The sequence below is a fragment of the Paenibacillus sp. XY044 genome (assembly GCF_002257645.1).
Classification (GTDB): Bacteria; Bacillota; Bacilli; order Paenibacillales; family Paenibacillaceae; genus Paenibacillus_AQ.
Genome location: NZ_NQMO01000005.1, coordinates 115,343 through 230,685, shown reverse-complemented (window position 1 = coordinate 230,685; position 115,343 = coordinate 115,343). Strand labels below are relative to the sequence as shown.

Sequence of the window (115,343 nt, the reverse complement as noted above, 5' to 3'; positions counted from 1 at the left end):
CACCTACAATCAGCGAGCCGAGCACCGTGAAGCTGGTCCAGCCTTTGTCTCCGGCGGAGCTGAAGCCATAGAGCAGTATTCCGAAGCCAAGGGTGGAGAAGATGACGCCCCAAGTGTCGAATTTCGGTTTGGTCAGGCGGTTGATGTTGTTCAGCCATTTCAAGGCGAACAGAATGTCGAGAACGGCCAGCGGAATGACCATGAAAAACAAAATCCGCCACGTATAGTGCTCCACGATCCAGCCCGATAGCGTCGGTCCGATCGCCGGAGCGAACATCATGGCAATCCCCATCATGCCCATCGCGGTTCCGCGTTTTTCGGGCGGGAATACCGTCAGGAACACGTTCATCACGACGGGCATAATAATCCCCGCTCCGCTGGCCTGCACGACGCGGCCGAACAGCATCAGCGGAAAGTTGGTACTGACGGCGCAGAGCACCGCGCCAACGGTAAAAAGGCTCATGGCCGTAATGAATAGAACCCGGGTGCCGAAGGACTCGATCAGAAAAGCGGTGACCGGAACGAGCACACCGTTCACCAGCATGTAGGCGGTGGACAGCCACTGCACCGTCGTTGCCGAAACGTTGAAATCGTTCATCAGGTGGGGGATCGCCACGTTCAGCAGCGTCTGGTTCAGGATGGAGACGAACGCCCCGAGCATGAGCACCGTCAACGTCCGCCCCATGTGTATGTTTTCCATTAGACAAGCCCCCTAAATATGGATTCGGACAGTCGCATTCATGCCTGGAACGATTCCGAGGCCTTTATACCCCTCAATGGTAACGACGATAGGGATGACTTGCGTCACTTTGGTGTAGTTGGCATTGGAATTGGTCGTTGGAAACAGCGAGAACGTGGACGCGGTAGCCAATCCGATTTGATCGATTTTGCCGGTCAGCGTCGTATCCGGAAAAGCATCGACATACACGTCGACGGTTTGGCCGACCTTGATTTTATCCAGCTTGGTTTCTTCGATATTGGCCGCAATCCACAAGTTGTTTAGGTTGTAGGCTCTTGCCAGCGCAGTCCCTGGGGATACGTAGGCGTTCGGAACGGCGGTTTGCTGTACGATGGTGGAGTTCACAGGGAACGTAATATCGAGCCGGGTACCTCCGGCTGTCACGCTTCCTACGACATCGCCGGAATTATAATATTTGCCGACGGAACCATTCCAGGTCGTGAGCTTACCGGCCGCGGGTGCGGTAATGGAAACGGCCTGTCCGGTAACTTGGGCGTTGTCGGTTTTAATATAGTTGGATGTCTGGTTGTAGTAATAAATAGCCGCGCCGCCTAGGACGAGCACAATGATGACGACTACGACGTTGACCAGCAGTGCACGCGAATTCATAAAAGCATATTCCCTCCTAAATTTGGCTTCCTCAGTTCAGATATAGAAGAGCATCTCCTAATTGCTCCATTCATATTCAGCAATGGAAATCCTCGGCTTTCCGCAAGGATAAAGGGACGCGGCCCTGGGGATAAATAAGAAATCCAGTTGATGAAAGGGGAGTTAAACATGAGAGTGTATGTGGTTTACGACAGTGAAAACGGCCACACGGAAGCGTTGGCGCGTTCCGTTTGGGAAGGGGCATCGAGCGTTGACGGGGCTGAGGCAGAGATGGCTCACGTCAATGAAGCCGATATTTATAAACTTGAGGATATGGATGCTATCGTATGGGGGTGTCCGGGGCATTTTGGAACCATCAGCGCGGGGCTGAAAAATTGGATCGACCGGCTGGGCTACCTGTGGGCGCAGGGCAAACTGGTCGACAAAGTCGGGGCTGTATTCTGCACGACGGCAACCGTGCACGGAGGGGTGGAGTCCACCATGATCAATCTCCTGACGCCGATGCTCCATAACGGCATGATTGTCGTCGGTCTTCCCGGGAACATTCCGGAGAACGCCCTGTACGGATCGTATTACGGCGTGGGTGTGACTTGTCCCGTGGAGCTCTCGGAGGATGATCCCAAAAACCTGCCCAGCGAAAACGACCTCGCCTTGGGCCGTGCATTAGGTAAGCGCGTAGCCGTATTGGCCGGACGATTCTCCTCGGCAGCAAGGTAAGGTACAAGGCTATGATTATCGCCTTTATCGTTCTGGCTGTCCTCGCCCTGGTTTTTCTTTTTATTTACAACGCCCGGATGTCCAAAAAATCGGCGAAAAAGCAGGCTCAGGAATCAGTCCGAAAAAACCAAGAAGCGGAGGAGCCAGCCGCACATCTTGAACCTGTGAAGACGGAGGAAACGCCGCCGTTGACCAACGGGCCGGTGACCAACGAGCCGCCAAGAAATCCAAAGCCGGCAACGCTGACAACCCGGCATCCGCAAGCTTCCGATCTGCAGAGCGACCGGGCCTACCGGGAGGCGCTCCGGCAGTTTTCCGGAGGCACGCCGGCCAAGGAAGAGGAACCGCCGCCGCCAAAGCCGGACCGCAGCACGGACAATGCCTATCGGGAAGCGCTGCGGTCAATGGCGAAAAACAAAAAGTAGCATGTGGGTGGATTGGACTGGGGGACATGTTCACCCTCGGTTCAATTTTATAGGAATGGATAGAGCTTAAAGCCACGTGCAAGGCCTTGTATTGTTTGGATTGAGCGAAATGGAGAAACATGCAAACCTTGACTTTAATATGCGGATAAAACTCCCTGGATAATAAGGCGAACTTTAGTTCAATATCCTGCAGCACAGCGAATCAGCTCTATCCGGCCGACGGAAGGGCTGTTTTTGCATGTCTGGAACAGATTGCGGCTGAAGCCGTTCGAAGGGCCAGGTGTGGGACTTTTATGTAGATAAAGGGGAGAGAGTGCCGGGCTGATGCAGCAGCATGATCGCGTGATCGCGTGATTGTCTCGCGCTTCGGTCCGCCCCCTAGCCCCGCCACAACACGCGGAAACGCCATTGTATGCGGTGCCCTGGAATGTTATTTTATACATATCCAATATTCACCTGAGATCGGGAGGGAAAGATCACGATATGTTCACCGCCGTATGGGTCGCCATCATTTGCCTGGCCGCGATCGTTCTGCTGCTGGCCGCGGCAAGTGCTTATTTCTATAATGTGGGCATCAAGCGCAGTACCAAGGAGTTTTTGGAGGCCGATCCGGCGCTGGTCAAGGAAGAATACCCCTGGGAGCTGGAGGAGGAGTGGCTTCACAGTCAGCCTGTTGAAACATTGGAGCTGACGTCCTCGGATGGAATTGCCCTCAAAGGGTATTTTATCCCCGCGGACGCGGCCACCCGCCAAACCGCCATCGTCGTGCATGGTTATTCCAGCCAGGGCCGGGAAATGGGGGCTTTTGCAAAGCTGTACCACGAGTTGGGCATGAACGTGCTGATGCCGGATAACCGGGGGCACGGCCAAAGCGGTGGAAATTACATCGGATTTGGCTGGCCGGACCGCAAGGATATCCTACGGTGGATCGGCATGGTCATCGATCGCAGCGGGCCCGAAGCGGAAATCATACTGCATGGCGTATCTATGGGAGGGGCAACGGTGCTGATGACCAGCGGGGAAGAGCTTCCTGGGCAGGTAAAGTGCATCGTGTCCGACTGCGCTTATACGTCGGTGCGTGACATTTTGACCCATCAGCTCAAGCAGATGTATAAGCTCCCACCTTTTCCGCTGCTGCCGGCGACCAGCCTGATGTGCAAACTGCGGGCAGGATACGCCTTCGGAGAAGCGTCGGCGTTAACGCAGGTGGCCCGGACAAAACTTCCGATTCTGTTCATTCACGGGGACCGCGATACGTTCGTCCCATACGCCATGCTGCATCGTCTTGTGGAAGCCGCGGCAGGGGAGAAGGAAGTCTACGTGGCCCAGGGGGCTTCGCACGCAAACGCTTATTTTGTGGACAAAGCAGAGTACAAGCGCAGGATACACCAATTTATTGGCCGGTACATCCGTTTAAGAAAGGGGACGGAAAGGGACTCGATTCCCGACCCGGAGCCGCAGGTGATCCTGACCCCCGTGGAGGGCTAGCCTATTATTCTAATATCATCTATCATCGAAAAAACGATTATCGAAAAAAACTCCGGAAGCGCCCGCAAAGGCATCCGGAGTTTTTTTATGCCGAATAAGTTATATCGCCCGTTGAAACTGACTGGTGTACAGGTCATAGTAGAAGCCTTTGGATTCCAGCAGCTCCCGGTGGTTCCCCTGCTCGGCAATGCGTCCGCCGTGGATGAACAGAATCCGGTCCGCATCCTGGATCGTGCTCAGCCGGTGGGCGATGACAAAGCTGGTCCGCCCTTTCATCAGCGTCTGCATCGCTTCCTGGACATGCATTTCCGTCCGGGTATCAACGCTGCTGGTGGCCTCATCCAGAATGAGGATGGCCGGATCGGCGAGGATCGCCCGGGCAATGGTCAGCAGCTGCCGCTGTCCATGGCTGAGGTTGCTGCCCTCGGCGGCCAGGACCGTATCGTACCCGTCCGGCAGACGGGATATGAAGCGGTCGGCATTCGCCAGCTTGGCGGCATGCTCCACTTCGGCATCGGTCGCAGCAAGTCGTCCGAACCGGATGTTCTCGCGGATGCTGCCGGAGAAGACGTAGGCGTCCTGGAGGACGATCCCCACCTTGCACCGCAGGCTGTCTTTGTCCGTATCGCGGATGCTCGCTCCGTCGATGCAAATGTCGCCCTGATCGATCTCGTAAAAACGGGTCAGCAGGTTGATGATCGTCGTTTTGCCTGCGCCCGTAGGGCCGACGAGGGCGATCATCTGGCCGGGATCGGCGGTAAAGGATACGTCCTGCAGCACCGGCGTCCCCGGTTTATAGCTGAAGGACACGTTTCTGAATTCGACGCTGCCTTTCACCTGTCCAAGTTCCGTGGTGGCCCGCTTGCGGTCCTCGGCGTACTCGGTGTCGAGGTCGAAAATCTCAAACACGCGCTCGGCCCCCGCAATGGCGGACTGCATCAGGTTGAACTGGTTGGCCAGATCGGTGATCGGCCGGCCGAACTGCTTGGAATAGTTCAGGAAGCTGACGATGATGCCGACGGAGGTATGCCCTTTTAACACCATCCATCCGCCGACCGCCGCGATCAGAGCGAAGCTGAGGTTGTTCACCATGTTCATGACCGGCCCGACCATGCCGGAGACGATCTGCGCACGGATTCCGACCTGATTCAGCTTCCGGTTGATCTTCTGGAACTGTTCGACCGCAACAGGCTCCCGGCGGAACAGCTTGACGATTTTTTGCCCGCTGACGGTTTCCTCGATAAAGCCATTGAGTTCGCCGAGGTGCTGCTGCTGGGCTTTAAAAAGCTTGCGGGTCAGCTTTGTGATTTGGCGGGTGGCCACGAGCACGAGCGGAATGCTGATGAGGCTGACGAGCGTAAGGGGCAGGTTGAGTCTCAGCATGATGACCAGCGATCCGGCCAGCATAATGATGCTGTTCAAGAGCTGCGTCACGCTCTGATTCAGCGTGTTTGATACGTTCTCGATGTCATTGGTCGTGCGGCTCATCAGCTCTCCGGTCGGATGGGTATCGAAAAAGCGCAGCGGCAGCTGCTGGTATTTATCGAATAAATCCTCGCGGAGGGCCAGCACGGTGCGCTGGGAAACCGCCGTCATGACGTACACCTGTATCCAGGAGACCACGCTGCCCAGCACGTAGATGCCGATCATCAGCAGGCAGAGAGACCAGAAGCCTTCATGCTCCTTCGGCATGATGAAGCGGTCGATCGCTTTGCCGAGCAGGAAGGGGCCGATCAGGGAAATGACTGCACTGAGAATGGTCGTAACGTATACAATGATCAATCCGAACCGCTGGCGGTTCAAATAGGCCCACAGTCTTCTCAGGGTAGCGGCAGCCTGCTTGGGCTTGGCTTTCTGCATCACCATGTTTCGGCCCGGTCCATGGCCCATCATAGGAGGGCCTCCACGACCGGGATCGGCGCCGGCGGGTTTAGTTGGCTGCGGCATGCGTATCTTCCTCCTTCCGCTGCGAACGGTAAATATCCTGATAGATCGCGCTGGTACGCAGCAGTTCTTCGTGGGTTCCCCGGGCGGCAATGGCGCCGTTCTCCAGCACCAGGATCTGATCGGCTTCCATGACCGAACTGATCCGCTGCGCGATGATGATGTTGGTGCTGCGGTTCATCAGTTCCTTCAGCGCCGCCTGGATGCGCGATTCCGTGCCGACGTCGACCGCGCTGGTGCTGTCGTCCAGAATGAGAATCCGCGGCTTCACGAGCAGCGCGCGGGCGATCGACAAGCGCTGTTTCTGCCCGCCGGACAGGTTGACGCCTTTTTGCCCGATCAAGGTCTCATAGCCGTCCGGCATCTGCATGATAAAATCGTGGGCCTGGGCAGCCTTGGCCGCCGCGGTCACTTCCGCAAGCGAAGCGTCGGGCCGGCCGTATCGGATGTTCTCCAGCACCATGCCGCTGAACAGCACAGACTGCTGCAGCGTCATGCCGACCATCCCGCGGAGAGTGTCCAGCGGGATGTCGCGGACATCCGTGCCGCCGATGAGAACGCGTCCGCCGGTGGCGTCATAGAGCCGCGGGATCAGGTGCACGAGCGATGATTTGCCTGATCCGGTCACGCCGAGAATGGCGGTTGTTTGTCCGGGTTTGGCCGTAAAGCTGATCCCGCTGAGCACGGGATCGGCATGCGGGTGCTCCCCGTAACCGAAGGATACGTTTTCGAAAACGACGTCCGCGGCAGCCGGTTCCATGGCATTGGCACCGGCAGGATCGACGATGTCCGGCTGCTCGTCAAACACTTCCTGCACCCGGGCTGCGGAAACTCTGGCCCGGGAGATGAAGGTCAGCATGTTGCTCACCATCAACATGGCGAACAGGAGCTGAGTCACGTAATTGATATAGGCGATCAAGTCGCCAGCGGGAAGAGACCCGCCGCGGGTAAGGGCGCCTCCGTACCAGAGCACCGCCACGACGCTCAAATTAAGGATCAGCGTCATGACCGGCATGTTCAGCCCCAAGAGCCGGTTGGCCGAAATGGCCTCCTTCGTGTATTCGCCGTTGGCGCCGGCAAAACGCTTGCGTTCATAGCCTGCGCGGACAAAAGCCTTGACGACCCGAATCCCGGCCAGGTTCTCCTGCAGGACGCCGTTGACCTGATCGAGCATCGACTGAACGCGGCCGAACATCGGAAAAGACTTACGGATCAGCAGGACGAGAAAGACGACCAAGACAGGAATGGATACAGCCAAGATAAGTGTCAGCCGTGGGCTGATCCACAAAGCCATGATAAGGCTGCCGAGGAACAGCAGCGGGGAGCGGATGCTCCGCAAAATCATCTGGACTACCGTCTGCAGCTGAACGACGTCGTTCGTCAGCCGGGTAATGAGCGATCCGGTCTTCAGCTCATCAAGATTACGGAAGGAAAACGTCTGTATTTTCTGGAACAGGTGGTCCCTGAGATCGGTGCCGAAATGCTGGGAGGCATAAGTCGAAAAGACGGTGCACCCCACGCCTCCAAGCAGGCCGACTACGGCAACCCCAAGCATGATAAGACCCGTTCGCTCGATGTACGCAAGGTCGCCGAGGACGACTCCTTTATTGACGATGTTCGCCATCAGCGCAGGCTGCAGCAGGTCCATGGATACCTCGAGCAGCATCAGCAGAGGAGCCAGCAGGGCCGACACCTTGTAAGGGCGAAGATAGGATAACATCAATTTCCACATAGGCGGGACCTCACTTGGTATCAGGATCGGCAGACTGCGCCTGGCCTCCAGGCGAAGAACCTAAGACTTCGCCTTCCCCCATTTCACGCAGCTCAAAAGTATGGATGTACTCTTGGATCATCTGGTCAACGGCTTTCAGCTCGCCGGTAATAACCTGCTGGATCGGCTGGAACTCGGGCTGGTTCAGCTGCTGCATCAGCGTGCTGCGCATCACCTGCATGCGTTCGAGGAACATCAGCACGCGGCCGCGTCGAAACGTCTGGGCGCTGTGGAAGCTCCGGCCGCCCTCGTCGTCGCCTTGATGCTCCCTCTTGCCGCGGCGGCCGTGGTCGTGGTGTCCATGTCCGCGGCCCCCGCCGCGCCGGTCGCCTCGCTCCCAGCGGCCGCCAGCCTCCAGAATGCGGGGATCCGCGGCCGAATCCGGGTGACGGCCTGCCTCGTTGTTCGTATCCTCTTTCATTGATATCACTCCTTAAATTAGAAAATGAGTATACCTGTTGTTCTGTTTGTATACAAATGTATACGAATGTGTAATGGGAGTCAATCCCTTTTATCCCCAATATGGAAAAGATTTTCGTTTCTCGGTTCTTCGATATCGTCTCTATATAATGCCGGTCCCCATTTTGTTATAATGTTGATGATTCTGCAGGCTAACAAACCCGATTTCATTAGAAGCGGCTGTAAATAGACCGAGGGTATTTACCGACGTTTTGCCCGCCTTTAGGAAGCGGACAGCCGAAGCAGCCTTTTACGATGTTCGTAACATGAATGATAGTTTATTTGAGGTGAAATAGAGACGATGGCCAAAAAGATTACGATGCAGCAAATCGCCGACCATCTGGGCGTATCCAAGTTCGTTGTATCCAAGGCGCTGTCCGGCAAGGGCGGAGTTAATGAGATGACCCGGGAGCGGGTGATTCAGGCGGCTTCCCAGCTCGGGTATTTTTCGCAAAAGAAAGCCTATATGAGAAGCCCGCGCACGGAATCCACTACTCTTAAGCGCAGCGGCGTCAAGCATTCCGTGATCGTGCTGATGCCTAATATCCGTTTTCAGAACAGGGAATCGCTGTACTGGGGCAAAATTATGGAAGGGATCTCGATCAGCCTCGAGGAACGGGGACTGGGCATGGTGATCATATCCGAACAGAACGTAGATAACTTTGTCAGCCTCCTGAATCCGGAGGGGATTCTTGGGCTCATCGGCGTTGGGGAAATTTCCACGCCGCTGCTGCTGGAGGTACACCGGATGGGGCTGCCGATCGTGCTGGTCGATATGGAGGATCCGCTCATTCCGTCCGACACGGTCTTTGTGAACAACATGGATGTGATGGCCCGGCTGACGACCCACTTGATCGGTATTGGCCATCAGCGGCTGCAATTCATCGGGAACGACCGGTATTCGCGCAGCTTCCGGGATCGTTCCATCGGCTACCGGACGGCACTGGACGAGCAGGGGCTGTCTGGCCAGGAAGGTCTGGTCATCCCGCTCGCCGATTTGGAAACCGGCGACTTTGATGCTGAGATCAGGTCGTGGATTTCACGGAGAATCAAATCCAAATCGCTGCCGACCGCATTGGTGTGCGCCAACGATGCGATTGCTCTGAAAGCCATGGATACGTTGATCGAGTTTGGCGTACGGGTTCCGGAGGACGTGTCGGTGACGGGGTTCGATAATATCGCCGATGCGGGCAAGGGCAGCCCGTCCTTGACGACCGTCCATGTTCCGAAGGAGGCGATGGGCCGCCGGGCTGTCGAAAAGCTGCTCGAACAGATGGACAAGGCGGATTCGCCGCTGGAAAAAATTTTGCTCGCCGGCGACATCGTCTACCGCGATTCCACGGCGCCGGCGCCTGGAGGAGGCGGCTCCCCAAGCTAAGGGCTGACCCATATATTCAGTCAACGAACATGAAAGGCAGCCGGTTTCTTAAACGGCTGCCTTTTCAACGGATTGACTGAATCTGTTTACTTATCGGCAAAAATAAAAGCCCTGCCCGTAATTTTACAGGCAAGGCTTTCATATCATGCGGTCGTTACTCTATTTAAGCGGCTGCTGATTCACGTAGCTGTCGGACAGATTGAGGAGCTTGAGCGCACGGTTATATTCGTCTTCCGTGGTGCCACCGTCCACCGAGGTTCGGCCGCTCAGCGGGTACTGCGCGCCATCCTCATATCCGGCTCCCGACACGAAGAGCGCATTGCCGGTCAGGAAGGAACCGGTCGGCAGATAATACCGCTCGGGAATCAAATTATAGCTCTGATTTAAAAGATCCTGCCCGAAATGAATATGATCTTTGACGGAAACGCCCGTCAGATTGGCGACGGTCGGCAGGATGTCGACCTGTCCGCCCACCGTGTTGTTCACTTCCGGCTGCTGAATCGAGCCGCCCGCCAGAATCAGCGGAATGTTGATCATATCCGAATAGGAATATTCATGTCCGTAAATTTCCTTCATCAGTTCTTTGTCATCACGATCCAGGGAGTACAGCGGCAGTCCCATATGGTCGCCGTAGATGACGATGAGGCTGTCGTCCCAGAGGCCGTTTTTCTTCAGGTCATCGATAAACTGACCCAGCGCATAATCCGCATAATTTTGGGCGCGGATATAATCCCCGACAAACGTGCCGTCATACCGCTCAGGAAGCTGCATGTGGTATTTTCTCTCCGGTATCGTAAACGGGTGATGCGCCGACATCGAAATGACCTGGGCGTAGAACGGTTTGTCTTCCTGATCCATTTCCTTCAATTTTACGGCGGTTTTCTTATACAGCACTTCATCGGACGGACCGAAGAAGAAGGAGTCCTCGTCGCCGTAGAAGGATTTGTCGTAATAATGCTGGAAGCCAAGGGACGAGTACAACTCCCCGCGATTCCAGAACTCCACGTCGTTCGTATGGAAAGTCGCGGTCGTGTATCCGTTGCTCTCCATCAGCCTCGGAAGACTCGGCAGCTTTTTGTCGACGTAGTTTTGCGTGGCCGCCCCGCTCGGCGGCACATAGAACGAGGTATTCACGACGAATTCGGCATCCGACGTATTGCCTTGCCCGACCATTTGGTTGAAGTTCGGGAAGTAATACTGCCCTTTGGCCAGTTTGTTCATATTGGGCGTAATTTCCTGGCCGTCGATCTTCAGGTTGACCAGAAAGTTTTGGAACGATTCCAGCTGAACAATAATGACGTTCTTGCCTTTGGCGTCGCCGAAATGCTGAGTCTGATCGGTCTTGTTGATGCCTTTGAGCTCATCGATCGAAGCCTGGGTAATGCTGTTCAGCGGAACGTTGTCCTCTTTTTTCTTGGAGAAAATCGTATACGCTTCATAATTCAAAATGCCCATTTGCTGGGCTTTTTTGATTTCGTTCATGCTGGCCCGGTTCGGAACGATGTTAAACAGGCAAACCACAAGGGACAAGATGAACAGCACGGTAACGACGCTGCGGCGAGTCCGGTGGTGGGTTTGGCCCCTCCATTCCCGTGCCTTGCGGCCGCGCAGCATGACAATAAACATGACGACGATATCGACGTAGATCAGCAAATAGTATGGGTCCATCAGCGAGAAGACGCTGTTGCGGACGGCCGTGACTTGGTTGACCTGCTCCAAGGCGTGGTAGGTTGCGATGACACCGTAGTATTTGAAATACATAATGACGGCGAAAAAGATCGTGGTGAGCAGCAGATTGGCGATGACATAAGCGCCGAATTTTCGCTTGCCGGCAAACCACTCAATCAGACAGAAAACGAGCCAAATAAACGGGATTTCGGTAATGATGGGTTTCCAGGGCATCAGGTCATTAAACGTAACGGCCCATGCCAAATATCCCTTTAAAAGTAAAAGAATGGTGAATAAGACAAACGGTTTTCGCAGAAATCCACGAAGTGAAGACACATTACCAACTTCCTTCCTTTTAATGACGGGCTGACCTGCCGATATAAGCCGGACAGCTGAGTATATCGCGCGAAAAGCTGGATGATTGCGCAAAAAAATGAGTATCCTGCGGATGCTTGGGCCCTTTTGTCGCATGGAATCGAGGGCAATAGGTTTATTATGCCTTCGGCTCAGAAAGATGTCAAAAGGCGAATCCTTGTCATTTCTAGTTATCATTTACCATATTGGGAAGTAAATGAACCGCTTCCGCCACTCCTCTGCAACATTCTCCGAAAACGTCCGGAATCCGGTCCGTTGGCAAAAGCCGGGCTGAGCTGTAACATCACGACTTCCCCCGTTAAACCCTGGTAAATCCCGCATATTTCCCGCCGGTCAATAACCCCCTAATAACTGTAAAATATTGCATTGATAAGGTCCTGCATTTTAGGTAAAATGTGCGAAAGCCATACAATGTTAAATAATATGACATGTAATGTTATGTCTACTGAAAGGGTTGAGGGGGATGTTTGATTGGCTTGGTTTCAAAACGGGTCTGCCGCTCTGGTGGTCGTACCGCTTAAACCGTCATCTGAAAGAGGATATCGAGGACATTTTTGAAGGGATCGCCCAGAATCGTATACAGATATTAGAGAGCTGGGTTACGGAGTATTGGTCCCATTTGGAGCGTTTGAGCGCACAGCTTGTCTCGTTCGACGCCAATATCGTTCAGGATGCTGCCGGAGCTGCTGCCTTGGAGCCGCTGTTCGCTTCCTATATGAAGAGGGGTGCCGACTTCTCGGAAGTTTTTCTGATCCGTGAGGACATGAAGGTGGTGTATTCCACCGATCCGTCCCGCATCGGGGGGAGCTGCAGCCGGGAGGGTTTACTGACGGCAGGATTGCAGCATACGCTGCAAGGAAGTCCTTGCCTGTACGGTCCCTATTCCGACCCGGCCACATTGGAGATCGGTCCGAGCACGTCGGCGTTTCACGACGCAATGACGTTGATGTTTATTTTTCCGGTTATGAAGGACGGTCAGTGGAAAGGGGCGCTGTGCGGCCGGGTTCCGAACGATGTCTTGGGCGACTTGATCCAACGGGAGCAAGGGCATGTATATCCTGACTCTGGCGATAACTACATATTCATGGCCAAGCCGGGGCTGAATAAGAACATCGCACCTGGAACGGCGCTGTCGCGCAGCCGCTTCGAGGACTTTACCTTTACGCACGGCGATAATTTGAAAGACGGGGTGCGGACTGACTACGGGACGGTACAGGTGAAGAACCATACTGAGCTGGAGCTGGTGTTCAAAGACCCGGCTACCGGAGAACTGCATCCCGGGGTCGCGAACACGATTCGTAACGGCAGCAATCTGTTTGTGGAGTTTCCCGGATATTCAGATTACAGGCACATCCCGGTTATCGGTAAGGGGGTTACCTTTCAACTTCCGCATTGTCCGGACGTATGGGGGATGATGTGCGAAGGGGATTTGGAGGAAGTGTACCGCTTCCGGAGCTTCGGTTGGAAAATGAGGAAGATGCACCTGATGACAGGCTTGGCGGCCCTGGTGTTGAACGGTCTCCTGTTTGGTTTGCTGGCCCGGAGTCTGCCGCTGGTCACGGGGCTGATCGCGGTTCTGGCGGCAAACCTGCTGTGCGGCTGGGTCGCGGTCTCCATTCTTGAACGCAGGGGCACACGGCGGACGGCGGAGCATTTCCGCAGCTTGAACCGGTTTATCCGGATCAACGCTGAGGGCAAGGGGGATTTGACGCAGCGGCTGGACCTGCGCGAATTTGCGGATGACGAGGCCAAGGAGCTCGGCAAATGGGTAAACAGCATGATCGATGCGCTGGAAGGCATTATGCTGCAGGTTAAGCAGGCGGCCCAGGACGTTCAGGACAGCCAGCAAGTACAGCACGCAACGGCCCAATCCACCGTCAGCTCCACGGAGCGGGTGAGCGGGAAGGTCCACAGCATGATCCGCGGCATCCGCGGCCAGCTGAAGGATATCGACGTGGCCAAGGACGTGTCGGTGGAAATGAGCGGCACCCTGCGGCAAATCGAGGAGGCGGCCGCTCAGCAAATTGCGGTGGCGCAAAGCGAAGTGCAGCACATCGGTGGCAAGATGAAGCGTATCCAGGACAAGGTTGAGGAGAGTCATCGGACGATCCGGACGTTTATGGAAACGACCCGGGACATTGCCGGGCTGCTGACAGCGATCGAGAACATTTCCAAGCAGACCAACCTGTTATCGCTGAATGCGTCGATCGAAGCGGCGAGAGCGGGCGAGCACGGTCAGGGTTTCTCGGTGGTAGCGGGGGAGATCCGCAAGCTGGCCGAGCTTACCCGGCATTCCACCGAGCAGATTCAGCGGACGCTGCAGCAGATCGGCGGGCAGGTGGAGACAGCCTTTGCCTCCATGGACGAAGGCAGCAGAGCGGTGGAGGAAGGTACGAGAATCGTCGCTTCGGCCTCCGAAATGCTTGGGCAGGCGAGCAGTCAGGACAGCCTCAAGACAAAAATGGTCGGCGAAGTGGTGGAGCTGATGGAAAAGGTAGCTGCCGTCAGCATCGAAAACCGCAGCATCTCGGCAGAGGTCGAAGGAACTTTGCAGGAGCTGCAGGAGGATATGCAGCATGTCCGTGGCACATCGGAGAATGTGGAATCCATCACCGGATCGCTGTTGCAGCTGGTGAACCAGTTCCGTCTGACCGAGACGCGGCGAAGGTAGCGAGAGGACGGTGGTGTGGTGTGACCCGCCGCTTCCGAATAAGTTCATCAGGCAAGCTCGTGCCCCTTAGCAAGGCGGCACGGGCTTTTTTTAGTGGATAGAGCATTGGGATTGCCTGCGAGAGTTATGGTATGATGGAAAAAACAAGGGGAACGGGTGATCCTATGTCTGAAGAAAACCGGGAGCGGACGGAGATCAGAATATCGGTCCGGCCGCTGGTGGAATATGCTTTCTCGAGCGGGGAAATAGATTCCGGATTCCGGTCGGCCACCGCCATGGTCGAAGGCACGCGAATTCACCAGCAGGTGCAGAAAACCTATGGGGAAGGCGACCAGAAGGAAGTGTTCCTGAAGCGGGAAATCTCGTACGGGGACCTGACCTATGTCATTGAGGGAAGATGCGACGGCCTGATCCAAACGGATGAAGGCTGGATGATCGATGAGATTAAATCGACCTCTGCGAGCCTGGATGCGATGGAGGGGGACGGACAGCCCGTTCACTGGGCACAGGCTAAAGTTTACGCCTATATATACGCTATGGATCACGGCTTGGAACGGATGACGGTCCAGCTCACCTATGTGGAGACGCGTACCGGCACGGAGCGCCGTTTCCGGCAGACGCTGACGCTGGCGGAGCTGGAGGCGTTTATGATAGGGGTGCTGGACGTTTACACCCCATATGCCGCGCTCCGGCTGGAGAATGCGCGTCTCCGGGACGAGAGCATCCGCGCACTGCCGTTCCCGTTCGACGCTTACCGGGAGGGCCAGCGCAAGCTGGCGGGGGCGGTCTATCAGGCGGTGAAGGAGAAACGGAGGTTGTTTGCCAAGGCCCCCACGGGGATCGGCAAGACGATGTCCACGCTATTCCCGTCCGTGAAGGCGATCGGGGAGGGACTGCTTGGGCAAATCTTTTATTTGACGGCCAAGACGATCACCCGAACGGCCGCCGAGCAGGCTTTAGCGCTGATGCAGGCCAAAGGACTGCGGATGCAAACGGTGACGATTACGGCCAAGGACAAAGTTTGCTTCCAGGAGGAGACGGTCTGCCGGAAGGATGCCTGTCCGTTTGCGGACGGCTACTACGACCGGGTCAACGGGGCGATTCTGGACATGCTGTCCCAGGAAACGGTGATGGACCGTGCCGTCATTGAGCGTTACGCGCGTAAGCACCAGGTATGTCCCTTTGAGTTTTCGCTGGACGCAGCCTATGCGGCGGATGCCGTTATTTGCGACTACAATTACATCTTTGATCCCCGGGTTTCGTTCAAACGGCTGCCCGAGGAACAGAAGAAGCAGACGGTGCTGCTCGTGGACGAAGCCCACAACCTCGTCGACCGGGGGCGGGACATGTTCTCGGCCGAGATCGGCAAGGCTGCATTTCTCGAGCTGAAGCGCGGATACAAGGGCGTGGATGCAGGGATTCAGAAGGCGGCGGATGCGGTCAACAAGTTTTTTATCGAGCTGAAAAAAGAATTGGGCGAAACCCGCCAGAAGCTGTGGCAGGAACAGCCCCGGGAGCTGGTGGAGCGGCTGGAGCTGTTCATCGCCGAAGCCGAGCGGGAGCTGCTGGCTCCCAAAGGCGACCCCGGGCTGCAGGAGCAGCTGCTGGATGCCTATTTTGCGTCGCAGCATTATAACCGGATCGCCAAGCTGTATGATGAACGCTTTCTGACTTATGCCGAGATTCGCGGCAGCGACTGCGTGCTGAAGCTGTTCTGCATGGATCCGTCCTACCTGCTTGCCCAAGCAGGAAAAGGCTTCCGCTCAACCGTGTTCTTCTCAGCCACCCTGTCCCCGCTGTCCTATTACCGGGACATGCTGGGCGCCGGCGAGGAGGACTACAGCTTGTCCGTGCCGTCGCCGTTCAGCCGGGAGCAGCTGGATGTGCGCATCGAGCCGCTATCCACCAGGTACCGGGACCGGGACGATACCCGGGACGCCCTGGTGAAGCTGCTGCACGGCCTCATATCGGAGCGCAAAGCGAATTACATGGTCTTTTTTCCTTCTTATCAATATATGCGCATGGTGGTCGAGCCTTTTGCGGAGCTGCATCCGGAGGTTGGCATCATCGTGCAGGATACCGGAATGGCCGAGGAGGAGCGGGAGCGGTTCCTCGCGGCGTTCCAGGCGGACAATGCCGATACGCTCGTCGGCTTCGCCGTGCTCGGAGGCATTTTCTCCGAAGGGATCGACCTGCAGGGGGACCGTCTGGGAGGCGTCGTCGTGGTCGGCGTGGGCCTGCCGCAGCTCGGTTTTGAACGTAACCTGATCCGGGACTACTTCAATGAACACGGAAAAAGCGGTTATGACTACGCCTATGTGTTCCCTGGAATGAACAAGGTGCTGCAGGCGGGAGGCAGACTGATCCGTTCCGAGCAGGATAAGGGCGTGCTGGTGCTGGTCGACGATCGTTTTCTCCAGCGGCACTATCAGGGGCTGCTTCCGGACGAGTGGAAGGGGTTCAGCGTCGGGAGACCATAGGAGGACGCGTCCTGGCACAACGAAAGGGTCCGTCGGCGCGGCTTGGTCCAGTGGGGGTTGATGTCTTCGAACAGGAGGGATCACGGGTGGCGTATGTTCCGAACAAAATCATAGCCAAACGGGACTCCCGCCCGTATAGTGGAGAAAACAGGATAAAGGTGGGATCGTGCAGGATGACACTTCGTATCGGATTGATCGGAACCGGATGGTTCAGCGGTGTACATGCCGACAACTTGGCGGCGATGGATGGGGTGAAGTTGACGGCGGTTGCTGGGACAAGCCTGGAGAAAGCAGACCGGATGGCACGGCGCTACGGCGCAGAGGGGTATGCGGATCTGGATGCCATGCTGGACGCCGGGCCGCTGGATGCGGTATATATCTGCGTGCCGCCGATGGCACATGGTGAAATCGAAATGAAGCTGATTGAGCGCGGCATCCCGTTTCTGGTGGAAAAGCCGCTGGGGCTTGATACCGATCTGCCGGAGCGAATTTTGGATCGAATCCGGGAGACGGGACTGCTGACGTCGGTGGGCTACCATTTCCGTTATCAGCACAATGCAGCACGGCTGAAAGAGGAACTTTCGAACCATACGACCGGTATGGTGCTGGGGCGGTGGATGGACAGCATGCCGGGCGTGTCCTGGTGGAGACGGCAAAACGGCTCCGGCGGGCAGTTCATCGAGCAAACGACGCATATGGTCGACATGCTCCGCTATACGGCCGGTGAAGTGGAAGAAGTGTATGCGCTTTACGGTGACCGGGTCAAGCGGAGCCAGGTGGACGGGGTGGAGGTCGCCGACGTGGGGACGGTCACGCTCCGCATGGCGAGCGGCGTGGTGGCGAACATCTCCAACACCTGCGTCCTGCCGGAAGGCGGCGGGCTAAGCCAGACGGGACTGACATTCTACACGGACCGCGGGATCGTCGATTGGAACCCGCAGCGCCTGCAGCTGGCGGGGCCCGGTGTTACGACGGAATATGCGGAGAAGGGGAGCCCCTATGTACGCGAAACGGAAGCGTTTCTCCATGCGCTGCGCACCGGAGACCGCTCCCGTATTCTTTCGAGTTATGAAGATGCTTGTCTGACGCAGGCCGTGACTTGTGCTGCTTTGGCATCGGCATCTTCCGGCAAGCCGGTCCGACTCTGACCCTTTACCACATCAGCATGAGCAGCGGCGCCGCACCGAGCGTGAATAGGGCGGCCAGAATCATCGAGACGCTGGAGATCGCTCCGCTCATCGAGCTGAAGCCGAAGGCCACGGACGTTCCCGTCCCATGGGCGCTCGTGCCGAGCAGCACGCCGCGGGCGATTTCGTTCTCGATCCGCAGGAGACGCAGAATCATCGGCCCGAGCACGGAGCCGAGCAGACCGGTCATAATGACGAAGACCGCCGTAATGTTCGGCACCCCGCCGATGACTTGCGATACGTTCATGGCGATCGGCGTCGTGATCGAGCGGGGGATTAGGCTGGTAACCAATGAAGTGTCCAGCTTCAACCCTTTGGCGAGCACCGCCGAAGAGATCATAGCCATGAAGGAACCGGTAAGCACGCTGACGACGATTTCGACGGCGTGCTTTTTGAGTACCTTGAAATTTTTATAGAGCGGCACCGCAAAGGCGACCGTCGCAGGCTGGAGCATATCGCTCAGCCATTTGCCGCCGGCATTGTAATGTTCATAAGGAATATGGGTGCACAGCAGGAAAATAATAATGACGCAAGGCGTCACCAGCAGCGGCGACAGATAGACTCTGGGATACCGCTTATACAATCGTTTGGCTGCCATGTAGATCCCGAGGGTTAGCAGCAGACAGATGAGACCGATCATCATGACACCTTCCGTTCTTTATGTTCGGCAATACGTGCGGCGGTTAAGCCGGAGCTGGCCATGACCACAACCGTGCTGAAAATGACGACGAGCAGGATTCTCACCCCGTCGCTCTCCAGCATTGAAAAATATTTCATGACACCGACGGCGGCCGGGATGAAGAATAGCAAGAGCTCGGCTAGCAGCCAGTTCGCTCCGACTTCGATCCATTTGAGCTTGACGACACCGGATTCGAGCAAAAGAAACAAGACGATGATTCCGAGAATGCTGCCCGGCACCGGCAGATGCAGCAGACCGGCCAGCTGGTTCATCGCATATGAAAACAGCATTAAAACGGCGATCTGTACGGTCCCTTTGACGGCATGCTTCATCAATTGTTTTCGCCTTCCTTTCATTGATAATGAAAATTTTACAGCATTCATTTTCATAGGTAAAATGCATATATCGAATGGATACCATTCCAATTGGCTATGGTAAGGAGATAGTGGATCCACCGCAGTGGATTCAAGGAAAAGGAGAACGACGTATGGACATCCGCCAATTACAGTATTTTATGGAGGTCGCCCGGCTGCAAAGCTTTACGAAGGCGGCGGAATCGCTCTACATCACGCAGCCGTCGATCAGCAAAACGATCCGCAACATCGAAGAGGAACTTGGCGTTACCCTGTTTGACCGTTCAGGCAAACGGGTGGTGCTGACCGATGCCGGCCGGATTATTTACGAGCAAGCTCAGCCGATCGTGAAGTCGTTTCAGAGCTTGTCCTCCGAGCTCGGTGATTTGAAAAACCTGAAGAAGGGCCATATCCGCCTCGGGCTTCCGCCTATGGTCGGATCGAGTTTTTTCCCCGAAGTGATTGGGCAGTTCCATCAGAGGTATCCGCAGGTGACGATGCAGATCTTCGAGGACGGCGCCAAAAAGGTGGAGGTTGACGTGGAGAGCGGTTTGCTCGACATTGGCGTCGTGGTGCTGCCGACCGATGATTCGCTGTTCCACTCGTTTTCGTTCGTCCGGGAAAACCTGATGCTGCTGGTACATCCCTCTCACCGCCTTGCGCATCGCGAGTGCGCCGGTCTTGCCGATCTGGCGGAAGAGAACTTTGTGCTGTTTCGGGAGGATTTTGCGCTGCACGACCGGATCATCACGGAGTGCGTCAAGGTCGGCTTCCAGCCGCATATCGTCTACGAAAGCTCCCAATGGGATCTGATCAGCGGCATGGTCGCTGCCAATTTGGGCATCGCTCTGCTGCCGGAAACGATCTGCCGGGAAATCAACCGGGAGCGGATCCGGATTATGCCGCTGGTGGAACCGGTCATACCGTGGCAGCTGGGGATGATCTGGCGCAGGGACCGTTACCTGTCCTATGCCGCGCGGGAATGGATCGCGTTTACGCAGGGGATTTTAATGGAAGACAGGGAGTAGCCGGTCATACGGGTGCGTGATATTTTCATGAGGCAGACAAGAAAGGCGCTATTTTACACACCTTCTCAGACCGTTGTATTTTCCCTTGTGTGGCGTTTTTATCTTCAATATGTATCTCCTCATTAAATTAATGTTTTGTAGTGGTTGAACGACCGTGCAGACACCTTAAAACTCGTGTTTTCATGCGATTTCAGTCTGATATAATGAAAGATGGAAATGCGCATTTCTACTGAATATAACGAGCGAAAAGGACTGATTCACGATCGATAACGATAAAATGAGCAGCCGGTTTGCCGAGGGGAATATCCCCAAGCTGCTGTTGTCTCTTGCACTTCCAGCGATTGCGGCTCAAATCGTCAACGCGCTGTACAATGTCGTCGACCGGATGCTGATCGGCAGGATGCCGGGTGGCGGCACCTTTGCATTAACCGGACTGGGCATCGCCTTCCCGTTGATCATGACCATCTCGGCGTTTGCGGCCCTCATCGGCTTGGGCGGCGCTCCGCTGGCCTCCATGAAGCTGGGGGAAGGGAACCGGAAGGAAGCGGAGAAGCTGCTCGGCAGCTGCTGCCTGATGCTTCTGCTCGTTTCGGGAATGCTGACGGCGGTGCTGCTGTGCTTTCACCGTCCCTTGTTAATCGCCTTTGGGGCGAGCGGTAAAACACTGCCCTATGCCAGTGATTATATGGGCATCTATTTGCTGGGAACGGTCAGCGTGCTCTTTTCCCTGGGGCTGAATTCTTTCATATCGATCCAGGGTTTTGCCAAAACGGCAATGGCTACGGTCTGTGCCGGAGCTGTGCTGAACGCCATCCTGGCTCCCCTTTTTATATTTCCGATGCATATGGGCGTTCGCGGAGCCGCCTTGGCAACCGTCATTTCCCAGACTGTGTCTGCTTTATGGGTGCTGTGGTTCCTTACTTCCAGGCACAGCCATCTACGCCTTCGGCTCCGTAATCTACGGGTGAACTCCAGGATGGCATGCCGCATACTTGCGCTGGGGCTTTCCCCTTTTATCATGCAGTCGACCGAAAGCCTGATCCAGATCGTATTTAATATTTCCCTTGCAAAGTATGGCGGCGATTTGTATGTGGGTGCGGTCAGCATCCTCACCAGCCTCATGCAGCTGTTCTCCCTGCCCTTATCCAGCTTTGCACAGGGAGCGCAGCCGGTCATCGGCTACAATTACGGTTCCGGAGACTACGCAAGGGTGCGGGCGGCGATTCGAATAAGCACGACCATTTGCGGCGTCCTCGGCCTCATCATGTGGGGGGTGGCGGTATTTTTGCCGCGGGTTCCCGTTATGATCTTCACCGATCAGGCTGAATTGATCGCGCTGACGGCAAGGCTGATGCCGATCTTTTTTCTGGGTACGTGCATTTACGGCATTCAACTGGCGCTGCAGCAGATGTTTCTTGCGCTTGGGCAGGCCAAGGTGTCCATCTTTATTGCCGTTCTGCGTAAAATCATTTTGCTGATTCCGCTGGTCTTTGTGCTGCCGGAGTTCATATCGCCCAAAGCCGACGCCGTTATTATGGCCGAGCCGATTGCTGACGCCTGCGCGGCCGTCACCTGCTGCATATTGTTTGCGGTGACGATGAAACGTCTGCTGCGGGATCCTGATCTTGCACGCACAGCCGATCATCGATCGGCCGTCAAAAACAACTGGTTAGATTGAATTAAAGAAAGCCTCAGATATGAACTTGATATGTTGGACTTTTTTAGATATGTTTTAATTGACATATAAATCAGAAAGGCCATATAATTAGGTTGCCTATTTAATTGGTAACCTAATTATTTTTTTATGCAGGATAGCATCCTTCATAGCAAGTTGGGGAAAGGAGGACTATTTGCGTCATGAACGACGATGATAACAACCGTCAGAAAGCCCTCTGTCAGGGTACCGAACCGCAGGAGCATGATCAGCACCACGAAACCGTTGTTCAACTGCTCCAGTCGGTCATGAGGTTTAACAGGGGTGAGTTTCGGCACCGGGTGATCGAAGGCTTGAAAATGAGCGAGATGGGTCTGATGGTTCTACTCATGCGGCATGTCGAGCCGGATAGCCCGGGACTGAAGGTGTCCGAGATCAGTGCGATGCTGGGGGTCACTTCTCCGACCGTCACGCAGTTTGTCAAAGCGCTGGAGAAGAAGAAATGGATCGTACGGACGCCGGATGAGGCGGATCGAAGGGTGGTTCGGATCAAGCTTAGCGAAGAGGGGCGGGAAGCGATTATACAAGCCCGTAAGGCGACAATTCATTCCTTCAAGGGGCTTGTCGATCACTTGGGCATCCAGGAGAGCGAGAAGCTGTCCGAGCTGCTGACCAAGGCTTATAAGTATTATGAAAGCAAAACGCAAAATGATTCATCGGATGGAGGTGAAGTGCCAACATGCTGAAGCTCTTTCGTTCATTGAAGCCATTCTGGCTTCTGATCCTGTTCATATTTGTGCTTGTGTTTCTACAGTCCATGTCGGACCTGTATCTCCCGACGCTGATGTCGGACATCGTGGATAAGGGCATCATCGAGGGAGACATTCCTTACATTTGGAAAATCGGCGGCTTTATGCTGGCCGTAGCTTTGGGGGGAGCAATTTGCTCCATTATTGCGAGCTACCTGTCGGCCAAAGTGGCTGGCGGCTTCGGCAGATCGATGCGCAGCCGGGTATTCCAGCATGTCCAGAATTTCTCCCTGCAGGAATTCGACAAGCTGGGTACGGCTTCGCTCATTACCCGCACCACCAATGACATCGCCCAGACCCAGCAGGTGCTGACCATGATGCTGCGGATGATGATCAGCGCGCCGATGATGTGTATCGGCGGGATCATTATGGCAGTGTCCAAGGACGCCAAGCTGTCTCTGGTCATCGTCGTTGTCGTGCCGGTGCTGGCAGGCTCCATCGCTCTGATTGCCGGCAAGGGACTGCCGCTGTTCAAGGCGATGCAGGTCAAGCTGGACAAATTGAACCGGGTGCTCCGCGAAAACCTGACCGGGATCCGGGTTGTTCGTTCGTTCAACCGGATTCAGCATGAGCAGGAGCGCTTCCGGGAAGCCAACTACGATCTGACCAGCACGGCGATTCGGGTCAACAAAATCATGGCGGCCATGATGCCGATCATGATGATCGTTATGAACTTATCGACCATCGCCATCGTCTGGTTCGGCGGACTGCGCATCAGCCATGGGCATATGCAGGTCGGAGACCTGATGGCCTTTATCCAGTACGCCATGCAGATCATGTTCTCCCTGATCATGGTCTCCATGATTTTCGTCATGGTTCCGCGTGCTTCCGCATCCGCTGCGCGGATTAACGAGGTGCTCAGCATCACGCCGGATATCGATGATCCGGCCTATGCGCAATCCCCTGAGGAAGCCCGCGGCTATTTGGAATTCCGGGACGTGACGTTCAGCTATCCGGGCGCGGAGCAGCCGGCGCTGTCGGGAATTTCGTTCACCGCCAAGCCAGGGGAAACTACAGCGATTATCGGGGGCACCGGTTCCGGCAAGTCGACGCTGCTCAGCCTGATTCCGCGTTTTTATGATGTAGCGGAAGGCAGTGTGCTGGTCGACGGGGTTGACGTCCGCGAAATGACGCAGGAGGAGCTGCGCGTCAAGATCGGCTTCGTGCCGCAGAAGGCGCTGTTGTTTACCGGAACGATTGCGGACAATATCCGCTACGGCAAAAAGGACGCCACCGAAGAGGAAATCCGCGAGGCGGCGGATATCGCCCAGGCGACCGAATTTATTTTGAATATGAAAGACGGCTTTGAGTCGGAAATTGCCCAGGGCGGAAACAACGTGTCCGGTGGTCAGAAGCAGCGCCTGTCCATTGCGCGGGCGCTGGTACGCCGGCCGGAAATCTATGCGTTTGACGACAGCTTCTCGGCGCTCGATTTCAAGACGGATGCGAAGCTGCGCAGCGCGCTGAAGCCGGTGACGCGGGACGCGACCGTCTTGATCGTAGCGCAGCGGGTCAGCACGGTCATGGACGCCGACCGGATCATCGTCCTCGACGAAGGGCAGATCGCCGGCATCGGCACCCACCGTGAGCTGATGGAAACCAGCGACGTTTACCGCGAAATTGTATCCTCACAGCTGTCAGAGGAGGAGATCGCATGAGTGAGCAAGCAAGAAGACCCGGACCTCGGCCGGGAGGACCGCGGCATCCCGGCGGCCATCCCGGCCAAATGATGCCCGTGCAGAAGGCCAAGGACTTTAAGGGCTCTCTGAAGCGGCTTGTAGGGTACCTGCGGCCGCGCCGGGGGACGCTGATCGTTATTTTCCTGACGGCGATTCTCAGTACGGTGTTCAGCATCGCGAGCCCGAAAATTCTCGGCAAAGCGATCACCAAACTGCTGGAAGGCGTCCTCGCGATGGCGAAGGGGACGCCGGGAGCCGGAATAGATTTTACCTACATTACCCAGATTCTGTTGATTCTTATTGGTCTGTACCTGTTCAGCGCGGCGTTCAGCTATATTCAGCAGTATCTGATGGCCGGCGTGGCGCAGAAGGTCGTGTACGATATGCGGGAGCAGATCAACGCGAAGCTGTCTCGCCTGCCGCTGAAGTATTTTGATTCCCGTACGCACGGCGAAATTTTGAGCCGCGCGACCAACGACGTCGACAACATCAGCACCACGCTGCAGCAGAGCTTGACGCAGCTGATCACGTCCATCGTGACGCTGGTCGGCGTCATCGTGATGATGCTGTCGATCAGTCCATGGATGACGCTGATTCTGATCGTAACGCTGCCGCTGAGCTTCATCGTCATCAAAGCGGTGGCTTCCCGTTCCCAGAAGCATTTCATGGCCCAGCAGGCGTCTTTGGGACAGCTCAACGGCCATGTGGAAGAAATGTATACGGGACACAAAATCGTGAAAGCCTTCGGCCGCGAGCGGGAGTCCGTCGAAGATTTCAACAAAATCAATGAAAAGCTGTACAGCTCCGGCTGGAAAGCCCAATTCATCTCCGGCATCATCATGCCGATGATGATGTTTATCGGCAATATCGGCTATGTGCTGGTGTGCGTGGTCGGAGGGATCTTCGTCACCCACGGCCGCATTACGATCGGGGATGTGCAGGCGTTCATCCAGTACGCCAGACAGTTCACCCAGCCGATCATGCAGACGGCCAACATCGCGAACATCATCCAGTCCACCATCGCTTCGGCGGAGCGCGTGTTCGAGCTGCTGGATGAAGAAGAAGAAGTGCCGGAAGCGGCGGATGCTGCTGTCCTGAACAATCCGAAAGGTGCCGTGCAGTTTGAGCATGTTCGGTTCGGCTATAAAGAAGACGCGATGCTTATCGAAGACATGAACATCGACGTGAAGCCGGGGCAGACGATTGCCATCGTCGGGCCGACCGGAGCCGGCAAGACGACGCTCATCAACCTGCTGATGCGCTTCTATGAGCTGAACGGCGGGGCGATCACCATCGACGGCGTGAACATTACCCATTTGAAGCGCGGCAATTTGCGCAGCATTTTCGGCATGGTGCTCCAGGATACCTGGCTCTTCAACGGGACGATCATGGAGAATATCGCTTACGGCCGGGCCGGCGCCACGAATGAAGAAGTGATCGAGGCGGCCAAGGCGGCTCATGCCGACCACTTCATCCGGACACTGCCGGACGGCTATGACACCGTGCTGAACGAAGAAGCGTCGAACATTTCCCAAGGGCAGAAGCAGCTGCTGACCATTGCGCGCGCTATTCTGGCCGACCCGTCCATCCTCATCCTGGATGAAGCGACCAGCAGCGTCGATACCCGGACGGAGGTCTACATTCAGAGGGCGATGAACGACCTGATGAAGGGCAGAACGAGCTTCGTCATCGCCCACCGGCTTTCCACGATCCGCGACGCAGATCTGATCCTGGTCATGAACCAGGGCAGCGTGATCGAGAAAGGCAACCACGAGGAGCTTCTCGCCAAAGGCGGCTTCTACGCCGATCTGTATAACAGCCAGTTTACCGGCGGAAGCATTCAGGAGGTTGTCTGAGGGGGAAAGCGAGCACCCGTAACGATTACATCCGCATTTCAAAAGAGCAGCCATGACGGCTGCTCTTTTTTTGAATATTGGAAATTCATGCTTGAATATCGAACGTGTGTTTGTCAATATTGAACATATAAGTTCATTCAGGAATGAAAACCGCAGAAACGTCTTGCGGCGAACGCTTTATTAACATTAGGAGTCAGGAGGTACGTGGTACATGAAAGAAACAATCCCGCTTCTCACACCCTTCAGCATTGAACGAACCATGGTTGCGGTCAGGGGGCAAAATCCCCGGCTCGTACTGGCCCATCCGGAATATCCAGCATTCACGAAAGTGGTTCCGGTCGAAGGGCGAGACATTCCGGTCACCGTGACCCTGGTAGAGACCGATCAAGGGCCGGCGGCAGAGCTGGAGCTGCTGCAGGCCTGTAGTCCGAAGGAAACCGACGCCATCCGGGGGTATATTGGCAAAATGCTGTCCAACCATGTGGATCTGAGGCCGTTCTATGCGCAGCTCCAGAATGAGCCTGTTATCGGTCCGATTCTTCCCGGGCTGCATGGATTGAAAATACTGCTGGAGCCGAATTTGTTTCAAAATCTGGTGCGGACCATCATCGGTCAGCAGATGAACCTGAGCTTTGCGGCTTCGCTCGTCTCGCGGATCACCGAGCAGTATGGCACTCCGGTGGCGATTGGGGACCATACGCTTTACAGCTTTCCGAAGCCGGAGGCGCTGGCCGCGCTCGACCCGGATGAGCTGATGCCGCTGCAGTTCAGCCGTCGCAAAGCCGAGTACATCACCGGTCTGGCGCGGCAGGTAGCGGACGGCTCCCTTGACCTTAACGCCATGCCGGACCTTGCGGACGAAGAAATTTTCAACCGGCTGCTCCCGATCCGCGGCGTCGGCAAATGGACGGTCGAGTGCTTCCTGCTCTTCAGCGTGGGCCGAACCGATTTCTTCCCGGCCGACGACATCGGGCTGAAGAATGCGATGAAGCTGCTGTGGGGCTTCGACAGCCAGCCAGCCTCTTCGCTCATGATGGAGATCAGCCGCGACTGGTCGCCGTGGCGAAGCTACGCCGCTTACTACTTATGGGCTTGGCTCGACGAGTGGAAGCTGCGGCAGAAGCAGGAGAAGGAGCAGAAGAGGCCGACCCGCGGCAAATCCGCCAGACAAGCGTCGGAAGAACATACGTAAAATCCTTTTAAAGCCGCCTTCGGCCAAACCTTACGCTACGCTTCCTGCATGCCGACGCCGTTCCAGAACATGTTGATGATCTCCTGGGCCAGATCGCCCGCGGAGGGGGCAAACTCCCTGGCGATCTCCCGGTTGCCGATCATCAGCATGGACGCCAGCGTGTGCGCCATGAGCAGCGGGTGTGCGGAGCGCACCTCCCCATTTTTAATCGCCTCGGTGAAGCTGACGGTCAGCACGTCGTGAATCTGATCCTCGCTGACGCGAATTTCCTCCAGCTGTTCGGGCGCCAGCGATGCGCTGGCATCGCGCATGATCGTTTCAAAGTCTCCGTGCGGGAAACGAAGCTTGTTCTCGGCCAGCTCCACAAGCCGGTCGTAGAGCGGCTTATCCTGCTGCATAATCCGCAGGGAGGCATTGCGTGCCTTCTGCATCATGGCGGTGACGGCCGCCGTGAAGAGCTGGGCTTTATTTTCAAAGTGATAGTAAATGGAAGCTTTGGTTACGCCGCACACCTGGGCAATCTGCTGCAGCGAGACCGGCTCATAGCCGTACTCCATGAACAGGGCGGATGCCGTTTTTAAGATGAATTCGTTCATGGGGGTATCCTCCTGCCGGCGTTTGGGCCGGCCCGGGGAGCGTTTGATCGGATGTTGTCCCTGGGATTGTTCCATATTGATGTCCTCCAGTGTTTAAATCCTGATTGATAATTAACCTTCCGGTATATATAATTAATGTGGCATTGCATCAGCGGATATGCCATTCATTGGCATCTGCGGTTTTATGCCGTCTACAGAGGCTGAAAAAGACCGCGTTCGTACTGTCCCATATTGTATCACGGAGCCAGCGGAACCGCATTTTTTCAGCATAAACATGTACTTATACTATACCATTTAGACACCTGTAACAGGTGGGGAGGAGCAGAATATGGGGGATTCCGGATACGGGCGATGGGTCGCCGGAAAAAGAAGCAAATGGATCACGCTGGCCGTATGGGTCATCATCGTGGGCGTGCTAAGCGCCATATGGCCGATGGTCAACAAAGAGGTCCAGAACAATGCGGCCAATCTGGACGACGCCAAGCCTTCGGTTCAGGCTGAACGCGTCGCGGAGGAGCAGTTCAGCACTGATGCAGGGGTTCCCGCCCTGTTGGTCTGGCATCGTGAAGGCGGGCTGAAGGACGACGATTTACAGCATGTGCAGAAGATGTACGCCGAGTGGAGTACGAATCCGGTTCCTTACCAGGATTCTGTTCCGCCGTTTAACCAAATGCCGGCGGCCGCGCTGAAAGCAATGCTGTCCGAGGATCAGAGCACGCTGGTCACCCCCGTGCTGTTCCGCAAAGACGCAGACAGCGACCAGTTGAAAGAAGGGGTGGAGCAGCTCCAATCCGGGATCACGGAAGAAACCGGGCAGGATCCCTTCGCCGCAAGCCATAACTCCGGTTCGGACCTCAGCGTCCGCGTAACGGGTCCGGTCGGCATTTCGATCGACGCGACCGGCCTGTTTAAGAACGCGGATTTCAAGCTGTTGATGTCCACCGTCATTTTGGTGCTGGTCATCCTGCTGCTCATATACCGCTCGCCGATCCTGGCGTTGATTCCGCTGATCGCAGTCGGCTTTGCGTATGGCGCGGTCAGCCCCCTGCTCGGCTTGATGGCCCAGAAGGGCTGGATCACCGTCGATTCCCAAGCCGTATCGATCATGACGGTGCTTCTGTTCGGCGCCGGAACGGACTACTGTCTGTTCCTGATCTCGCACTTCCGCCATTTGCTGAAGGAAGAAGAGAGCAAGACCCGGGCGCTGCTGCGGTCGGTGACGGAATCTTCAGGCGCGATCGCCATGAGCGGCTTCACGGTGGTCCTGTCGCTGCTGGCCCTGCTGCTGGCGAAGTACGGAGCATACCACCGCTTTGCGGTTCCGTTCAGCGTTTCCATTCTCGTGATGGTGATCGCGAGCTTGACGCTGGTACCTGCACTGCTGGCCATTTTCGGGCGGACGTCGTTCTTTCCGTTCGTTCCCCGCACGCCGGAGATGGAAGAGGAACGCGCCCGCAAGAAGGGCAAACCGGTACCGGCCCGCAAGCCGAAGCGTCCCGGGTTTGCCAGCCGGCTCGTGGTCCGCAAACCTTGGATGATCGTCATTGTGACGGTGATCGTGCTGGGCGGGCTCGCTTCCGTTTCCAGCCAGGTGAAGTTTACCTACGATATTATGTCTTCTTTTCCGAAAGATATGGCCTCTCGTGAAGGCTTCGATACGATCGGGAAGCAGTTCAGCCCCGGGGAGCTGGCTCCGGTGAAAATCATGGTCGATACGGAGGGCAAGCCGGACGGCCTGGATCAGAAGCTGAAGGAGCTGCCGTATGTGGATGAGGTGTCGAAAGGACAGCCGGGCAGCCAAGACACGAATATTATCGCGTATGACGTAACGCTCGACATGAATCCCTATTCCAGCGAAGCGATGGACCAAATTCCGGATCTGCGGAGCACGGCAGAGCAGGCTCTTCAGGCGGCGGGAGTAGCATCCCCGGCGGATAAAGTGTGGATCAGCGGCCAAACTGCCGAACAGTACGACACCCGCGAGACCGGCGACCGCGATACGATGGTCATTATTCCGGTCGTCATCGGTATGATTACGCTGCTCCTGCTCGTGTATTTGCGGTCGATTACCGCAACCGTGTATTTGATTCTGACCGTCATTTTATCTTACTTCTCGGCGCTCGGGCTGGGCTGGCTCATCATCCATTACGGGCTTGGCGCGGACGCGATTCAAGGGGCGATTCCGCTGTATTCGTTCGTGTTCCTGGTGGCGCTGGGCGAGGACTACAACATCTTCATGATCTCGAGCATCTGGAAAAAACGGAAGCACATGCCGTTAAAGCAGGCGATCCAGGAAGGCGTGTCCGAGACGGGCTCGGTTATCACCTCCGCCGGCCTCATTTTGGCCGGAACTTTCGCGGTGCTTGCCTCGATGCCGATTCAGGTGCTGGTTCAGTTCGGCATTATTACCGCCGCCGGTGTCCTGCTGGACACTTTCATCGTCCGGCCGTTTCTCGTGCCGGCCATTACGGCGCTGCTGGGCCGCTTTGCATTCTGGCCGTCTTCCCATACGGAGGCAGAAAACACCAAGGCCGGCATGCCGTCCTAATCAGTCAAGAGGAGTTCCTGTCTTCCAGGGACTCCTCTTTATTTGTGCGCCTCGAACCGCCGAACCTGCCCAAGCTCCCCAAACTCGCCAAACTCCCTAAATCCCCTAACCGCCTTATCCGCCGCAAGATTCACCATTTGCTCAAGCCTTCCGCGGCTGTGGCTTCTGCATCTGGCTTATAATAAAGGGAGACAGACCTTTCTTACGAACGACGAGGTGAACGCGGCATGAAGGTGTATGACATTCTGCAGAAAGATGCGGAACAATATATATGGTTGTGTTATAAGGAGCTTGGCAAGACGGAGGCCGAGACTGTCCGGAGGTTTGCGGAGATCCGGGCCAGCATTGAAGCGACCGGAACATATGAGCATACGTACGAGGAACTGGTTCATGGGGCAAAAATGGCTTGGCGCAACAGCAACCGCTGCATCGGCCGCCTGTTCTGGGACTCGATGCAGGTGATCGATGAGCGGGGCCTGGAGCGGCCGGATGACATTGCGGAGGCGCTGCTCCGCCATATTGAACGCGGCACGGGCGGCGGCAAAATCGTGCCGACCATCACGGTATTCAGGCCGTCGGTACCGGGACGGAGGGATATCCGCATTTTGAACCACCAGCTGATTCGCTATGCGGGGTACGAAAACAACGGGACGGTAACCGGCGACCCCGCGTCCGTCTCCTTTACGAAGCTGTGCATGAAGATGGGCTGGACGGGAGAAGGGACGCCCTTCGACGTCCTTCCCCTCGTCATTCAGGGCGGGGAGGGCGGCGGGCCTGAGCTGTTTCCCATCCCGCAGGAGCGGGTCATGGAAGTGCCGATCACGCATCCGGACATTCCCGCCCTCGCGGATCTGGGCCTGCGCTGGTACGCGGTGCCGATCATTTCCGATATGGATCTCGTGATCGGGGGCATCCGGTATACGGCCGCTCCGTTTAACGGATGGTACATGGTGACCGAGGTCGGTGCCCGAAACTTCGCCGATGAACAGCGGTATGACATGCTGCCGCGGGTGGCGGAGCTGATGGGCTTGTCCACGGCGAGTGAAACCTCGCTGTGGCGGGACCGTGCGCTCGTCGAGATGAACGTCGCCGTGCTGCATTCCTACAAACAGGCGGGGGTCAGTATGGTGGATCATCATACGGCGGCTTCCCAATTCCGGCTGTTTGAAGAGCGGGAAGTCAGAAGCGGCAGAGAAGTCACGGGGAACTGGACCTGGCTGATCCCGCCGTTATCACCGGCGACGACCCATATTTTTCACCGTTCGTATGACAATACGGTCAAGACGCCCAATTTCTTGAAGAGAGAGGCGGCAGCTGCACCGAAGGAACGTGCCGGATGCCCTTTTCACCATAGCTGATCCTTTACCTGAAACATCAAAGAAAATGCTTGATTGCTTGTTGCTTTCCGTCTGCTGCGTCGTATAATGATTTATTAAGGGATTTGACATATAAAGGGGATAAAGATAGAGCGTTGAACACCATACTTTTGAACGATATCATCCGTGAGCTGGTCGAACGGTCGGGACTGGGCGTTCAGGTCAGCCTGGAATCACGTTCCCGGGACGGACGCCTGATCGGCGGCAAGTACGGAATGGTTTCCAAGCGGATCACGATGTATACCGGTGTGATCGAGGAACAATGCATGCAGATGTTCGGATCATTGGACCGGGTGGAGGAGTATTTTACGATTGTTCTGGCCCATGAGCTGGGCCATGCTGCAGATCCGGAGCTGCTTGCGCTCTCTGAAGCACTGGAAGACATGAGTCTGGCCGAGGAACATAGGCTTCGTGTGGCGCTGCAGATTGAAGAGAACGCATGGAACCACGCGCTCGAACTGATCCCCGAAGCGGATTTGCCGATGATGAGTGCCATTATTGACGAATCGCTGTATGCATACCGGCTTCAGGTCGAGGAAGCGGGAGCCGAGGCGGGCATTGCCTAAACGCCCGGGCCGCTGGGCCAGCAGGAGCAGACGCCCATAGGCGTGCTTTTACAGGGACCCATCGCAGGAGGCGGTTGGCCGCGGGGAAGAGGCGGTTCAGCTGCATTTTAAAAATAATAAAGGATAGGTTCGGCAGATCCCACGGATCTCGAACCTATCCTTTTTTGGTTGAACGGACGGCAACCGTCCGCTACACCTGCCGATTATTCGGCCGCATTCAGGGGGCTGACGACGAGCTCGTACTGGTTCAGCGTAGAGCCGAGAAGGACGTCCTTGCTGCCTCCTGCACCGCGGTGGGACGCGCGGAAGGACTCGCTCTGCGTCCAGTTCTTAAACGACGCCTCGTCCTCCCAGACGGTGGACACCTTCAGTTCCTCGGCGTCCGTCTCCTTGCTCTTGCCCAGCCAAACCTCCATACGGACAAAGCCCGGCATGTCCTGCACGCCCTTGGCATTCGCAAAACGCTCGGACACGGCCTGTCCGTGCCCTTCCTTGATCAAAATCGTGTTGGTGATGACTATCATAAGGAATCGCCTCCGATTGTGATATCGTTCCTTAATTCAGTCTACTCGTGTGCATCCAGTTTCTCAAGCGGCTTGATGGCCGGTCCCTCAAACACGACCCCGTCATAGGAAAACCGCGAACCGTGGCAAGGGCAGTCCCAGGTTCGCTCCGCCGCGTTCCACTCGGTCTCGCAGCCCATATGCGTACACGTGTTATCCACCAGATGAAGATTGCCCTCCGGGTCTTTATAAGCACCGGCTTTTTTACCGTTATGGCGGACCACGGCGCCTTCGTCAGGATTCAGGTCTTCGATCCGGCTGTGGACGAGGCCGACTTTGCCGGAAATCAGCTCTCCGGCCACATCCGCATTTTCCTTCACCAGGTTTATGATTGACGGGTCGGCCAGGAAACGGGACGGCGTGTACAGCTCGCTGTACGGATTGTCCCTGCCGATGATTTGATCCGATAACATCCGCCCGGCGAGGGTACCGCTGGTCATGCCCCATTTGTTGAAGCCGGTTGCCACGTAGATCCCTTCGTCCTTGGACGTAATTTGTCCGATGTACGGCACTTTGTCGATGGTGACCAGATCCTGGGTGGACCAGCGGAAAGGAATGCCTTTGCTGCCCAGCAGTTTGCCCCCATAGGCTTCGAGCGCCTCATAGTAGGAGAAGGTGCACATATGCTGCCCGGTTTTATGCCCTTCGCCACCGACGATGACCACCTCTTCGCCGTTCCAGGAGGCGGCCCGCAGCGAGCGCGTCGGTTTGTCGGCGCTGATGTACATACCGCCGGCGAACGCCGTTTCCGGTTTCATGGCCAGCGCGTACGAGCGGTCCGCATGCAGCCGCGCGAAATAGAAGCCGCCTTCGTCCAGGAACGGGAAGTGGGTAGCGGCGACGACATGGCTGCATTGAATCTTGTGGCTTCCGCGGTAGGTGACGACCGTTAACGGCCCTTCCTTGTCCACCTTATGGACCGTAGTATTCTCATATACTTGTCCGCCAGCCTTCACGAACTCCTCCAGCAGACGCCGCAAATAATGCAGCGGATGGAACCGGGCTTGTCCCGGCAGCTTGATGGCACCCGACGCGAACTGCGGAATCGGCAGCTTGTTCACCCATTCGCCGGGGATGCCCAGCTTTTCATAAGCTTCGAATTCCTTCTCCAGCTTATTGAGATCCTTATCCTTCTCCATATATACATAGGCGTCTTCCTCATGAAGACCGCAGTCGATATTCAGCTTGGACGCCGTATCCCGGATGAATTGCAGCGCATCCCGGTTGGCCTGATAATACATGGATGCCCGTTCCTGTCCGAAATGGTTAAACAGCTCATCGTACAGCATGCCGTGCTGGGTCGTGATTTTGGCAGTCGTATGCGCGGTTGTGCCGTTCAGTACTTTCCCCGCTTCGATCAGGGCGACCTTCAGCCCTTCCCGGGCAAGCAGGTACCCGGTCGTAATGCCCGCAATCCCCGCGCCTACGATCGCAACGTCCACCTTAATGTCTTCCGCCAGACGCGGAAAGGAAGGGAGGTCCGTTGTCGCTCTCCATAAAGATTCGGGGTACTGCGGCAGCTCATTGGATATCGGTTCAGATGGTTGCATAGCATCGTAGCCTCCTAAGTATTTTCATTTCATTTATTACCACTTTTCGCCAAAAAGAAACGGAGCTCGCCGGGGATGCGGCTTTTCTTCTCCAAAGGGGTTGTTTACAATAGAGGGATAGCCTAAATCGTCCTGCAAACGGGGCGAAATGCCCCAACGTTAGGGTAGTCATTTGCGGGAACCCCTATATCAAAAGGAGGCGTTAAAGCAACGATGAAATACCGGAGACTGGGAAGAAGCGGATTGAAAGTGAGTGAAATCAGCCTGGGCAGCTGGCTGACTTACGGCGGATACGTGGAGCGCGAAAATGCGGTTCAGGCGATCCGGACGGCTTATGATGAAGGCGTGAATTTCTTTGATACGGCCAACGTGTACGAACGGGGGGCGGCCGAGGAACTGCTGGGACAGACGCTGAAGGCGTACCCGCGGGAGTCGTATGTGCTGGCAACCAAAGTGTTCGGAAAAATGGGGGACGGACCGAACGATCAGGGACTGTCGCGGAAACACATTATGGAGCAGTGCGACGCCAGCCTGAAGCGCTTGGGCCACGACTATGTGGATCTGTATTACTGTCACCGGTATCATGACGAAACGCCGATCGACGAAACGCTGCGGGCGCTGGATGATCTGGTTCGCCAGGGCAAGGTGCTGTACGTCGGTGTCAGCATGTGGACCGCGGCGCAGATGGAGGCCGCACTCGGCACGGCTGACCGCTATCTGCTGGACCGCATCGTCGTGAATCAGCCGGTGTACAACATGTTCCAGCGGCAGATCGAGCAGGAGGTTATTCCACTCGGCGAGGCGAAGGGCATCGGCCAGGTCGTCTACTCGCCGCTTGCGCAGGGCTTGCTGACAGGCAAATATACGGCACCCGGCCAGGCTCCGGAAGGCAGCCGTGCCGCGAAGCTCGGCTGGAAGGATGACCGCATCAGCGAGGAGAAGATCGCCAAAGTGCGCCAGTTGGAGAAGGTCGCCGCCGAGCTGGACATCAAGGTAGGCCAGCTGGCTCTAGCCTGGATTCTGCGGCAGCCGAATGTGGCGAGCGCCCTGGTGGGTGCAAGCCGTCCAGAGCAGGTTACCGAGAACGTGCAGGCCTCGGGCATCGAGCTTTCGGCGGATGTGCTGGAGCGGATCGAGCAAATTTTGAACTCATAATGATCGAATGATGCATGACGAAAGCCGTCCTGCAGCGGGTATCCCGATACCGCGCTGGGGGGCGGTCTTTTTTTCTTCAGACCGGGGTGTATCGCTCGTCTATGCCAACCGGATATCGGGAATGCTCTAGATACGCCGGAGGCCCTCCCGGTGGCGTGCGGCTTTACATCGGGCGGGGCAGCTTGTAAAGTAGTTCTACGTTAAATCTGTTGCGGCAAGAAAGCCAAGTGGAGGATTTCGGATTGAAACACAGATACGAGTTTATCGAACACCAAGAGCATATGCCTTTTACGCTGTTTATCAACAGCATTGATCATATCCCGTTTCATTGGCATAAAGAGCTGGAGCTGATCTATGTCCTCAAAGGCTCGGTGGAAATCCATGTCGCCCAGGAGCGTTTGATCCTGCGGGAAGAGGACCTGCTGGTCATCAACAGCATGGACGTGCACAAAATCGATAAGACCGGCGAGGCCAACGTCCTGCTTACCCTGCAGGTCGATCCCGGAACGGTCCAGGCTCAGCTGCAGCAGGCCAAAACCCGAATCGACTGCAGCTCATTGAACGCCCGGGGCGCGGGCGATGCCCGCTTTGCCCCCATCCGCTCCGGTCTTGCCCAAATGATGTGGGAGCTGAACAAGCGGGAAGACGGCTACGGTGACAAGGTCATGGGGCATCTGCATCTGCTGCTGGGCCAGCTGGTTCGATATTTCGCTTCCTCCGAGCCGCTGGACGACAGCGCGAATGCGAGCGACGTGGATCTCGAGCGCCTTCGCCGGATCATTCAATACGTGGACGAGAACTATATGTACAAAATCAATCTGAATCAGATGGCGGAACAGGAGCATCTGAGCTTCTATTATTTCTCCCACTTTTTCAAGAGCAAGATCGGCATCTCCTTTCAGAAATATCTGACCCTCATCCGTTTGGAAAAGGCTGAGACGATGCTGAGGGAGACCACGAGCAACATTATCGATATCGCCGCGGATTGCGGGTTCGCCAATGTGAAGCTGTTCAACAAGAGCTTTAAGGAAAAAATGGGCGTAACGCCTTCCGAGTACCGGCAGAAGCATGAGCGGCAGAGCGGGGGAACGGATGACAAGCATCTCCCTTTTACGAGAGATACGAGCGATAGCGGCTCTTATATCAAGGTCGATACGGTGAAGGTGCTGGAGGGGCTGTACCGGCATCTGCCTCAGGCTGAAGCCCTGCCGCAGTCCGTTCTGCCCGCTCCCGCCCGGTCCGTTCAGGAGAGTCTGGTTCTGGATGCGTCCGCTCCCGGAGAAGGGTACGAGCCTCACTGGAGCCGGCTGCTGACGGCCGGCAGAGCCGCCGAAGGGCTGCGCGAGGACTGGCGGAAGCAGCTGGCGGAAATCCAGGCGGAGCAGCCGTTTCAATATATCCGGTTCCACGGCATTTTCAATGACGAGATGATGATTTACGACGAATCGGAGGACGGGACCCCACAGTACAATTGGAGCTATGCCGATGAGCTGTATGATTTTTTACTGGCTCAAGGGATACGTCCCTTCGTCGAGCTCGGGTTTATGCCCGGCAAGCTGAAGCGTTCGGACGAGACCCTCTTTTGGTGGAAAGGGAACATATCGCCGCCGAAGGATATGGCCAAGTGGTCAGAGCTCATCCGCCAGTTTGTCCGGCATCTGGTCAACCGCTACGGCATGGAAGAGGTGCGGCAGTGGTATTTTGAAGTGTGGAACGAGCCGGATGCCGTCGAAATCTGCTGGTCGGGGACGAAAGAGGAATATTTCGAATTTTACGCCGCCACCGCGCTGGCGATCAAGTCGGTCTCCCCGGATCTCCGGGTGGGCGGGCCGGCGCTGAATTATATTACCGTGTGGGAGACGGACTGGATCCAGACCTTCCTGCAGTACTGCCACGAGCACCGGGTGCATATCGATTTCTTTTCCTTCCACAGCTATTCGGAATATTGGCCCGGGGACGAGCACTCCGGCGGTCTATCCCATACACAGCCGCCGGGATTTTTTGTGGATACGATCCACAAGGTCCGCGAACGGATCGCCGATTCTCCGGCGGAGGGATTGGAGCTGCATTTGACGGAATGGAACTTTTCCTTGTATCCGCACAATCTGCTGCATGACACGATGTTCATGGCGCCGTTTATTATCAAAAACGCGGTGGATTCCATCGGTCTGCTGCAGTCGCTCGGGTTTTGGACGTTCACCGATATTTTTGAGGAGATGCGGGCGGGCGACAGCCCGTTTCACGGCGGATTCGGGCTGATCAGCATGCACGGGCTCAAGAAGCCCTCCTATTACGCCTTTGCTCTGCTGAACAAGCTTGGCCGCCGGATCTTGGCCAGGGGTCCGTATTATATAGCGACCGAGGAGAACGGACACATCCAGGTGCTGCTGTACAACTATACACATGTGGACAGCTTGTACGCCAAAGGAGAATGGTCGGGCATCAGCGAGCAAAACCGGTACGACGTTTTTGAAAGCAAGGAGGCGCTGGACGTCAGCCTCGACATTCGCGGGTTGATGGGGGATTACAAGGTATCGCACTACACCCTGGACCGGGAGCACGGATCGGTGTTTGACGCATGGCAGGCGATGGGAGCGCCGGACTTTCCCAGTAAGGAAGAGGTCGCCTATCTGCTCCGCCAAAGCGGACCCGACCTGAAGGTCTCCCAAATCCGGGGCGCTTCCTCTCATGTCGTTCGGGTCACCGTGCCACCGCACGGAGTGCAGCTGATCACGCTTCATAAACAGTATTGAACACAGCTCCGCAATTTCCCGTTCTTTTGCCGGACGGAAATTCGGGGCTGTTTGCGATTTGCCTGCAGCAGCCGGGGGATGACCGCAAAAAAAGGGGTGCATTTGGGCAAAAGAGAACAAGAACGGGCTTTTGCTTCAGGGTTAGAATGAAAACAAGCAGTCATTTGTTGATTCTGCAAACGTCTACATAGAATGAACTAAAGAAATGGAGGTTATAGGCCCTATTGGACCGTTATATAACAGGAAGTTCCATGCAAAACTTTAGTTCAATCTATGTACAATACATGATTAAAGGAATGAGTCGTCATGAATACATCCATAGATAAGCTGCTGAAATCGCTGACCCTGGAGGAGAAGGCGGCGCTCGTTGCGGGAGCCGATATGTGGAAGACCCAAGAGATTGGACGGGCAGGCATTCCGTCCATTACGATGTTTGACGGTACCAACGGCATCCGTAAGCCCGGAAGCACGCAGGAAATGGGATTGTTTTCGGAAAATATGCCGGCGACCTGTTTTCCGACCGGTGTGGCGCTGGGATCTACCTGGAACACGGAGCTCATTGAGGAAGTGGGCGAAGCCCTCGGCCGGGAAAGTCTGGCTCTGGATACGCAGATCCTGCTTGGACCTGGCGTAAATATGAAGCGTTCTCCGCTTGGCGGAAGGAACTTTGAGTACTATTCCGAGGATCCGGTGCTGACCGGGGAGCTGGGCGCCGCCATGGTGAACGGCTTGCAGCGCATGGGCGTCGGCGCATCGGTCAAGCATTTTGCCGGCAACAACCAGGAGACCGAGAAGATGGTTTCGAATTCCGTCGTGGATGAACGCACCCTGCGGGAAATTTATTTGACCGCATTTGAAATCATCGTCAAGAAAGCGAATCCATGGACGGTGATGAGCTCGTACAACCTGCTGAACGGTACCTATACCAGCGAACATGATTTTCTGCTGCGGCAGGTGCTGCGCGGGGAATGGGGCTATGACGGGGTCGTCATGTCGGACTGGACGGCCGTCCATGACCGCCTGAAGAGCCTTCGGGCCGGGCTTGATCTGGAAATGCCGGGACCGGCGAAATATAACGCCGTCAAGCTTGCCTCTGCCGTGCAGAGCGGCGAATTGGACGAGAGCGTGCTGGATGCGTCCGTGCGCCGCATGCTGGAGCTGATCGCCAAGGTCACCGCCGCAGCCGGCGGCAAGGATGCGCGGCAGCCTTGGGACGTTGACGCGCACCATGAGCTGGCGCGCCGGGCCGCAGCAGAGAGCATCGTTCTCTTGAAGAACGAGAACGGCATTCTTCCACTTGCGGAAGGGCAAATCCCCCGGCTGGCCATGATCGGCCAGAAGGCGAAGAAGCCGCGCTACCAGGGCGGCGGTAGCGCACGGGTGACGCCGACCCGCCTGGACATCCCGTACGAAGAAATCGCCGCGATTCTCGGTGGCGAAGACAAGCTGGAGTATGCGGAAGGATACCGCAATGACAACGAGCCGGACGATATCCTGATCGAGCAGAGCGTGCGGATAGCCCGCGCGGCGGACGCGGCGGTCCTTTTCGTCGGCCAGCCTGAAGGCACGGAATCCGAAGGATACGACAGCAAGACGATCGACCTGCCGCCGGCCCAGGTGAAGCTGATCCAGAAAGTCGCCGCGGTTCAGCCGAACTGCATCGTCGTTCTGTGCAACGGCACGGCGGTGGCGATGCAGGAGTGGATCGGCAGCGTGCCGGCCGTGCTGGAAATGTGGCTGTCCGGGCAGGGCAGCGGCAGGGCGGTGGCGGACATCTTGTTCGGACGGGCGAACCCATCGGGCAAGCTGTCCGAGACGTTCCCCGTGAAGCTGTCGGACACGCCGTCCTACCTTACGTTCGGCGACGGAAACCAGCAGGCGGTGTACAGCGAAGGGATTTTTACCGGCTACCGCTATTACGATAAAAAGCAACTCGAGCCGCTGTTCCCGTTCGGGCACGGCTTGTCCTACACGACGTTTGAGTACGGCAGTCTGCGCTGCCGCACAGCCGGCGGGGTGACTACGGTGGAGGTGGATATCCGTAACGCGGGGGACCGCACGGGTCAGGAAGTCGTCCAGCTCTACATTCAGGACGAAGAGAGCCGCCTGATCCGGCCGGTCAAGGAACTGAAAGGCTTCTGCAAGGTATATCTGCTGCCCGGGGAGACGAAGACCGCCGTCTTCACCCTAAGCCCAAGGGACTTCTCTTATTATGATCCCAAGCTGGGGCAATGGGTGGCGGAAAGCGGCTGGTTTACGCTCATGGCCGGCAGCTCCTCCGCGGATATGCGCGCGGCTGCACGGGTGGGCATGGCCTTTGAGGCAGAACGGGTCAGTCGTCTGCACCGGTACAGCCTCATTTGCGACTGGATGGCGGAGTCCCGGTCCCGGGAAGTGCTGGAGCGGTTCATCGAGCAGATGAACGGGCAAATCTCCGACCCGATTTCGCTAAGCGAGCAGTCGCTTGAGTTCCTCGGCGACTTTCCGCTCATCAAGCTGATCCAGCTGTACGGGCAGGAAATGCTGGCCCAGCGCTCGCCTGAATCGATGGTCGACGAGCTGCTTGCTTCGGTTCACCAGGCGAAGGTTTAAGCACAGCCCATAACGTTCACTCTATAAGGTACAGCTGTTCTTTGGAACGGCTGTACCTTTTTTGCGCTTTTCGGACATGATGATTCCCCAAATCACCGCCGGGACCCGGATGCAGCCGGACCGGTTCAACAAAAAACGTGAAGGTTCTGAGCAAAAAACGCGATGAAAGCGATATCAAGCTTTTCCTATAATTGAATATATCAGGAGCTCACCTAAACATCCTGAATGAAGAATTTTTGAAAGTGGGGCAATGACATGGGAGCTAAAACTTCAGCGGCATCAGTATACGGCAAGCTCAGCTCATTCAGAATGATGGGATACGGGCTTGGCGACGCGGCCAACAACTTCGTGTGGGGCATGACGTCGGTATACCTGATGTTCTTTTACACGGACGTTTACGGCATCAGCCCGGCGGCCGTCGCGTCGCTGTTTCTGGTCGCCCGGTTCTTGGATGCCATTTTTGACCCGGTCATCGGGATGATCGTCGATAAAACGAATTCAAGATGGGGACGCTTCAGACCTTATTTGTTGTTCGGCAGCATTCCGCTGTCGGTCATGTTCGTATTATGCTTCTCGACGCCGGATATGGGGAACACCGGTAAACTGGTCTATGCGTACGTGACTTATATTTTGCTCGGATTTCTGTATTCCCTGGTCAACATTCCTTATTCGGCCATGTCGCCTGTCATTACACAGGATCAGAGAGACCGCACGAAGCTGATGACATACCGCATGATCTTCGCCAACGTCGCGACGCTCATCGTATCGTATGCCACAAGCCCGCTGGCCAGCTGGTTCGGCGGCGACAACACCGCCAAAGGCTATCAATACACGGTGGGGCTGTACGCCATCGTAGCGATCGTGCTGCTGCTGGGCTGCTTCAAGAGCACGCAGGAGCGGATTCCGATCCAGAAGGAAGTCAGCACCAAGGGCGGATTAAAAACGCTGATGAAAAACAGACCGCTGCTGCTTTCGTCCTTTGCCATGATGCTGAGCGGCGGAGCCAATACGATTTTCTTCGCCATTCCGGCGTATTATTTCAAATATAATGTAGGCCGGGAGGATCTGGCGACGTATTACATCCCGGTGGTCCTTCTGATGGGTATGATCGGCATGGCCTGCGTTCCTTTTGTGGAAAAGAGAATCGGCAAGAAAAATACGCTTCAGCTTGCCTTTCTGATCACGATCGTCGGCAGCATATGTCTGTACTTTACGAGCTACAGCAGCGTTACGCTGATCTTTATCTTCTCTGCATTGATCGGTTTGACCCTGACCGTGCCATGGGTTGTCGGCTGGACGATGGCGGCGGACTCCGTAGACTACGGCGAATGGAAAACCGGGGTCCGGGCCGAAGGCATCAGCTACGCTTCCTTCAGTTTTGCCCAGAAGGTTGCGACGGCGCTTGCCGGCTCGCTCTCCGGTATACTGCTCACGCTGACCGGATATGTGGCTAACCAGACCCAGACGGTTACCGCGCTGCACGGCATCGCTTTTTCGCTCACGCTGGCTCCGGCCATTCTGACGCTGGGCGCGATGGTCCTGATCTTCTTCTATAATTTGACGGATCGAAAATACGCCGAAATCATTGGGGAGCTGGAACAGCGCAAAGCGCAGCAGGCTTAAATTCGGTATAGCTGCACAAGGCAGTCAATCTAAGGATTGGCTGCCTTGTTTTTGTTATGTGTGTTGACATTGTGTTCACAACGTGTAAAAATGATTCGTATATGAGAATAAAATTGGAGGAACCGACCCATGGATTCAAGTTTGCATATCCGACTCCCGAAAGAGCTGAAAGAGAGCTTTCAGCAGGCGGCGAAGGATAATCATAAGGATACTTCCACCCTGGTCAGAGACTGGATTGCCGATTATGTTGCCGAGCATCGCAAAACCGATGAGGAAACGGCTGCCGTTTTGTATGTGGCAGGTTATCGGCTGCAGCAGGAGCTTGGAGGGAGGGAGCAGATCGATAAGGACTTCGTCAAGCAGCTGCAGGAGTTCTCACTAACGGATCAAAAACAATTCATGCACCGCATTCTCTCGATGTACTTGGAACATGATTTGAGCGTTCCCGCGATTGTGCAGAAGATTCATGGCGGTTTTGCTTATTCCCAAATGTTTCTGCTTGGTTTGATCGGAGAAAAACCGAAGGACAGGTTGTAGGCCGGCCGAACCCTCCGCATTGGCATTCCGCCAGGGAGAACGATATACTTGGGGTAGAACCTTGAATGGGAGGAACGGAAGTGGACTGGCTTAAAATTGATGACGTAGCGAAGGAAACCGGCCTGACCAAGCGGACGATCCGCTACTATGAGGAAATCGGCCTCATCAAATCGCCCGAGCGCTCGGACGGAGGCATGCGTTTATATACGGAAGAAGACGTACAGCATTTGAAAAATATCGTTTTGGCCCGCAATGTGCTCGGCTTCTCCCTGCAGGAAATTCAGGAGTATCTGCAGATTCATGAACAGGTGGAGCTGCACCGCAGCAAATTTTCGTCCTCGTCCGACGATGCCCAGCGCACGGCTGAGCTGGAGCAGATGGGAGAGGCGGTCACCAAGCAGATCGGCCTGCTGGACGTGAAAATCCAGGAGATCGCCCGTGTACGGGAAGAGCTTGTGGCACTGCAGGAACGGATTACGAACGCTTTGAAACGTTAGTCTGTTTTTAGAGGCAGGAAGCAGCTTTATTTACCGGGAGTCAATAAACAGCAGCAAGTTGGCAAGCAGTCTGGGTGCAAAGTACCAGGCTGTTTTTTTTGTTCAAAAAGGCCGCAGTCCGTTGGAGGATATGCCCTGAACTTTATCGGATATTCAATGATAAAGAAAATATCACTAGTTCTTAGTACCTATTGATAAGTTCAAAATTTTTAAAGAAAATGGATATATGTAGAAATGTTATGGGGATGAGCGAGATAAATCTATGAGAAAATGCTCATATAGACCATGACTACAGTAACAGATGTGAGGTCGGGAGATACAGAATACCCAGTAGAAAGGAAACTGCTAGTGAAACGAATGTCGCTGTCCATTAAACGAAAAATGCTGGTATCCTATCTCGTCGTGTTGATCATTCCCAGCGTCATGATCGGAATGCTGTCTTACCAATCGGCCAAGGGGAAAATGGAGGGGACGCTGATGAACAGCGCCCTGGAGAGCAGCCAATCGGCTGACCGGATCATCACGCAGAACATCCAGGCCAAGGTGGATGATCTCGCCTATTTGATCCAGCAGCCTTATGTCGCCAGTGCTGAAAGCGATCCCACAGGCAAGGGAGGAGAGCTCAAGGCGCAGCTGAGGCAGTATCTTACTCTGCACAAGGAGGTCAAGGATATATTGCTCGGCACGGATAGCGGCGATTTCGTCCGGGCCTCCGAGGACCCGCTGCCGGAACGGTACGACGTCCGCAAGCAGGACTGGTATATCCGGGCGATCAAGCAGGGGAAGGGCGCGACCATCTCGCCGGTGTTTAAAGCGGCCAACGGCCAAATGTCCGCCTCCATCGCCCAGATGCTTCCTTCGGGCAAAGGTGTCATGTCGATCGAGCTCAACCTGGATACGATTCGCAGCCTGACCCAGATGAAGCTGGGCAAGGACGGATACATCGTGATCGTCGATACGGCAAAGAACTATGTGGTGCATCCGAACAAGACGGGAGAACCGGTGGAAGAAGTGGTGACCAAGCATCTGTTTGCCGGCCAAGAAGGAACATTCAGCTATACATACGAAAACGAGAAGAAGCGGGCGTCCTTCACGACGAACGAGCTCACCGGGTGGAAAATAGCCGGAACGATGTACGACAAAGAGGTGGCGGGTGCCGTCAGCGGCATCCGGAACACGGTGATCCTAGTCATTTCGATATCCATCTTGGCCGCGTTGGCCATCATCCTGTTCAATATCCGCTCGATCATTAAGCCGATCTCCGCGCTCACTTCGGCGACCGAACGTATCAGCAAGGGGGATTTGCGCGAAGATTTGGATACGACGAAGAAAGATGAGATCGGCAATCTCAGCCGTCATTTCCAGGCGATGGTGGACAATCTCCGGACGATGATCGTCAGCGTTCAAGAGATCACGGATCACGTGAACGCGTCTGCCAAAGGCCTGGCTGCAGGCGCCGATCAGACGACCAAAGCGATCGAGCATGTAACCGAAGCGATCCAGGAGGTCGCCGCCGGAAGCGATCAGCAGCTTCGCAGTGTGGAGCAGAGCATGGTGAGCATGGAGGTCATGTCCAAGGAGTCCGAGCGGATTCGGGCGAACATGGAGGACGTCATGCAGACAATGCAGCGAACGACCCAGTCGGCGGAAGAGGGCAACGCCGCCGTGATCAGCGTCACGGACAAAATCCAGAGCATCCATGAGACGGTCAGCGACCTCGATGGTATCGTGGACATGATGAACGAGCGTACAGCGCAGATCGGCGAAATTGTCAATTTGATCACGGGCATTGCCCAGCAGACACACCTATTGGCTCTGAACGCCTCGATCGAGGCGGCCAGGGCCGGAGAGCATGGACGGGGCTTCGCGGTTGTCGCGATCGAGGTGCGGAAGCTGTCGGAGCAATCGGAGAAATCGGCCCAGCGGATCGAAGCGCTCGTCAGCGGCATGAAGGGCGAGATGACACGGATTCTGTCCGCCATGAACGATGCGAAGACGAGGGTGTCCGAGGGCATCGAAGCGGTGGATTTGACAGGACGGTCGTTCACGCGGATCCGCAAGGCCGTCAAAGGAGCCAGCGCGGACATCGCCTCGGCCGCCGAAGCGTCGCGCTCGCTTGCGCAGAGCGGAGAAAGCGTCGAGCAGTCGATCCGGCTCATCCAGGGGTACTCGGAAGCAGCCGCCGGCAATACGCAGGCCGTCTCCGCTTCCGCCCAGGAACAGCTGGCCTCCATTGAGGAGATTGCCTCTTCGGCGGCCGGATTGAACAAGCTGGCTGAGCAGCTGCTCGAGCAAGTAGCACAATTTAAAAACAAATAATGAATGATAGACAGGCGCCACCCGGGGATACAACGGGTGGCGTTTTTTTGTGCTGTTCACGGATCGATTCACATAATTTATCCAGATTTGGCACAACCTACGGTTAAATTCCTTCTTGATGGCAAGGAGCGGAAATCGAGGTGACAAGTGGAGATGAAAAAAGGCGGTGCAACACCGGATAAGCCGCGCATGGCCCTTCCAACAGGCAGGGCACTGGGTCTGCCGTCTCCTTCGTTGGATAAGGTGCCGATCCAGAAGGATCTGAAAGTCAATACAGAGATGCTGAAGGATATCTTCGATGACTGCTCGGACATGGTCTACCGGAGCATGGAGGTTGCCCCGGGCGTCAAGGGCCTGCTCGTATACGTGGAAGGGATCGTGTTCTCCGAAGAACTTCAGATCCATATGATCCAGCCCATCATCCAGGGGTTGGTCCGGCTGAAGAACGAGGGGGATGAGGGCAAGGAACAGGACCCCGATCTGGAGCCGCTGGAAAATACGCGCGTATCCCTGTCCCAAGTCAACAGCGCCACCATGTGGGGGGACGTCATCGAGGGACTGATGAATTCCAGCGCTGTCATCCTGGTAGACGGGTATTCGGAAGCCCATCTGTTCAATGTGAAGGGTGGACTGCGGCGGACCGTATCCGAACCGGAGACCGAGGCGGTCATCCGCGGGCCGCGCGAAGGATTTACGGAGATGCTTCGCGTCAATACAGCGCTGCTGCGCTTCAAGATTAAGTCCCCAAAGCTGAAGATGAAGAGCATGGTCCTCGGGACCGAGACCAAAACGGATATCGTCCTTTCGTATATCGAGGGACTGGCGAATCCTAAGATGATCCGGGACGTCGAAAACCGGCTCAAGGACATTGAAATCGACGGGGTACTGGAATCCGGCTATATCGAGGAATTGATCGAAGACCATCCGTATTCGCCGTTTCCCCAGCTGCAGTACACCGAACGCCCCGACACCGCCGCGGCGCAGCTGCTGGAGGGACGGTTCGCCATATTCACGGACGGTACGCCGTTCGTTCTCATCGGTCCGGTGACCTTTTTCCAGCTGATGCAGGCGAGCGAGGATTACTACGAGCGGTTCTTCATCACGAACTTCATCCGGTGGATCCGGTACTTATTCGTGTTTATCGCCCTCTTTCTGCCTGCCTTGTACATCGCAACGACGACTTATCATCAGGACATGCTGCCTTCGACCCTGGTGCTCAGCATCGCGGCTGCCCGGGAGGCAATTCCATTTCCTGCGCTCGTCGAGGCCCTCATTATGGAGATTTCCTTTGAGGCCTTGCGCGAGGCTGGCGTAAGGCTCCCGAAAACCGTCGGCCAGGCAGTCAGTATCCTGGGGGCACTCGTTATCGGTCAGGCTGCGGTCGAAGCCGGCATCGTATCGGCCCCGATGGTCATTATCGTGTCGATGACGGGGATCGCCTCCTTTACGATTCCGCGCTTCAACCTGGCCATCACGGTCCGCCTGCTGCGGTTTCCGCTGATGATTCTGGCCGGGGTGTTCGGATTGTTCGGCATCGTGCTGGGCACGGTCTGGATTCTGGTCCACGTGACCCAATTGACCTCCTTTGGCGTACCGTATATGTCCGGCATCAGCCCTTTCCATGTTCAGGATAACAAGGACGTGTTCGTTCGCGCCCCATGGTGGAAGATGAAGCGGCGCCCATCCTGGGCATCGAAGAAAGACCGGGTGCGCGAGAAGAAGGAGATCAATGGTACCCCGCAATCAAACAAGGTGTGGTGATATGGACATGATCAAGAAATGGGCGGTAGCCGGTCTATTGCTCCTGAGCCCGCTGGCGCTGGCCGGCTGCTGGGACCGTAAAGAAATCAACGACGTTGCCTTCGTCATCGGATCTTCCGTCGACAAGGAAAACGGGATGTACCGAAGTGCCCTCCAGATCGCCCTGCCGGGGAATTTGGGCGGAGCGGGCAGCAAAGGCGGCGGCGGGGGCACCAGCGGCGGAAAGTCCTACTATTTGGAATCCAAGACGGGCATTACGCTGCGCAGTGCCAATATGGAAATCCAGGCAGGCAACTCCCGGAACCTTTCCTTCTCCCACCGGCGCGTATTGCTTGTCGGTGAGGAATTCGCCAGGGACGGTATTGCCCCGATGCTGGACCAATTCGCCCGGATTCCGCAGAATCGCTTGTCATCGCTGGTGGCGGTGACAAGCGGATCGGCCTATAAAATTCTGGACGCCGCAGCGCCGATGGAGCAGTTCTCCAGCGAAATGATCCGGGAAATGATCAACGAATTCACGAAAAGGCCCGATTCGCTGAAACAGCTGGTCAACATGCTCATGACGGATGGCGTGGACGTGGCTCTTCCGTACCTGTCCATTCAAGAGGCGGTCCCGCCGGGCGTGGGCACGTCCAAAAATAATATCCAGGTTACGGGCCTGGCCCTGTTTGACGAGGACAAGTTCGTGGGAGCCCTGGAGGGGCAGGAAGGCAAAATCATTAACCTGGCCATGAATCAGGCCCCCTCCCCGGACATTATCGTCGACGGACCTCATGGGAAGGGGCATATTTCCATCCGCTTCAGCGAAAATGAGGCCAAGCTGAAACCGGTTGTCCGCGGCAACGATATCACGATGACCATCGAAATTTACGCCAAGGGCGCCGTGTACGAAAATGATTCGAACAGCATTATCAGCGATGAGCATAGCCTCCGGGACCTGGAGCGCCGGGCCAGCGAGGAGATTGTCGATAAAGTGCAGCTCGCCATGCGTTCTCTGCAGCATAAATACAACTCGGATATTCTGGGATTCGGCAGGACGATCTACGAGAATGACCCCAAGGCATGGCAGAGATTTAAGGGCAATTGGAAGAAAGTCTATCCCGAGGTCAGGGTTATCGTAAAACCTGAGCTTCATATCGAGAATATCGGAGCCGTCGGCAAGCCCTTCGGCAGAAAGGAAATCAGGAATGATTAAGCTTCTGGGGCTGTATATCTTGGCCGCTATATTGGTGATCCTGGTCGATCGGAAGGTCATGCGCGACATTCCGGGGATTAACCGCTGGTTGGCCTATATTCTGCTCGCAGGCGGGTTCGGAATATGGGCCTACTGCCTGCAGTTTGGCCACGTCGTGTACGGATCGGTACTGGCGGGAAATTATCTCGACAAATTCGTTCCTTTTTGAATGAAATCGCTATAAAGGAGGCAGGGCTGTGAATAAAGTGACGAACCGGCAGTTTAGGATGCTCGGAATCACCTATATCTTGAACACCACATTAATCCACGTACCGAGTGAGCTGGCCAATTATGCCAAGCAGCACGCCTACCTGTCCTTTTTTCCGGCGGGACTCGTCGTTGCGCTGATGCTTCTGCTGCTGTCCAAAAGCGCAAAGCGGTTCCCCGGGAAGGATCTGTTTCAATCGCTGAACGGCCGGCATAAAGTGCTCGGAAGAGTGATTACCTTCCTGTACCTGATGTTTTTCTTTATCATCCTGGCCAGAGATATCCGTATGGTTGCCGACTTTACCAATGTCGTCCTGCTGCCGCTCACGCCGATCTTCATCATTTCTATTGCGATTACGGCGACGGTGATTTTTATTGCCAGAGGAGGCGTGCAGACGGTGATGGGCATTGCCGACCTGTATGGGCCGATGATGACAACGGTGGTCCTCATCATACCGTTTATCGTTGCCAAGGATTTTGATTTCAACTATATCAAGCCTTACTTTTATGTCGATTGGGCGGGCGTCGGCAAAGGGAGCTGGGTCGTCTTTTCTTACCTGGGCCAGATCTTGGCGCTCCCGTTCATCTTCTCAAGCAAAGATTACCGGATCCGTGACGGGATGTACGCTTTGCTCCTGTCGACAGGGCTGCTGCTGCTGATCGTCATTATGACTTCGCTGCTGGTAGGCATACCCATTGCCGAAAGCCTGATGTACCCGTCTTACGAAATGTCCCGGCAGATTAAAATAACGGATTTCCTCGACCGGTTCGACATGCCGCTCGTTGGCCTCTGGTTTCCGGCGGTTCTGCTGAATATCGCCACCAGCTTGTTCATCATTTGTTACGGATTAAAAACGATGATCCCGCAGATTTCCGGAAAAATGATGACCTCGCCCATCGGGTTGTTCGCCGTGGTCACAGCGTTCTGGATCTACCCCAATTCGATCGAAGTGTTCCGGTTCGACCGGGAGTGGACGGTCGTGGCCTTGGTGTTTGTCATCGTGCTGCCGCTCCTGATCTTTTTGTTCCACCGTCCCCAAAGGACGCACCGGGTGCAGGAACGCCGGGAGGACGCTTCCTGATCCATCTCCCGGCAAAAATAAATCAGACCCATCTGGTTAGATTAGAGGGCATAAAAGTGATACAATAGAAGCAACGGGCGGCCCTGAAGCATACGGCTGAAGGGATGTCCTGCCTGCTAGGCAAACCTGAAGGGTGATTACATGACAACCAAATCAAAAAAGTACAACATTTTTCATAAGTTTTACCGGAAAATCAAGCTGAACATGATCAAGCTGTTCCGCTCCCCGGGCGGAGCGCGTAAGGTGTCGCTCGGATTCGCGCTTGGGTTCGGGCTTGAGATGATCGTTATTTCCACCGGGTCCTTGGTGTATTTGATTTTCTATCCTACGGTAAGACTGGCCGGCGGCTCGCTTCCGGCTGCTATTATAGGCAATGTGATCGGCAAGCTTACTTTCCTTCCTATCGTGCTCCTCCCTTTTGCCAAGAAAATCGGAGAATGGTTTTTTCCGAAAAAAATGATGGATCTGCCGGTCCAGGAGCATGCCTGGAGAAACCTGCTGTCCGGCGACTTCACCATATTCAAGCATCTGCTGCAGGGCGGACTACACGTGCTGATCGGCATGTCGGTGTTCGGCCTGGTGCTTGGCGTCATTTCCTTTTTTGTCGTTCGATTCTTGTATAACCAGCGCAAAAGGCACCGCCTGGCCAAGCGCCAGAACGCCGCTGCCGTCAAAAGCCTGTGAATCTTTTCATCTCCTGAGTTGGAATATCAAGTATACTGTTTAATAAACAGTGACGGGTTCCATGAACCCTGATGAGGAGAAGGATGCATGGCTCGGAATTTGGCAGGCAAAAAAATTGCGTTAACCGGTCCCCGCAAAGCGGCCGAAATGGCCAAACTCGTGGAGAACATGGGAGGCATTCCGCTGATTCGTCCCGCCCAAGGAACGGTATTCCTTGACGATGTGAAGCTGCTCGAGGATATCAAGGCCTGGATCGCCACTCCCCCCGCGTGGGTCATATTGACGACGGGCATGGGTTTGGATGCCATCGCTCAGGTGGCGGAGGAGATGGGCGCAGGCGCGGCGCTGCTGGAAGTGCTGCAGGGCTCGTCCATTGCTGCCCGCGGATACAAGACGGTGGGTGCTCTAAAAAAGAGAGGGCTTGTCCCGCTCGTTCGGGATGATGACGGAAGTACTGCAGGTCTGATCCGGGGACTGGAGTCTCATTCTTTTCAAGGGGCGGAGGTCATTCTGCAGCTGCACGGCGATCCGGCCCCGAAGCTGATGAAATGGCTGAAAGAACAAGGAGCTGAGGTGCGGGAAGTGCTGCCGTATCAGCATATTGCTCCGGAGGAAGCGGAGCTGTCGCGGCTGCTCGCCGAAATTACGGCGGCGGAGCTCGACGCCGTCGCGTTCACCAGCGCCCCGCAGGTGCGAAACTTGGTCGAGTACGCCCGGACAAAGGGGAGGCTTCCGGAGCTGGTATCGGCTTTCTCCGGGCCGGTCGTTGCGGCGGCCGTCGGCAAAATTACGGCCCAGGCCTTGCGGGAAGAAGGCATCGAGCGCATCTGCTCGCCGGAGGAGGATGAGCGGATGGGCAGCATGATGGTGGAACTGGGACGGTATTTTATTCGGAATTGACACAGAGACATGTCCATACGGAAGGGGGGGTGCGGCTGGCCGCATCCCTTTTTTCCTTCACGGAAAGCGAAAGGAATTAAAGGTTTTTTTCGGGAAGTGTGGAATGCTATAGGGAACGAGAGCGAGCAAGGAGGAACATAATGAACAAGAAAAAGAGTATTTTACTCGGCGATTACACGCATCCGAAATTTCACCCTTTGCAGGGGGTGGACGCACAGATTAGCCATATTTTGAACGAAGTCATTTCGGTTCAGTGCAGCGAGAACAAAAATTTGCTGCTTGAGGAGAATCTGAAGCCGTTTGACCTTTGCATATGCTATTTCGACTTATGGGATGAGAAGGTTTCCCCGCAGCAGACAGCGGGCCTGCTGTCTTATGTGAGCCGGGGGGGCGGCCTGCTTGTCATTCACAACGGTCTGTCCATCGGCAACCGGCGCTCCGAGCTGGCCCAGCTGTCCGGCGGCCGTTTTAACGGTCATCCGCCATATCAGCCGCTGTCATTTCGGGTGAGCGCGGAGGACCAGATCACGGAAGGCATCGAGCCTTTTGAACTGGATGAAGAGCCGTACCAGATCGATTTCGACCCGTTTGGCGAAAGAACCGTGCTGATGGAATACGAACTGGAAGGAACGTGGCATCCGGCCGCCTGGAAGCATACGTACGGCATGGGGAGAGTCGCTTTTCTGATGCCGGGGCATCACGAGCCGACATTCCTCCATCCGCAGATCCGTAAGCTTATTCTGCAGGCCGCGCAGTGGACGGCACATCTTCCGGGATGATTAGGCCCCCCGGGTTTATATGACCCATCATTTGGGGGTATAATATATTGACTATAGCTTTGGGAGGAATAACCATGAGTGATCTGTTTAAAAAAGCAATTTCATTAGGATGGGGCCTTACCATAGTGAGTAAAGAGAAAGTCGAGAAGATCGTGGACGATCTGGTCAAAAGGGGTGAGCTGGCGCCGTCCGAATCCAAAGACCTGGTCAACCGGCTGGTGGAACGCGGCGAGGAAGAGCAGTCCCAATTCAAAACGTGGATTCAGGAGCAGGTTCGGCGTGTTTTGACGGACATTCACGTTCCTTCCGACAATGATATCGTCAGCCTGGAACAGCGCATCGCAACTCTGGAAAAGAGGGTGGCGGAGCTCGAAGCGGAACGCTCCGAACCGGAACGCTCCGGACCGGCTGCGGAATAAGATGGCACTGCGCATCAGACATACCGGTCGTTACCGGGAAATCGCCATGGCGCTTATGCGTCATGGCTTTGGTTATATCGTGGAGGAGCTGGGCCTGTTCCAGATGCTGTCCATTCCGAGACGGTGGATCACCCAGGAAGCTCCACCGACCAAGACGCTGGGGGAACGGATCCGGCTTGTTCTCGAAGACCTGGGCCCGACGTTCGTCAAGCTGGGGCAGCTGGCCAGCACCCGGTCGGACCTGCTGCCGGAGCCGATCATTCGGGAGCTGATCAAGCTTCAGGATCAGGTTCCGCCCTTCTCATCCGAGTCGGCTAAGGGCATTATCGAGCAGGAACTGGACGACGCCATCGAGGATATTTTCGCCTGGTTTGAGGAATCTCCGGTAGCGGCTGCTTCCATTGGACAGGTCCATCTCGGCAAGCTCAAAACCGGCGAGGATGTAGCAGTCAAAGTCCAGCGGCCGGGCGCCCTGCAGATGGTGGTCAGAGACTTGGAAATTCTCAGGGATCTGACCGCAATGGCGGAGAAGCGCTGGGTGTGGGTCAAGCAGTATCAGATCGCCCGCTTAGTGGAAGAGTTTGCGAGCTCCATGCGGGCTGAGCTGGATTACACCCAGGAAGGCCGCAACGCGGAGAAAATCGCCCTGCAGTTTCAGAACGATGAGACCGTGTTCATCCCGCGAATATATTGGCAGTATACTTCCTCGCGCGTCATGACGATGGAATATATCCGGGGCATCTCTTTGAGCCATCAGGAGGAGCTTGTGGCGAAGGGCTATGATTTGAAGGAAATCGCCGAGAAGCTCGTGGAGAGTATGCTGCACCAGATTTTTATCGAGGGCTTTTTTCACGCTGATCCGCATCCCGGTAACCTGCTCGTGCGCAAGGACGGCAGCCTCGCCTATCTGGATTTCGGCATGATGGGACGGCTCAGCGAGGAGATGAAGGATCATCTGTCTTCGCTGATCATCGCCCTGATGCGGAAAAACACCGACAGTATGGTCCGCGCCGTACTGAGGCTCGGTATGCTGCCCGAAGACGGCGACATCCGCGAGCTGCGCAGGGACCTCGACGGTCTGCGGGAGCAATACTATAACATTCCTTTTTCCGAAATCAGCATGGGTAAGGCGCTAAATGATCTATTCGCGGTCGCTCAGCGCCACAAAGTCATGATTCCGCCCGATCTTACGCTGCTCGGCAAGGCGCTGCTTACGATGGAAGGGGTCATCGAGAAGCTGGACCCTTCGCTCAGCATCATCGACATGGCGGAGCCTTTTGGACGGAAGCTGATCAAGGACCGCTTCAGCACCCGCAACCTGCGCAAGAAGCTGCTGGGCGGAGCGGCGGGTCTGGCTGAGGCGCTGTTTGACCTGCCGGACCAGGCAAGGCAGATTTCTTCGCTAATCAGCAAGGGCAAACTGAAGGTCGAGATCAGCGTTCCGGAGATGGAGGCCCTGATGAGGAGGCTCGACCAGATCAGCAACCGCCTATCCTTCAGCATCGTGCTGCTCGCCTTCAGCATCATTATGGTCGGGCTAATCATTGGTTCTTCCCTAAATCAGCAATCTTCGGTGCTGTGGCATTTCCCGGTAATCGGAACCGGCTTTGCCGTGGCACTGCTGATGGTGCTGTGGCTGCTGTATTCCATATTCAAATCCGGCAGGTTTTAGCTGTCCAGATTGCTGTCATCATGATCATCCATTGTTCTTCAAGCGATTCCATACAATCCATCAAGGGAGGTCTGTCCGGCGGCCCTGCACGGGTCCGTGGACGGTCCTCCTTTTTAAGAGATAAGAAAGATATTGGCCCTAAGTTTTAATCAACTGTATCCCGCCAGAGGCGGATCTTAATGAATGAGGTGCATTTTTGTTGAAGTTTTCAAGTTTGGGCGTTAACGAATCATTGGTCAATACATTGAGGGCGAACGGCATTGCCATCCCGACGCCGGTACAAGCGGAGACGATCCCGCTCCTGCTCGCAGGGAGCGACGTGATCGCCAGAGCACGTACAGGAACCGGCAAGACGCTGGCCTTTATGCTGCCGATACTGCAAAAAATCGACCCTACGCAGCTGTATCCGCAGGCGCTTGTCGTTGCGCCCACGCGCGAACTGGCGCTGCAGATTACCGAGGAAGCACGAAAGCTTGCAGCAGGGACTGATATCCGGATTCTGGCCGTATACGGCGGACAGGACGTCGAGAAGCAGCTGCGGAAGCTGGAAGGGGGACGTCAGCTGATCATCGGTACGCCGGGCAGGCTGCTGGACCACCTCCGGCGCGGCACGCTGGAGCTCGGACGCGTCAAAATGCTCGTGCTGGACGAAGCCGACCAAATGCTGCACATGGGCTTCCTGGACGAGGTTGAGACGCTGATTCAGGCGCTGCCTTACAAGCGCCAGACGATGCTGTTCTCGGCCACGATGCCTGCCGAGGTTAAGCGACTAGCGGCAGCTTATACCCGGGACGCCCAGGACGTGGTGATCAAAGGGGAGAAATCGCCGGTGCCGCTGGACCATATCCGGCAGATCGTTGTGGAAGTGACGGACCGGACCAAGCAGGAAGCGCTGATGTCCATGATCGACACGTACCGTCCGTTCCTGGCGATCATTTTTTGCCGCACCAAGCGGCGGGCGTCGACGCTCAACGAGGCTTTGCTCGAGAAGGGCTATAACTCGGATGAGCTGCATGGCGATCTGTCTCAGGCGAAGCGTGAAGCGGTCATGAAGCGGTTCCGTGAGGCGAAGCTGCAGCTGCTGGTCGCGACGGATGTGGCGGCCCGCGGGCTCGACGTGGAAGGCGTCACGCATGTGTTTAACTACGATATTCCGCATGACGTGGAGAGCTACATCCACCGGATCGGTCGCACGGGCCGGGCCGGGGAGAAGGGCATGGCCATCACCTTGGCCGCCCAGAAAGACAAAGGCGAGCTGGCGCGCATCGAGCAGCATATCCAGTACAACATTGAACGGCGCCGGTATGACAAGGGCGCCGGCATCACCGCCGCGGGAGGCAAGGCGCGCGCCATCCATGCGGAGCGCGGCGAACGCGGACGCGGCGGCAGAGACGGCGGGCGCGGAGAGGGCCGCCCGCATCGGGATGACCGCCCCGCACGCGCGGGCGGTGAAGGCAGAGGCGCCCGCGGCGAGGCCAAGCGGGCGCGCGGTGCCTACGCCGGAAGCGAAGCCGGCATAGGCGGAGCAGGGGCCGGCCGCTCCCGCACCGGTGCGGCCGGACAGCGTGACGGCCGCAGCGCTGGCAGCAGCCGGGGCCAAGCGGCACGCGCGGAACGCGGCGCGCCGTCTGGCGGTTCCCGCGGAGGCCGGGATGCCAAGCGGAGCGGCACGGGCCGCCCATCCGCTCCCGGCGGCAGAGGCCGGAGCACGGGAGGACGCGGGCGCCGGAAATAACGGCGGCCCTGCGCGGGTCAAGGCAGCAGCTACCCCATAGGGGACAGCTGCTGCCTTTTTTTTAGCAACCGAGCGCATGATATAATAACGGGGCAGCCGACCCAAAAGTTGGATGCCGCTGCAGCCCCGGGCTGCAGACAGTCATAAGCAGAAAGGTCTTGATGCGCAATGATCAAGCTTAGCATATTGGATCAATCGACGATATCGGAGGGCAGCAATCCGGTGGAAGCGCTGGCCCAGACGGCGGCCATGGCTCAGGAAGCCGAACGCCTCGAGTACCACCGTTTTTGGGTGTCGGAGCATCATTTTTCCCCGAACCTGGCCGGCTCCAGTCCGGAAGTGCTGATCTCCCATCTGGCGGCGAAGACGTCGACGCTCCGGGTTGGATCGGGCGGAGTGATGCTGCCTCACTACAGCTCTTACAAGGTGGCGGAGAACTTCCGGCTCTTGGAAGGCCTCTATCCGGGCAGAATCGACCTGGGACTCGGACGTGCGCCGGGAGGTATGCCTTTGGCCACCCGTGCCCTTCAGGAAGGGAAAATGCGCGGCGAGGACCGCTACGCCGATCAGATCGACGATTTAATCGCTTATCTGACGGATTCCCTGAGTTCGGAACACCCTTTTGCGGGCCTTCTGGCTACGCCGATGGTACAAACGGTTCCGGAAATGTGGCTGCTTGGCTCCAGCGGAGGCAGTGCCGGGATTGCCGCCATGCAGGGAACCGGCTTTGCCTTCGCCCAGTTTATCAACGGTTCCGGCGGCAGCGATGTGATGCGCTGGTACCAAGAGCACTTCCAGCCGTCAGCTATTTTTGACAAGCCCCAGTCCCTGGTGGCCATCTTTGCCGTATGTGCCGAGACGGAGGAGGAAGCAAACCGGATTGCATCCAGCATGGATCTTTCGCTCATTTTATTGGAAAAGGGCGGCTCGTCCGCAGGGACCCCCTCGGTGGAAAAAGCGCTTGAATATCCGTATACGCAGTATGACCGGATCCGCATCGAGGAGAACCGCAAGCGGATGGTCGTCGGTTCCCCGCAGCAGGTGAAGCGCAGGATTGAAGAGCTGTGCGCGGAATACAACGCCGATGAAGTCATGATCGCCAGCATTACCCATCGTTTTGAGGACAAGCTGCAGTCCTTCCGGCTGATCGCCGAAGCTTTCGGGCTGCCGGACGCGGCCGGACAATAAAGGTACGAACGGGCGAAAAAGGAAAAACGTAGATCGACGTACATTCATAGAAGTCAGACCACACATAGCGGTAGTTTTTCTTGCGATATAAGGAAGCCCAGTCTCCGAAGCATATATTTTCAAAAAAAGACGGCCCCCTGGATGTTACCCATCAGGGGTGCCGTCTTTTGGCTTCGTATAGGTGAAACCGGGGAATTTGACTACCGGCGATTTCTCTTTACGCAGTGCATCCAGCAGATCAGATCCAACGTTCAGGTTTTCCGCCACCAGCGCCCGCGGCGTCAAGGCCATCCACTGGTTCAGCGAAACATCCGCAAACCGGTCGCTTTTGAACATTTCCAGAAACCAGAGGCTGTCTGTTCCGGTATTCTGGATATAGTGTCCGAAGGCGAACGGCACATAGCCGACGTCTCCCGCGCGGACGTTGAACGTGCGGGCCTTGCCGCCACCGGCGAATACGGTCATTCGGCCTTGCCCGGTGAGGAAATACTGCCATTCGTCCTGATTCGGGTGCCAGTGCATCTCCCGCATTGCGCCGGGTTTGATTTCCACCAGTGCTGCTGCCACGGTGCGCGAGATCGGGAAATTGGAAGAATCCACGATCCGCACGCTGCCGCCGGATGTGATGATCGGGGGCTGCGCTAGCAGGCGGTGCGTAAAGGTTTGGGGCACCTCCCCGTAGGGTGAGGTTACCTTTTGGCTGTCCAGCGGACCGGGAACGGGTTCCTGTTCGATGTAAACCTGGCCGTGGGGGATGCTTGCAAACGCGCTTTTCGGAACGCCGAAATTGGCCGAGAGCACCTCCTTGGGCGTGTGGGCGAACCAGTCGGAGATGCTGAGGGTATTGAGATCGGAGAAATGTCCGTCGTCAAAGACGAGCAGAAATTCGCAGCCTTCCTCAAGCCCCTGGATGGAATGGGGAATGCCCGGTGGAAAATACCACAGATCTCCGGGACCCACGTCGGCAATGAAATTGCGGCCGTTCTGGTCCACTGCCGTAATGCGTGCCCTGCCGAGCAGCATAAAGGACCACTCGGCCTGCTGGTGCCAGTGAAGCTCGCGCAGACCGCCAGGGGTGAGGCGCATGTTGACGCCGGCCAGTGTGGTGGCGATGGGCAGCTCGCGAATCGTCACTTCTCTGGACCATCCGCCTTCGTTAAGCTGCATGTGCGTATCGGAGAAGGAAAATTTTAAATTGGGAATCAGACCGTTGTCGGTCTTCGGTGGAACGAGCATGTCGGGATTCTCCATATCCCGAAGCACGTCGCGCGGGCCCTCGTCGGTCGCCCCTTCGCGGCCGCGGATCGGCTGGGGGATCCGACTGCCCGCCTCCGGTCGATCAGATGAATGATTCATGCGTAAGGCTCCTTTTCAACAGTAATCACGCCTTCAGCTACAGGTAAGTATATGAACCGCCGCATGCCGATATGTAGCTGTTCTCCGCCCCTTTTGATTCGCTTGGGGTCGGACTTGCATCGTGGCCACATTGGAGTATCATGGAAAGTGGATCGTAAAAACACAGCCAAGCATCGGGGCAAATAGCAGCAGAATGCCAATTCTATATGAATGATAGAAAGGGGTAATCACATGTCCGTATACCAATTCACAGCAGCCAAAACTTCAGGTCAAGAAGTGTCCCTCCAGGATTATGAAGGCAAAGTGCTGGTCATCGCCAATACGGCCAGCCAATGCGGATTAACGCCGCAGTATGGCGACCTGCAGAAGCTGTATGACCAGTTCAAGGCACAGGGGCTTGAAATCCTTGGATTTCCCTGCAACCAGTTCGGAGGACAGGAGCCGGGAACCAGTGAAGAAGCCGCATCGTTCTGCCAGTTGAATTACGGGGTTCAATTCCCGGTGTTCGCCAAAGTGGAAGTGAATGGGGAAGGGGCTCATCCGCTCTTTCAATACTTGAAAAAGCAGCAGCCGGGCCCGGCCGAAGACGGCGAGATTCAATGGAACTTTACGAAGTTCCTGGTGAACCAACAGGGAGAGGTGGTTGCCCGCTTTGAGCCGAAGGAGTCGCCGGAGGCTATGACAGAAGCCATTCGCGAGTTACTGTAACGCTGCTGGACATCATCCGCAAGCGATACGAAACGATAATGTTTTGACAAAAAGGTCTGTCCCGATAACGGGACAGACCTTTTTGAGTTCTCCTTCGCCACCCGGAATTGGTGCGATGATAACGGTTACTGCCGAACGCCACCGTTCAATTCCGTCAAGGCTTCCTCTACCGGAATATCGCCTTCAAGCAGATCGAACGACTGATAATGGGTCTGCCGGGTTTGCAGCGATACGAGGGCAGCCGCGGCCACATCATCCCTGGATACCCGGCCGTGCCGCTGCAGCTGCGTAGCGGCATGCACCTTGCCTTTGCCAGGGTCGTTCGTCAATCCACCCGGGCGGATAATCGTATAGTTGAGTCCGCTTTCTTCCAGGATGGTCTCGGCCTTGCGTTTGGCCATCAGGAAGGGCTTCAGAAAAGAAGGCATGGCGTCCGGATCCTTCGTGCCCATGGAGCTGATCAGCACAAACCGTGGGATTTGCTCCAGCACGCTCTGCTCAATGAGCCGAACGGTTCCGACATGATCTACATGTTCCGGATCCCCCGAGGCGCCGGCTCCTGCGGCACAAACGACGATGTCCGCTCCTTTCATGCCGTCGGAGAATGTCCCCGACAAGTCCCCAAGGTAACCCTTGGCTCCGGCGGATTCCAAATCCCTGAGGTGGTCCTCTTTACGGACCAGGCCTCTCACGTCATAGCCTGCTTCAACCAGCTTCGATACGATTCTGCGCCCGGTTTGCCCGTTTGCGCCTGCCACAAAAACGGTTGTCATCGTTGATCACCTCTACCGAATGATTACCCCGATGTCGGGGGCGGGAACACAGATTCCGATAGGATTCCAAAAATAAACAAATTCGCCAGGTCAACGTCCGGGGGAACGAAACGTCGACCTGGCGAATTCGGTTGGGAGTGGTCCATGATATATGGCATAGCAGGCAGGCGAACGCGGTTCGTCCACTCTATGCTCCTGTTCTTTTTATACCCGGCGGGCATGGGCGTGAAACAGAAGTCCTCATTTTTCTTTTGCGGATTTCCCCGACTCGCTTTAAGATAGAAATACAAGCATATACAGACATCATATAGAGGGAGATGGAGCGGGAGATGATCGAGCAAGAAAACGGCGTTTTTCCTGCGGTGTGCCCGCTGGATTGCCCAGATACCTGCGGCCTGCTGCTGCACAAGGAGAACGGTAAAATCGTCAAAGTGACCGGCAACCCGGATCACCCGATCACTCAGGGTGCGATCTGCAACAAGGTACGAAATATGACGGAGCGGGTTTATCATCCGGATCGGATTCTGTATCCGATGAAGCGGACGGGGCCCAAAGGGGAAGGCCGGTTTGAACGGATCACCTGGGACGAAGCGGTGACGGAAATTACGCAGCGCTTTCGGGGGATTATCGCGGAGCATGGCTCCGAAGCGATACTGCCCTACAGCTTTTACGGCAATATGGGCATTCTCAGCGTCGATGGCATGGACCGGCGTTTCCTCAACGCGCTGGGTACAAGCCGTTTGGACCAAACGATATGCAACTCCGCCGGCGGCGCCGGCTGGAAATATACGATGGGCTTCGGCGGCGGGACAACGCCGGAGGATACCGAATATGCCGACCTGATTCTGGTCTGGGGCGGCAACATCATCAGCACGAACATGCATCAAGTCGTGATCGCGGAGAGAGCCCGCAAGCGCGGGGCCAAGGTGGTCGTGATCGACGTGCACCGCAACCGTACGGGACAGTGGGCCGACTGGTTTGTTCCGCTGTATCCGGGAACGGATACGGCGCTCGCACTGGGCATGATGCACATCCTGTTCCGCGATGGGCTGACGGACGGCGGGTTCATGGCAAAGTACACCGTCGGCCATGAAGAGCTGCGGGAGCATGTGAAATCGTACACCCCGGCGCGCGTATCCCAGATTACGGGCATTCCGGAGGAGGATATCGAGAAGCTGGCCCGCATGTACGGGGAGGCGGAGTCTGCCTACATCCACATCGGCAACGGCCTGCAGCATCATGACAACGGCGGCATGAATATCCGCAGCATCGCCTGCTTGTCGGCCCTGACCGGCCACTGGCTGAAGCGGGGCGGCGGGGCGGCCAAGTCCAACGGCGGCTATAATGCGATGAACAGCGAAGCGCTGGAGCGGCCGGATTTGCGGCCGAACCCGGAGGCACGCAGCATCAACATGAACCGGATCGGTGAAGCGCTGGCCATGACGGAGCAGCCGATCAAGGCACTGCTTGTCTACTGCAGCAACCCGCTGGTCGTCGCGCCGGATACGGCACGGGTTCAGGCCGGATTTGCCCGGGAGGACCTGTTTACGGTCGTGCATGACCTGTTTATGACCGATACGGCGAAATACGCCGATATCATTCTGCCGGCGACCTCATCCTTTGAAAGCACGGACTTGTTCGGGTCTTACTGGCATCAATATGTTCAGATCCAGGAGCCGGTGATTCCCGCCCTCGGCGAGAGCAAGAGCAACGTGGAGCTGTTCTCCCTGCTGGGCCGGGCGATGGGCTTCGATGAAGAGGCCTTCTCCCAGACGGAGGAGCAGATGATCGAGGAGGCGCTGAATTATCCGGACAATCCTTATTTGAACGGAGTAACCCTGGAGTCGCTGAAGGAACAGCGCTTCGTGAAGCTCGACATGACGCCGAAGCAGCACTATTTGGACCGGCTGCCGACCCCTTCCGGGAAAATCGAGCTGTATTCCGAAGCGATGAAGCAGGCGGGACTGCCGCCGCTGCCGGAGTATGTCCCGCTCAAGGAAGGCTACGACGGGCAGCGCCGCCCAGCGGCAGGGGAGAGCTTCCCGCTCATGTTCATTTCGCCGCCAAACCATAACTTCCTGAACTCCACCTTCGCCAACGTGGAGAAGCATCAGCGGCTGGAGAAGGAGCCGGCGCTGCAGATCCATCCGGAGGACGCCGCCGCACGCGGTATTGCCGATGGGGATCCCGTCTGCGTCTACAACGAGCGGGGACGGTATGAGCTGAAGGCCATGGTAACGGATAAAATGCTTCCCGGCACTGTCGTAAGCCAGGGATTGTGGTGGGATAAGGGCGGCCGCAGGCAGCGGGCGAACGCCTTGACGCCAGACCGCCTGGCCGACATGGGCGGCGGAGCCACCTTCTTCTCAACCACTGTCGAAGTAAAGCGTCAGTGAAGGTCATTGCGGGATGACACAATATGATAGATACTGTCATGTGGGACGGTGGACATAACGATAGATTGCTACAGCCGTCAGCCGGCTCTACGCTTGGCTGGCGCCTGCCGGAGAGCCCCCTGGGGCTTTCTTTTTTTGTCCGTTGTCTGCCGGATCTGAAGCTGGGCATATTGCCCGGGTTCATCACACACAGCTGCACAGGAGATTCCTACAATGAAATTTTTGCAATCCTATCCAAGGGAAGTTCAAATATTTTTGGCGGCCAGCCTGATCAACTCTGCGGGCGGGTCGCTGATGTGGCCGCTCACGACCATGTATGTGTTTGAAAAGCTGGGCCACTCGATGGCCGACGCCGGCCTGGTCATCATGATCCAGGCGCTGGGCGGTATCATCGGTCAGCTGCTCGGCGGCGCGCTGTACCACCGGGTCGGGGTGAAGCGGCTCATCGTCGGATCACTCGGCCTGAATGCGCTGGGGCTGTTCGCCCTGCCTTTCATCAGCCCGTATTGGTACCTATATATGGTTCTGATGGGCTTTATCGGCTTCTGCAACGCCGTGTCCATGCCGGCGATTCAAGCGTTCATCGGCTACCGCTTTGCCGACCGGCGGGGCGAGCTGTTTAACGTCGTGTATGTCGCCAACAACATCGGCGTTGCCCTGGGAACGGCGCTGAGCGGATTCCTTGCGGATCTGTCCTACGACCTGACCTTTGTTCTGAACGGGGTCACTTCTGCGGTCTTCGCGATGTTTTTCCTGAATTATCTGGGCCGGCTCGACAAGGAGCAGGGACCGGTTCATCTGCAGAAAAAGGACAAGCCCGAACATGCCGACGGCACATGGTCCCTGCTTTGCAATAAGAGGGTTTACCTGTTCATCGGCATCGGCTCTCTGTTCCTCTGGCTGGGGAACTCGATCTGGAACACGGGCGTTTCCCCGTTCATCATTTCGGAGGGCATGCCGAAGCGGGCCTACGGCTTCCTGTGGACGATGAACGGCATTCTTATCTTTGTCGCCCAGCCGCTGACGAACTTGATCAAACGCTGGTTCGCGCGGACCTCGTCGGCCCAGATTACGGCCAGCGGCCTCTTTTACCTGGCGGCTTACCTCGTCTTTGCAGGTCTGCACAATTATCCGGGCATGGTCATGGCCATGGTTTTGGCGACGCTCGGAGAGATGCTGATTTCGCCGGCGATACCAGCCTTTATTTCCGATCATGCCTATAAGGCGGCTCCGTTCTACATCGGTTTAACCGGGGGGATGGGGGCTGTCGGAAGAATGGCAGGACCATATGTTATGGGAATACTATACGACAACGGAGGACTGATGCCGGTGACCTGGCTGGCGATTGGGGTAGCGGTGCTGTCGGTCGTGTTCTTTGTGACGCATGCGGTGCGCAACCGGCAGGCGGAGATGGAGCTGGCCGAATCCTTCGGAAGCTGACGGTGACTTGAGAACCCCAAACCAAGTCCTAGTTTATAATCAATCGAGGTGAAGCTGTTATGCGATCCGAACATCGTGTTTTGACCATCCGCCTCTCTGAAATGAGGGACGCTCAGGCGCTGATGGATATCGACGCCCTCGTGTGGAACGAGTTGACCGCTCCGGAGCCGCTCCGCTGGGCCTCCCGGGAAGATTATCTGCGTCATTGCCCGCCGGGTTCCCAGTTGGTGGCCGTGGTGGACGGCGTGCTGTGCGGATACATCGGATTCCGTCCGGCTACGGGGCTTTCCAGCAACAGCCATGTTTGTGAAATCAACATTGCGGTTCATCCCGATTATCAGCAGGAGGGGATCGGATCCAGGCTGATCGAGGCCGGAAAGCAATGGGCGCAGGGGCAAGGGAAGAGGAAGCTGAGACTGCGTGTTCTGTCCTCCAATCCCGGGGCCATCGCCTTTTACCGCAAGTGCGGATTTGTGCAGGAGGGCTGCCTGGAACGGGAATTTTGTATCAGCGGCCGTGATGTCGATGATATTTTGATGGGCTGCTTTCTGGCACGCCCCTAATGGGGCTATGGGGCTATCCGTCCTAGAAAATTCCATGATATTACATTTTTTGTGCATAATTAGTCAATCTGCCCGATATAAAACGGTACAAAAGGGACTTTCACTCGGTGGAGGTTCCTTTTTATAATATGATTATCCGGTTGTCATCAGCAGCATTCAAGAATTCGAATGGTTTCATCCCCGAATGATCAGTTTATAAGGGTATAGCAGAATTTTTAGAAGAGGGGTCATAAGAGAATGGATCTTCATCTTGAGGGTAAAAAAGCGCTTGTCATTGCATCCAGTCAAGGACTGGGCAAAGCGATCGCCGCTGAACTGGTGCGAGAAGGAGCCGATGTCATGCTGGTCAGCCGCAGCGACGGCAAGCTGGAGGCGGTACAGCAGGAGCTGCAGAAGCTCGGCAGCGGCGTGGTGGAATATTATGCGGCGGACATTACGATTCCGCATGAAGTGGAAGCAATGGTGCGTTATACGGCCGAAAAATTCGGCCGCATCGATATATTGGTCAATAACGGAGGAGGTCCGTCTCCGGGAACTTTCGAAATGCTGACGGACGAAGACTGGGAGAAGGCCTTCCAGCTGAACCTGCTCAGCTATGTCCGGATGATCCGGGAGGTGCTCCCGCATATGAAGGACCTCGGCGGGCATGTCGTCAATTTGACGTCCACCTCGATCAAGCAGCCGATTCCGGGCCTCATTTTGTCCAATACCTTCCGCAACGGCGTAGCCGGCATGAGCAAGTCTTTGTCCCAGGAACTGGCTCAATACGGAATTTTGGTGAACACGGTGGCTCCGGGGCGGATCGAGACCGACCGGATCATCCAGCTGAACGAATCGAATGCGGAAGCGAAGGGTGTCAGCGCGGAAGAGATCATGGAGCAGTCCCAGAGCGAAATTCCGCTCGGACGGTACGGAACGCCTGAGGAATTCGCCAAGGGCGTCGTGTTCCTGTTATCGGGTGCCAACACCTATATTACCGGAACAACCCTTGTCATTGATGGCGGGTTGGTACAGGCTCTCTAAGGGGCATCTCAGCCCCTGTAAGATTCTTTTGTCCCGGCACACCCCCATCTGCTATGATGGAAGCATGATGGTCAATTTGGAGGGAAGCCGCAATGAATCAGGTAGATACCGCTTACCGGATCGTATCGGTTAACGTCGGCAAGCCGATGACGGTAGAGTATATGGGCAAACCGCTCACGACCGGTATACATAAGCGCCCGATAGAAGGAGAAGTGTTCGTCGGACGCACGCAGATGGACGGGGACGGCCAAGCCGACTTGAAAAATCATGGCGGACCGGACAAGGCCGTGTGCGTCTATCCTGTGGAGCATTACGCATATTGGGAGCGGGAGCTGGGTATTTCGATGGAGTGCCCGGCCTTTGGCGAGAATTTGACCGTTTCCGGTCTGCTGGAAGAAGAGGTTTGCATCGGCGATATTTATGAAATCGGCGGGACGGTCATGCAGGTCGCCCAGCCGCGATTTCCCTGCTTCAAAATCGCCAGCAAGCATGGGGTGACCGACTTCCCGGCACGGGTGCTGGATACCGGGTACAGCGGGTTTTATCTCCGCGTGCTCCAGGAAGGGATGCTGGACAGCCAATCGTCCATCGTCAAGCGTGAATCTCACCCGGACGGCGTGACGACGGTGGCTGCGGTTTTACGCCAGCTGGCGCTGGGCCGCAAACGGGCGGATCGGGACGAGATCGCCCGGATGCTTCAAGTGGAAGCTCTCGCTCCTAATGTGAAGGAGCAATTTAGTAATTGGCTGGCTTAACCGGACATGCTTCGGCTAGGCCGCCGACAGCCCAGTTTATCAGCGGTGGCACGTCTTGACATCGCTGAAGTGATCGCTGCATCGTACCGCAAAATGCCGCCGCTTCCTGTCCGTTGGGCCAGGAGCGGCGGCATTTTGTCTGTTTTGGGGGAAGGGGTTTCAAAACGGGCTATCGAATCAGCTTCCATTCGCTTTGCACCATCCCATAGACGGCGTGATTTACGTAACCTTGGGGCAGCTTCTCCGCCTCGCGGACGATTCCCTCGAGAACGAACCCCAGCCGTTCGGGGATCGCGCGGCTGCGGTTGTTGCCCGTTGCACAGCGGATCTCGACCCGGTTGAGATCCAAGTCCATCAAGGCATAATCGACGAAGGTCCGGCAGGCGCTGGTCATGATGCCATTGCCTTCAAATTCCTTGCCCAGCCAGTAGCCGATGCTGACGGAGCGGTTGTTCCAGTCGATCTGATGGTAGCTGATCAGACCGGCGATTTCATCGTTTACCCAAATGCCGGCGGTAATGCCGCCGTTTTCGGCCCCCTGCTTAATGGCGTTTTTCACAAAATTGGCCGTATGCTCCACTTCGCGGATGGCATCCACCCAAGGGAGCCATTCGCGCAGCCGGTCGCGGGACCGGTCGGTCAAGTGAAACAGCGGGCGGGCATGCTGCAGCGCCAGGGGCCTGAGCTCAATTTGGTCATCAAGTGCGTATGTAAACATCAGTGAATCCCTCTTTCTTTTCCCAAGATCGGCGAAATTGGCGGCCAGCTTATAGATGTAACCAACCATGTGTTTTCACTTCTCCCCTCTTACTTAACGGGACGGTTTAGCCTTTTGTTCCAATGCGTATATATCGTCTTCCAGGGATATCATTCTCTGGCTGACCACATGGCGGCAGTCGCTCAGCGCCTGGTTGTACACATGCGGAGCGATGTGCGACATGAAGAAGTCCAGCACACCGTCCGCTCCCAGCTCACCGATCGCTTCCCCGCGTTCATTCTCGAAAAACTGCTGGATCTGCTGAATCGCCTGGTCCCGCTGTTCTTTCGTCAGCTTCATCGATCGCATATGTTTTTAGGCCCCTTTCGGCTTTTATTTCCATGCTACCTTATTCCTCAAATGGCGTCAAAATGGTATTAGCCCCAATTTTCATGTTTATCCCTGGATTGGGGAAGGATGTAGAAGGCTTCGCGATCACGTAAAAGGGGAGAGAGGCGCGAATGATTGAACTCTCCCGGCATTACAGGTATATTTATATGAAACGAGCTTTATACAGAGAATAAGATGGACGAAGTCTATCTGTAGAGAAGACTTTATGGATGAAAGGTTGATAACTGTGGAGAAACCAAGCACTCCCTCCAATTTTATTAAAAATGTCATAACGGAAGACCTGAAGTCGGGCAAGGTTCAGAAAGTGGTCACCCGCTTTCCTCCGGAACCGAACGGCTATTTGCATATTGGGCACGCCAAGGCGATCTGGATCAATTTCGCGCTGGCCGGCGAATTCGACGGCGCGACGAACCTGCGCTTTGACGATACGAACCCGCTGAAGGAAGACGTGGAGTACGTCAGATCCATTGAAGAAGACGTGAAATGGCTTGGATATGAATGGGCGGAGAAGCGTTATGCATCGGACTATTTTGATGAGATGTACAACCGCGCGGTGCTTTTGATTAAAAAAGGCAAGGCGTACGTCGACGATCAGACGGCCGACCAAATCCGCGAGACGCGCGGCACGCTGACCGAGCCAGGGCAGAACAGCCCTTACCGCGACCGAAGCGTGGAAGAGAACCTCGAGCTGTTCCAGAAGATGCGCAGCGGCGAGTTCAAGGATGGGGAGAAGGTGCTTCGCGCCAAGATCGACATGAGCTCCCCGAACATCAACCTGCGGGACCCGGTCATTTACCGGATCGCGCACGCTACGCATCACAACACGGGGGACAATTGGTGCATTTATCCGATGTATGCCTTCGCCCATCCGGTGGAGGACGCCATCGAAGGCGTGACGCACTCCCTCTGCTCGCTGGAGTTCGAGGATCAGCGCCCGTTCTATGATTGGGTCATCCAGGAATGCGAAATGGAGAGCACACCGCATCAATACGAATTCGGCCGCCTGAATTTGGCGCAGACGCTGACCAGTAAGCGGAAGCTGAAGCTGCTCGTGGACGAGAACATCGTCGACGGCTGGGACGATCCGCGCATGCCGACGATTTCCGGACTTCGCCGCCGCGGCTACACGCCGGAAGCGATCCGGAATTTCGTGTACGAGACCGGCATCTCGAAGAGCCAGGGCCTGGTAGACCTGCAAATGCTGGAGCATTTCATCCGCGAGGACCTCAAGCTGAAGGCTCCGCGGACGATGGCGGTGCTGCGGCCGCTGAAGGTGGTCATCACCAACTATCCGGAAGGCCAGGTGGAGTGGCTCGAAGCAGAGAACAATACCGAAAATCCGGACATGGGCACGAGGCAAATCCCGTTCTCGCGCGAGATTTACATCGAGCAGGACGACTTCATGGAGAACCCGCCTAACAAATATTTCCGTCTGTTCCCGGGCAATGAGGTTCGGCTGAAGAATGCCTATTTCATTAAATGCCATGACTTCGTGAAGGACGAGAACGGCCAGGTGACGGAAATTCACTGCACCTATGATCCGGAGACGAAGAGCGGCACCGGCTTTACCGGCCGCAAGGTCAAGGGGACGATTCACTGGGTAGAAGCTTCGCATGCCGTACCGGCCGAGTTCCGCCTGTACGAGCCGCTGATCAAGGCGGAAGAGACGGATGCCCCAGCCGAGGAGAACGAAGGCGAAACGCCGGTGAAAAGCTTCCTGGACGAAATCAATCCGAACTCCCTAGAAGTGCTGCACGGCTTTGTGGAAGCGGACATGAAGAATGCCCAGCCGCAGGACAAGTTCCAGTTTTTCCGGCACGGATATTTTAACGTGGATTCGAAGTATTCGGCACCCGGACAACCGGTATTTAACTTGGTCGTTTCCCTGAAGAGCTCCTTTCAACTGCCGAAATAAGGCGGGAGCGGTGCAGGAACCAATGCGTAGGACCGGGAGCGATCGAATGATATCATTAAAAAGCCAGCCGCAGATGCAAATCATCCAGCGGCTGGCTTTTCATTTAGGCTTAGCTTGCTTTAGTTCTCTTATGTTCCAGACTGGCCCGGTAGATCGGATCCAGCTTCTTTAGAACGGTGTATCATCATCGCCGGCAGGCCCGGTTGCGGCTCCGGCAGTATCCGCATGGGTATGATGCTGCACGCGAATCCAGTACCACATAATCCCGAAGCCGGCAGCGCCGATGAGTGCCAGCATCTCGCCAATCTTGTACATGGCCGCGCCGCCGAAGTTTTGGAACAGCCAGCCGCCGGCCAGGCTGCCGATCATGCCGGAGATGCCGCCCCAAGTGAGCGTGTATAGCGCCTGAGCGGGTCCGCGGAAGGGAGCCGGCGTCAACAGGCGGACCACCTGGGTTCCGACAAAGAAGAAACCGCCGAAGGTGATGCTGTGCAGGATCTGAATCACGGCGATTTCGACCGGGTGCGTGGCGCCGGCCATCAGCTGCCAGCGCAGGACGAACAGAAGACTCACCAAGGAGAGGCATCCCACAAGCGTGGATAATTTACGCCTTAGATATCGATTGAACAGAATCAGCACGCCGATCTCCAGAATGGATGACAGGAAGACGGCCAGTCCCACGACCGTTTTCGATCCTCCCAGTTCCGTTATGTAGAGCGACATAAACGTATTGTTCATGAAGGTCGGGACGGAAACGGCCATCCCCAGAACGATAAAAGCGATAAAATAACGGTTCGCCGCAAATTTGCCGAAGCCCCGAAGGCGCATCGGCGGCGTCTCGGAAGTCCGTTTGAGCGGAGGCAGGAGCAGGACGGACACGATCGCCAGGACGAGAATTCCCGTAAATACAAAGGAAAGGCGGGAAATTCCGATCCGGTCGAGGAAGAGGCCGGCCGCCACCGCCGTCACCGCCCAGCCGATGGAGCCCCACATCCGGAACGCGCCGAACCGGTGCGGCTGATCCGGAATATAGCCGAGAATCAGCGTGTTGCTCTGCGCAAACATCGGGCTTTGAAAGAAGAAAAATAGCATCATGGCTACATAAATCATCGTAAACGTATCGGCATGAAACACAAATTGAGTCAGCAGCAGGGTACCCGCCATCATGAGAAGCAGACTGCGCTTGGTATCCTGCAGGCGTTCACTGGCAAACGTCCAGACCGGATTGGCCAGCAGGGAGATCAGCGGCCCCAGTGCCATCAGGCTGCCGATTTCCAGTTTGTTCATTCCCGCATCCTGCAGGTATAATTGAAAATAGCTGGTGAATATCACCATGGTGCCGTAGATTAAAAAGTTGAACGCCTTAAGCGACGTTAACGAAGACGGCTTGCTTACGTTTTCCTGCACGCTAGCACATTCCTTTCCGGCCGTTTGCTAATATATAGATTGAACTGAAGTTCTGCGTTGTAATCTTCCGATGATCCGTTTCGTGCGCGAAATTTGAAATTCTTCTGTTCATTCCATATCGTAAGCGGCGTTTTAAAGACTGCCAATCCCACTTTATCATTTGTTGAAAAGGGATACAAACCAACTTTTGAGAATTAAACCATAATTTATTTGGCCGTACTTTAAATGTATGAAAAATAGGACCTAAGTTGCCTACAAGCGCATGTAACGGAGGGGAGATGAGACGAACGATGATGAATATGACCGGAATCCTGCTGGCCGGGGGCCGATCCAGCCGAATGGGTACCGATAAAGCATTGCTGAGCGTGAACGGTGAAGCGGTGATCGAGCGGGTCATCCGCATGATGTCGCCGGCTGCTTCAAGCATCCTCATTTCGGCCAATGATGACGAAAAATATGCGTTCCTGGGCAAGGAAGTGGTTCATGACCGTTATCCGGGGCAGGGTCCCCTGTCAGGGCTGGATGCCGGACTGCATGCTGCAGCCACGCCTTGGAGCATCGTTACGGCTTGTGATTTGCCTTTTGTAACGAAAGAGGTCTTTCATCTTCTGGCACGGAAGGCAGGAGAAGCGTTAGCGGCTCCGGAGGATGAGGACGGCTTGCAGGCCATCGTCCCGGTATCGGGAGGGCGCATTCAACCGCTGCTGGCCGCCTATCATTGCAGCGTCATGCCGTCCTTGGAGCTGTGCTTATCATCCGGCCAGCTGCGCCTGACGGGATGGCTGGATCAGCTGAAGGTGCGCTATGTCTCCGAAGAGGAGCTGGTCCAAGAGCTGGGGCCCGGTGCGGACAAGGTCTTCTATAATATGAATGAACCGGCAGACTACAAGCGTGCCATGACGGGTCTTTCTTAAAACAGGATTTTTGTAATTTGCCTGTATAATCAGATTTTATGTATGGGTTAGGTTTCGGGGCAAGCCGAAGCGACATAGAAAAAGGACGTGCTTTTTCCCTTTCAGGGAAAGAAGCACGTCCTTTTGTTTTAGAAGAATTAATCTTCTAGTTTCGGTTTGCGGAATTTCATCAGGAACTCATACACAACCGGTACGATAACCAGCGTCAGCAGCGTGGAGCTGACCAAACCGCCGATAACCGTGATGCCGAGACCTCTGGAGATGATGCCGGCACTGTTCTCCAGTCCCGATACGAGCGGCAGCAGGGCGCCGATGGTGGCGAGCGCCGTCATCAGAATCGGACGGAGACGGGTGGCTCCGGCTTCCAGCAGCGCTTCGCGCGTCGACAAGCCTTCGCGTTCCTTGTGAATAACCCGGTCGATCAGGACGATCGCGTTGGTAACGACGATACCGATCAGCATCAGGGCACCCATCAGGGCGGATACGTTCAGCGTCTCTCCGCCGATCCAGAGGCCGACAAGTCCGCCAATGATCGTAAACGGCAGGGAGAACAGGATCGCAAACGGCGCCAGGCCGCCGCCGAAGGTCACGACGAGCACGAAGTAGACGATGGCAATCGCCGCAGCCATGGCCAGGCCGAGCTGAGTGAACGTATCGTTGATCTGCTCGGTGGTGCCGCCGAATTTAACTTCAACGCCGTCCGGCAAATCGATCTTGTCGATTTCCTTTTGCAGGTCCGAAGAAGCCTTGCCGACGTTGGAGGTGACGATGTTGGCCGAAACATCCACGACCATTTTGCCGTCGTTGCGGGTGATCGTATCCGGCGACGTGCCTTTTTCCACTTTGGCAACGTCTTTAATCGGAACGTTCATGCCCAGCGGCGACTGAACCGTTTCGTTCTCAATGTCGTTGATGCTCTTGTATTCCTTGTTGTCGGTTTCGATATAAACTTTGTAGTCTTTGTTGTCGACCGTCACTTCGGTCAGCACCGGACGCTCGCGGACCGGGCTCAGCTTCATAGCGATTTGGCCGGCCGTCAAGCCCATCGAGCTGAGCTTTTGCTGATCCGCTACGATCGTGTATTGGTCGTACGCTTTGGTAAGGCTAGATTTTGCCTTTTCAAAATCTTCCGTGTCCGCTTGCACCAGTTTCAGGATTTGCTCGGAGACCGGCTTGATATCGTCCAGGCTGTTGCCGTAGACGCTGACGCTGAGCGAGCTTCCGCCCATGCCGCCGGACATGTCCATAACGTTCCATTCTCCGGTGGACACTTGTTTCTTCAAACCTTCTACGAGGTTCTTCTTCACGTCCTCGAAGTCTTTCGTATCTTTGTTGTACTCTACATAGAACAGACCTGAGTTGGACGACGAGCCTCCGGCCAGCGGATTGCCGCTGCCACCGACGGAGTACTGCATCTTGTCAATGTTCGGCTGGCTCAGAATATATTTCTCAGCCTCAAGTGCACGCTTCTCTACGGTTTCCAGCTGAGCGCCAGGTTCCGGAGAGTAGGTCACCATTACGTATTTGTCTTCCTGGTCCGGCAGGAAGCTGGTGCCGATCAGCGGTGTCAGGAAGAAGCTCGCCACGAGCAGAATGACCGCCGATCCGAACGTGATCAGTTTGTGGGACAAGGCCCAGTTCAGAATCCGCTGATAGCCGCGGGCCATCCGGCCCGGCTTGTCGTGATCATGCTGCTTGGAGGCTTTGATGCCCTTCTTGAACAAGCTGTGTGCCAGCATCGGCACGAGTGTGATCGCTACGAGCAGGGAAGCCAGCAGAGCGAACACCATCGTGAGCGCAAACGGCAGGAACAGCTCGCCGACCATGCCGGTGACGAATGCCAGCGGCAGGAAGACCGCGATCGTTACGATCGTCGAGGACAGGATCGGAACGAACATTTCGCGCGTCGCTTCGCGGATCAGTTCGCGTCCGCGAAGCTTCTCTCCGCTGCTGGTCAAGCGGCGGTAAATGTTCTCGATGACGACGATGGAGTCGTCGACGACGCGGCCGATCGCGACGGTCATCGCGCCGAGCGTCATCATGTTGAGCGTAATATCGAGCCGCCACAGAATCAGCAGGGCGATCAGCAGCGACAGCGGAATCGACAGGATCGAGATGATCGTGGAGCGAATGTTCCGCAGGAAGATCAGAATGATAATGACGGCAAAGAGCGCGCCGAAGACCGCTTTATCCAGCATCGTCGCCACGGAGTCTTCGATCGGTTTGCCCTGGTCGAGCAGCACCGTAAGCTCCATGCCTTTGAACTGGCCTTCGAGGTCTTTGGCTTTGTCCTTCACGGCATTGACTACGTCCACCGTATTGGCGTCATTGTCCTTGACGATCTGCAGGCCGATCGAGGCCTTGCCGTTCGTGCGGGACACCGACTCCGCGCTGCCGACCACCTTGATGTCGGCGATATCGCTGAGCTTCACCGTCGGAATGCCGGTCGGAACGCCGGCTTGGCCGCCTTGGACGGAAGCCGCAGCTCCCCCGGCATTGCCTCCCGGTGCACCGGCAGCGTTGCCTGCGCCTGCTGCGCCGGCACCTTGTCCGGCCGCGCCGGCATTGCCGCTCTGTCCTTGCGCACTGCCCGCTCCCGGCGTGACGGGGATCGTCAGATTTTTCAAATCATCGAGCGTCGTAATATTGCCGTCCACGACAACCGCTTTGGAGGACTGCTCCAGATTGAACAGACCGAGCGGAACCCGTACGGAAGAGCCTTGAACGATGCCCTTGACGGTATCTTCGGACAGGCCGAGCTGAGCCATCTTCTCTTTATTAAATGTCAGCTGGACATCCTTCACATATTGTCCGGATACGGAGACCGAAGCGACGCCCGGAATTTTCTCCAGTTCAGGCACGACTTCGTTCTCAATGTTTTTGGTCAGACCCTCCAGGTCGCTCGAGCTGTCGGATGCACTGAGGGATACGACCGGAAACGAGCTCAGGCTGAACTTGGAGATCGTCGGCTTCTGGGCGCCGTCAGGCAGCGTCACTTCGTTGAGCGCTTCCCGAACAGCAGCCGTGGCCTGATCCAGGTCCGTGCCGTAATCGAATTCCATGGCGATGTTGGCTGCGTTCTCCATGGACGTGGAGGAGACGTTCTTGACCCCGTCCACGTTCTGCAGGCGCTGTTCCAGCGGGATGGTAACATCCTTCACGACGCCTTCCGGCGCCGCTCCCGGATAGACGGCGGTCACGCTAAGGAACGGGATGTTGATGTTCGGAATCGTCTCCTGCTTCATCACCAGTCCGCTGTACAGGCCGGCAGCGGCGACGATGACCGTCAGGATCCAGATGGCGAATTTATTGTTCAAAGAAAAATTAATAATGCTCTTCATTTCGCAGGTTTCTGCTCCTCTCCGTTATATCTCTTGCTCACGTTCAGGTACAATCGGTTCTTGAAAACACGTACAGCTTGCAGATTTCTTTCAGTTCGCGGCTCAAGGAGCCAAGCTCGGGCACGCTTTCCAGGTTGGCGATCATGCCGGCCAGGATGGCCTTGCGCGGTTCGATGTCCCGGAACTCCTTATCGATGATGTCGATCGATTCCTGAGCCAGGTCCCGCGCCGGACCTTCCGGCAGCTTGTCCTTCAATAGGTCCCGCATCTGCTTGGTAATGATCAGCGGATGCCGCAGGTTTCCACCGGATCGGTCCTTCAGCTTCTCCGTCCACTCGGTCCATATTTCGGGGGAAATGAGCGGATCCCGCTGCGACCGGACCATGCCGCCGACGACTTCGTCCAGCAAATAGACGATATGGTCGGCAACCCGCCGGATATTCAGCGGCAGACCCGGAATAAACAGCGTCCGGATATATCCGTCGAGAAGGCCCACCACAAACATGGTAAGGTCCAAAGTGTAGGGATACACGTCATCCCCGTAAATTTGCTCCAGCTTGTTTTTAAACCAGTGGATGCCGATGATTTGCTTTTCGCGTAAATGCTTGTGGGACGGAAGCTTTTTTCCCGAAGCATGATGATCCTGAATCTGCGCCACCAGAAACTCGCGGAGCTCCACGAGCAGATTCAGCACGACTTCCAGCTGTTTCCGCAGCTGTTCTTTGGGAGTCAGAAGGTGTTCCTGTTCCACCTGCATGACGCTGTCCCGGATCAGGCCCTCACAGTACAGGTAGATGCTGCTCTCCAGATCCTCCTTGGATTTGAAGTGCAGATACAAGCTGCCTTTGGACATGCCGCAGTATTCCGCGATTTCCTGCATGGAGGTGGCCGAAATCCCCTTTGTGGAAAACAGCTGCAGGGCGGTCTTCAGAATCTGTTTTTTCTTGTCCGCCAATTTCTCAGACAAATTCACCTTCACTCCTTTCTGACACATCGGTTCTCAAATTGACCTCTTAGTCAGAACGATTATATTACAAAGCGAAGGCCGTTTCAAACAGCCGGGCACTCTTTACAAAAAAAGGCACCTTCCTGGTTGTAATACGCAGGAGGGTGCCTGTTCGGCTTCACATTTATAGGGAATGAATATGGCAAAATTGTGACGGTTTCGATGGCCATGGAATAATCCCCCACAGCAAAAAGGGAGCCGTTGATCGGCTCCCTGATCCAGCAATCATGATTTTAACCCATGCAGCCCGGAAACATGCCGGTCGAAATGGCCAAACGGTTCCAGCAGTTAATGGCGTTGATCGCCATCAGCAGGTCTACGATTTCTTTCTCGTCAAAATGTTCTCTGACCCTGCCGAACACCTCATCCGGAACGCCTGCCTCGGAAATTTTCGTCACGTATTCCGCAAGCTCCAGCGCAGCGCGCTGCTGCTCGGTGAATACGGGAGCTTCCCGCCATACGCAGACCAGCGTCAGCTGCTCCTGGTAATCTCCCAGCTTGAGCAGGTCCTTGCTGTGCATATCCAGACAGAACGCGCATCCGTTGATTTGCGACACCCGGATTTTGATCAGCTCATAGAGCACTTTGTCGATCGAACTGCCGTGGGCAAACTGCTCAAAGGCGAGCATCGCTTTAAAAGCCGGCATATTGGCGTCCCGGTAATTGAATCTGATTTTCATCGATAACAGCCTCCTTTAGGTTCATTCACTAAGAAGACCGATCTGGGACGGAATTTGTGACACCATTTCATAAAAAACAAAAAAAATTATGAGATCAGCTTCAAACCTACCGCTGAGGCCAAAATCATGGCAATAAACAGAATTCGCCGCCATTCCTTGGGCTCGCCGAACAGAAACATGCCGGCCAGGGTACTGCCGACCGTGCCGATGCCGGTCCATACCGCATACGCCGTTCCCATCGGAATCGAGTTCATGGCGTAGGACAGCAGGGAAAAGCTGAGCGCAAAGGACAGGATCAGCATGACATATGCCGGCATTCCTTTCTTTTGCGTGACGCCCTTGATCCCGATGACCCCGAACATTTCGCACAGACCGGCGATGACGATTGCAATCCAAGCCATCAGTGATTCGCCCCCTTTTGTTCCTTGCCGTCTTTGTCGGTGACCAGCTTAAGGCCGATCACTCCGGCGAGAAGAACGAGAATGAGCAGTATCTTGGGCCAGCGGAACGGTTCGCCGAAGAACAGCATCTCGGCGACGACGGTGCCGGCCGTTCCCAGGCCGGTAAACACCGCGTACACCGTTCCGACCGGCAGATGGTTCGAAGCGTCAATAATGAGAACGAAGCTCGCGATGATGGCGATGACGGTAAGAATCCATTCGAGCGCATTGTTCGAGTGCTTCAGGCCGGACACCCACAGCACTTCCACAACGCCCCCGATAATAACAAAAAGCCAGTGGCGATTCATGATTATCCTCCTTTGATGTCCGTTAGGATGCCACTTGCGTCAAATATGATGAATGCCCGCCCAGTATACGGGCCATGCGGCCGCCAGCCTGCGCTGCGACCCCTCCAGCCCGCCGCACACCATTTCGATCAATACGCCGTCGATCAGCGTCATGTAAGCCACAGCGGCCCCGTCCGGATCTCTAACCGGCAGCTGGCCGGTGGAAGCGTGGTGGCGCATAACGCGGATCATCCGCTTTTCCATCGAATCCAGAAACGGAAAGACCAGCTCCATCACCTGATCATGCAGCGAGGATGGCGGAAAGTAGGACATGCGCAGAACAAACTTGGTTTTGCTGCTCCGGGTGTACTCCTCCTGGAGATACTCCAGCAGTCCTTTAAGCCGCTGCTCGAGCGGCTGGTCCTTCAGGCTGATATAACGGCGGATAATCCGGGTCCCCTCCTCGTCGAGGGCGCCCTTCAACGTCTGCAGGAAAAGCTCATCTTTCCCTTTAAAATGCGCGTAGATGGACGGCTTTTTGATGCCGACTTCCTCGGCTATTTTTTGCAGGGACGCTCCTTCATATCCATCCTTGGCAAAATGCGATAATGCAGTTTTGAGCAGTGTGCGTTTGGCGTTCATATCATCGACTCCTATTGGCTACCTAACGGTCGTTAGGTGTTATTTTTTCACAGGATGCAGCCATTGTCAAGAAAGATGGGTATCCTAACATCAGCATGCATGGAATTTTCAGGCCAGCTTGTCCATTCGATAAAAATTCGTAGGAAGTTTGAACTTGTTCATGTAAAATATACCTTATGGGTTTGGACGATGACCATGGATATGCATGTTTTTAATGATACTTAAGAGAGGTAACATATGAGACGGGGAATACAAATTGTTATCATTGCCGCCATATTATTTGCATTTTACTATTTTGGGTTCGGCGTGTTCGGCAAAACCGCGGGAACCATTGTCAGTATATTTTCAACGCTCACCGTCGTGTCGCTCGGGTTCATGATTTTTATGGAGAACCGCAATCCGTCTTCGACGATGGCCTGGATTTTATTGCTCGCCCTGATGCCGGTGGTGGGTCTGTTCTTCTATTTGCTCTTCGGGCAAAACTACTTCAAACGGCGCAAATTCGATAAAAAAGCTGAGCAGGACCTCAGAACGTATGACCGGCTGGAAGAGAAGGGGGTGCGGTTTCATCCGGATCTCTCTTCCTTTAACCCCATGCAGCAGCAGCTGCTGCATCTCTCGCAGCGGCTGGCGCGGACTCCGATTTCTTTCTCTAGCGATACCAAAGTGCTGACCAACGGGCAGGAAACCTTCTCCACCCTGCTGAAGGAGCTCGAGAAGGCCAGGCATCACATCCATATGGAATATTACATCTATCGCGCCGACCATATCGGGACACGGATTCAGCAGATTTTGATCGAAAAGGCCAAAGCCGGCGTGCAGGTCCGTTTTATGTATGACGCCTGGGGAAGCATGCAGCTGCCCAAATCGTTCCTGCGGTCCATGGAGGAAGCCGGGGTTCAGGTCGTCGCATACGGAAGCTCCAAGGCATTCTTTCTCTCCCGGGTCAATTTTCGCAACCATCGTAAAATCGTCGTGATTGACGGCAAAGTCGGCTTTATCGGCGGATTGAACGTCGGGGACGAATACCTGAGCCGCAATGCGGCGTACGGCTTCTGGAGAGATACGCATATGCGCGTCAGGGGCGAGGCGGTTCGGACGCTGCAAATTATTTTCCTGCAGGACTGGCTCTATATGACCGGGGAAAAGGTGCTGGACGCCGAATATCTGTCTCCCGAGCTGGCGGAGAGCAGCGGCGGCGCCGTGCAGATTATCCCGAGCGGACCGGACAACGACCGGCGTACGCTCAAAAACATTTTTTTCTCGATGATCACCTCGGCGCAGAAATCGGTCTGGCTGGCAACGCCTTATTTTATACCGGACGACGATATTCTGACGTCCCTGCGCGTGGCTGCGATGTCGGGGCTGGACGTGCGCATCCTTTTTCCGTCCAAGCCGGATAAATGGCTGCCGTTCCTGGCCTCTCATTCGTATTTCCCGTCGCTGCTCGATGTGGGCGTCAAAATTTTCGAATATGAAAAAGGGTTCCTGCACTCCAAGCTGCTGATCATTGACGGCGAGGTGGCGACGATCGGGACCGCGAATATGGACATGCGCAGCTTCCATTTGAATTTTGAAGTGAACGCGCTGCTGGTACAGACCGAGAGCGTGCAGCGGATCGTGTCGGACTTCGAACGGGATTTGGTGTATACGAAGCAGATCATTCCCGATAAATTTAATAAGAAAAAAATACCGGAGCGCTTTTTGGAATCCCTGGCGAGGCTGTTATCCCCTTTGCTGTAGCGGCTTTGCGGCGGTATGAAGCGGGTAGTAAAGTAACTGTGGGCAGGGCTGTGAATGGTTGACATTCCAGCGCCCGCCCATTATATTGGTGATAATGATTCTCATTATTGTGGACGGACGTTATTAGACGGTTTTAAATCATAAATCATAGGATGGACAGAATCGGGGGGTTACGGGAAAGATGACGCTATTGCAAACGGAAGCACTGACGCTGGGGTACGGGGATACCGATATTATTAAAGACTTGCATTTGGACATTCCCGAAGGCAAAGTTACGGTTCTGATTGGCAGCAATGGCTGCGGCAAATCCACGCTGCTTCGCTCCATGGCGCGTCTCTTGCGCCCGAAGAGCGGGTCGGTTCTGCTCGACGGCAAGGAAATCCATCGGACGTCGACGAAGGAAGTTGCCCGGAATATGGCTATTCTGCCGCAGGGGCCGACGGCTCCTGAAGGCCTGACCATCCTTCAGCTGGTGAAGCAGGGGCGTTATCCGCACCAATCGTGGCTGAAGCAGTGGAGTGCGGAGGATGAGCGTCTGGTGAACGAGGCGCTGGAAATGACGGGCCTTACCGATCTGGCCGACCGCGCGGTCGATTCCTTGTCCGGCGGACAGCGGCAGCGGGCCTGGATCGCCATGACCTTGGCGCAGAATACCGACCTGATTCTGCTTGACGAGCCGACGACATACCTGGATTTGAGCCATCAGATCGAGGTGCTGGATCTGCTGTATGAGTTGAACCGTGATCAGGGACGGACGATCGTGATGGTGCTTCATGACCTGAACCTGGCCTGCCGTTACGCCGACCATATGATAGCCGTGAAGAACCAGGGCGTCTATTGTGCCGGCGCACCGGAAGACGTGCTGACGCCGAAGATGGTCAAGGAAGTGTTCTGCATGGATTGCATGATTGCGGAGGATCCGATCTTCGGAACGCCGATGTGCGTACCGCATGGCAAAGGACGCTTATGCGGGGACCGGTGCAAGCTGTCGGCGGTTTGCGAAGCATAGAAATACGGATCCGTAAGCCGGGGATTCACTTAAACGGTAAGATAACAAGATAAATGTATAAACGAAGGCGCTTCTGCATAAACAGAAAGCGCCTTTTTTGCGTCATATGAGAGTACGGACTACGGATGGATCAGAGACCATCAGGAATAAAAAGTTGAGCTGACACGGTCTATGCGGGGGCCCTGGAAACGCCGGGAAATCACGGCAGCTTCGTTACGACTCAGAAGGTCGTAAATCCAAGCAGCTTCTGCACCCGGAACAGGAAGTCCTTGAACCAGGTGGACTTTTCCTGGTACGCACTCAGGTCCAGACTGTAGTGCCCGTCCGTATTGTTCCAGAGACGGTCGAAATAGCCGGCCAGCTGCCGATCCAGCGCATCGCCGCGCGGAACGGATATCCAGAGGTCATTCTCCAGATTGTAGTTGTCCAGGTTCCGCGGCGTGAGATTGCTCGAGCCGCCCATGATGACGGAGTTCCCGGAAGGATTGGAAATGTACATCAGCTTCGTATGATACTGCTCCTCGGTCGTGTTGTACCAGCGGACGGCGATGCGCCCCCCGGAACGCTCGGTCAGTTCCTTCGCCACCGGCCGGTTCGGTATGCCGATCTTGTCCTGGCCGAACGCGTTCTGATTGGGGTCAAACAGAAGCCGGATGTTGACGCCGCGGTCAGCTGCATCCAGCAGGGCGTTCATCACCTTTTCATCGGCCAGATAGAACATGCCCATCCACAGAGTGGACCCTTGCGGCGCCCGGTTGATTTCCAGCAGGGTATATTTGTCGATTTTACCCTCGGTTAGGTAGCGGATGGCTATGTTTCCTAGGGTGTGTTTCTGATCGTTCTCGGACTTAGCGGCATAGACCGGGAGACGGTAGTCCCCGGACAGCTGGGCCGCCGCCTGCTCGCTCTTCAGGATATCCCCGATGATCGGGCCTTGCACCTCAAATGCGATATTGGAGTGGTAGGCGCTGGCATCATGCACGTTGCCGGAAGAGACCAAAGCGGTCTTCTCGCTGACTACAACCTTGCGGTGGTTGGCCTTGACGTTCAGCATTTTTAAATACGACCTTGCGGTGACCTTGGGCCCATCGTTTGCCATCAGGTTCGGAATCCATCCTTTGCCCGACTGGCCGAACCACTGGATAAACGTCCGCCAAACGGCGGAATAGATCGGGTTTGAATCCCGCAGCGGATCCACATTGGTGACGACGACCTGAATGCCTGCCGCCTTCATGGCTTCGAGCAGGGGGTTCGGGGCGGAGCCATAGTTCGTATTGATTTGGTCGGTGATAAAGACGATTTGCATTTGGGGATACCGCTTTTTATGCGCAATCAGCTTGTCCGCCAAATCCTTGCTTACGGTCGGGAACTTCTGGCCTTTATGCTTATAATCGTTAAACAGGAACAGATCGAAGACAAGAAATTCCCGGGATTCATCGATGATCTGCATCATGCGATTCGTAATTTGGGGCTCATTGATGACCTGGCCTTGGCTGTCAGGGTAAGTTAAGTCGCGATAGAAACGGACCTGATCGACATGATAGAGCGGGCTCTCGTAAGAAATGCCGGGAGGAAGCGGCTTGTGTGTCTGATAGACGATGACCCCTGCGAGCCAAATGATGAGCAAGCAAACCGCAGCCAGAATCCAGCGCAGTACACGGCGCTTGCGGCTTTTTCCCTGCAGCTGCCGGCTGGCCGTATGCGCATTGTACGGTTCAGGGGCGTTTTGGGAACGGATATGGTGGGTCATCGGACCATCGCCTCCTTTGCTTGTCCGCTGTAATTGGGTTTAAACGGCAGGGTTCTCTGGAGGGGGAGCCTCACGGTCTGGAACCCTGCCTTGCTTCGTTCAGCGGTCTATCCACCTATTAACGTCGAAAGGGCTATTTTGAAGCAGCGGAACGTTCTCATATCGCAATAGGAATGACGGTCCGCGGTCATCTAGAAAAAAGTGCCGTACAGCAGATAAATATTCAGCGCAGCGATGACGGCTGCCACAATCCAAGCGAGTATCCGCACCCAGCGCGGTGCGATAAAGGGACCCATTTTGGCGGGATCGGAAGTGAATTTGACCAGTGGAAACACGGCAAAGGACAGCTGAAGCGACAGGATGACCTGGCTGAAAATGAGCAGCCGGCCGGTGGAGCCTTCCCCGTAAATTCCGATCACGATCACGGCGGGAACGATGGCGATCAGACGTGTGATCAGGCGCCGGATCCATGGCTTCAGCCGGATGTTCATAAAGCCTTCCATGACGATCTGGCCGGCCAGGGTTCCCGTCAGCGTCGAGTTTTGGCCGGAAGCGAGCAGCGCTACGGCGAACAGGACGCTGGCCGCACCGGTCCCGAGCAGCGGCGTGAGCAGCTGGTAGGCGTCTTGAATCTCTGCTACTTCAGTATGCCCTGTCGAATAAAAGGCAGACGCCGCGAGGATCAGAATGGCCGCATTGACGAACAGGGCGATGGTGAGCGCAACGGTGGAATCCACGGTAGCGAAACGGATGGCTGACTTCTTGCCGGCAATGGATTCGTCGTATCGGCGAGTCTGCACGATGGAGGAGTGCAGATACAGATTGTGGGGCATGACGGTCGCACCGAGCATGGCCAGGGCGATGTAGAGCATTTCCGGGTTCTGCACGATGTCTGTTGTCGGAACAAATCCGGCCATGACCGCACCCATCTCCGGTTTGGACAGAAACAATTCGACCCCGAAGCACATGATGATGACGGCGATAAACGAAATGACCAAAATTTCGATATGCCGAAAACCTTTATTTTGCAGCATCAGCACGAGGAGGACGTCCACGGACGTGATGAGAACGCCGGCCAGCAGTGGCAGGCCGAACAGCAGCTGCAGCGCGATGGCCGAGCCGATGATTTCGGCCAGGTCGCAGGCCGCAATCGCCAGCTCGCACAATATCCAGAGCCCGATGCTGACGGGTTTGCTGTAATGATCACGGCATGCCTGGGCCAAATCCCTTCCCGTAGCAATGCCAAGGCGGGCGGACAGGGACTGGAGCAGGATCGCCATCAGGTTCGAAATCATGATGACCGACAGCAGAGAGTAGTTGAACATGGCTCCGCCGGCCAAATCGGAGGCCCAGTTGCCGGGATCCATGTACCCGACGGCTATGAGGTATCCGGGGCCCGCGAAGGCGAGCATTTTACGGAAGAAGCTGCCCTTTAAAGGAACCTTCATCGATTTATGGACTTCAGGCAGGCTGGGCGAACCTCCTCCTTTGCGCCAGCCGCCGCTCGCGGCTGCCAATCGGCTCTCTTCACTTGCGTTCATGGGCAGCACTCCTTTCAAAAACCATTGTTTGGGTCTATATCGAGTCTAAACAGATATCACATCCTATTGGAGAGCACATGGGCAGTTGCATGTACTTCAAAAATTTTCCCCAAGGAAACTTTTTGCGGGCTTCAGTGAACGCTTCGGCCGGACAACCGGCAAAGCACACATGAACCGGGTCGTGAGAGGGGAGGACTATGGCGCATCATCATGGTGTGAAGGATGGATGATGGACCCGGTTTAAGGCAGATTGGCGAATTTAACAGGGGTTCTGTGGTATAATACCTTTTTTAGAGAAACGTGCGGTGATGACAGGGTTACGATGTTATCAGGGTTCGCAGCATATCCAAGAAAGGGGCGCATCAGATGAACGGAAACGAAGCGGAAAACGGGTCTTTGCTGCCCGAAATACCTACAGGGGAAAGGAAAATCGAGCACGTGCGCCTGTGTTTGAGCGAGGATGTGGGCAGTGGCGTAACCTCCGGCCTGGAGCAATACCGATTTCGTCACTGTGCGCTGCCGGAGATCGGTTTCGAGGAGATTTCCCTCGAAGCCTCCTTCCTTGGGCGGACGTTACGGACGCCGCTCCTGATCAGTTCCATGACGGGCGGAAGCGAAGCGACCGGCGCGATTAACGCGCGCTTGGCAGCCGTCGCCGAGAGGCGCGGCTGGGCGCTCGGGGTCGGCTCGGTCCGCGCGGCGGTGGAGAAGGAGGAGCTTGCACCGACCTTCCATGTGCGCGCGCATGCACCGACGATTCCGGTGATCGCGAATCTGGGCGCCGTCCAGCTGAACTACGGCTTCGGCGTGGAGCAGTGCCAAAGGGCCGTCGATATCGCCGGAGCGGACATGCTCGTGCTGCACCTGAACGGCTTGCAGGAGGTGTTCCAGCCGGAGGGGAACACGAATTTCAGCGGGCTGCTGACCCGGATCGGTGAGGTATGCCGCCGGCTGACCGTGCCGGTCGGCGTCAAGGAGGTCGGCTGGGGCATCGACGGGGACACGGCGGCGCGGCTGTACGATGCCGGCGTGGCCTTCGTCGATGTGGCTGGCGCCGGGGGGACCTCCTGGAGCCAGGTCGAGAAGTTCCGCAGCCAGGACGCGGTGCGGCGCCGGGCGGCGGAGGCGTTCGCGGGCTGGGGCATCCCGACCGCGGAGTGTATTGCCGAAGTGCGGGAGGTGTCCCCGCACGGAGGGCTGATCGGCAGCGGCGGGCTGCAGGGCGGCGTGGACGCCGCCAAGGCGCTGGCGCTCGGCGCCGATCTCGCGGGCTTTGGCCGCAGCCTGCTCGGCCCGGCCGTCTCGTCCGAGCAGGCGCTGGACGAGGCGCTGGCGCAGGTCGAGTTCGAGCTGCGCACCGCGATGTTCGGCATTGGCGCGGCGGACATCGCCGCGCTGAAGGGCACGCGCCGGCTGGTGCGGACCCGGGCGTGATCTACATGTTTGACCGGAAACGCCGCTCGTTTTCAGCGATGTTGATGCCAAAAAGCAAACAATCAACCAAGGGCCTAATTTCCAATAAGGAAAATGGGCCTTTTTTGCTGACATCACGGTTGTTTCCGCGTTCTTTGAGGCGATCGATCCAAAAATTTTATATAATATTTACCAAAAAAAGTTTTGCCTTCGTTTCTGCCTGACCTTATATTAAGAGTACAAATAACGCGAAATGTTCGTCTTTGGAACATGGAAGGTTGTTGAATTTTAAAGGGGAAGGTGACTCTGCTTTGAAGAAATCCATTTTTCAGTTAAACACAAGAACAGTGGTGACGATAGGCATCGGTGCGGCCCTCTATGGAGCCACCAGCTTTATTGGAATTCCCGTGGGACCCGATACCTCGCTGCGTCCGGCGATTGCGCTGCTGGCGATTTTTGGTGCCCTGTTCGGCCCGGTGGTCGGGTTTATCGCAGGACTGATCGGCCACGTACTGAACGACCTGCTCACCAGCGGTACGGTATGGTGGGGCTGGGCGCTCGGTTCCGGGATTACGGCCGCATTTATGGGACTCATTTACTTATCCAAAGGATTTGATCCGCAAAACGGTACATACAAAGGGAAACATATCGGCCTGTTCATCGTGTACGGCGTCGTCGGTATCATTCTGTCGCTGCTCTTTTCGGGGTGGTTTGACATTACGTTTATGGGAGAGCCGGCGGATAAGCTGCTGGTGCAGGTCACGGCCGCTTCGATTTCGAATATCGTCGTCTTTTTGGTGCTCGGGGTTCCGGCGGTGATCGGATTCGCCCGCAGAAACGCCAAAGTCAGCAATTTGAGCGTCAACGAGTAGGTGCTTGGCAGAGCACCAAAGGATAGGAGATTTACGCCATGATTCAGCCGATCATCTCGTTTCAACAATACAGTTTTAAGTATAAAAATCAATCGGAGCCCACGCTGAAGGACATTACGCTGGACATTCATCCCGGAGAAAAGATCTGGATCGCCGGCCCCAGCGGCTCCGGCAAATCGACCTTGGCCCATTGCATCAATGGGCTTATTCCTTTTACCTACGGCGGGGAGATCAGCGGCAGTCTGAGCATTGCCGGAAAGAATCCTTCCGAGCTGAGCATCTTCGAGCTGAGCCGCACGGTGGGGACGATTCTGCAGGACCAGGATTCCCAGTTCGTGGGCTTAAGCGTGGCCGAGGACGTAGCGTTTGTCATGGAAAATAAAGCGATGCCCCGCGAGCAAATGAAGCGGGAAACCGCCGCTTCCCTGGAGCAGGTCGGCATGCTGGATTATATCGACCACAGCCCTTACGAGCTGTCGGGCGGACAGAAGCAGAGCGTGTCCCTGGCCGGCGTGCTGTCGACGGATGCGGAGGTGCTGCTGTTCGACGAGCCGCTGGCCAACCTCGATCCGGCGGGCGGGCGCAAAGCGATGCAGCTCATCGACGATATCCACCGGCAGAGCGGCAAGACGGTCATCATCATCGAGCATCGGGTGGAGGACGTGCTGCAGCAGCCAATCGACCGGATCGTCCTGATGAAAGAAGGGCGCATCGAGGCGGTCGGTACACCGGACGAGATCCTGGCGACTGGCCTGCTGCGCGGCTGCGGCTTGCGGCCGCCGCTGTATGTAGATGCGCTGCGGTACGCCGGCGTGTCCCTGGATGGCGTACAAGGCCTCAGCCGGCCGCAGTCCTTGGGCATTTCCGGCCTTGGAGAGCGGCTGGATGGATGGAGCGAACAAGCAGCTGCCGAGGCGCCGTCACGGCCTGCCGAACCGCTGCTGGACGTACGCGGGCTGACTTTCGGGTACGAGCCCGCTCACCAGGTTCTCAAAGATGTATCGCTTCAGATCGGCGCCGGTGAAATCGTTGCGCTCCTGGGGAACAACGGGGCAGGCAAATCGACGTTGTCCCAGCTGATTACAGGCATTTTGAAGCCGCAGTCCGGCTCGATGTCGTATGCCGGCCAGGATATGGCCATGTGGTCGATCCGCCGCCGGGGTGAATCGATCGGCTATGTGATGCAGAACCCGAACCGGATGATCACGCAGCATATGATCGCGGACGAAGTTGGCCTCGGACTGAAGGTCCGCGGCGTGCCCGCCGATGAAATCAAGGAGCGGGTCGCGAGCGTCCTGCAGACCTGCGGGCTGTATCCATTCCGCAACTGGCCCGTTTCCGCGCTCAGCTACGGCCAGAAGAAGCGGCTCAGCATCGCCTCGATTCTCGTGCTGGAGCCGAAGCTGATGATTTTGGATGAGCCCACGGCCGGTCAGGATTATCGTCATTATCAGGAGTTTATGGATTTTATCGAGCAATTGGCCGAACAAGGCATCGGTTTCCTGCTCATCACGCACGATATGTATCTGGCCTTGGAGTACGCACGGCGCGCCGTGGTGCTCAGCGGGGGTGAGATCCTCGCCTCCGATACGGTCGCCTCGGTGCTCAGCCGCCCGGAGGTGACGGAGCCCGCCCATTTGAAGGAGACGTCGCTGTCCCTTTTCGCCAAAGCCAACGGCCTGGCTGCGCCGGAGCGGTTTGTGCAGGCTTTTATCAACGAAGAGAAGAAGGGGAAGAAGGGCCATGAATAGAACGGGCAGCCTCTATGTGACGGGGAACTCGCTGTTTCACCGGCTGGACGGAGCGGTCAAGCTGGTGCTGTTTATGGCCTGGACGGTCATGACGTACATGTTTTTGGACCTGCGGGTGTTTGTGCCCATGCTGGGTGTCGGGATCGCGCTGCTCGTAACGGCGGGTGTTCCTTTTAAAAAGATGGCGTTTTTGTTTTGGCTGATGATTATTTTCACGGTGCTGAACGGCATCTTTATTCTGCTGATCACGCCGACCTTCGGCACACGGCTTACAGGGACGGATACGCCGCTGATTCCGCTCGGTTATAACACGATCAATGCGGAGACGCTGTTTTACGTGCTGACGCTGTCGGCCAAATATTTGACGCTGCTGCCGATTACGATCCTATGCATTTTCACCACGCAGCCGAGTGCATTTGCCGGCAGTTTGAACCGGATCGGCGTACCTTACAAAATCGCCTACGCCGTCAGCATCGCCCTCCGCTATATTCCGGACCTGACGGAAGAATTCCGGGGTACGCTGAACTCGATGCAGGCACGCGGCATGGGGATTACAAAGGAGGACGGCAGCATGGCGCAGCGTCTGCGCAATCTGGCGGCGGTCGTCGTTCCCGTGCTGCAGTCGGCGCTGCACCGGATCGATTCGGTGACCAACGCGATGGAACTGCGGGGCTTTGGCACGCAGAAGAAGCGTACCTGGTACAGCGGCAAGGAGATGGAAGGGCTGGACTGGACGTTGGCCGTACTCGGCGTGCTGCTGCTTGCCGTGGGTATCTGGCTGAAGGTGCAGGCGCTGAGAGGGTTTTGGTATCCTTTTTAGCGATGGTCTAGCCATGGGCCCGGAATATCCGGGTCTTTTTTTGTGATCGCTTGATCATCTTCTTCAGAGGCTCTGTTTTATGCTGCTTCCCGTTCATCTTATTACCTTTCCATGTTACACACGATCTTGACGCTCTTTATGCTCCTTTGTTCCGTTCATCCCTGCAGCACAGCGGAATTTCGAATCGGTTCGGGCAACCGATAGTAAAGTCAAATCCTTGCCGCACCGGGGGTTCTAATATATAATGGGTAGGATTGAGAGACGTCTGTTTAACTATTACCTAAATAGGAGTTGTCATATAAATGGCTTTGAAAGCAGGGATCGTAGGACTGCCGAACGTCGGCAAATCCACGTTGTTTAACGCAATTACCCAGGCGGGCGCCGAATCCGCCAACTATCCGTTCTGTACGATTGATCCAAACGTCGGGGTTGTCGAAGTTCCGGACGAACGCCTGGATAAGCTGACCGAGCTGGTGCAGCCGAACAAAACCGTGCCGACCGCCTTTGAGTTCGTCGACATCGCCGGCTTGGTCCGCGGCGCGAGCAAAGGGGAAGGGCTGGGCAACAAGTTCCTCGCCCATATCCGTGAGGTGGATGCGATCGTGCACGTGGTGCGCTGCTTTGAGGACGAGAACATCACGCACGTGGACGGCAAGGTCAACCCGATCAGCGACATTCAGACCATCAACCTGGAGCTGATCCTGGCCGACCTGGAGAGCGTGGAGAAGCGCATCGACCGTTCGCGCAAAAATATGAAGGGCGGCAACAAGCAGTACGCCCAGGAAGTTGAAGTGCTGGAGCGCCTGAAGGAGGCACTGTACAACGATCAGCCGGCCCGCAGCGTCGAGCTGTCGGACGAAGAGAAGGTGATCGTGCGCGACCTGCACCTGCTGACCCTGAAGCCGGTTCTGTACGCGGCCAATGTCAGCGAGGACGGCGTAGCCGACGCGGACAGCAATCCGTACGTGCAGCAGGTCAAAGACTTTGCGGCAGGCGAGAACGCCGAAGTCGTTCCGATCAGCGCCAAGGTTGAGGCTGAAATCGCCGAGCTGGAAGGGGAAGACAAGGAAATGTTCCTCGAAGAGCTCGGCCTGGAAGAGTCCGGGCTGAACCGTCTGATCAAGGCGGCTTATCGCCTGCTCGGCTTGTATACGTACTTTACAGCAGGCGTGCAGGAAGTGCGCGCGTGGACGATTCGCAAAGGAACGAAGGCGCCGCAGGCTGCCGGCGTTATCCACACCGATTTTGAGCGCGGCTTTATCCGTGCCGAAGTCGTCTCCTACGACGACCTTATGGCCGCCGGTTCCATGAACGCCGCGAAAGAACGCGGCCAACTTCGCCTGGAGGGCAAGGATTACGTCGTTGCCGACGGCGACGTGATGCATTTCCGTTTCAACGTTTAATCGAATCGATCGCGCCAGATTTGGATTGCGAGTGAGCTAATAGTAAACGTAAAACTAAAACCGCCATTCCTCGGGGATCCCCGGGAATGGCGGTTTTTGTTGGTTGACGGGAATAGGTATCTTTCGCACGCTCTGCTTGAGATTTGCTCCGTCGGCAACACTCACTGCTTCTTAATGATTCACCGTAATGCTGCCGTTGGACGTGGCCAGCCCCACGGTATACTGGCCGTCCCCCAAGGTGACCGCGGCGCGGGAGTCGCTCTCATCGACCCAGCCGATGTTGCCCTTGATGGAGGAGTTGGACGTCTTGGCGGTCAGCTTGGCGCTGGCGTCTTCGGAAACGGTCAGGCCAATGCTGCCGTTCGAGGTTTTGACGTCCCAATTGCCGGTGATGCCGCTCTCGCCCCGCACCGCGCCGTTGCTGGTCCGGATATAGACCGGGCCGCCAAGTTGGTTGGCCGTCACCGTACCGTTGCTGGTCACCAGCTCGGAAGAGCCGTTGATGTTCGTGGCTACGATCCGGCCGTTGCTTGTTTTGGCCGACACCTTGCCCTGAATATCCTTCACGTTCAGGGTGCCGTTCGACGTCACGGCCGTCAATCCGGCATGAAGTCCGGAAGCCTCTAAGGTGGAATTTTTCGTATGCACTTCCACTTCCACCGACTCGGGAACCTGGAGGTTGAAATAATCCTCAGGCGCCGCCCAGCCGCCGATCAGAACGATATCCGGTTGGTGGCTATCCAGCTTAAGGGTCAGCGTCCCCCCCGATGCTTCGGCCTTCCAGTGCTGCTTCGTCCATTTGTCGGCATTGGCCTGGGAGGATTCGGTGCGAACGCGGACTTTTCCTTCATAGGCAATATCCGAACCTTGACCCCCCGTTACGTTCACCTTGCCGCTGTCCAGGAAAACTTCCACCCGCTTGATCTCTCCCTGTGCCGGAACCGATCCCTGCACGGCGCTGAGGTAGCCCTTGTTAAACAGGAACGACCAGTCGGGGTAGATCGCCTGGGCTGCACTGACGATCAGAAGCAGGACCAGGATCGTGACGCTTCCACCGCCCAACCGAACCCGCTGGTTGGCATGCACGACATTGGAAATGACGATTTCAATGCCAAGCAGGATGAGCAGGGCGGGCCATACGTATTTCAGGAGTTCAAAGCTGATGAAATGATTCAGCTGAAGAATAATGATGACCCCGAGGCCGATCAGTCCGATGGCGGTGGTCCACCGGCCGATTTTTCGGACCGGGGGGCGCGTATCAAGCGGTGCGGTCACAGATGCTCACTTCCCTTATGGTTTGGTCTTTTGCCAAGCAGCCACATGCCGTAAACGATCAGGCCGACGGCCAGGAGCACGCTCGTAATATTGCGGTTCAGCAGCCACTCCCACAGGCCGGGGAAGACGCCGACGAGCAGGACGAGAATCCCCATGCCGATGCAGGTCGCCCCGATCCAAAACGGATGGACCGCCGATTCCTTCTGATATCCGTTCATTTGAATCCAGTCACGCTCGGTCCAAGGATAGCCGAAGGTATCCTGGCCCATCATCATCCGTTCATGCTCCATAGCCGCGGTTTTCATCCAGGTCGCCTTCTGCAGGGCGTCAAACAGCTGGAAGAACCACAAAATCGCCAAGGCAAACGGAAAGAGCATCGGGATCGACGGGATGAGGATGATGCAGACGCAAGCGCCAATCATGTACTGCAGTCCCTGTTTGGCGAACCCTAAATATAAATGGCCGAGGCCAGGAATCATGGACAACAAAAACGTGAGCCATCTGCTTTTTCTAATCATGGGTTACCCTCCTTGAATATGTGCTCCACTCGAGTGGATAAATGCTGCGTAGCCTCTGTCAGCCCGTTCCCCAAATGCTCGAAAATCCCGAACTGGAACAAGCAGAAGGTCAGGCAGGCCGCAAGCCCAAAATGGGCCAGCTTCGATTTCTGTGACTCGCGGGGCCGGCTTCTCGGCAGCGATCGTACCGCCAGCGGCGGCATCTGACGGATTTCCTCCATCACGCCGGAGACGATATCCGGCATATCCGTGACCGGATCCGGGCTTTCCCACATGTGGGACATCTCCACGATCTCCTGGTACCAAGCCTGGCATTCCGGGCACTGGTTCAAATGCTTTTCAATCAAGAGGGAGGTTTCGGGCGGCAGTTCATGGGCGGCGTAAGCGGCCATTTGGTATTGAATGAGTTCGCATTTCACCTGAGCTCCTCTCCTTTCTGACGCATCATTTGTCTGGCACGGTATAACTGGGACTCGACGGTTTTGGCGGTAATGCCCCGCCTCTTGGCAATCTCCTGATAGGAGCATTGTTCAAAATAATACATCTGCACAGCCGACTTATACGGCTCCTGCAGTTCATCGACGATTTGACGGATCCGGCTGTTCGTCTCCTCGGAGAGGACGATCTTCTCGGGTGTCTCGGCGGTCACCCAATCGCTTTCGTTCACCTCTCCCATGGTCCTTCGTGCCTGTTCCCTTTGATGGGCCCTTTTCCAGTCCAGGCATTTCCGGACGGCGATTTGATACAGCCAGGTGGAGAATGAGGATTCCTCTCGAAAAGCAGGCAGGGCCGAATATGCCTTAAGGAAAATGTCCTGCGACAAATCTTTCGCCGAGACGCTGTCGGCGGTCATTTTCAGGCATACGTGGTATACCATGCTCTGGTACCGCTGTACCAGATATTTATAGGCTTCCGGATGGCCGGCTTTGACCGCCCGGATCCACTGCAACTCTTCTTCCAGTCTTCTCCCCTCCTCCCGGGTACGTTTAGTTAGACGCCGCATGCCGAGGTATCCCTGCAAAGTTTTTTAATAAATTTTTTTCAGGCGTTTTGGTGCCATCTTGCCGCATGCTCCCGGGTCAAGCGGATGAACTCCCCGAGGGCCGGGGACAGCCACTTTCCAGGATGGAACAGCATTTGGGTGGCCACTTGGCACGGGCTATCATCCCAGGGCAGCTGGATCACCCGGCCGGAGGACAGCTCGTCCTTTACCGTGATGGCGGGCAGCAGGGAAATGCCGAGGCCGGACATGACGCAATTTTTGATGGTTTCGATGCTCCAGAATTCCAGGTCGCTGCTGCTGTAGATCGAATGGCTGTTTAAATGTTGTTCGAGCAGCAGGCGGTAGCTGCAATCCGATTCGGTATGGATAAAAGAAACGTCTTTCAAGTCCAGGGTATCGACCTGCGAAAGCAGGGTCAGGGGATGCCCCGGCGGAGCAATGAGCGCCATCGGTTCATGGATCAACGTCTCCGACTGCAAATACGGGTCATCGGCTTCAGGCTCCAGCACGAATACCAGGTCCATATCACCGGACATGGCAAATTTCTTGAGCTCCTTGCAGCCGGCAGGGCGGAGGATGATTTTTACGTCAGGGTACAGCTCTGTATATTCCTTAATAATGCCTGGCAGGCGAAACGCCGCAAGGGACTCGGGAGCGCCGATGTTCAGCGTGCCGGAAGGCAAGCTTCCGCTGGTGGACATGTCGGCCAGCGCCCGGTCGTGCAGCTCCAAGAGCTGGACGGCGTAGGGCAGCAGGCGCTCGCCTGCGGGCGTAAGCTGTACCTTTTTTCCGAGACGGTCAAACAGCTTAGATCCGACCTCTTCCTCCAGCGCTTGAATTTGTGCTGTAACGCTCGATTGGGCGTAGGACAGCGCTTCGGCGGCTTTGGTAAAGCCATGCGTGTCCGCCACGGTTCGGAAGGTGTGTAAATGTTTTAAGTCCATCGATGATCCTCCCATGGATACGCAATAAAATTCGAATCGAATCAGCCATCGGCTCTTCCGATGGAAACGATCAAAATAATCTGTTTTACCTATTCATCTATTATCTGCTAAGCTGTGAGCACTGCACAACCCTTAAAATACCGGTAATCCATGCCGGTTACACCATAAATAACAGATAGGATGATCCACCAAATGGCTACATTAGAAAAGGCTTCAGCAACTCCACACTTAACCTCTTCCATCCGGCTGCCTCAAGCCATCGCTTTATATATCGGTTCGGTGCTCGGATCCGGCATTCTGATCGTGCCGGGGCTCGCCGCGCATATGGCAGGTCCGGCTTCGCTCCTGTCCTGGGGGCTCATGACGCTGCTCGTCCTGCCGATGGCCCTCGTCATGGGGATGCTCTCGGCGCGTTATCCCGATGCGGGGGGCGTGTCCTCGTTTGTCTCCAGAGCGTACGGCGGAAAAGCCGGGACGCTTATCGGCTGGTTTTTCCTGATGTCGGTGCCCATCGGCGCGCCGGTGGCCGCACTGACGGGGGCCGGGTATATGACCGCTGCCTTTGGTCTGGGCGAAGGGGCACGAATCGTCATCGCCGCACTGATGCTGGCTGTGTCCCTATGCATTAACGTCTTCGGCATGAAGCTGGCCGGCAGCATTCAGATCTTTGTCGTGTCAGCCATCGTGCTGGTGCTCATCCTGGCGATATTCGGTTCTTTTCCCCATATGGAAGCCAGGCACTTCACGCCTTTTATGCCGGAAGGATGGTTGAGTGTCGGTCAAAGCGCGGCGATTCTGTTCTGGTGCTTTATCGGCTGGGAGGCGGTATCGCATTTATCCGAGGAGTTCGTGGACCCGAAACGGGCGGCGGTGCAGGGCGTGACGGTCGCGGCCATCATCGTCGGCGTGCTGTATTTCCTGACGGCCTTGGCGACGGTAGGAACGCACAGCTACGGGGGAAGCGGTTCGGACGTATCGCTGCTGCTGGTCATTGAAAAGCTGCTCGGTCCGGCCGGGGCAGTCATCGCCGGTTTGACGGGGATGTTTATTTGCACAGCTACCGTCATCTCGTACACCGGCGCTTCGTCGAGGCTGGCTTATGCGCTCGCCCGGGAAGGAAAGGCGCCGGCCTGGATGGGGAACATGTCGTCCCGATTCAAGACGCCTGTCGGGGGACTTAGCTTCCTGGCAGGATGTTTTGTGCTTGTGCTCGTTCTGTACGGGACAGGCGCGGTGTCGCTGACCACGCTGATTACGCTCCCGAATGCTACGTTTATTTTGACATATCTGGGAGGCTGCGCGGCCGGAATTCGGCTGCTGAAAGGCCAGCGGTGGGGACGGACGGTCAGCTGGCTGTCTTTTATCCTTACGGCGGCGGTTTTTCCTTTCGTCGGCTGGGCGATCTTGTATCCGCTGGTCATTTGCGCCGTATATTTTTTGGTAAGTATAGGGCGGAAAAACAAGGTGCAAGATTAACATAACAGGCTTTCGGTGTCCCGTTCACCAATGTCGGCTATGGTAAATATGTATGTATCGTGGTATAATATAAAGTCGTCTACCCTCTATGTTTACCATAGAGAGCGGCGATAACGATATGGCATATATATACCTAGTGTATTTTTGAAATAGGAGAGGTGAATCCCAGTGTTGGACCGATTGCAATCCTTGGCTGACCGCTACGAGAAGCTTAGTGAACTGCTTTGCGATCCTGACGTTGCGAACGACAGTAAGCGACTGCGGGAATATTCCAAAGAACAATCCGATTTGCAGCCTGCATATGAGGCTTATACCGAATATAAATCCGTTATGGAAGAACTCGAATCCGCCAAAGCGCTCCAAGCCGAGAAGCTGGACGATGAAATGCGCGAAATGGTGAAAATGGAAATCGAGGAACTGACCGAACGCCGCACCGATCTGGAGGAACGCATCCGCATTTTGCTCCTGCCGAAGGACCCGAACGACGACAAGAACGTCATTATCGAAATTCGCGGCGCGGCGGGCGGCGACGAAGCGGCTTTGTTCGCTTCCGACCTGTATCGGATGTACACGCGTTATGCGGATACCCAGGGCTGGCGCGTGGAGCTGATGGACGCCAATACGAACGATCTGGGCGGCTTCAAGGAAGTCATCTTCATGATCAACGGACGCGGCGCCTACAGCAAAATGAAATACGAAAGCGGCGCGCACCGCGTGCAGCGCATCCCGACGACGGAGTCCGGCGGACGGATCCATACCTCCACTTCCACAGTAGCGGTCTTGCCGGAAGTCGAAGATATCGACATCGAAATCCATGACAAGGATATCCGTGTCGATACGTTCTGCTCCAGCGGTGCGGGCGGACAATCCGTCAACACCACGAAATCCGCCGTTCGCGTGACCCATGTTCCAACCGGAATCGTGGCCACCTGTCAGGACGGCAAATCGCAGAACTCGAACAAGGAAAAGGCGCTTCAGGTGCTTCGTGCCCGGATCTTTGATATGATGCGGCAGGAAGAAGAAGCGAAGTATGCCGGTGAGCGGAAAAGCAAAGTGGGTACAGGCGACCGCAGTGAGCGGATCCGCACGTACAACTTCCCGCAAAGCCGGGTGACCGATCATCGCATCGGATTGACGCTACACAAGCTCGATTCGGTCATGAATGGCGAAATCGAAGAGATCATTTCGGCCCTCAACATTGCGGAGCAGGCGGAAATGATGGATAAAGGGGAATAAGGGCTTTGAAGGAAAGCACGTTTGTGATGACGACAAAGCAGAGTATACGGGAAGCCTTTGCGGAGGCTTCCTCTTTTTTAGCGGCTCATGAAGTGATGGAGCCGCAGCGGAACGCCCAGCTGCTGCTGGAGCATGTGCTGGGCCTCTCTGGCGCGGACTATTACATGGCGATGCCCGATCCGTTCCCCGATGAGCGGAAGAAGGCCTGGGAGGAAGCGATCTCCCGCAAGGCGGCGGGCGAACCGGCCCAATACATTATCGGGGAGCAGGAGTTCTACGGCATCCCCTTTCAGGTGACGCCCGCCGTACTGATCCCGCGGCCCGAGACGGAGCTGCTCGTGGAGGCCGTGCTGCAGCAGGCCGCGCGGCTGTGGCCGCAGGGAGCAGCGCCGGCTGAGCCGGCGGCATCCGCGGCGGGACAAGAACCGCCGCAAGGACAGGATGCCGGCCGCGCAGCCGCTATGCCCGGCGGCCATGCCGGCGCCGCGGACGGCCTGCACCCGTTGGTCGCGGCCGACATCGGCACCGGCAGCGGCGCCATCGCGGTCACGCTGGCGCTGCACGCCCCGCGCTGGCGCGTCTACGCCAGCGACATCTCGGCGGACGCGCTGCGGGTCGCCGCGCGCAACGCCGAAGTAAGCGGCGCCCAGGTCGCCTTCGAGGAAGGCAACCTGCTGGAGCCGTTTGCGGGCCGGCGGGTCGACATTCTCGTGTCGAACCCGCCGTACATTCCTGCGGCCGACATTCCCGGCCTGCAGCCCGAGGTGCGCAACCATGAGCCGCGCACGGCGCTGGACGGCGGAGCGGATGGGCTCGCGCCGTACCGCATCATGATGCAGCAGCTGCCGCTGCTGCAGGGGCCGCCCCGGCTCATCGGATTCGAGCTGGGCATCGGGCAGGCGGGCGAGGTCGCGGACCTGCTCCGCCAGGCGGGCCACTGGGATGAGATTATCATCATCCCGGACCTCGCCGGCATTGAGCGCCATGTGCTCGGCGTCCGACAGATCCCATAATTTTCTTTTTGACCCAATTTCCTCTACAATGGAATTACCTATGGTATCCTGGAGGGAAGGATATGCTTCGCAAACTGAAACAAATGGACTTTGCCGTCATTTTGGTGCTGCTCTGCCTGATGGCATTCAGTCTGTCTTCCATATACAGCGTCACCGCCGGCCGCCCCAAAACCGATCATTATTCGGTGCGGATGGCCGTCTATTATGTCATCGGCTTTGCAGGGTTTCTGGCGACTTCGCTCGTCAATTATAAGCTGCTGATTAAATATGCGCTGTACGTGTATATATTCGGCCTGATGCTGCTCTTGCTTGTCCTGTTTGCCGGCAACGAATACTACGGTGCCCGCGGCTGGCTCACCCTTCCGGGGGGACTCAGCCTGCAGCCTGCCGAACTGTTCAAACTGTTCTTGGTCATTTTCCTGTCCAGCCTGCTGCTGAGGAAAAACCGGGACCGGTCTCGCGGCCTGTATTTTTGGCGGGATGTCGTACCGATGGGGCTCGTCACCTTTGTTCCGCTCATGCTGGTGATGGCACAGAACGACCTTGGGAACGCGCTCTGCTATCTCCTTATTCTGATAGGACTCCTGTGGATCGGCAGCATCCGGTATGTTCATGCGCTGATCGGGTTCGCCGTGGCCTTTGCCGCCATCTTCGGCGGAATTCAGGCGTACATTCATTATCATGACGAGGCGGCGCGCCTGTTCAAGTCCATCGGCCGCGAGCATTGGATCGCGCGTTTCGACCCCTGGCTCGTTCCGGACAAGGCGTCCCGCGACGACAGCTGGCAGACCTACAACGCCAAGCTGGCGATCGGATCGGGCGGCCTGGACGGCAAGGGCTACATGCAGGGGACGACGATCCAGTCGGACGGCCGGGTTCCGCTGGCTTTTGCCGACTCCATCTTCGTCCAGATCGCCGAGGAGTACGGATTTATCGGCTCGTCGGCGCTGCTGCTGCTGTATTTTATCCTGATTCACCGCATGATTCTGATTGCCGCGGACTGCCGCGACCGGGCCGGGCCATACCTGATCACCGGGATCATCACGATGTTCATTTACCAAATTTTCGTCAACATCGGCGCCTTTATCGGCCTGATGCCGCTGACTGGCATTACGCTGCCTTTCATCAGTTATGGCGGTACCTCCCTGCTGATCAACATGGTCAGCATCGGGGTGGTGATGAGCATCCGGATTCACGGACAGGAGGAAGAGGAGCTGCTCCCGCTGCAGAAAGAGCCGGATCCAGCTACGGGGACAGGCAAAATATTGCGCCTCATCCGGGATGGATTTAACAGGAATTGAATATGGCATGGCTGTTCTATTACAATAGACAGGTACGCATCAGGGGCAACGAGGAGCGGAAGGCTCCGCACAGGAGGATAGCCATGCTTCAAAAGCTGAAAAAAGTGGATTATGTCGTCGTTTTTATTCTTTTGATTTTCATGGGCATCAGCATCATGTCCATTTACAGCGTCACGCAGGGAACGAAGTTTGCCGGTTCCCATATTAAAATGATCGAGTTTTACGTGATTGCCTTCATCGCATTTTTCGGGCTGGTTATCGTCGATTACAAGCTGCTTGTCAAATATGCGCTTTATCTGTATTTGTTCGGCTTGGCCTTGCTCGTGGCCGTTAACTTCATCGGGACCGACGTCAATGGCGCTCAGGGCTGGATCAAGATGGGGAGCTTCAGCTTGCAGCCTGCCGAGCTGTTCAAGCTTATCCTCATTATTTTTCTGACGTATATCATTATGCGCAAAAATAAAACGAGGCTCTCGTTCTGGCATGACGTGGTCCCGATCGGACTGCTGACGTTTGTGCCGTTTGCGCTCGTTATGATTCAGAATGACCTGGGGAACGCAATCAGTTACGTTCTGATTTTGCTCGGACTGCTATGGATCGGCAACATCAAGTTTTGGCATGCGCTGATTGCGCTGGTGGTTTTGGCGACCGTCGCCGTCGGAGGTATTTTTTCGTACATTCATTTTCACGACAACATTGAGAAGTTTATGAAAGACATCAAACGGGAGCACTGGACCGAACGGCTCGATCCGTGGCTGGTGCCGGATAAGGCGACGGCCAAGGCGTCCTACCATACCAAAAACGCCAAGCTGGCGATCGCTTCCGGCGGCATGGTGGGCGAAGGGTATATGAAAGGGTCCTCGGTACAATCCGGGCGCGTGCCGTATACCTATTCGGACTCCATTTTCGTGGAAATCGCCGAGGAATTCGGCTTCGTCGGGTCATCGGTCGTGCTGCTGCTCTATTTCATCCTGATCCACCGGATGATTCTGATCTGTCTCGAATGCCGCGACCGGGCGGGGCCGATTCTGATCGTGGGCATTATTGCGATGATGCTCTATCAGATCTTCGAAAATATCGGCGCTTTTATCGGACTGATGCCACTGACAGGGATTACGCTGCCGTTTATCAGTTATGGGGGAACCTCACTGCTGATCAATATGGCGAGCATCGGCATCGTCATGAGCGTGCGCGTTCATGGGGAGGAAGTGGACGACGAGATGTTGACCCCGTCCAAGGGAGCTGCAGCTCAGGGCGGACAGGCAAAAGTCGGCATGTGATGCAGCAACGTGTTGCATGTCCTGCGATCATTGCACTCGCTGATGATCTACAAGAAACGACCGTTTTCGACAAGTCTTCGGACTTGGGAACGCGGTCTTTTTTTTGTGAATTCGAAGCGTAAAAAAAATACTAGATTGCTAGGTTTGGGTTCTACCATTCCCGGACATACTGAGAACTATACAGAATGAACTAAAGAATTCAATGCAAAACTTTAGTTCAATCTGTAATCATAGATTGTTCTGATAGAGAGGGGCCCGGGGAAAATGGAGAAGACAGTGAAACAGTGGAAGCATAGAGGGCAAGACCGGCTGCGCGACATGGTGAAGGATACCGCTATTATTTTTTGTATTTTGTTTATGATCGCCATGATGTGGGACAGCCAAAAGACCGACGCGGCCGTAGCCGGCGGGCCGATTCCACAGGAATCCATCCGCCTGCGCATTCTGGCCAATTCCGATAATCCGGACGATCAGCTGGTCAAACGCGAAATTCGTGATGCCGTGGTAGCCGAGATGGACGGCTGGGTACAGGAACTTGAGGACCCGCAAAGCTTGGAACAGGCGAGAGCGACAATCCGGGAGCGTCTGCCGGAGCTGAACGAGCTGGTGGGCCGTGAGCTGGAGAAAAGAGGCATTCATTACGATTACAACGTTGAGCTGGGCGTCGTGCCGTTTCCGACCAAACTGTACGGAGGCACGGTGTACCCGGCGGGCAATTATGAAGCGCTCCGGATCACACTGGGGGCAGGCAACGGTCAAAATTGGTGGTGCGTGCTGTTCCCTCCGCTCTGCTTTATCGATGCGGCCAGCGGGGATGCGGCGGCTCAGCCCGCCGATGCCAAGGCTCAGGCGGCAGACAAGGATAACGCTAAGGGCGCCGTGACCACCGCGTCGGCCAAGGTGACGGGTGCTGCAGCCGCGCAGGCCCCTGAGAAGGTGGCGGCCAATGCTTCCCAGCCGCAGGTTCGTTTTTTCCTGGTGGATATGCTCTCCGGGCTGTGGTCCTGGTTGACGGGGCTGTTCGCTTAGAAATTCGTGGCCATTTCTGTCCAAGGGACAAGGAACATGGATATGCTGCGGATGTGGTATAATGGAACTTACCAATTTTGATGACAGGAATGAACAGCGATGAAAGGTCTGAACCAGGGGCAGGATGGAGGAACCGCTCCTTCCACCCATGATGTAAATAAGAATCATGCCACACCGGCATGGGATGTTACCGCACTGATGGGACGCGGCACCGACGCCGCAGAAGCAGGGACGGAAGCGGTGTCCCGCGCGGAGCTAGCGATCGGCCAGGCAGCCGCCATTCTTCGGGATGGCGGTACCGTCGCTTTCCCGACCGAAACCGTATACGGTCTTGGGGCGGATGCCCGCAATACGGAGGCCGTAGAGGCCATTTTCAAGGCCAAGGGCAGACCGTCCGACAATCCGCTGATTGTCCATATTGCGGATGTTAGCCAGTTGGACGGGCTCGTGACGGAGGTCAGCGATACGGCACAGCGGCTGATGGCGGCCTTTTGGCCCGGCCCGCTGACGCTGGTGCTGCCGCTTCAGCCGGGCGTGCTGTCCCCGCGGGTGACAGCAGGGCTGATGACGGTCGGCATCCGGATGCCGGATCATCCGATCGCGTTGAAGCTGATCCGGGAGTCCGGCTGCCCGGTTGCGGCGCCGAGCGCCAACCGCTCCGGACGGCCAAGCCCGACACTCGCGGGCCACGCCTGGGAGGATTTGAGCGGGCTGATCGGCGGTATTCTGGACGGAGGGCCGACCGGAGTCGGCCTCGAATCCACCGTCGTGCAGGTCCAAGAGGACGGCAGCGTCACCGTGCTTCGGCCCGGAGGCATTACCCGTGAGCAGCTTGCTGCCGCTTCCGGGACGGCGGTGGCGACGGATCCGGGAATCGAACGGGCACCTGGCGGGGAGGAGATCGTCGCCCCGAAATCGCCCGGCATGAAATATACGCACTACGCTCCCAAGGGCTCGCTCACCATTGTGCAGGGCGGCACCCCGGAGCTGGTGTCCGGCTGGATCGATGAGCAGCTAAAAGCGGCTGCGGCCCGCGGAGAGAGAACCGGCGTGATGGCTTTCGAGGAGCATGTCGGCGGTTACGCCGCGGATTGCGTGCAGTCCCTCGGCAGTCTCGCCGGTTTGGAAGCGGCGGCCCACCGTCTGTATGCCGCCCTTCGCCGCATGGATGAAGAAGGAGTGACGTTTATTTTGTCGGAAGCCTGCCCGGAAGAGGGCCTCGGCGCCGCCATTATGAACCGGCTCCGCAAGGCCGCCGGCCAGCGGGTTGTCCACTTGTAACCTCCCGCCTTGCTATTATGAGACATCATTTACCTCTTGTCCGCATATGGTTGTACAAGAACCTAACGGACATGGGGGAATAGGAATGTTGGAGACTTCTGCCGGTTTAGGGCAGCTAATGACAATCATGATAATGGCCGTTGCATTAGGACTGGATGCGTTCTCTCTGGGCGTAGGAATCGGCATGAAAGGAATTCGGCTGCTGCATATTCTCAAGCTCAGCGTGCTGATTGGCCTTTTCCATGTGTTGATGCCGCTGCTGGGAATGTTTATGGGATATTACGTCAGCTCGCTGCTCGGACAAGTTGCTTCTCTGGTTGCCGGTGGACTGCTTGTGCTGCTGGGCGGACACATGGTCCTGAATTCCTTCAAAACGAGCGAAACGAGAATGGTGGATCACCGCTCATTGCTGGGGATGCTGCTATTCTCGCTTAGCGTCAGCATTGATTCTTTTTCGGTAGGCATATCCCTGGGGATGTTTGAGAGCAACCGGATCGTGACCGTGCTTGCTTTCGGGATCTGCGGGGGCGTGATGGCCGTGCTTGGACTCATGCTTGGCAGGAGGGTGAGCCGGAATCTAGGTGAGTATGGGGAGGCCCTTGGCGGCGCGATTTTGCTGGCATTTGGCCTCGCCTTTATCTTCTGATACAATATCGGCAAAGACACTTCGGGAGGTGCTAGAAACGTGAAGCATATTTTGTTTGTCTGTACGGGAAACACGTGCCGCAGCCCGATGGCCGAAGCCCTGCTTCGCAAGCTGGCCAAGGAGCGCAGCATTCCGCTCGAAGTTCGTTCGGCCGGTGTGTCCGCCCTTGAAGGGACGCCTATCTCGCGCCATGCGGAGGCAGTGCTGCGGGACCACGAGATCGATGAGCGTTTGACCTCCAAGCCGCTCAAGGCCGATACGGTGAAGTGGGCGGATTTAATTTTGACGCTGACCCAGGGGCATAAGCAGCATGTGATCCGGAGCTTTCCGCTCGCCGCTGACAAAATTTATACCCTGAAGGAATACACGGAAGATGACGAGAACGTGATCAAGGACTTGCAGGAGCTCGACAGCCTGTACGCTACATTGGAAATGAAGCGGGCGCTCGGTCAGCAGCTGGAGGACAAGGAACGGGAGCGGGTGATCGAGATCCAGCAGCGCATCCCGAGCTTTGATATTTCGGACCCGTTCGGCGGGACCCGCGATGATTACGACGTCACCGCCGCGGAAATCCGCTCCGCCGTCGAACGGCTGCTGGATAAGCTGGAGGCGTTCCGTACATTTTAAAGTAGAAGCCTGGATTGGTATTTTGGCGGAAGCCTAAGTTGAAAAAAATGGAGTGAATTTGCAGATTGATTTTCATCGCGTCATGCTTTATGATGAAGTTGAAAAACATCGGTTCCGGTGTAACTGGCGACAATGTGGATCCAACCACGATGGAGCACCGGAATATACGGCCGGTCGCCTGGGCAAAAGAGCAATTCTGCGGAATGATCCGCGGACTGCTCTTTTTTTCGTCTAGTGGCTGCAAATGAGTTATAATGGTACAAGAAGTCACGGGAATACAGGGGGAGGCGAAGCTTCGTTTCTCTGTATTGCGCGAAATTTTAGGAGGTTTTTCGAAAGATGAAAATTGCTGTTGGAACAGATCATGCGGGTATACGTTTGAAAGAAGACATCATTGCCGTGATCGAAGGGATGGGGCATCAAGTTGCGGACGTGGGATGCGGATGCACGGACTCCGTGGACTATCCGGACTATGCTCTCCCTGTGTGCGAGCTGGTCACCAAGGGCGAGGCGGACCGGGGGATCCTGATCTGTGGAACAGGCATCGGCATGAGTATTGCGGCGAACAAGGTTCCGGGCATTCGCTGCGCTTTGGTTCACGATGTGTTCTCGGCGATGGCTACCCGGGAGCATAACGACTCCAACGTGCTGGCGATGGGTGAACGCGTCATCGGTCCGGGCCTGGCCCAGGAAATCGTCAAGGCGTGGGTGGGAACGGAGTTCAGCGGCGGCGAGCGTCATGTCGGGCGCGTGAACAAGATTAAAGCGATTGAAGAACGGTATCTGCACAATTAGGGAGGTTTTCTCATGGAAAGCATGTCAGCAGGCAGTCCATTGGAAGTTTCGCTGGGAGAACAGGTATCACGAATCCTTCATGAGCTGGTGGAAGCCGCAGCGCTTGGCCCCGGTAAAGTGCTGGTCGTCGGAACGAGCACCAGCGAGGTGGCCGGGAAACGGATCGGTACTTCGGGTGCGCTCGGTGTAGCCGAGGAGCTGCTGCAGGCGGTCGGCGAGGTCCGGGCCAAGTTTGGCTTCGATACCGTGTTTCAGTGCTGCGAGCATTTGAACCGGGCGCTTGTTATGGAGCGTTCCGTGTTGGAACGCCTTCATTTAACCGAAGTCGCTGCCGTTCCTGTTCCGAAAGCAGGCGGCTCCATGGCTGCCGCTGCTTACCGTTCCATGAAGGACCCTTGCCTTGCCGAAGCGATCGAGGCCCATGCAGGCATCGACATCGGCGAGACCATGATCGGCATGCATCTGCGGCGTGTGGCGGTGCCTTTCCGGCCGACCCTGCGCTATGTGGGGCATGCGCGCGTGAATGCGGCCTATACGCGGCCCAAGCTGATCGGCGGCGAACGGGCGGTGTACCGTCTGGATGAGGAATCCGGCGATGCCGGCCGTAACGACGGTGGTTCAGATCTTTGCGATTAACCAGAGCGGATGATTGAAACAAACATTTTGAATTCCAATAAGGGAGGAACTATTAACATGGATCAATTGCGTAAGAAGGACCCGGCTGTACTCGAGGCCATGAATTTGGAACTGAAGCGTCAGCGTGCGAACATCGAGCTGATCGCCTCGGAGAATATTGTCAGCGAAGCGGTTATGGAAGCCATGGGCTCCGTCCTCACGAACAAATACGCCGAAGGATATCCGGGCAAGCGGTATTACGGCGGCTGCGAGCGCGTCGATATCGTCGAGGATATCGCCCGTGACCGCGCGAAGGAACTGTTCGGAGCCGAGCATGCCAACGTGCAGCCGCACTCCGGCGCTCAAGCCAACATGGCCGTATACCTGGCAGCGCTGAAACCCGGGGATACCGTTCTCGGGATGAACCTGGCCCATGGCGGACACCTGACTCACGGAAGCCCGGTCAACGCTTCCGGTCTGCTGTACAACTTCGTCGCTTACGGGGTCCAGGAAGATACGTTCCTCATTGATTATAACGAAGTCCGCAAGCTTGCGTTCAAACACCGCCCGCGCCTGATCGTCGCCGGCGCGAGCGCTTATCCGCGGACGATTGACTTCGAAGCACTTGCTTCGATCGCGAACGACGTGGGCGCGTTGTTCATGGTCGACATGGCTCATATCGCGGGCCTGGTTGCGGCCGGTCTTCATCCGAACCCGGTGCCTCACGCTCACTTTGTAACGACTACAACGCACAAAACGCTCCGCGGTCCGCGCGGCGGCTTGATTCTGTGCAAGCAGCCATGGGCTGCAGCCATCGACAAAGCCGTCTTCCCGGGCACGCAAGGCGGTCCGTTGATGCACGTCATCGCGTCCAAAGCCGTAGCCTTGGGCGAAGCGCTTGACCCATCGTTCAAAATTTATGCCGAAAACGTAGTGAAGAACGCCAAAGTATTGGCTGAGACGCTGATCAGCGAAGGGCTGAACATCGTATCCGGCGGTACGGATAACCACCTCATGCTGGTGGATACCCGCAGCGTGGACATTACCGGTAAAGAAGCTGAGAAGGTGCTGGATTCGGTGGGCATCACCGTCAACAAAAACGCCATTCCGTTCGATCCGACCAGCCCGTTCGTCACAAGCGGCATCCGGATCGGTACGCCGGCTGCGACTTCCCGGGGTATGGACGAAGCGGCCATGGTGGCGATCGGCAAAATTATCGCCATGACGCTGAAATCGCCTAAAGACGAAGCTGTACTGTCCAAAGCGGCGGCTATGGTGAAGGAATTGACGGATCAATATCCGCTGTATCCTGAACTCAACTACTAATAACGCATCAATCATAGAAGGAAGATCTTGCTAGAAAATAAGGGGCTGGGAGAATGTTCTCCGGTCCCTTTTTTTAAAGAGATCAGAAAGTATGAACTTCCCGGCTAAACATCCTGATCTCGCAAGAGGAACTTCTTCTAAACGCGGCTTGTCTTCTGTGTATGTACGTCGATAGACGTTTTTAGATAGGCGGGGCTTGATAGGGTGCTCGCGGCTTGCCGTTTCCCTTGTGCGGTCTTCGGTCTAACGTTTAAGCCGGCTGATTTTTGGGCCAGAATAATCATATCTTTCTTGGGTGCAAATTCATTTCCAGGAATGATATAATAAATAAGATTTGTGTACTTGCATGTATCGTATGTGAATGGGCATCAAACTAACCGGCATGGACATCAATTAGACTTACGATTTAACCGGAGGGACTAACATGGGAAAACTGGTGATTTGTGATCACCCTTTGATTCAACACAAACTGACATTTATCCGCGATGTGCGGACGAACACGAAAGATTTTCGCGAACTGGTCGATGAGGTTGCTTCCTTAATGGCTTACGAAATTACACGCGAGGTTCCGCTCGAGTCGGTGAGGGTACAGACGCCTGTCGCCGAAATGGATGGGAAAGTACTGGCAGGCCGCATGCTCGGTCTGATTCCAATTTTGCGCGCCGGACTCGGCATGCTCGACGGCATGCTGAAGCTGATTCCCGCCGCCAAAGTGGGACATGTCGGCCTGTTCCGCGATCCGGAAACGCTGCAGCCCGTCGAGTATTACACCAAGCTGCCGACGGACGTGACGGAGCGCGAACTGATCGTCATCGATCCGATGCTGGCCACCGGCGGATCGGCCATAGCCGCGATCGACGTCCTGAAGAAGCGGGGCTGCACCCAGATCAAGATGATGAACCTGATCGCCGCTCCGGAAGGGGTCAAAGCCGTGCAGGATGCTCATCCTGACGTGGACATTTATGTGGCGGCCCTGGACGAGAAGCTGGACGATCATGGTTATATCATTCCGGGACTGGGAGATGCCGGAGACCGGCTGTACGGAACCAAGTAAGGAGAGGGGAACCCTATGTCAAAAATTAAAGTGATGACGATTTTCGGAGTGCGTCCGGAAGCCATCAAGATGGCTCCGCTCATTCTGGAGCTGCAGAGACATCCCGAACATATCGAATCCGTCGTATGCGTAACGGCCCAGCACCGTCAGATGCTGGATCAGGTGCTCGAGGTATTCAAGATTACCCCGGATTTCGATCTGGACGTCATGAAGGAGAACCAGACGCTGAACGAGGTGACGATACGCGTTCTGCAGGGCTTGGAGCCGGTTTTGAAAGAGGCCAAGCCTGATATCGTTCTGGTGCACGGAGACACGCTGACGACCTTCCTGGCCAGCTATGCGGCCTTCCTGCAGAAGATCCAGGTAGGACATGTCGAAGCCGGCCTGAGAACGTGGAACAAGCTCTCCCCTTATCCGGAGGAGATGAACCGGCAGCTGACCGGCGTGCTCGCCGATCTTCATTTTGCCCCGACGGACTGGTCTGCAGGCAACCTGAAGAAAGAGAACAAGAACGAGTCCCATATTTACGTGACGGGCAATACCGTTACCGACGTGTTCCAGTACACCGTCAAATCGGATTACCACCATCCCGTGCTCGACTGGGCGCAAGGCAAACGGCTGATCCTGATGACGGCGCACCGTCGCGAATCGCAGGGCGAGCCTCATCTGAACATCTTCCGTGCAGTGAAGCGGATCGCCGACGAATTCGACGATATCGCCATCGTGTATCCGGTCCATCCAAGCCCGGCGGTCAAAGAACCGGCGCATCAAATTTTGGGCAATCATCCAAGAATTAAGCTGATTGAACCACTGGATGTTGTAGACTTGCACAATTTTTATCCGCATACGCATCTGATCTTGACGGATTCCGGTGGTCTTCAGGAAGAAGCTCCTTCCTTCGGCGTGCCGGTGCTGGTGCTCCGTGACACGACCGAACGTCCGGAAGGCATCGAGGCGGGAACGCTCGAGCTGGTCGGAACGGATGAGGAACAAGTGTACGGTCGGACGAAGCATTTGTTGACCGATCAGGAGGCTTATAACGCGATGAGCGGCGCCGCAAACCCTTACGGAGACGGCAAAGCATCCCAGCGGATCGTGGACGCGATTTTGCATCATTTTGGCAGCAAAAATGAACGCCCAGAACAATTTCACAGAATGTTCACAAAGGAAAGTTAAGCCATATTCTGAGGGCAAAGAGTACAGCATACAGTTAAACTGTACGGTTGACACGGATTTGCGGGCTTTTTGCAGTGATTAAAGTCACATTTTCATCCGGTTTCGACACGGATTTGTTCAATTGACAAACTCTCGGGTCATTCAGTAAAATGAACTGGGATTAGAGGGTGGACAGAGATGAATCAACCTGAAAAGCCGCAAAAATCCAATAAAAATGCTGCAAGCCCTCTGAAGTATGCGGGCCTTGTAAGCGCCATCGGGATCGATCTTGCCGCATGTACTTTAGGGGGCTTTTATCTCGGCTCTTGGCTGGACAAGATTTGGGGAGGACCCGGACTCTGGATCGCATTCGGAGTTTTGCTGGGTCTGGCGATCGGCGGCGTAAGCGTTTTTATGATCACCAAGGCAGTCATGGGGGAAAGTGATGAGTGAACTATGGAAATACCGCAGGGTATTGACTAGAGCGACACTTTATTTCCTGGCTCTTTGCTTCTTGGGTGCTGCTGTCTTCCCGCAATACCGGAGTATAGCGCTGGGTATGGTGCTTGGCTCCAGTGTCAGCCTTGCTAACAGCTTTTACTTGGGCTATAAAGTGCAAAAAGTGTTGGATTCAGTCGAAGGCGGGGGTAGCAAGAGAGTAAATATGGGTTTTCTGACCCGTGCAGCCCTCAGTGTGCTGGCCGTCGTTTTGGCCTACAAAAGGCCGGAGACGTTTAACCTGTATGCCGTAGCGGCAACACTGGTATTGGCACAGTTTCTTCTCTTATTCATAGGGATTCGATTGTCTCGTAAACAGGAGTAGACCTTCAACTGAGAAAGGGGTGAGAAAAACATGCATACATCACCGATTATTGAATTGGGCGGCATAAGATTCGACCTTTCCGCAATTCTGATGCTGATTGTGACCTGTGTGATCGTGTTTGTGATCGCAAAGCTGGCAACCCGTAATTTGTCAGTCGAAAACCCGGGGAAATTGCAGAATTTCATGGAATGGACAGTGGAATTCGTCCAGAACCTGATTTCAAGCACGATGGATTGGAAGAAAGGCAAGCACTTTCTGTCCCTTGGATTGACGTTTATTATGTTTATCTTTGTTGGCAACATGCTGGGACTTCCCTTTGGTATCGTAACAGACTTCCATGATGCAGGACACGCGCACATCTTCGGTAAAGAAATCGTTTCTGTCACCGAAGAATTTGCAAAGCATCCGGATGTGGAAGAAGTCGGTGTGGCTTGGTGGAAATCGCCGACGGCTGATGCTTCGGTGACCATGGCACTGGCATTGATCGTATTCTTGCTTTCGCACTTCCTGGGAATAACCAAGAATACAAAGAGCTATTTTAAGCACTATTTCCAACCTTATTGGTTCTTCTTCCCGATCAACGTTATCGAGCAGTTTGCGAAGCTGCTGACGCAGGGCATGCGTCTATTCGGTAACATCTTCGCGGGTGAAGTTCTGATCTCGGTTCTGTTGAAACTGACCGCACTCGGCGTAGGCGGATATATCGCTTCCGCGCTCGGTCTCGTCGTTTGGCAGGGCTTCAGTATTTTCGTCGGCGCCATCCAGGCTTTCGTCTTTACGATCCTGACGATGGTTTATATCTCTCAGATGATCGAGAGCCACGACGAGCACGAACATTAGCTTCAAAGTTAAGCTTGGGGTTTTCTACCTTCACTCTTAACTAAACATAAATAATAATAAAATACACATCTCTAAGGAGGATTTTACAAATGGGAGTTTGGGCATTTCTTGCAGCTGCGATTGCAGTAGGTTTGGGCGCACTTGGCGCAGGTATTGGTAACGGTCTGATCGTAAGTAAAACGGTTGAAGGTATCGCTCGTCAGCCAGAAGCGAAATCCACGCTTCAAACGACAATGTTTATCGGTGTAGGTCTGGTCGAAGCCCTTCCAATCATCGGTGTAGTACTCGCGTTCTTGTTCTACGCAGGAGCTTAATCTAAGCAGTAAGGTTTGGCGGGGAAGGCCACGGCCATCCGCGCCTTCTTTTTAGCTGTCAGGTAAGGAAGGTTCTTGTACCCTTCCTTACTTGATTGTCTGATGAACAAGACTGAACGTGCACCGGAAAGGAGTGACTAGATTGAGTATTAACTACGCGTCTTTCTTTATCGCATTGATTGCGTTTGTGATTCTGTATTTGCTTCTGAACAAATACGCTTTCGGTCCGTTGTTCTCCATCATGGAGAAGCGCCGCGAGCTCGTGACGAGTCAAATGAACGAAGCGGCACAAACCCGCGAACAAGCCATTGCTTACGTTGAGGAGCAGAAACAGGCTCTGGAAAATGCGCGCAAAGAGGCTTACGACATTATCGAACAATCCAGACAAACGAGCAACAAGCAGGCTGACCAAATCATGGAACAAGCCAAGGTGGAAGCTTCTCGTATTAAAGAGGACGCTGTCCGCGATATCGCAAGCGAAAAGAACAAGGCGGTTCAGGAGCTGCGCAGCGAGCTGGGCGCCGTATCCGTAAAGATCGCATCCAAGCTGCTTGAGAAGGAAGTCAGCAGCGACAAAGCGCAGGAAGAGCTCGTGGACCAGTACCTTAAAGAGGTAGGGGGCAGACCATGAGCCGGGAAACAATAGCAGCCAAGCGTTATGCGAAGGCGCTGTTTGAAGTGGCTGCGCAGCAGCAGAAAACGCTGGAAGTGGAAGAGGAACTGAAGGCTGTCGTCGGCGCGATTACGCAAAACGACGATATTCGCAAATTTATCTCCACGCCCAACATTGCCGTAACGGTGAAACTGGATGTGCTGAAGAAGGCCCTTCAAGATAAAGTATCCCAGCCGGTCATGAACACTGTTGACATGCTGATTGAGCGGGGCCGAGCGGATCTGTTCGCCGACCTGCTGGAGAGCTACGTCCGGATCGAAGGCGAAAGCCTTGGACTTGCGGATGCCACGGTGTACTCCACCTATCCGCTGAGCGACCAGGAGATCGAAACGGTTACCGCGGAGTTTGGAGCATTGGCTAAGAAGAAAATTCGCGTAAACAACGTGATTGATAAAAATCTGCTCGGCGGTGTAAAAGTCGTCATCGGCGATATGCTGTACGACGGCAGTTTGGCAGGGAAGCTGGAACGGCTTGAAAAGTCTTTTAACAGACTAGCACAGTAGATAGGGGTGAAGACACTTGAGTATCAGACCTGAAGAAATCAGTACGCTGATTAAAAGTCAAATTGAACAATATAAATCTGACATCGAAGTGGCCGAAGTCGGCACCGTTATTCAAGTAAGCGACGGTATCGCCCGTATTCACGGGATCGACAATGTTATGGCCGGTGAGCTCGTCGAGTTTGCCAACGGTGTCGTAGGCCTTGCGCTGAACTTGGAAGAAAGCAACGTAGGTGTCGTTATCCTCGGACCTTACACGGAAATTAAAGAAGGCGACCAAGTGAAGCGTACCGGACGCATCATGCAGGTTCCCGTTGGGGAAGCCCTGCTCGGACGCGTCGTGAACCCTCTGGGTCAGCCAGTGGACGGCAAAGGACCGATCGAAGCTTCTGCTTACCGTCCGGTTGAGAGCAGCGCACCAGGCGTTATCGACCGTAAATCGGTTCATGAGCCGATGCAAACCGGTATCAAAGCGATTGACGCTCTCGTTCCAATTGGCCGCGGACAGCGCGAGCTGATTATCGGTGACCGTCAAACGGGTAAAACCCAAATCGCGATCGATACGATCATTAACCAAAAAGGCAATGGCGTGAAATGTATCTATGTCGCCATCGGCCAAAAGCAATCGACGGTTGCGCACGTCGTGGAAAACCTTCGCCGTCACGGCGCTCTGGACTACACGATCGTCGTTACCGCTTCGGCTTCCGAGCCTTCTCCGCTCTTGTACATCGCTCCTTATGCGGGCTGTGCAATGGGTGAGTACTTCATGTACAAAGGCGAGCATGCCTTGATCATCTATGATGACTTGTCGAAGCAGGCAGCGGCATACCGCGAATTGTCCCTGCTCCTCAAACGTCCTCCAGGCCGCGAAGCTTATCCTGGTGACGTATTCTATCTGCATTCCCGTTTGCTGGAGCGCGCGGCGAAACTGTCCGATGAACTCGGCGGTGGTTCATTAACCGCTCTGCCTTTCATTGAAACACAGGCGTCCGACGTATCCGCATATATCCCAACCAACGTTATTTCGATCACGGACGGACAGATCTTCCTTGAATCCGAACTGTTCTATGCTGGACAGCGTCCGGCGATCAACGTAGGTATTTCCGTATCCCGGGTAGGTAGCTCCGCGCAGCTCAAGGCGATGAAGAAAGTCGCCGGCGGTTTGAAGCTGGATCTGGCCCAATACCGCGAGCTTCAAGCGTTCTCCCAATTCGGATCCGACCTTGACAAATCCACGCTGGCCCGTTTGAACCGTGGTGCGAGACTGATGGAAATCCTCAAGCAGGGTGTTAACCAGCCGCTCAGCGTTGAGCAGCAGGTAGTCAGCTTGTACACGGCAGTCAGAGGACACCTGGACGACATTCCTGTCGGCGACATCCGTCGTTTCGAGAGCGAATTCCTGGCGTTCCTTGAAAGCAACCATCCTGAGATCATGGCATCCATCCGCGATACCAAAGATCTGGTTGCCGACAACGAAACGGCTCTGAAAGCGGCTATTGATAAATTTAAAAGAGGCTTTGCTGTGATGGCGTAAGCCTGGACGTGAACCGGGCCGCAAGGCTCGGGTTCATCTTTTTAAGATATGCGCATCGAAGTCGGCTTTGACGACGTCAAAGCTTAAGTGTTTGCTTACGAAGTAACTTTAGCTTTGACTTCGTCAAAGCTTGAAGGTGGTGAAAACATGGCAAGAGGATTACGCGAAATTAAACGTCAGATCAAAAGTATTCAAGGCACGAAGCAGATCACGAAGGCGATGGAAATGGTAGCAGCCTCCAAGCTGAGAAGAGCCCAGGAGATGGCCCAGCATTCCCGTCCTTACTCCGAGAAACTGAAGGAAGTGGTCTCCAGCATCGCGTCCGGTACCAAAGGCATCAAGCATCCGATGTTTGAGAAACGTCCCGTGAAGAAAACCGGATACTTGGTCATCACCTCCGACCGCGGTCTTGCGGGCGGTTCGAACGCCAACGTGTTGAAGCTTGTCTCGACGATGATTAAAGAACGCCATAAGTCCACGGACGAATACGAACTGTTCGTGATTGGACGGAAAGGCCGGGACTACATGCGCCGCAGAGAGCTTCCGATTGTGAAAGAGGTTACGGATTTGTCCGATACGCCATCGTTTGCCGACATCAAGTCGATCGCTTCCGCAGCGGTCCGCGAATTTGAGGAAGGCAAAATCGATGAGCTGTACGTCATCTATAACCGCTTCGTGAACGCGTTGACGCAAATTCCGGAAGCCAATCTGCTCCTGCCGATGGACAGCATGGAATCCGCGGCTTCTCCGGTTGCCAGCTACGAATACGAGCCGTCTCCGGAAGCCGTCCTGGAGGCGCTGCTTCCTAAATACGCCGAAACCTTAATCTTCAGCGCACTGCTGGACGCCAAAGCCAGTGAGCTGGGTGCGAAGATGACGGCCATGGGCGCGGCTACGAAGAATGCGACCAAGCTGATCAACGAATTGACGCTGTCGTACAACCGTGCGCGTCAGGCGGCGATCACGCAGGAAATTACGGAAATCGTGTCTGGTGCGAACGCTCAGGCGTAAGAGTTTTAACCATTGCTTTATTTTCGGATATCCGTTGTTTTATATCCCGGTGGTGCTTTTCAGCTTCTGCAGAGGAGCACTACTTGGGTTCAAACAGCAAATTCATCCTTAATCGGTCTGTCGGCTTCGGTTACCTGCGATAGACATGATCTATATTTCATGATAGAACCTTGCACGGAGCATACCGTTAAGCCGGATGGCTTACGATTTAGGTTTGCGAATAGAGCAGACTTGTAGGAGGGAACAAAAAAGATGAACAAAGGACGCGTTGTCAGCATTATGGGTGCGGTTGTCGACATCGAATTCGAAAGAGGTCAACTACCGGAAATCTACAATGCAATTAAAGTTGAGGGCACAGTCGCTGGCGGACGCCAGATTGACTTGACTCTGGAAGCTTCAAACCATCTGGGCGATAACATGGTGCGCTGTATTGCCATGTCCTCGACCGATGGACTCGTTCGTGGCTTGGAGGCTGTGGATTTGGGAGGCCCAATCACAGTTCCGGTAGGATCCGCTACCCT

General features: G+C 55.8%; 101 protein-coding genes and 1 riboswitch (2 of these 102 running past the window's edge). Of the genes, 72 read left to right on the top strand and 29 right to left on the bottom strand.

Annotated features, from left to right (window positions below; all coding sequences use genetic code 11):
* Both CJP46_RS20905 and CJP46_RS20900 read right to left on the bottom strand, forming a co-directional pair.
* Window positions 1-700: the beginning of a DHA2 family efflux MFS transporter permease subunit gene (locus CJP46_RS20905; RefSeq protein ID WP_094597571.1), read on the bottom strand. Its footprint begins 845 nt before the window's first position; the window shows 700 of its 1,545 coding nt (coding positions 1-700); its start codon is at window positions 698-700; its stop codon lies off the left edge, out of view.
* Window positions 701-712: 12 nt separating this feature from the next.
* Window positions 713-1,348 (bottom strand): HlyD family secretion protein, encoded by a 636-nt coding sequence (locus CJP46_RS20900; RefSeq protein ID WP_094597570.1) that lies wholly within the window; start codon window positions 1,346-1,348, stop codon window positions 713-715.
* A 168-nt stretch (window positions 1,349-1,516) separates the two neighbouring features.
* On the opposite strand from CJP46_RS20900, the gene CJP46_RS20895 reads away from it, so the two are divergent.
* The 3 genes from CJP46_RS20895 to CJP46_RS20885 all read left to right on the top strand — a co-directional run bounded on the left by CJP46_RS20895 (window position 1,517) and on the right by CJP46_RS20885 (window position 3,978).
* Entirely contained in the window at window positions 1,517-2,065 is a 549-nt protein-coding gene (locus tag CJP46_RS20895) for an NAD(P)H-dependent oxidoreductase (RefSeq protein WP_094597569.1), read from the top strand.
* 11 nt (window positions 2,066-2,076) lie between these two features.
* Window positions 2,077-2,490 carry a hypothetical protein gene (locus CJP46_RS20890; RefSeq protein ID WP_094597568.1) on the top strand — a complete coding sequence of 138 codons (414 nt, stop codon included), beginning with the start codon at window positions 2,077-2,079 and terminating at the stop codon, window positions 2,488-2,490.
* 483 nt (window positions 2,491-2,973) lie between these two features.
* Window positions 2,974-3,978: an alpha/beta hydrolase gene (locus CJP46_RS20885; protein ID WP_094597567.1), complete on the top strand. Its 1,005-nt coding sequence runs from the start codon at window positions 2,974-2,976 to the stop codon at window positions 3,976-3,978.
* Window positions 3,979-4,077: 99 nt separating this feature from the next.
* Here the strand turns inward: CJP46_RS20885 and CJP46_RS20880 are convergent, their stop codons facing one another.
* The 3 genes from CJP46_RS20880 to CJP46_RS20870 are packed head-to-tail and all read right to left on the bottom strand — an operon-like array spanning window position 4,078 to window position 8,114.
* A complete protein-coding gene (locus tag CJP46_RS20880; RefSeq protein ID WP_373558023.1) occupies window positions 4,078-5,925 on the bottom strand; it encodes an ABC transporter ATP-binding protein in 1,848 nt (615 codons plus the stop codon).
* On the bottom strand, window positions 5,909-7,654 hold the full coding sequence (locus tag CJP46_RS20875) for an ABC transporter ATP-binding protein (protein WP_094597566.1): 1,746 nt from the start codon (window positions 7,652-7,654) through the stop codon (window positions 5,909-5,911). Before CJP46_RS20875 ends, CJP46_RS20880 begins: the two co-directional genes overlap by 17 nt.
* 10 nt (window positions 7,655-7,664) lie before the next feature.
* Window positions 7,665-8,114 (bottom strand): hypothetical protein, encoded by a 450-nt coding sequence (locus CJP46_RS20870; protein WP_094597565.1) that lies wholly within the window; start codon window positions 8,112-8,114, stop codon window positions 7,665-7,667.
* A 339-nt stretch (window positions 8,115-8,453) separates the two neighbouring features.
* Here CJP46_RS20870 and CJP46_RS20865 point away from each other — a divergent pair, with 339 nt between their 5' ends.
* A complete protein-coding gene (locus tag CJP46_RS20865; protein WP_094597564.1) occupies window positions 8,454-9,530 on the top strand; it encodes a LacI family DNA-binding transcriptional regulator in 1,077 nt (358 codons plus the stop codon).
* 159 nt (window positions 9,531-9,689) lie between these two features.
* Here CJP46_RS20865 and CJP46_RS20860 read toward each other — a convergent pair whose 3' ends face one another.
* On the bottom strand, window positions 9,690-11,534 hold the full coding sequence (locus tag CJP46_RS20860) for an LTA synthase family protein (protein ID WP_256992443.1): 1,845 nt from the start codon (window positions 11,532-11,534) through the stop codon (window positions 9,690-9,692).
* Window positions 11,535-12,036: 502 nt separating this feature from the next.
* On the opposite strand from CJP46_RS20860, the gene CJP46_RS20855 reads away from it, so the two are divergent.
* The 3 genes from CJP46_RS20855 to CJP46_RS20845 all read left to right on the top strand — a co-directional run bounded on the left by CJP46_RS20855 (window position 12,037) and on the right by CJP46_RS20845 (window position 17,872).
* Window positions 12,037-14,244: a methyl-accepting chemotaxis protein gene (locus CJP46_RS20855; protein WP_094597562.1), complete on the top strand. Its 2,208-nt coding sequence runs from the start codon at window positions 12,037-12,039 to the stop codon at window positions 14,242-14,244.
* Between the two features lie 164 nt (window positions 14,245-14,408).
* Window positions 14,409-16,724, top strand: a complete 2,316-nt coding sequence (locus CJP46_RS20850) for an ATP-dependent DNA helicase (RefSeq protein WP_094597561.1) — start codon at window positions 14,409-14,411, stop codon at window positions 16,722-16,724.
* A gap of 173 nt (window positions 16,725-16,897) precedes the next feature.
* Window positions 16,898-17,872, top strand: a complete 975-nt coding sequence (locus CJP46_RS20845) for a Gfo/Idh/MocA family protein (RefSeq protein ID WP_094597560.1) — start codon at window positions 16,898-16,900, stop codon at window positions 17,870-17,872.
* Between the two features lie 4 nt (window positions 17,873-17,876).
* On the opposite strand, the gene CJP46_RS20840 is transcribed toward CJP46_RS20845, so the two are convergent.
* Window positions 17,877-18,551: a CidB/LrgB family autolysis modulator gene (locus CJP46_RS20840; RefSeq protein WP_094597559.1), complete on the bottom strand. Its 675-nt coding sequence runs from the start codon at window positions 18,549-18,551 to the stop codon at window positions 17,877-17,879.
* Window positions 18,551-18,922: a CidA/LrgA family protein gene (locus CJP46_RS20835; protein WP_094597558.1), complete on the bottom strand. Its 372-nt coding sequence runs from the start codon at window positions 18,920-18,922 to the stop codon at window positions 18,551-18,553. The genes CJP46_RS20840 and CJP46_RS20835 overlap by 1 nt, the downstream gene beginning before the upstream one ends.
* 155 nt (window positions 18,923-19,077) lie before the next feature.
* Here CJP46_RS20835 and cidR point away from each other — a divergent pair, with 155 nt between their 5' ends.
* The 6 genes from cidR to CJP46_RS20805 all read left to right on the top strand — a co-directional run bounded on the left by cidR (window position 19,078) and on the right by CJP46_RS20805 (window position 27,161).
* Complete coding sequence (gene cidR, locus CJP46_RS20830; protein ID WP_094597557.1) at window positions 19,078-19,971, top strand: cidABC operon transcriptional activator CidR; 894 nt, start codon at window positions 19,078-19,080, stop codon at window positions 19,969-19,971.
* Window positions 19,972-20,248: 277 nt separating this feature from the next.
* Complete coding sequence (locus CJP46_RS20825; protein ID WP_094597556.1) at window positions 20,249-21,649, top strand: MATE family efflux transporter; 1,401 nt, start codon at window positions 20,249-20,251, stop codon at window positions 21,647-21,649.
* Window positions 21,650-21,828: 179 nt separating this feature from the next.
* A complete protein-coding gene (locus CJP46_RS20820) occupies window positions 21,829-22,371 on the top strand; it encodes a MarR family winged helix-turn-helix transcriptional regulator (RefSeq protein ID WP_094597555.1) in 543 nt (180 codons plus the stop codon).
* Window positions 22,365-24,092 (top strand): ABC transporter ATP-binding protein, encoded by a 1,728-nt coding sequence (locus CJP46_RS20815; RefSeq protein WP_094597554.1) that lies wholly within the window; start codon window positions 22,365-22,367, stop codon window positions 24,090-24,092. Before CJP46_RS20820 ends, CJP46_RS20815 begins: the two co-directional genes overlap by 7 nt.
* Window positions 24,089-25,969 (top strand): ABC transporter ATP-binding protein, encoded by a 1,881-nt coding sequence (locus CJP46_RS20810; protein ID WP_094597553.1) that lies wholly within the window; start codon window positions 24,089-24,091, stop codon window positions 25,967-25,969. The genes CJP46_RS20815 and CJP46_RS20810 overlap by 4 nt, the downstream gene beginning before the upstream one ends.
* Before the next feature lie 211 nt (window positions 25,970-26,180).
* Window positions 26,181-27,161 carry a DNA-3-methyladenine glycosylase family protein gene (locus CJP46_RS20805; protein ID WP_094597552.1) on the top strand — a complete coding sequence of 327 codons (981 nt, stop codon included), beginning with the start codon at window positions 26,181-26,183 and terminating at the stop codon, window positions 27,159-27,161.
* Between the two features lie 35 nt (window positions 27,162-27,196).
* Here CJP46_RS20805 and CJP46_RS20800 read toward each other — a convergent pair whose 3' ends face one another.
* The gene (locus CJP46_RS20800) at window positions 27,197-27,757 is read right to left on the bottom strand and encodes a TetR/AcrR family transcriptional regulator (RefSeq protein WP_256992442.1); all 561 of its coding nucleotides are present in this window, start codon (window positions 27,755-27,757) and stop codon (window positions 27,197-27,199) included.
* Between the two features lie 328 nt (window positions 27,758-28,085).
* Here CJP46_RS20800 and CJP46_RS20795 point away from each other — a divergent pair, with 328 nt between their 5' ends.
* The 3 genes from CJP46_RS20795 to CJP46_RS20785 all read left to right on the top strand — a co-directional run bounded on the left by CJP46_RS20795 (window position 28,086) and on the right by CJP46_RS20785 (window position 32,247).
* The gene (locus CJP46_RS20795) at window positions 28,086-30,305 is read left to right on the top strand and encodes an MMPL family transporter (protein ID WP_094597550.1); all 2,220 of its coding nucleotides are present in this window, start codon (window positions 28,086-28,088) and stop codon (window positions 30,303-30,305) included.
* 227 nt (window positions 30,306-30,532) lie between these two features.
* On the top strand, window positions 30,533-31,663 hold the full coding sequence (locus CJP46_RS20790; protein ID WP_094597549.1) for a nitric oxide synthase oxygenase: 1,131 nt from the start codon (window positions 30,533-30,535) through the stop codon (window positions 31,661-31,663).
* Between the two features lie 113 nt (window positions 31,664-31,776).
* Window positions 31,777-32,247, top strand: a complete 471-nt coding sequence (locus tag CJP46_RS20785; RefSeq protein WP_094597548.1) for a periplasmic substrate-binding domain-containing protein — start codon at window positions 31,777-31,779, stop codon at window positions 32,245-32,247.
* Between the two features lie 203 nt (window positions 32,248-32,450).
* On the opposite strand, the gene CJP46_RS20780 is transcribed toward CJP46_RS20785, so the two are convergent.
* Window positions 32,451-32,771 carry an antibiotic biosynthesis monooxygenase gene (locus tag CJP46_RS20780; protein WP_094597547.1) on the bottom strand — a complete coding sequence of 107 codons (321 nt, stop codon included), beginning with the start codon at window positions 32,769-32,771 and terminating at the stop codon, window positions 32,451-32,453.
* Between the two features lie 41 nt (window positions 32,772-32,812).
* On the bottom strand, window positions 32,813-34,360 hold the full coding sequence (locus tag CJP46_RS20775; protein ID WP_094597546.1) for an FAD-dependent oxidoreductase: 1,548 nt from the start codon (window positions 34,358-34,360) through the stop codon (window positions 32,813-32,815).
* A gap of 213 nt (window positions 34,361-34,573) precedes the next feature.
* Between CJP46_RS20775 and CJP46_RS20770 the strand changes: the two genes are divergently transcribed.
* From CJP46_RS20770 to CJP46_RS20685, 18 genes are all read left to right on the top strand, one after another.
* Window positions 34,574-35,515, top strand: coding sequence for an aldo/keto reductase family protein (locus CJP46_RS20770; RefSeq protein ID WP_094597545.1), 942 nt, complete (start codon window positions 34,574-34,576; stop codon window positions 35,513-35,515).
* A gap of 242 nt (window positions 35,516-35,757) precedes the next feature.
* Window positions 35,758-38,268, top strand: a complete 2,511-nt coding sequence (locus CJP46_RS20765) for a GH39 family glycosyl hydrolase (RefSeq protein WP_094597544.1) — start codon at window positions 35,758-35,760, stop codon at window positions 38,266-38,268.
* A gap of 306 nt (window positions 38,269-38,574) precedes the next feature.
* The gene (locus CJP46_RS20760; protein ID WP_094597543.1) at window positions 38,575-40,860 is read left to right on the top strand and encodes a beta-glucosidase family protein; all 2,286 of its coding nucleotides are present in this window, start codon (window positions 38,575-38,577) and stop codon (window positions 40,858-40,860) included.
* A 255-nt stretch (window positions 40,861-41,115) separates the two neighbouring features.
* Window positions 41,116-42,483: a glycoside-pentoside-hexuronide (GPH):cation symporter gene (locus CJP46_RS20755; protein WP_094597542.1), complete on the top strand. Its 1,368-nt coding sequence runs from the start codon at window positions 41,116-41,118 to the stop codon at window positions 42,481-42,483.
* A 129-nt stretch (window positions 42,484-42,612) separates the two neighbouring features.
* Window positions 42,613-43,020, top strand: coding sequence for a ribbon-helix-helix protein, CopG family (locus CJP46_RS20750; RefSeq protein WP_094597541.1), 408 nt, complete (start codon window positions 42,613-42,615; stop codon window positions 43,018-43,020).
* 80 nt (window positions 43,021-43,100) lie between these two features.
* Entirely contained in the window at window positions 43,101-43,517 is a 417-nt protein-coding gene (locus CJP46_RS20745; protein WP_094597853.1) for a MerR family transcriptional regulator, read from the top strand.
* Window positions 43,518-43,874: 357 nt separating this feature from the next.
* Window positions 43,875-45,836, top strand: a complete 1,962-nt coding sequence (locus CJP46_RS20740; protein WP_256992467.1) for a methyl-accepting chemotaxis protein — start codon at window positions 43,875-43,877, stop codon at window positions 45,834-45,836.
* A 189-nt stretch (window positions 45,837-46,025) separates the two neighbouring features.
* Window positions 46,026-47,597 carry a spore germination protein gene (locus CJP46_RS20735; protein ID WP_256992466.1) on the top strand — a complete coding sequence of 524 codons (1,572 nt, stop codon included), beginning with the start codon at window positions 46,026-46,028 and terminating at the stop codon, window positions 47,595-47,597.
* Between the two features lie 7 nt (window positions 47,598-47,604).
* On the top strand, window positions 47,605-48,792 hold the full coding sequence (locus tag CJP46_RS20730; RefSeq protein WP_179281251.1) for a Ger(x)C family spore germination protein: 1,188 nt from the start codon (window positions 47,605-47,607) through the stop codon (window positions 48,790-48,792).
* Entirely contained in the window at window positions 48,785-49,000 is a 216-nt protein-coding gene (locus CJP46_RS20725; protein WP_094597537.1) for a hypothetical protein, read from the top strand. Before CJP46_RS20730 ends, CJP46_RS20725 begins: the two co-directional genes overlap by 8 nt.
* Window positions 49,001-49,028: 28 nt before the next feature.
* Window positions 49,029-50,120, top strand: coding sequence for a GerAB/ArcD/ProY family transporter (locus tag CJP46_RS20720; protein WP_094597536.1), 1,092 nt, complete (start codon window positions 49,029-49,031; stop codon window positions 50,118-50,120).
* A gap of 141 nt (window positions 50,121-50,261) precedes the next feature.
* Window positions 50,262-50,804 (top strand): DUF2062 domain-containing protein, encoded by a 543-nt coding sequence (locus CJP46_RS20715; protein ID WP_094597535.1) that lies wholly within the window; start codon window positions 50,262-50,264, stop codon window positions 50,802-50,804.
* Window positions 50,805-50,891: 87 nt separating this feature from the next.
* The gene (locus CJP46_RS20710; RefSeq protein ID WP_094597534.1) at window positions 50,892-51,704 is read left to right on the top strand and encodes a uroporphyrinogen-III synthase; all 813 of its coding nucleotides are present in this window, start codon (window positions 50,892-50,894) and stop codon (window positions 51,702-51,704) included.
* 140 nt (window positions 51,705-51,844) lie between these two features.
* On the top strand, window positions 51,845-52,483 hold the full coding sequence (locus CJP46_RS20705) for a ThuA domain-containing protein (protein WP_094597533.1): 639 nt from the start codon (window positions 51,845-51,847) through the stop codon (window positions 52,481-52,483).
* Between the two features lie 74 nt (window positions 52,484-52,557).
* The gene (locus CJP46_RS20700; RefSeq protein ID WP_094597532.1) at window positions 52,558-52,902 is read left to right on the top strand and encodes a phasin family protein; all 345 of its coding nucleotides are present in this window, start codon (window positions 52,558-52,560) and stop codon (window positions 52,900-52,902) included.
* 1 nt (window position 52,903) lies between these two features.
* On the top strand, window positions 52,904-54,574 hold the full coding sequence (locus tag CJP46_RS20695; protein WP_094597531.1) for an ABC1 kinase family protein: 1,671 nt from the start codon (window positions 52,904-52,906) through the stop codon (window positions 54,572-54,574).
* Between the two features lie 196 nt (window positions 54,575-54,770).
* Window positions 54,771-56,309 (top strand): DEAD/DEAH box helicase, encoded by a 1,539-nt coding sequence (locus CJP46_RS20690; protein WP_094597530.1) that lies wholly within the window; start codon window positions 54,771-54,773, stop codon window positions 56,307-56,309.
* A 168-nt stretch (window positions 56,310-56,477) separates the two neighbouring features.
* Window positions 56,478-57,497, top strand: a complete 1,020-nt coding sequence (locus tag CJP46_RS20685; RefSeq protein WP_094597529.1) for an LLM class flavin-dependent oxidoreductase — start codon at window positions 56,478-56,480, stop codon at window positions 57,495-57,497.
* 144 nt (window positions 57,498-57,641) lie between these two features.
* On the opposite strand, the gene CJP46_RS20680 is transcribed toward CJP46_RS20685, so the two are convergent.
* Window positions 57,642-58,853, bottom strand: coding sequence for an oxalate decarboxylase family bicupin (locus CJP46_RS20680; RefSeq protein WP_094597528.1), 1,212 nt, complete (start codon window positions 58,851-58,853; stop codon window positions 57,642-57,644).
* Between the two features lie 231 nt (window positions 58,854-59,084).
* On the opposite strand from CJP46_RS20680, the gene CJP46_RS20675 reads away from it, so the two are divergent.
* On the top strand, window positions 59,085-59,561 hold the full coding sequence (locus CJP46_RS20675; protein WP_094597527.1) for a glutathione peroxidase: 477 nt from the start codon (window positions 59,085-59,087) through the stop codon (window positions 59,559-59,561).
* Between the two features lie 125 nt (window positions 59,562-59,686).
* Here the strand turns inward: CJP46_RS20675 and CJP46_RS20670 are convergent, their stop codons facing one another.
* Window positions 59,687-60,334 carry an SDR family oxidoreductase gene (locus CJP46_RS20670; RefSeq protein ID WP_094597526.1) on the bottom strand — a complete coding sequence of 216 codons (648 nt, stop codon included), beginning with the start codon at window positions 60,332-60,334 and terminating at the stop codon, window positions 59,687-59,689.
* A 329-nt stretch (window positions 60,335-60,663) separates the two neighbouring features.
* Between CJP46_RS20670 and CJP46_RS20665 the strand changes: the two genes are divergently transcribed.
* The 5 genes from CJP46_RS20665 to CJP46_RS20645 all read left to right on the top strand — a co-directional run bounded on the left by CJP46_RS20665 (window position 60,664) and on the right by CJP46_RS20645 (window position 66,511).
* On the top strand, window positions 60,664-62,730 hold the full coding sequence (locus tag CJP46_RS20665; protein ID WP_094597525.1) for a molybdopterin-containing oxidoreductase family protein: 2,067 nt from the start codon (window positions 60,664-60,666) through the stop codon (window positions 62,728-62,730).
* Window positions 62,731-62,943: 213 nt separating this feature from the next.
* Window positions 62,944-64,170 (top strand): MFS transporter, encoded by a 1,227-nt coding sequence (locus tag CJP46_RS20660; protein WP_094597524.1) that lies wholly within the window; start codon window positions 62,944-62,946, stop codon window positions 64,168-64,170.
* 59 nt (window positions 64,171-64,229) lie between these two features.
* Window positions 64,230-64,733: a GNAT family N-acetyltransferase gene (locus CJP46_RS20655; RefSeq protein ID WP_094597523.1), complete on the top strand. Its 504-nt coding sequence runs from the start codon at window positions 64,230-64,232 to the stop codon at window positions 64,731-64,733.
* 237 nt (window positions 64,734-64,970) lie between these two features.
* A complete protein-coding gene (locus CJP46_RS20650; protein ID WP_094597522.1) occupies window positions 64,971-65,756 on the top strand; it encodes an SDR family oxidoreductase in 786 nt (261 codons plus the stop codon).
* 92 nt (window positions 65,757-65,848) lie between these two features.
* Window positions 65,849-66,511, top strand: coding sequence for an MOSC domain-containing protein (locus CJP46_RS20645; protein WP_094597521.1), 663 nt, complete (start codon window positions 65,849-65,851; stop codon window positions 66,509-66,511).
* Between the two features lie 169 nt (window positions 66,512-66,680).
* Here the strand turns inward: CJP46_RS20645 and CJP46_RS20640 are convergent, their stop codons facing one another.
* Complete coding sequence (locus CJP46_RS20640; protein ID WP_094597852.1) at window positions 66,681-67,229, bottom strand: GNAT family N-acetyltransferase; 549 nt, start codon at window positions 67,227-67,229, stop codon at window positions 66,681-66,683.
* Between the two features lie 93 nt (window positions 67,230-67,322).
* Entirely contained in the window at window positions 67,323-67,577 is a 255-nt protein-coding gene (locus CJP46_RS20635) for a DUF2164 domain-containing protein (protein ID WP_094597520.1), read from the bottom strand.
* A 268-nt stretch (window positions 67,578-67,845) separates the two neighbouring features.
* On the opposite strand from CJP46_RS20635, the gene CJP46_RS20630 reads away from it, so the two are divergent.
* A complete protein-coding gene (locus tag CJP46_RS20630; RefSeq protein WP_179281250.1) occupies window positions 67,846-69,534 on the top strand; it encodes a glutamine--tRNA ligase/YqeY domain fusion protein in 1,689 nt (562 codons plus the stop codon).
* 168 nt (window positions 69,535-69,702) lie between these two features.
* Here CJP46_RS20630 and CJP46_RS20625 read toward each other — a convergent pair whose 3' ends face one another.
* Window positions 69,703-70,941, bottom strand: a complete 1,239-nt coding sequence (locus CJP46_RS20625) for an MFS transporter (RefSeq protein WP_094597518.1) — start codon at window positions 70,939-70,941, stop codon at window positions 69,703-69,705.
* A 278-nt stretch (window positions 70,942-71,219) separates the two neighbouring features.
* On the opposite strand from CJP46_RS20625, the gene mobA reads away from it, so the two are divergent.
* Window positions 71,220-71,855, top strand: a complete 636-nt coding sequence (mobA, locus tag CJP46_RS20620) for a molybdenum cofactor guanylyltransferase (RefSeq protein WP_094597517.1) — start codon at window positions 71,220-71,222, stop codon at window positions 71,853-71,855.
* Window positions 71,856-71,992: 137 nt separating this feature from the next.
* Here the strand turns inward: mobA and CJP46_RS20615 are convergent, their stop codons facing one another.
* The 6 genes from CJP46_RS20615 to CJP46_RS20590 all read right to left on the bottom strand — a co-directional run bounded on the left by CJP46_RS20615 (window position 71,993) and on the right by CJP46_RS20590 (window position 78,251).
* Complete coding sequence (locus tag CJP46_RS20615) at window positions 71,993-75,196, bottom strand: efflux RND transporter permease subunit (RefSeq protein ID WP_094597516.1); 3,204 nt, start codon at window positions 75,194-75,196, stop codon at window positions 71,993-71,995.
* Between the two features lie 43 nt (window positions 75,197-75,239).
* Window positions 75,240-76,163, bottom strand: a complete 924-nt coding sequence (locus CJP46_RS20610) for a TetR/AcrR family transcriptional regulator (RefSeq protein ID WP_179281249.1) — start codon at window positions 76,161-76,163, stop codon at window positions 75,240-75,242.
* Between the two features lie 272 nt (window positions 76,164-76,435).
* Window positions 76,436-76,882: a carboxymuconolactone decarboxylase family protein gene (locus CJP46_RS20605; protein WP_094597514.1), complete on the bottom strand. Its 447-nt coding sequence runs from the start codon at window positions 76,880-76,882 to the stop codon at window positions 76,436-76,438.
* Window positions 76,883-76,968: 86 nt separating this feature from the next.
* Window positions 76,969-77,283: a DMT family transporter gene (locus CJP46_RS20600; RefSeq protein WP_094597513.1), complete on the bottom strand. Its 315-nt coding sequence runs from the start codon at window positions 77,281-77,283 to the stop codon at window positions 76,969-76,971.
* Window positions 77,283-77,630, bottom strand: a complete 348-nt coding sequence (locus CJP46_RS20595) for a DMT family transporter (RefSeq protein WP_094597512.1) — start codon at window positions 77,628-77,630, stop codon at window positions 77,283-77,285. The genes CJP46_RS20600 and CJP46_RS20595 overlap by 1 nt, the downstream gene beginning before the upstream one ends.
* 39 nt (window positions 77,631-77,669) lie before the next feature.
* Complete coding sequence (locus tag CJP46_RS20590; protein WP_094597511.1) at window positions 77,670-78,251, bottom strand: TetR/AcrR family transcriptional regulator; 582 nt, start codon at window positions 78,249-78,251, stop codon at window positions 77,670-77,672.
* 237 nt (window positions 78,252-78,488) lie between these two features.
* Here CJP46_RS20590 and cls point away from each other — a divergent pair, with 237 nt between their 5' ends.
* Both cls and CJP46_RS20580 read left to right on the top strand, forming a co-directional pair.
* Window positions 78,489-79,994: a cardiolipin synthase gene (gene cls, locus CJP46_RS20585; protein WP_094597510.1), complete on the top strand. Its 1,506-nt coding sequence runs from the start codon at window positions 78,489-78,491 to the stop codon at window positions 79,992-79,994.
* Between the two features lie 181 nt (window positions 79,995-80,175).
* Window positions 80,176-81,003: an ABC transporter ATP-binding protein gene (locus CJP46_RS20580; protein ID WP_094597509.1), complete on the top strand. Its 828-nt coding sequence runs from the start codon at window positions 80,176-80,178 to the stop codon at window positions 81,001-81,003.
* 220 nt (window positions 81,004-81,223) lie between these two features.
* Here the strand turns inward: CJP46_RS20580 and CJP46_RS20575 are convergent, their stop codons facing one another.
* The gene (locus CJP46_RS20575) at window positions 81,224-82,753 is read right to left on the bottom strand and encodes a phospholipase D family protein (protein ID WP_094597508.1); all 1,530 of its coding nucleotides are present in this window, start codon (window positions 82,751-82,753) and stop codon (window positions 81,224-81,226) included.
* 191 nt (window positions 82,754-82,944) lie between these two features.
* Window positions 82,945-84,294, bottom strand: a complete 1,350-nt coding sequence (locus tag CJP46_RS20570) for an Nramp family divalent metal transporter (protein WP_094597507.1) — start codon at window positions 84,292-84,294, stop codon at window positions 82,945-82,947.
* Between the two features lie 366 nt (window positions 84,295-84,660).
* Between CJP46_RS20570 and fni the strand changes: the two genes are divergently transcribed.
* The 5 genes from fni (at window position 84,661) to ychF (ending at window position 90,553) form a co-directional block, all read left to right on the top strand.
* Complete coding sequence (gene fni / locus CJP46_RS20565) at window positions 84,661-85,728, top strand: type 2 isopentenyl-diphosphate Delta-isomerase (RefSeq protein WP_094597506.1); 1,068 nt, start codon at window positions 84,661-84,663, stop codon at window positions 85,726-85,728.
* Window positions 85,729-86,018: 290 nt separating this feature from the next.
* Window positions 86,019-86,579 (top strand): ECF-type riboflavin transporter substrate-binding protein, encoded by a 561-nt coding sequence (locus tag CJP46_RS20560; RefSeq protein WP_094597505.1) that lies wholly within the window; start codon window positions 86,019-86,021, stop codon window positions 86,577-86,579.
* 41 nt (window positions 86,580-86,620) lie between these two features.
* Window positions 86,621-88,330, top strand: coding sequence for an ABC transporter ATP-binding protein (locus tag CJP46_RS20555; protein WP_179281271.1), 1,710 nt, complete (start codon window positions 86,621-86,623; stop codon window positions 88,328-88,330).
* Window positions 88,323-89,150, top strand: coding sequence for an energy-coupling factor transporter transmembrane component T family protein (locus CJP46_RS20550; protein WP_094597503.1), 828 nt, complete (start codon window positions 88,323-88,325; stop codon window positions 89,148-89,150). Before CJP46_RS20555 ends, CJP46_RS20550 begins: the two co-directional genes overlap by 8 nt.
* Before the next feature lie 302 nt (window positions 89,151-89,452).
* Window positions 89,453-90,553 carry a redox-regulated ATPase YchF gene (gene ychF, locus CJP46_RS20545; RefSeq protein WP_094597502.1) on the top strand — a complete coding sequence of 367 codons (1,101 nt, stop codon included), beginning with the start codon at window positions 89,453-89,455 and terminating at the stop codon, window positions 90,551-90,553.
* Between the two features lie 171 nt (window positions 90,554-90,724).
* Here ychF and CJP46_RS20540 read toward each other — a convergent pair whose 3' ends face one another.
* From CJP46_RS20540 to CJP46_RS20520, 5 genes are read right to left on the bottom strand one after another with little or no spacing between them, the layout of a single operon-like run.
* Window positions 90,725-91,828, bottom strand: a complete 1,104-nt coding sequence (locus tag CJP46_RS20540) for a DUF4097 family beta strand repeat-containing protein (protein WP_094597501.1) — start codon at window positions 91,826-91,828, stop codon at window positions 90,725-90,727.
* On the bottom strand, window positions 91,825-92,346 hold the full coding sequence (locus tag CJP46_RS20535) for a hypothetical protein (RefSeq protein WP_094597500.1): 522 nt from the start codon (window positions 92,344-92,346) through the stop codon (window positions 91,825-91,827). Before CJP46_RS20535 ends, CJP46_RS20540 begins: the two co-directional genes overlap by 4 nt.
* Window positions 92,343-92,765 (bottom strand): zf-HC2 domain-containing protein, encoded by a 423-nt coding sequence (locus tag CJP46_RS20530; RefSeq protein WP_179281248.1) that lies wholly within the window; start codon window positions 92,763-92,765, stop codon window positions 92,343-92,345. The genes CJP46_RS20535 and CJP46_RS20530 overlap by 4 nt, the downstream gene beginning before the upstream one ends.
* Window positions 92,762-93,349 (bottom strand): RNA polymerase sigma factor, encoded by a 588-nt coding sequence (locus CJP46_RS20525; protein WP_094597499.1) that lies wholly within the window; start codon window positions 93,347-93,349, stop codon window positions 92,762-92,764. The genes CJP46_RS20530 and CJP46_RS20525 overlap by 4 nt, the downstream gene beginning before the upstream one ends.
* Window positions 93,350-93,387: 38 nt before the next feature.
* A complete protein-coding gene (locus CJP46_RS20520; protein ID WP_094597498.1) occupies window positions 93,388-94,293 on the bottom strand; it encodes a LysR family transcriptional regulator in 906 nt (301 codons plus the stop codon).
* A 192-nt stretch (window positions 94,294-94,485) separates the two neighbouring features.
* On the opposite strand from CJP46_RS20520, the gene CJP46_RS20515 reads away from it, so the two are divergent.
* From CJP46_RS20515 to atpD, 23 genes are all read left to right on the top strand, one after another.
* The gene (locus CJP46_RS20515; RefSeq protein ID WP_094597497.1) at window positions 94,486-95,769 is read left to right on the top strand and encodes an amino acid permease; all 1,284 of its coding nucleotides are present in this window, start codon (window positions 94,486-94,488) and stop codon (window positions 95,767-95,769) included.
* Between the two features lie 168 nt (window positions 95,770-95,937).
* Window positions 95,938-97,005: a peptide chain release factor 1 gene (prfA, locus tag CJP46_RS20510; protein ID WP_094597496.1), complete on the top strand. Its 1,068-nt coding sequence runs from the start codon at window positions 95,938-95,940 to the stop codon at window positions 97,003-97,005.
* Window positions 97,006-97,031: 26 nt separating this feature from the next.
* Window positions 97,032-98,018, top strand: a complete 987-nt coding sequence (locus CJP46_RS20505) for a HemK/PrmC family methyltransferase (protein WP_179281270.1) — start codon at window positions 97,032-97,034, stop codon at window positions 98,016-98,018.
* Between the two features lie 62 nt (window positions 98,019-98,080).
* Window positions 98,081-99,319, top strand: coding sequence for an FtsW/RodA/SpoVE family cell cycle protein (locus CJP46_RS20500; RefSeq protein ID WP_094597495.1), 1,239 nt, complete (start codon window positions 98,081-98,083; stop codon window positions 99,317-99,319).
* 83 nt (window positions 99,320-99,402) lie between these two features.
* On the top strand, window positions 99,403-100,599 hold the full coding sequence (locus CJP46_RS20495; protein WP_094597494.1) for an FtsW/RodA/SpoVE family cell cycle protein: 1,197 nt from the start codon (window positions 99,403-99,405) through the stop codon (window positions 100,597-100,599).
* A gap of 309 nt (window positions 100,600-100,908) precedes the next feature.
* Window positions 100,909-101,628 (top strand): stage II sporulation protein R, encoded by a 720-nt coding sequence (gene spoIIR, locus CJP46_RS20490; protein ID WP_179281269.1) that lies wholly within the window; start codon window positions 100,909-100,911, stop codon window positions 101,626-101,628.
* Between the two features lie 198 nt (window positions 101,629-101,826).
* Entirely contained in the window at window positions 101,827-102,909 is a 1,083-nt protein-coding gene (locus CJP46_RS20485; RefSeq protein WP_256992465.1) for an L-threonylcarbamoyladenylate synthase, read from the top strand.
* Window positions 102,910-102,994: 85 nt separating this feature from the next.
* Window positions 102,995-103,555: a manganese efflux pump MntP gene (locus CJP46_RS20480; RefSeq protein WP_094597491.1), complete on the top strand. Its 561-nt coding sequence runs from the start codon at window positions 102,995-102,997 to the stop codon at window positions 103,553-103,555.
* Window positions 103,556-103,594: 39 nt separating this feature from the next.
* On the top strand, window positions 103,595-104,182 hold the full coding sequence (locus tag CJP46_RS20475; protein ID WP_094597490.1) for a low molecular weight protein arginine phosphatase: 588 nt from the start codon (window positions 103,595-103,597) through the stop codon (window positions 104,180-104,182).
* Between the two features lie 109 nt (window positions 104,183-104,291).
* Window positions 104,292-104,373, top strand: a riboswitch (ZMP/ZTP riboswitch).
* Between the two features lie 148 nt (window positions 104,374-104,521).
* Window positions 104,522-104,977: a ribose 5-phosphate isomerase B gene (gene rpiB, locus CJP46_RS20465; protein WP_094597488.1), complete on the top strand. Its 456-nt coding sequence runs from the start codon at window positions 104,522-104,524 to the stop codon at window positions 104,975-104,977.
* 21 nt (window positions 104,978-104,998) lie between these two features.
* Complete coding sequence (locus CJP46_RS20460) at window positions 104,999-105,613, top strand: TIGR01440 family protein (RefSeq protein WP_094597849.1); 615 nt, start codon at window positions 104,999-105,001, stop codon at window positions 105,611-105,613.
* Window positions 105,614-105,670: 57 nt separating this feature from the next.
* The gene (gene glyA, locus CJP46_RS20455) at window positions 105,671-106,918 is read left to right on the top strand and encodes a serine hydroxymethyltransferase (RefSeq protein ID WP_094597487.1); all 1,248 of its coding nucleotides are present in this window, start codon (window positions 105,671-105,673) and stop codon (window positions 106,916-106,918) included.
* Between the two features lie 424 nt (window positions 106,919-107,342).
* Window positions 107,343-107,972 carry a uracil phosphoribosyltransferase gene (gene upp / locus CJP46_RS20450; protein ID WP_094597486.1) on the top strand — a complete coding sequence of 210 codons (630 nt, stop codon included), beginning with the start codon at window positions 107,343-107,345 and terminating at the stop codon, window positions 107,970-107,972.
* A gap of 15 nt (window positions 107,973-107,987) precedes the next feature.
* Window positions 107,988-109,148 (top strand): non-hydrolyzing UDP-N-acetylglucosamine 2-epimerase, encoded by a 1,161-nt coding sequence (gene wecB, locus CJP46_RS20445; protein WP_094597485.1) that lies wholly within the window; start codon window positions 107,988-107,990, stop codon window positions 109,146-109,148.
* 177 nt (window positions 109,149-109,325) lie between these two features.
* On the top strand, window positions 109,326-109,580 hold the full coding sequence (locus CJP46_RS20440) for an AtpZ/AtpI family protein (RefSeq protein WP_094597484.1): 255 nt from the start codon (window positions 109,326-109,328) through the stop codon (window positions 109,578-109,580).
* Window positions 109,573-109,950, top strand: a complete 378-nt coding sequence (locus CJP46_RS20435) for an ATP synthase subunit I (protein ID WP_094597483.1) — start codon at window positions 109,573-109,575, stop codon at window positions 109,948-109,950. The genes CJP46_RS20440 and CJP46_RS20435 overlap by 8 nt, the downstream gene beginning before the upstream one ends.
* 30 nt (window positions 109,951-109,980) lie before the next feature.
* The gene (gene atpB / locus CJP46_RS20430) at window positions 109,981-110,790 is read left to right on the top strand and encodes a F0F1 ATP synthase subunit A (RefSeq protein WP_094597482.1); all 810 of its coding nucleotides are present in this window, start codon (window positions 109,981-109,983) and stop codon (window positions 110,788-110,790) included.
* Window positions 110,791-110,879: 89 nt separating this feature from the next.
* Entirely contained in the window at window positions 110,880-111,104 is a 225-nt protein-coding gene (atpE, locus tag CJP46_RS20425; protein ID WP_036706394.1) for a F0F1 ATP synthase subunit C, read from the top strand.
* Between the two features lie 142 nt (window positions 111,105-111,246).
* Window positions 111,247-111,735, top strand: a complete 489-nt coding sequence (gene atpF / locus CJP46_RS20420) for a F0F1 ATP synthase subunit B (protein ID WP_094597481.1) — start codon at window positions 111,247-111,249, stop codon at window positions 111,733-111,735.
* Window positions 111,732-112,280, top strand: coding sequence for a F0F1 ATP synthase subunit delta (locus CJP46_RS20415; RefSeq protein WP_094597480.1), 549 nt, complete (start codon window positions 111,732-111,734; stop codon window positions 112,278-112,280). Before atpF ends, CJP46_RS20415 begins: the two co-directional genes overlap by 4 nt.
* A gap of 16 nt (window positions 112,281-112,296) precedes the next feature.
* Window positions 112,297-113,811, top strand: a complete 1,515-nt coding sequence (atpA, locus tag CJP46_RS20410) for a F0F1 ATP synthase subunit alpha (protein WP_094597479.1) — start codon at window positions 112,297-112,299, stop codon at window positions 113,809-113,811.
* 147 nt (window positions 113,812-113,958) lie between these two features.
* Window positions 113,959-114,822, top strand: a complete 864-nt coding sequence (atpG, locus tag CJP46_RS20405; protein ID WP_094597478.1) for an ATP synthase F1 subunit gamma — start codon at window positions 113,959-113,961, stop codon at window positions 114,820-114,822.
* A 252-nt stretch (window positions 114,823-115,074) separates the two neighbouring features.
* Window positions 115,075-115,343, top strand: the start of a protein-coding gene (atpD, locus tag CJP46_RS20400; protein ID WP_094597477.1) for a F0F1 ATP synthase subunit beta. It continues 1,135 nt past the right edge of the window; the window shows 269 of its 1,404 coding nt (coding positions 1-269); it begins with the start codon at window positions 115,075-115,077; its stop codon lies off the right edge, out of view.

Bases quoted from the DNA above. Each gene is read 5' to 3' on its own strand.
- CJP46_RS20900 (WP_094597570.1), bottom strand. From the start codon at position 1,348: ATGAATTCGCGTGCACTGCTGGTCAACGTCGTAGTCGTCATCATTGTG.
- CJP46_RS20895 (WP_094597569.1), top strand. From the start codon at position 1,517: ATGAGAGTGTATGTGGTTTACGACAGTGAAAACGGCCACACGGAAGCG.
- CJP46_RS20890 (WP_094597568.1), top strand. From the start codon at position 2,077: ATGATTATCGCCTTTATCGTTCTGGCTGTCCTCGCCCTGGTTTTTCTT.
- CJP46_RS20885 (WP_094597567.1), top strand. From the start codon at position 2,974: ATGTTCACCGCCGTATGGGTCGCCATCATTTGCCTGGCCGCGATCGTT.
- CJP46_RS20880 (WP_373558023.1), bottom strand. From the start codon at position 5,925: ATGCCGCAGCCAACTAAACCCGCCGGCGCCGATCCCGGTCGTGGAGGC.
- CJP46_RS20875 (WP_094597566.1), bottom strand. From the start codon at position 7,654: ATGTGGAAATTGATGTTATCCTATCTTCGCCCTTACAAGGTGTCGGCC.
- CJP46_RS20870 (WP_094597565.1), bottom strand. From the start codon at position 8,114: ATGAAAGAGGATACGAACAACGAGGCAGGCCGTCACCCGGATTCGGCC.
- CJP46_RS20865 (WP_094597564.1), top strand. From the start codon at position 8,454: ATGGCCAAAAAGATTACGATGCAGCAAATCGCCGACCATCTGGGCGTA.
- CJP46_RS20855 (WP_094597562.1), top strand. From the start codon at position 12,037: ATGTTTGATTGGCTTGGTTTCAAAACGGGTCTGCCGCTCTGGTGGTCG.
- CJP46_RS20850 (WP_094597561.1), top strand. From the start codon at position 14,409: ATGTCTGAAGAAAACCGGGAGCGGACGGAGATCAGAATATCGGTCCGG.
- CJP46_RS20845 (WP_094597560.1), top strand. From the start codon at position 16,898: ATGACACTTCGTATCGGATTGATCGGAACCGGATGGTTCAGCGGTGTA.
- CJP46_RS20840 (WP_094597559.1), bottom strand. From the start codon at position 18,551: ATGATCGGTCTCATCTGTCTGCTGCTAACCCTCGGGATCTACATGGCA.
- CJP46_RS20835 (WP_094597558.1), bottom strand. From the start codon at position 18,922: ATGAAGCATGCCGTCAAAGGGACCGTACAGATCGCCGTTTTAATGCTG.
- cidR (WP_094597557.1), top strand. From the start codon at position 19,078: ATGGACATCCGCCAATTACAGTATTTTATGGAGGTCGCCCGGCTGCAA.
- CJP46_RS20825 (WP_094597556.1), top strand. From the start codon at position 20,249: ATGAGCAGCCGGTTTGCCGAGGGGAATATCCCCAAGCTGCTGTTGTCT.
- CJP46_RS20820 (WP_094597555.1), top strand. From the start codon at position 21,829: ATGAACGACGATGATAACAACCGTCAGAAAGCCCTCTGTCAGGGTACC.
- CJP46_RS20815 (WP_094597554.1), top strand. From the start codon at position 22,365: ATGCTGAAGCTCTTTCGTTCATTGAAGCCATTCTGGCTTCTGATCCTG.
- CJP46_RS20810 (WP_094597553.1), top strand. From the start codon at position 24,089: ATGAGTGAGCAAGCAAGAAGACCCGGACCTCGGCCGGGAGGACCGCGG.
- CJP46_RS20805 (WP_094597552.1), top strand. From the start codon at position 26,181: ATGAAAGAAACAATCCCGCTTCTCACACCCTTCAGCATTGAACGAACC.
- CJP46_RS20800 (WP_256992442.1), bottom strand. From the start codon at position 27,757: ATGAACGAATTCATCTTAAAAACGGCATCCGCCCTGTTCATGGAGTAC.
- CJP46_RS20795 (WP_094597550.1), top strand. From the start codon at position 28,086: ATGGGGGATTCCGGATACGGGCGATGGGTCGCCGGAAAAAGAAGCAAA.
- CJP46_RS20790 (WP_094597549.1), top strand. From the start codon at position 30,533: ATGAAGGTGTATGACATTCTGCAGAAAGATGCGGAACAATATATATGG.
- CJP46_RS20780 (WP_094597547.1), bottom strand. From the start codon at position 32,771: ATGATAGTCATCACCAACACGATTTTGATCAAGGAAGGGCACGGACAG.
- CJP46_RS20775 (WP_094597546.1), bottom strand. From the start codon at position 34,360: ATGCAACCATCTGAACCGATATCCAATGAGCTGCCGCAGTACCCCGAA.
- CJP46_RS20770 (WP_094597545.1), top strand. From the start codon at position 34,574: ATGAAATACCGGAGACTGGGAAGAAGCGGATTGAAAGTGAGTGAAATC.
- CJP46_RS20760 (WP_094597543.1), top strand. From the start codon at position 38,575: ATGAATACATCCATAGATAAGCTGCTGAAATCGCTGACCCTGGAGGAG.
- CJP46_RS20755 (WP_094597542.1), top strand. From the start codon at position 41,116: ATGGGAGCTAAAACTTCAGCGGCATCAGTATACGGCAAGCTCAGCTCA.
- CJP46_RS20750 (WP_094597541.1), top strand. From the start codon at position 42,613: ATGGATTCAAGTTTGCATATCCGACTCCCGAAAGAGCTGAAAGAGAGC.
- CJP46_RS20740 (WP_256992467.1), top strand. From the start codon at position 43,875: ATGTCGCTGTCCATTAAACGAAAAATGCTGGTATCCTATCTCGTCGTG.
- CJP46_RS20735 (WP_256992466.1), top strand. From the start codon at position 46,026: ATGGCCCTTCCAACAGGCAGGGCACTGGGTCTGCCGTCTCCTTCGTTG.
- CJP46_RS20730 (WP_179281251.1), top strand. From the start codon at position 47,605: ATGATCAAGAAATGGGCGGTAGCCGGTCTATTGCTCCTGAGCCCGCTG.
- CJP46_RS20725 (WP_094597537.1), top strand. From the start codon at position 48,785: ATGATTAAGCTTCTGGGGCTGTATATCTTGGCCGCTATATTGGTGATC.
- CJP46_RS20715 (WP_094597535.1), top strand. From the start codon at position 50,262: ATGACAACCAAATCAAAAAAGTACAACATTTTTCATAAGTTTTACCGG.
- CJP46_RS20710 (WP_094597534.1), top strand. From the start codon at position 50,892: ATGGCTCGGAATTTGGCAGGCAAAAAAATTGCGTTAACCGGTCCCCGC.
- CJP46_RS20705 (WP_094597533.1), top strand. From the start codon at position 51,845: ATGAACAAGAAAAAGAGTATTTTACTCGGCGATTACACGCATCCGAAA.
- CJP46_RS20700 (WP_094597532.1), top strand. From the start codon at position 52,558: ATGAGTGATCTGTTTAAAAAAGCAATTTCATTAGGATGGGGCCTTACC.
- CJP46_RS20695 (WP_094597531.1), top strand. From the start codon at position 52,904: ATGGCACTGCGCATCAGACATACCGGTCGTTACCGGGAAATCGCCATG.
- CJP46_RS20685 (WP_094597529.1), top strand. From the start codon at position 56,478: ATGATCAAGCTTAGCATATTGGATCAATCGACGATATCGGAGGGCAGC.
- CJP46_RS20680 (WP_094597528.1), bottom strand. From the start codon at position 58,853: ATGAATCATTCATCTGATCGACCGGAGGCGGGCAGTCGGATCCCCCAG.
- CJP46_RS20675 (WP_094597527.1), top strand. From the start codon at position 59,085: ATGTCCGTATACCAATTCACAGCAGCCAAAACTTCAGGTCAAGAAGTG.
- CJP46_RS20670 (WP_094597526.1), bottom strand. From the start codon at position 60,334: ATGACAACCGTTTTTGTGGCAGGCGCAAACGGGCAAACCGGGCGCAGA.
- CJP46_RS20665 (WP_094597525.1), top strand. From the start codon at position 60,664: ATGATCGAGCAAGAAAACGGCGTTTTTCCTGCGGTGTGCCCGCTGGAT.
- CJP46_RS20660 (WP_094597524.1), top strand. From the start codon at position 62,944: ATGAAATTTTTGCAATCCTATCCAAGGGAAGTTCAAATATTTTTGGCG.
- CJP46_RS20655 (WP_094597523.1), top strand. From the start codon at position 64,230: ATGCGATCCGAACATCGTGTTTTGACCATCCGCCTCTCTGAAATGAGG.
- CJP46_RS20650 (WP_094597522.1), top strand. From the start codon at position 64,971: ATGGATCTTCATCTTGAGGGTAAAAAAGCGCTTGTCATTGCATCCAGT.
- CJP46_RS20645 (WP_094597521.1), top strand. From the start codon at position 65,849: ATGAATCAGGTAGATACCGCTTACCGGATCGTATCGGTTAACGTCGGC.
- CJP46_RS20640 (WP_094597852.1), bottom strand. From the start codon at position 67,229: ATGTTTACATACGCACTTGATGACCAAATTGAGCTCAGGCCCCTGGCG.
- CJP46_RS20635 (WP_094597520.1), bottom strand. From the start codon at position 67,577: ATGCGATCGATGAAGCTGACGAAAGAACAGCGGGACCAGGCGATTCAG.
- mobA (WP_094597517.1), top strand. From the start codon at position 71,220: ATGAGACGAACGATGATGAATATGACCGGAATCCTGCTGGCCGGGGGC.
- CJP46_RS20615 (WP_094597516.1), bottom strand. From the start codon at position 75,196: ATGAAGAGCATTATTAATTTTTCTTTGAACAATAAATTCGCCATCTGG.
- CJP46_RS20605 (WP_094597514.1), bottom strand. From the start codon at position 76,882: ATGAAAATCAGATTCAATTACCGGGACGCCAATATGCCGGCTTTTAAA.
- CJP46_RS20600 (WP_094597513.1), bottom strand. From the start codon at position 77,283: ATGGCTTGGATTGCAATCGTCATCGCCGGTCTGTGCGAAATGTTCGGG.
- CJP46_RS20595 (WP_094597512.1), bottom strand. From the start codon at position 77,630: ATGAATCGCCACTGGCTTTTTGTTATTATCGGGGGCGTTGTGGAAGTG.
- CJP46_RS20590 (WP_094597511.1), bottom strand. From the start codon at position 78,251: ATGAACGCCAAACGCACACTGCTCAAAACTGCATTATCGCATTTTGCC.
- cls (WP_094597510.1), top strand. From the start codon at position 78,489: ATGAGACGGGGAATACAAATTGTTATCATTGCCGCCATATTATTTGCA.
- CJP46_RS20580 (WP_094597509.1), top strand. From the start codon at position 80,176: ATGACGCTATTGCAAACGGAAGCACTGACGCTGGGGTACGGGGATACC.
- CJP46_RS20575 (WP_094597508.1), bottom strand. From the start codon at position 82,753: ATGACCCACCATATCCGTTCCCAAAACGCCCCTGAACCGTACAATGCG.
- CJP46_RS20570 (WP_094597507.1), bottom strand. From the start codon at position 84,294: ATGAACGCAAGTGAAGAGAGCCGATTGGCAGCCGCGAGCGGCGGCTGG.
- fni (WP_094597506.1), top strand. From the start codon at position 84,661: ATGAACGGAAACGAAGCGGAAAACGGGTCTTTGCTGCCCGAAATACCT.
- CJP46_RS20550 (WP_094597503.1), top strand. From the start codon at position 88,323: ATGAATAGAACGGGCAGCCTCTATGTGACGGGGAACTCGCTGTTTCAC.
- ychF (WP_094597502.1), top strand. From the start codon at position 89,453: ATGGCTTTGAAAGCAGGGATCGTAGGACTGCCGAACGTCGGCAAATCC.
- CJP46_RS20535 (WP_094597500.1), bottom strand. From the start codon at position 92,346: ATGATTAGAAAAAGCAGATGGCTCACGTTTTTGTTGTCCATGATTCCT.
- CJP46_RS20525 (WP_094597499.1), bottom strand. From the start codon at position 93,349: ATGCGGCGTCTAACTAAACGTACCCGGGAGGAGGGGAGAAGACTGGAA.
- CJP46_RS20520 (WP_094597498.1), bottom strand. From the start codon at position 94,293: ATGGACTTAAAACATTTACACACCTTCCGAACCGTGGCGGACACGCAT.
- CJP46_RS20515 (WP_094597497.1), top strand. From the start codon at position 94,486: ATGGCTACATTAGAAAAGGCTTCAGCAACTCCACACTTAACCTCTTCC.
- CJP46_RS20505 (WP_179281270.1), top strand. From the start codon at position 97,032: ATGACGACAAAGCAGAGTATACGGGAAGCCTTTGCGGAGGCTTCCTCT.
- CJP46_RS20500 (WP_094597495.1), top strand. From the start codon at position 98,081: ATGCTTCGCAAACTGAAACAAATGGACTTTGCCGTCATTTTGGTGCTG.
- CJP46_RS20495 (WP_094597494.1), top strand. From the start codon at position 99,403: ATGCTTCAAAAGCTGAAAAAAGTGGATTATGTCGTCGTTTTTATTCTT.
- CJP46_RS20485 (WP_256992465.1), top strand. From the start codon at position 101,827: ATGGGACGCGGCACCGACGCCGCAGAAGCAGGGACGGAAGCGGTGTCC.
- CJP46_RS20480 (WP_094597491.1), top strand. From the start codon at position 102,995: ATGTTGGAGACTTCTGCCGGTTTAGGGCAGCTAATGACAATCATGATA.
- rpiB (WP_094597488.1), top strand. From the start codon at position 104,522: ATGAAAATTGCTGTTGGAACAGATCATGCGGGTATACGTTTGAAAGAA.
- CJP46_RS20460 (WP_094597849.1), top strand. From the start codon at position 104,999: ATGTCAGCAGGCAGTCCATTGGAAGTTTCGCTGGGAGAACAGGTATCA.
- glyA (WP_094597487.1), top strand. From the start codon at position 105,671: ATGGATCAATTGCGTAAGAAGGACCCGGCTGTACTCGAGGCCATGAAT.
- upp (WP_094597486.1), top strand. From the start codon at position 107,343: ATGGGAAAACTGGTGATTTGTGATCACCCTTTGATTCAACACAAACTG.
- wecB (WP_094597485.1), top strand. From the start codon at position 107,988: ATGTCAAAAATTAAAGTGATGACGATTTTCGGAGTGCGTCCGGAAGCC.
- CJP46_RS20440 (WP_094597484.1), top strand. From the start codon at position 109,326: ATGAATCAACCTGAAAAGCCGCAAAAATCCAATAAAAATGCTGCAAGC.
- CJP46_RS20435 (WP_094597483.1), top strand. From the start codon at position 109,573: ATGAGTGAACTATGGAAATACCGCAGGGTATTGACTAGAGCGACACTT.
- atpB (WP_094597482.1), top strand. From the start codon at position 109,981: ATGCATACATCACCGATTATTGAATTGGGCGGCATAAGATTCGACCTT.
- atpE (WP_036706394.1), top strand. From the start codon at position 110,880: ATGGGAGTTTGGGCATTTCTTGCAGCTGCGATTGCAGTAGGTTTGGGC.
- CJP46_RS20415 (WP_094597480.1), top strand. From the start codon at position 111,732: ATGAGCCGGGAAACAATAGCAGCCAAGCGTTATGCGAAGGCGCTGTTT.
- atpG (WP_094597478.1), top strand. From the start codon at position 113,959: ATGGCAAGAGGATTACGCGAAATTAAACGTCAGATCAAAAGTATTCAA.